Raw genomic sequence first — 111,585 nt, 5'->3', positions numbered from 1 at the left:
ATCCCGCTGCTGCTGGTGGTGGCGCTGGTGATGATTGCCGGCCTGCGCCGCCGTGTGGCCGCGTTGGAAGGTGCCTTGGCCGCCGCGCCGGCCGCCCGTCCGGTTGCAGCCGAGCCTGCACCAGAACGGGCTGCGCCCATGCCTGCGGCCAGTGCCGATCCACCGTTCCTGCGGCCGGTGGCGGCTGCCGCGCCGCCTCCCCCCCAGCCAACGCCGCCGCCGGTGCACGAACCGGTGCCTGCGGCAGCGGAGGCGCTGCGCCCGGTCGCACCACCGCCGGTGCCACCCGTGCCAGTGCAGCCGCCGTTGCCTTCCGAACCGACGCTGCCGAACTTCATCGAGCGCGGCATCGGAGCGGTCAAGCGCTGGTTCACCGAGGGCAACGTGCCGGTCAAGATCGGCATGCTGGTGCTGCTGGCCGGTGTTGCCGCGCTGTTGAAGTACGTCAGTGACCAGGGCTGGCTGGTGCTGCCGATCGAGCTGCGCCTGGCCGGTGTCACCGTGGGTGCGCTGGGCCTGCTGGCGTTCGGTTGGCATCAGCGCGACCGCCGGCGCTTGTTCGCACTGGCGCTGCAGGGCGGTGCCATCGGCGTGCTGCTGCTGACCATCTTCGCCGCGTTCAAGCGGTTCGAGCTGCTCAACCCCGGGTTTGCCTTCGCCAGTTCGATCGCGCTGGTGGCCGGGCTGTGCGTGCTGGCGGTGGTGCAGAACTCGCGCACGCTGGCGGTGCTGGGCATCCTCGCAGGCTTCATGGCACCGCTGTGGCTGTCCACCGGCAGCGGCAACCACGTGGGGTTGTTCAGCTACTACGCGGTGCTCAACGCCGGCATCTTCGCCATTGCCTGGTTCCGGCCGTGGCGCGCGCTGAACCTGCTGGGCTTCGCCTTCACCTTCGGCATCGGTACGTTCTGGGGCGTGCTGCAGTACGCGCCGGACAAGTTCAGCAGCACCGAGCCGTTCCTGCTGCTGTTCTTCGCCTTCTACCTGCTGATCCCGCTGCTGTACGCACGCCGGCAGCCCGCCGGGCGGCGTGACCTGGTCGACGGCAGCCTGGTGTTCGGTACGCCCTTGGTCGCCTTCTCGCTGCAGGCCGGCATGCTGCACGAGCAGCCGATGACGCTGGCGCTGTGCGCACTGGGCCTGGCGGCGATCTACGCCGTACTGGCGCGGGCACTGATTGCGCGCGCGTCGTACACCGTGCTGGCGCAGTCGCATGCGGTGCTGGCGGTGGGCTTCGCCACGCTGGCGGTGCCGCTGGCCTTGTCGGCGCGTGCCACCGGCGCGGTGTTCGCGCTGGAAGGTGCAGGCCTGGCCTGGCTGGGCCTGCGCCAGAAACGCTGGCTGCCGCAGGTGTCCGGTGCGTTGTTGCAGATGGGCGCGGCGTTCGCTTTCGTGGCCGGTGGCGATCACTGGCATGAGGACCTGCGCTTCCTGCTCAACCCGACCGCGATCGGTGCACTGCTGCTGGCCGTTGCCGGCTTCGCGTCGGCCTGGAGCTACCAGCGCAGGCAGCGCCACGAGATTGCCCTGGTCTACTACCTGTGGGGCCTGCTGTGGTGGCTGGGTGGCCTGGTGCACGAGATCACCCGGTTCTTCCCGTACCGCACCGAAGTGGATGCACTGCTGGTGCTGGCTGCGGTGACCGCATGGCTGGCCGCCGAGGTGCAGCGCCGCCAGCCGGCGCGTGCGCTGGGGATGACCGCACTGACGATGCTGGCGCTGGGCTTCCCGCTGGCGCTGATGCAGAGCGATGCGCACCAGCAACCGTTCGCCGGCTACGGTGCGCTGGCCTGGGCGGCGTTCGCGGTACTGGGTGTGCGCACGCTGCTGTGCCTGCGCCAGGGCGGCGACACCGTGGCACGCATCGCGCAGTTCCTGTGGTGGCTGCTGTGGCCGTCGCTGCTTTCGCTGCTGGCCCTGTGGGGCGGTGGTGAAGCCGGGCTGGCACAGGGCTGGACCACGTTGCTGGTGACGCTGCCGTGGCTGCTGATGGCGGCGCTGTCGCTGTGGCGCTGGAATGCGCTGCGCTGGCCGCTGGGTGAGGCGTTCGATCGCGTGCGCCAGCCGCTGCAGTGCGTGCTGTTCGGCCTGTTGTCGATCGGCTGGCTGTCCGGCCAGCTGTTGCCGGGCGATGCCGCGCCGCTGCTGTGGCTGCCGGTGTTGAATCCGGCGGAGATCGGGCAGTGGCTGAGCCTGCTGCTGCTGGCGCGTTGGCTGTACAGCGATCAGGCGCCGCAGGCGCTGCTGGGTATCCGCGTGCCGCTGCTGTCACTGGCAACCTTCGTCGCGCTGACCAGCGTTGTGCTGCATGGCGTGCATCAGTGGGGCGGCCTGTCGTGGAACGCGTCGATGATGCGCTTCAGCCTGGCGCAGACCAGCCTGACCGTGCTGTGGAGCGTGCTCGGCGTGATTGCCTGGGTGTGGGGCTCGCGCCGTGGCCAGCGCGTGTTGTGGATGGTGGGTGCGGTACTGATGGGCGTGGTGCTGGCCAAGCTGGTCATCGTCGATCGCCAGCACCTGGGCAACCTGCTGGGCATCGCATCGTTCATCGCCTACGGCCTGCTGTGCACGGTCGTGGGTTATCTGGCACCGGCACCGCCGAGCGCGGCGCCGACCGTGGAGGAAAAACAATGAAGACGTGGAGCAGGGCGCTGCTGCCGGCGATGTTCGGCATGCTGGCCGCCGTCACCGCACAGGCCGCCGATTACCGTACCCAGTACGCCGAGCAGTGGCCGCTGACGTTGTCCAGCGCACAATCGGGTGCCTACCGTGTTGTGCTGGAACCGGCGATCTACCGTCGCGCCGGTAGTGCGGACCTGGGCGATGTGCAGGTGTTCAATGCCGCCGGCCAATCGTTGCCGTCGGCATTGCTGGCGCCGGACCAGCCGCTGGCACAGCCGCCGGTGCAGCGTGAGCTGCCGTGGTTCGCGTTGCCGCCGCTGGCCGAAGCGCAGCGCAACGACCTGCAGTTGCTGACCGAGCGCGATACCGATGGTCGCGTACGCCGGGTCGAGGCGCGTGTGGGTGGTGGTGCGGTAGCGAACGGGCAGGGCGGTTGGCTGATCGATGCCAGCGTGCTCGGCCAGCAACCATTGGCGGCACTGGTGCTGGATTGGGCGGACAGTGGCCAACCGTTGCAGGCACAGGTGCAGCTGGACGTCAGCGACGACCTGCAGCACTGGCGTGCGATTGGCCTCGACATTCCGCTGGTGGATCTGCAGCGCGCCGGCAAGCGCCTGCTGCAGCGCCGTCTGCAGGTGGATGGTGAAGCGCGCTATCTGCGTGTGCTGGCGCAGGGCGATGCCCGTCTGCCAACGTTGCGTAGCGTACTGGCCGAGCTGCCACCGGCACCGGCCACACTGCCGTGGGAGTGGTTGTCGCTGGAACCGACCTCGAAGCGCAAGGGCGAATACACCTTCGAGATGGATGGCCGCTTCCCGGCGGCGCGCGCTGACGTGGCCAGCACCGACAACAGCCTGGTGCAGTGGACATTGTTCAGCCGCGATGACGAGAGCGCGGAATGGCAGCGCCGTAGTGCACCGTGGATTGCCTATCAGCTGCAGCAGGGCGCCCAAGGCCAGCGTCAGCAATCGGCCGCGCAGCCGCTGGGCGGCGTGCATCGGGATCGTTACTGGAAGCTGGTAGCGAATCCGGCTGAAACGGCGACGGCTCCAACCCTGCGTCTGGGTTATCAGCCGGAAGTGCTGGTGTTCCTGAGCCAGGGCGCGGCGCCGTATGCCCTGGCGGTGGGCAGCTCGACTGCGCGCCGGATGGAGGCGCCGATCGGTGTGCTGATCGAGGAGCTGCGGCAACGCAATGATCCGTCGTGGCAGCCGACGCTGGCGCGCCTGGAAGGCAGCCCGGAGCCGCTGGCCGGTGAGTCGGCACTGAAGCCGCAGCACGACTGGAAGTCGTGGCTGCTGTGGGCGTTGCTGGGGCTGGGTGTGTTGGTTGTTGGCGGCCTGGCGGTCAGTCTGCTTCGGCAGAAGCCGGCGCCTTCGGCGTAGGTTCCGGCGAACGGCGCAGCCCCTCGTGGGTGGGGTTGGTCGTGTAAAGCAACAGCCGTGCTTGGCCGGGCGGGTGGGCTGGGAAGGGGACGCCGTGAATCCGTCCCTGGAGGCTTAGCCGCGCCATCCATGGCGCGGATACCCCTGCCCAGCCCACCCGCCCGGCCTCTGACGGTTTCCGTGTGCGTCCACCCACGGAAGAAAAAAATGAAGAGCAAAAGCAAAAGCAGCTTGGCTGCGCGCTCTTTGTAGAGCCGAGCCCACGCTCGGCTGCTGTTCGCGGAGACGGCCATCGGGGTCAGATCCGTTTTCCGCAGGAAAACGGATCTGACCCCTTCTTTCTCCATCCGACATCAGAAACTGCTTTTGCCTTTGCCATCCGCATCACCTCATGAACCTGTCTAGGCCGGGGTGGTGTGGGCTGGCAGGGGTATCCGCGCCATGGATGGCGCGGCTAAGCCCCCAAGGACGGGTTTACGGCGTCCCCTGCCAGCCCACACCACCCCGGCCCAGCCCCAGCATCACAAGGCGCCAGCGCTTTGGCTTCGGCCGTTGCTGTTGCCGTTGCCGTTGCCGTGCGCCTCTGCCTGCCGCAGGCATCGGCCCTCCCACCACCCGCACCCGATACAATGGCCGTCTGCCGTAGCCCGGCATCCCGTCCCTGAGCCAAAGAGTTGCCCATGTCCATCGTCCGCATGACCGACCTCGACCTCTCCGGCAAGCGCGTGCTGATCCGCCAGGATCTGAACGTGCCGATCGAGAATGGCCGCATCACCTCCGAACAGCGCATCACCGCTTCGCTGCCGACGCTCAAGCGCGCGCTGGAGCAGGGTGCGGCGGTGATGGTCACCTCGCACCTGGGGCGCCCGAAGGAAGGCGTGTGGAGCGAGGCCGATTCGCTGGCGCCGGTGGCCCAGCGCCTGTCCGAGCTGCTTGGTCGCGAGGTTCCGCTGGTGCGCGACTGGGTCGACGGTGTCGACGTGCAGCCGGGCCAGCTGGCGCTGCTGGAAAACTGCCGCATGAACGTCGGCGAGGGCAAGGACGATGAAGCCCTGTCGAAGAAGTACGCCGCCCTGTGCGATGTGTTCGTGATGGATGCCTTCGGCACCGCGCACCGTGCGCAGGCCTCGACCCATGGCGTCATCCGCTTCGCCCCGGTCGCTGCCGGTGGCCCGCTGCTGATGGCCGAACTGGACGCGCTGGCGCAGGCGCTGGATGCACCGGCCAAGCCGCTGCTGGCCATCGTCGCCGGCAGCAAGGTCAGCACCAAGCTGGAACTGCTGGCCAACCTGGTCGGCAAGGTCGATCAGCTGATCGTCGGTGGTGGCATCGCCAACACCTTCATCGCTGCCGCCGGCTACAACGTCGGCAGGTCGCTGTACGAGCCGGACCTGCTGGACACCGCGAAGAAGATCGTGGCCGATGCCAAGGCGCGTGGCGCCGATATCCCGCTGCCGGTGGACGTGGTCACCGCCAAGCAGTTCATGCCGGACGCGGTTGCCGAAGTAAAGGCGGTCGACGCCGTTGCCGAAGACGACCTGATCCTGGACATCGGCCCGCGGACCGCGGCGCAGTACGCGCAGCTGATCGGGAAGGCCGGTACCGTGGTCTGGAACGGTCCGGTCGGTGTGTTCGAATTCGAGGCCTTCAGCAAGGGCACCGAAGCGCTGGCCCGTGCCATCGCCAGTTCGCCGGCGTTCTCCATCGCCGGTGGCGGCGACACCCTGGCCGCGGTCGACAAGTTCGATATCGCCCAGCAGGTCAGCTACATCTCCACCGGTGGCGGTGCGTTCCTGGAATTCCTGGAAGGCAAGACCCTGCCGGCGGTGGCCGCACTCGACGCGCGCGGCGCATGAGTGCCGATCGCAGCTAGGATGTCCTGTTCTTCGACCTGGACGGCACGCTGATCGATTCGCAGGTGGGTATCACCGCCTGCATCGCCTATGCGCTGCAGAAGATGGACCATCCGGTGCCACCGCAGGAGACCCTGCTGGGCTGGATCGGTCCGTCGCTGCGCACCACCTTCGCGCCGCTGTTCGGTGAACCGGCGCGGGTGGAACAGGCGGTGGGCTACTACCGTGAGCGCTTCGACGTCGAGGGCTGGCGCGAGCACACGGTGTACCCGCAGGTGGAAGACACCCTTCGCACGCTGCATGGTCGTGGCCATCGCCTGGCGGTGGTCACTGCCAAGAACGAGCCGCACGCGCGCCGCATCCTTGCCCACCTGCCGTTCGGCGGGCTGTTCGAGGAGATCGTCGGTTCGACCCTGGATGGCTCGCGCAGCCACAAGCCGGAACTGGTCGGCGAAGCATTGCGTCGGTTGCAGGTGCAGCCTGCGCAGTGCTGGATGATCGGCGACCGCCGCATGGACATCGAAGGCGCACGCCACCACGGCCTGCGCAGTGTCGGCGTGCTGTGGGGCTTTGGTGGTGAGGAGGAACTCACTGCCGCCGGTGCTGGCCAGCTCGCCCGTGAGCCGGTACAGCTGGAAACGCTGCTGGCCTAGCCTCCTGTGGAGCCGAGCCCATGCTCGGCTCCACAGAACTCCCTGCGCCAGCGTATGTCCGGACAATGTCCGTTCCATGACCCGCGAAGTCAGGCCGCACAAGGCTGTAACCGTATACATGCGGCGTGAAGGATGTGCTAATTTCCGTGCTTTATCGGGAGAGGCCCATTCACCATGTTCGAGCGTCAGCGTCGCACCAAGATCCTTGCCACCCTCGGTCCGGCCACTGATCCGCCGGGCGTGCTGGAGGATCTGTTCCGCGCCGGCGTCAACGTGGTGCGCCTGAACTTCAGCCATGGCGATCCCTCCGGCCAGGCCAAGCGTGCTGCCGAAGTGCGCGCTGCCGCGGCCCGCGTGGGCGTGGAAGTGGGCATCCTGGCCGACCTGCCGGGCCCGAAGATCCGCATCGAGCGCTTCGCCGAAGGCAAGGTACAGCTGAAGGCGGGCAACCGCTTCGACCTGATCGCAAGCACCAGCGCCGGCCCGGGTGACGCCACCCAGGTGGGCGTGAGCTACCTCGGCCTGCCGCAGGACGTGGGTCCGGGCGATGTGCTGCTGCTCGACGACGGCCTGATGCAGCTGCAGGTGGTGGAAGTGCAGGGCGAACGCATCATCAACACCGTACTGAACGACGGTGTGCTGTCCGACCGCAAGGGCCTGAACAAGCAGGGCGGTGGCCTGTCGCTGGGCGCGCTGACCGAGCGCGACAAGGAACTGATCGGCATCGTCGCCAAGATCGGTGTCGACTTCATCGCCGTGTCGTTCTGCCGCAATGCGCAGGACATGAACGACGCGCGTGAGATCGCCCGCTCGCACGGCTGCGATGCCGCGCTGGTGTCGAAGATCGAGCGCACCGAGGCGATCGAGAACCTGGAAGAGATCGTCGAGGCCAGCGACGTGGTGATGGTGGCCCGTGGCGACCTTGGCGTGGAAATCGGCGATGCCGAACTGCCGGGCCTTCAGAAGAAGATCATCAAGGCCTCGCTGGCGCAGAACAAGGTGGTGATCACCGCCACGCAGATGCTGCAGTCGATGGTCGAAAGCCCGATCCCGACCCGTGCCGAAGTGCTGGACGTGGCCAACTCGGTCATCGATGGCACGGACGCGGTGATGCTGTCGGCCGAGACCGCTGCCGGTGCCTGGCCGGTCAAGGCGGTGGAAGCGATGGCGCGCATCTGCCTGGGTGCAGAGCGCCAGTTCCAGACCGAGACCGACTTCAACGCCTCGCCGCGCAACCTGGAACGTGCCGACCAGGCCATTGCCATGGCCACCATGTTCCTGTCGCAGCACGTGGGCGTGCGCGCGATCGTGGCGATGACCGAATCCGGTGGCACCGCCCGCTACCTGTCGCGTTTCCGCGCCAAGGCGCCGGTGTTCGCGGTCACCCGCCACGACGGTGCACGCCGCCAGATGGCGCTGATGCGCGATGTCTACCCGATCAACTTCGACAGCCGTGGCCTGACCCCGCGTGAAGCCGCACGCGGCAGCATCCGCCTGCTGGTGGAAGCCGAACTGCTGCAGGCCGGTGACCGCGTCGTGTTCACCAGCGGTGAGCACATGGAAACCCTGGGCGCGACCAACACCCTGCGCCTGCTGGAAGTGGGCGAAGACGGCCGCGCCAGCGGCCTGGGCGATCTGTAAACCCAGTCGGCCCCGGGTCGGAGCCGCTGCGCGGGTCCGAGCCGGGGTCAGATCCCCGAAGGGGTCGTGACCCGGCGCAACAGGACATCGCCTGTTCGGTGCGGACATTGGAATCGTTTCCAGACTGCCCTGCACGTCGGTGCAACGGGCGGCGGGGCTATACTTACGTTTTTCCCGCACCCGCCACAGGAAGTACATGAGCATCGAACAGCTGGCTGAAACCGCCCAGGCCATGGTTGCCCCGGGCAAGGGCATCATCGCGATCGACGAATCCACCGCTACCATCGCCAAGCGTTTCGCTGGCGTCGGTATCGAGAACACCGAGGAGAACCGTCGTGCCTACCGCGAACTGCTGCTGACCACGCCGAAGCTCAACGAGCACATTTCCGGCGCGATCCTGTTTGACGAAACCATCCGTCAGTCGACCAAGGACGGCGTGCCGTTCGCCAAGTACATGGCCGACCACGGCATGATTCCGGGCATCAAGGTGGACAAGGGTGCGCACCCGCTGGCCGGCTGCCCGGGCGAGCTGGTGACCGAAGGCCTGGACGGCCTGCGCGAGCGCCTGCAGGAGTACTACAAGCTGGGTGCGCGCTTCGCCAAGTGGCGTGCGGTGATCAACATCGGCGAAAGCATTCCGTCGGGCACCTGCATCGAGTCCAACGCCCACGCGCTGGCCCGCTATGCCGCCCTGTGCCAGGAATGCGGCCTGGTGCCGATGGTCGAGCCGGAAGTGATCATGGACGGCGACCACGACATCGAGACCTGCTACGAAGTCACCGAAGCCACCCTGCGTTCGCTGTTCGATGCCCTGTACCAGCAGAACGTGCTGCTGGAAGGCACCATCCTGAAGGCCTCGATGGTCATCTCGGGCAAGGGCTGCGATGAGCAGGCCGACGTCGAGGAAGTGGCCGAGTCGACCGTGATGTGTCTGAAGAGCACCGTGCCGGCCATCCTGCCGGGCGTGGTGTTCCTGTCCGGTGGCCAGAGCGACGAGCAGTCCACCGAGCATCTGAACGCGATGAACCAGCTGGGCAACCTGCCGTGGCCGCTGAGCTTCTCCTACGGCCGCGCCATGCAGCAGGCCGCGCTGAAGCTGTGGGCCAAGGACATGAAGGGCAACTACGCTGCCGCCCAGAAGACCGTGTACGAGCGCGCCAAGGACAACGGCCTGGCCGCGCTGGGCAAGTGGAACGGTTGATCCGTCCCATCGCAGGATGAACAGGGCAACGCCGGCATCACGCCGGCGTTTGCTTTTGCGGGTATCTTTTCCGCCCCCACGCACCGGGCCGGTGTGCGGGACATACATGGAAGGCCAAGGAGAAAAAACATGCGTTTGGCAGCAATCACACTGGCCGTCGCCACGGTCCTGATCGCCGGCGGTTGCAACCGCATCGGTGGCGGTGGTGACGCAGGCAAGGCTGCGTCGCTCGATTTCGACAAGCCGGTGTCCGGCGAGATCACCTCGCGCAGCGGCATCAACTTCAACGACGGCAGCCATCACCAGCTGTACCAGATCAAGCTGGAAGACAGGGAACTGGTCGGCCTGAAGCTCACCGGGGCACTGACCGGTTCGATCGCCGTGTTCAACAACGGCAGCCTGGTGTCCACCAGCAATACCGGTTACGAACGCGAAGGCGATGTCTCGCTGGCCTTCCGTGCCAACGGTGGCGGCACCTACCAGGTGGCGGTCAACGCCAACGGTCCGAGCGCCTTTGGTCCGTACCGCCTGCGCGCCGAGAAGCTGAAGCCGTACGACGGCAAGCCGCTGGTGGGCAGTGGTGAGATCGTCGATATGCTGGCCAGCAACTCGCAGGACTACACCCTGCAGGTGGAGAAGGCGGGCCTGTACGAGATCCGCCTGGTCTCGGATGTCTTCGATCCGGTGCTGAAGCTGTCCGGCCAGGGCGTGGATGCCGAGAACGATGACGGCGGCGACAGCACCAACTCGCGCCTGAACCTCTCGCTGAAGCCGGGCAAGTACACCCTGACTGCACGCGGCCTCGGCGACGGCGTCAATGGCATGTTCACCCTGTCGGCCACCCGCATTGAACTGCCAGGCAACCTGGTGGATCGCGATGGCACGGCACTGCCGAAGTCGGGCAGCGCGTACACCATGCTCGACAACGAAGGCCGCCGCCGCTTCCTGCTGACCCTGGATCGTCCGGCCGACGTGCGTCTGGATGCGATTTCCAGCCAGGTCGATACCGTGCTGCGCGTGGTCGGCGGCGACGTCGAGCTGACCGACGACGACGGTGGCAATGGCACCAATGCACGCCTGGAAGAGACGCTGCCGGCCGGTCACTACACCGTCGACGTGTCCAGCCTGAACAACGGTGCGGGCCTGGTGGAAGTGCGCGTGCAGGTCGAAGGTGCCAGCGCCGACGGTGCTGCCGCCTCGGCCGCACGCGCCGCTGCGGATGCAGCTGCTGCCGTGGCCGATGACGCCGCTGCTGCGGTGGAAGCAGCCAGCCGTTGAGGTGATCCACACGTAGCGTGGATGACCTCAAGGCCGCAACGGGAAAGGCCGGGCAATGCCCGGCCTTTCCTTTTACCGGAAGTGCTGCGGTTCAGTGCGCAGCGGCGAAGCCCGCATCGCCCAGAGGCGGCAGCATCGATCCGCGCGGTTCGTTGTCCGTGCTTTGTCCCGCGGCGCTCAATGCCTGCTGGTAGGCCTTCGCCGTAGCAGTGTTGAACGCCACCAGCACGATGCGCATCGGCTGTGCATGGCTGCGCTGCCACGCCAGTGTTTCCGTCACTGCGATCTGCGCGGCCTGGTACAGCGGATAGCCATACACACCGCAGCTGATCGCCGGGAACGCGATCGACTTCACGCCCAGCGACTCGGCCAACTGCAGCGATTTCCAGTAGCAGTTGGCCAGCAATGCCGGTTCGTCGCGCTGGCCGTCGTGCCAGACCGGGCCCACCGTGTGCAGTACATGCCGCGCAGGCAATGCGTAAGCGTCGGTGGCGCGCACTTCACCGGTCGGGCAACGCACGCCCGGACGCAGTTCCGGCAACTGCTCGCACTCGGCCAGCAATGCCGGCCCGGCCGCGCGATGGATCGCGCCGTCGACGCCGCCGCCGCCGAGCAGTGTTTCATTGGCCGCGTTGACGATCGCATCCACCGCCAGGGTCGTGATATCGCCCTGCCAAACTTCGATCTTCATGCGTCCGTCTCCTGCCTGTGAGGTGTTCCGCGCAGCATCTGCGCCGGCTGTTCCCACGGTAGGGGACAGGGCATCGATACTGCGTCATGACCGTCTCACGCGCTGCGATCCGACGGCCTTCACGCACGATGGCGGGCGACGCCTTCACGCAGGCTGAAGCAGAAAGGGGGAGGTGGCGAAACGGTAGCGCCGGGCCATGCCCGGCGGATGGTGAACGAAGCGAATGCCGGAAACAGCAACGCCGGGCATGGCCCGGCGCTACCTTGAACGAAAACGGGATCCGACCCTGAGCTCACGGCAGGCCGGCCAGCCAGTCGTCGTCGGAACCCTCATTCACATCGGCGAACAGCGGTGTGGAGAAATAGCGCTCGCCGGTATCGGGCAGCATTGCCAGGATCACCGAGCCCGGTTCAGCGCGGGCGGCCACGTCCAGCGCGCTGGCCACGGTGGCGCCGGCGGAGATGCCGACGAAGATGCCTTCCTCCGCAGCCAGGCGACGCGCGGTGGCGATCGCGCGGTCATCTTCGACCGAGACCAGTTCGTCCACCACATCGCGGTTGAGCACGTCCGGCACGAAGTCCGGGGTCCAGCCCTGGATCTTGTGCGGCTTCCAGTCATCGCCCTTCAGCAGCGCGGCACCGGCCGGTTCGGTGGCGATGATGCGGGTCTGCGGGCGCGCGACCTTCAGCACTTCGCCCACGCCGGTAAGCGTGCCGCCAGTGCCCCAGCCGCTGACGAAGTAGTCCAGCCGCTTGCCGGCGAAGTCGCGCAGGATCTCGGCAGCGGTGGTGTTGCGGTGGTAGGCCGGGTTGGCCGGGTTGGCGAACTGGCTGGCCAGGAACCAGCCGTGCTGCTCGGCCAGTTCGGCCGCCTTGCGCACCATGCCGCTGCCGCGCTCGGCGGCCGGGGTCAGGATCACCTTGGCACCGTAAGCGCGCATCAGCTTGCGGCGCTCCACCGAGAAGGTCTCGACCATGGTGGCCACGAACTTGTAGCCGCGCGCGGCGGCGACCATCGCCAGTGCCACGCCAGTGTTGCCTGAAGTGGCTTCGACAATGGTGTCGCCCGGCTTGAGCAGGCCGCGTGCCTCGGCGTCGAGGATGATCGCCAGCGCCAGACGGTCCTTCACCGAACCGCCCGGGTTGAACGACTCGACCTTGGCGTAGACGCTGACCTGCGGGGGCGCCAGGCGCTGCAGCCTGACGATGGGGGTGTTGCCGACGGTATCGAGGATGGAGTCGTACAGGGCCATGGAAGCGCTCCGGAAACGGGGCCGCGCCGGGCTTCGGCGGGCGAAGGGGGAGGGCTGGCTGTTCAGGCCAGCGGCTGCCGGCTGACCGTAGCGCCGGCATATGACGCCCGGAAATGACCAGATACCTTTCTTAAACAACCTTTGGTTATAAGCTGGTGACGGCAATTGACCCTAGAGTGGACCTCCGCCCCACGCCGCCTGCCTCCCATGACGCTGACCCAGCTGCGCTACCTGGTTGCCATCGCCGACGCCGAGCTGAACATCACGCTGGCCGCCTCGCGCGTGCACGCCACCCAGCCCGGCCTGTCCAAGCAGCTCAAGCAGCTGGAGGACGAGCTGGGTTTCTTGTTGTTCGTGCGCAAGGGCCGCAGCCTGGAGTCGGTCACCCCGGCCGGCACCGAGGTCATCGCCCGCGCTCGTGCGGTGCTGGCCGAGGCCAACAACATCCGCACCTACGCGGCCAACCAGCGCCGCGAGAGCCAGGGCCAGCTGATCCTGACCACCACCCACACCCAGGCGCGCTTCGTGCTGCCGCCGGCGGTGGCAGCGATCAAGCAGGCCTATCCCCAGGTGAGCGTGCACCTGCAGCAGGCCGGCGAAGCCGACGCGCTGGACCGCTTGAACCAGGGTGATGCCGATATTGCGATCATCAGCACCGCTGGCGGTGAGCCCACCGATGGCATCGCGGTGCCGCTGTTCCGCTGGCGGCGCCTGGTGGTGGTACCGAAGGGCCACCCGCTGGACCGCGCCGGCCGCGCCCCAGACCTGGCCGCGCTTGCCCGCCAGCCATTGATCAGCTACGAATCCTCGACCCGGCCGAATTCCTCGTTGCAGCGCGCCTTCGCTGCGAACGGCCTGGTGCCGGATCTGGCGCTGACCGCACTCGATGCCGACCTGATCAAGACCTACGTACGTACCGGTCTGGGCGTGGGCCTGCTGGCGGAGATGGCGGTCAGTTCCAACGACGAAGACCTGAGGTCGTGGCCGGCCCCGGAGCCGATCACTGAGTGCATTGCCTGGGCGGTGCTGCCTCGCGATCGCGTGCTGCGTGATTACGCGCTGGAGCTGGTGCACGTGCTGGCACCGCAGATCGATCCGCGTGATCTGCGCAGGGTGCTGGATGGCAACCAGGCGGCGGCGTGGCCGGTGCCACCGACGTGGGAGTCACTGACCCAGACCATCACGGTGTGAGGTGGGTCGAGCAGGGCTTGCAGCCCTGCACCCGCGGTAGTGCCGGCCGCTGGCCGGCAACCTCAGAAGCAACAGCAACAGCAACAGCAACAGCAGAAGCTGGCATTGCGTGGGGTGGCGGGACGGTGTCGGAGTGCGGGGACGCCGCAAGTACGTCCCTGTAAGCTTGGCAGCCGCTTGCTCGTGTGCGCAGTCCTGCGCACACGGCAAGACCGGGGTTGGGCGTCCTGCCCAACCCGCCCGAGGCATGCCTCGGGCCCATGCGGCTGACACCCCGCACTCCGACACCGCCCCACCTCTGACAGATTCCGGCGGCTGTTGGTAGGTGTCGACCTTGGTCGACACGGTAGATCCACGCCATGCGTGGATGCATTTCGATTCCAATTCGAAATATTCGATTCCGATGGAGATTCATCCACGCATGGCGTGGATCTACTGCAGATCGCAGAAATCTGTCGAAGGCGGGGTGGGTCCGGTTGCGGGGGCGTGAGCGCCATGGATGGCGCGACCGAGCCTCCATGGACGGATTTACGGCGTCCCCCGCAACTGGACCCACCCCGCCATCCCTCAGGAAACCAGCTTCTGCTGTTGCTTCGGCTCTTGCCGTGGACGTGGCATCTGCAGGTGCAGGGCGCAGCCCTGCCGAACACCCTGCGACGGGTGTCGCAAATGCCTGCGACGGTTCGTCGCACGGGCAACCCTGGACCCGGCTCTACACTAGCGGGGTGACCCGCCTGTCCCGCCCGCAGCGCCTTCTGCTCCAGCTCGCCGTCCTGGCGACGCTGTTGATGGTGCTTGCGCCACTGGTCAGCCGCGCGCTGCAGGCGCAGCCGATGGAGCATGCCGCGATGGCAGGCATGGACCACGCCGCCATGGGCCATGACATGCACGACATGGCCATGGCCGGGCACGATCAGCACGGCGCCGCGCCGGCCGCGCCCAGCCGTCCGCCCGACCCCCACGCCATGCACGGCGAAGCCTGCGAATACTGCGTGCTGGCAATGCGCCTGCTGCCATGGCTGGCCGTGCTGGTGCTGCTGTTGCCGCTGCTGTGGCGGCCGCAGCTGGTGTTCCCGTGGTCGCAGCAGGTGCTGCCCGCGCTGTGCTGGCCGGCGCATGCCGCGCGCGGGCCGCCGCGTTTCTCCATCGTCCGCTGATATCCCTATCGAATCTGCCGCACGACGCCTGACCGGGCGCCGTGCGCGCGTGCGTACTTTGGAGCTGTTCCGATGAAAATGACTTCCCGCCCCGCGGGCGCCTGCGCGCGCCTGCCGGTTGCCCTTGGCCTGGCCGTGGCCGCGTCACTGGCCCACGCTGCGCCTGCCGAAGAGGCACGTACCCTCGACACGATGGTGGTCACCGCCGCCGCACCGTCGTCCCCGCTGCACTGGGTGACCGATCCGCGCCTGCCGCGGCAGCCGGTGCCTGCCAGTGATGGCGCCGACTACCTGAAGACCGTCCCCGGCTTCTCCGCCATCCGCAACGGCGGCACCAACGGTGACCCGGTGCTGCGCGGCATGTTCGGTTCGCGCCTGAACATCCTCAGCAACGATGGCAACCTGATCGGTGCCTGCCCGTCGCGCATGGACAATCCGCTGTCCTACATCGCGCCGGAAAGCTTCGACCGGCTGACCATCATCAAGGGCCCGCAGAGCGTGCGCTGGGGGGCGGGCGCGTCGGCCGGCACCGTGCGTTTCGAGCGCGATACGCCGCGCTTCGAGGAGCCGGGCCTGCGTGCCGATGCCAGTGCGCTGGTCGGTTCGCGCAACCGCAACGACCAGGTGCTGGACCTGACCCTGGGCAACCCGACCGGCTACGTACGCGCCAGCGGCAACCGTTCCGAAGCCGATGACTACAAGGACGGCCACGGTGACGTGGTGCCATCGAAGTGGCGCAAGTGGAACGGCGACGTGGCCATCGGCTGGACGCCGGATGCCGACACGCTGCTGGAAATTTCCGCCGGTGCCGGTGATGCGATCGCGCGTTACGCGGGCCGTGGCATGGACGGTGCCGCGTTCGAACGCACCAGCTACGCGGCGCGTTTCGAGAAGCGCAACCTGCCGGGGGCATGGGACACGTTGCAGGCCAACGTGTACTACAACAACGCCGACCATGTGATGGACAACTACACGCTGCGCACGCCGAACCCGAACAGCATGATGCCGATGCCGATGGCGTCGAACGTGGATCGCCGTACCCAGGGCGGCCGGGTCAGTTCCGAGTGGCGCTGGCAGGATGTGCAGCTGGTGGCGGGTATGGATGGCGAAGACAGCCGCCATCGTGGCCGCATGGGCATGGGCCGCGACACCTACCGCCAGGCCGCCTGGGAAACCGATGCCAACTTCCGCCGCTATGGCGTGTTCACCGAGTTGACCCTGGGTGCGGGCACCGACCAGCGCTGGATCAGCGGCCTGCGCATCGACCGCGCCAGCGTCCGCGATGAGCGGCAGTCGGTGCGCGGGATGATGGGCAACCGACCCAATCCCACGGCCGGGCGAACGCGCAAGGAATGGCTTGGCAGCGGCTTCCTGCGCTACGAGCAGGACCTGGCCGATGGCCTGACCTGGTACGCCGGCCTCGGCCACAGTGAACGCATGCCCGACTACTGGGAGCTGTTCTCGCCCAACCACGGCCCGGCCGGTGCGGTGAACGCGTTCACCGGCGTGCAGCCCGAGCGCACCACCCAGCTTGATGTTGGCATGCAATACAAGGGGCCCCGTGTGCAGGCCTGGGTCTCGGCGTACGCCGGGCAGATCCAGGACTACATTCTGTTCACCTACCACGGCAGCGGCATGATGGGCATGAGCCAGGCCCGCAACGTTGATGCACGTATCGCTGGTGCCGAGGCGGGCCTGGAAGTGAGCGTGGCCGAGCAGTGGAAGCTGGGCGGCACGCTGGCCTATGCCTGGGGCGAGAACCGCGACCAGCATCGCCCGTTGCCGCAGATGCCACCACTGGAAGCACGCCTGAGCGCGAACTGGGAAGGCCAGCGCTGGAGTGCCGGTGCGCTGCTGCGCGCGGTGACCCACCAGCATCGTGTCGCAAATGGCCAAGGCAATGTGGTCGCGCAGGACCTGGGGCCGAGTGCCGGCTTCGCCACCTTCGCGCTCAACGCTGCTTACCGCTTCAGTTCGCAGCTGCAGCTCAGCGCGGGCGTCGACAACCTGTTCGACCGTGCCTACAGCGAGCACCTGAATCTGGCCGGCAGCGCCGACTTCGGTTTTCCGGCTGACCCGGTGCGCATCAACGAGCCGGGCCGCAGCCTGTGGATGAAGGTGAACTACCGGTACTGATCCGCCGGGTGTGTAACGGCGCGCGATAAATCGCCCGCCGCTGGTGAGATAAACGATGGGCCACCAATGTTGCGCCCAGCGGAATGAAATTGCACGGGGCGGAACCGCCCCGTGCCCTGGCTTCCCTACCAGGTCGTGTAGATCAGCTCCCGCCGCTGAACAGCCTGGCGGCCGATGGTGTAGCGGATTGGCACTACCCGGTCCTTGAACTGACTGAAGACTTCCCGCATGGCCGGGTGGTCGTTGATCGTCAGGATGGCTGAGCCGCGCAGCCCTGCCATCTGACGGGCCAGCTCCTGGTACTGGTCCATGCCAAAGGGAGCGCCGTACCCCTCGGTCTCCCAGTACGGCGGATCGAGGAAGAACAGGCTGTCGGCGGCATCGTATTTGGCCACGCACTGCTGCCAGGACAGGTGCTCGACGGTGACCTTATGAAGCCGGAGGTGCGCAGCACTCAAATCCTCCTCAATCCGCAGCAGGTTGAGGCCCTTGCCGCCCCGGCCGAAACCGGGGGTCTGGCCAGTCGCCTTGCCACCCCATGCCAGTCGCTGCAGGTAATAGAAGCGTGCGGCACGTTGGATGTCGGTCAGGGTGTCCGGGTGCTGGAGCTGGCACCATCGGAACATCTCGCGGCTCGTCAGCGCCCATTTGAACTGGCGGACGAACTCTTCCAGGTGGTTGGCCACTACCCGATACAAGCGCACCAGCTCGCCGTGGCAGTCGTTTAGGACTTCAGCCCTGGCCGGCTCCCTGGCGAACAGCAGAGCAGCGCCACCAGCGAATGCCTCGACATAGGTGCGGTGGGGGTTCTCGGCCACCAGGGGCAGCAGGTGCGGCAGTAGGCGGGTCTTCCCGCCCGGCCAGGGAAACAGCGTTGTGGTCTTCATTCTCAGCCTCTGCGATGGATCTCGGCCAGACTGAGCCTCCCCGCGCGAGGGGGCTGGGCCTTGGCCAATTGCACGCGGGCTGTCGCGTGTGTTGCGGCGCCGGCCGATCAGTTCCCGCTGATCGGCCGGCGCCCAGTTCTTGCACTACTTGCCGGACTCAAGGACAGCCAGGCGCTGCTCGATGTTGGCCAGACGCAGCTCGACCGCCTCTCGCTCGCGGCGGTCGCGGCGAGCCATAGCTGCCAGAATCCAAGCATGCAGCTCGGAGGTGCGGAAGCTGTAACGGTCACCGGCTTCCCTTGCTGGCTCGACGAGGATTCGCTCAGCTGGCTTCCCCTCTAGCACGCAGATGCGGCGCGCCTCGACAGCTGGGGCCAGCAGGCCGCCTTGTCGCTCTGGCGTGAGCATCTCCCCCTGCCGTGCCGGCTCCAATTCTTCGCCAGTAGCTTCGTCGTACTTGGCCGGAATGATTGCGTAAGTAGCTGGTACCACCTCATAGACCGCATCCTGCGCGGGGATTTCAAGCCACTCCCCTTCCTGCGCTGGAATCTCATGCCATACCTCCTCCGTGGCTGACCAAGAGTCGTAGCAGAATGCGCTGTAAGCGAACGGGTCCAGATCGTGCTGCTCCATCACTGCAGCAGCGGCTTGAACGGCCGGACCGGCATGCCAGCGAGCATCGTCACCCTCCTCGGAAACGCGCTCCAACCACTTCCACTTCATCGCCAGCTCGTTGATCTCCAGGAATGCCGCTTCCTCAGCATCCGTCATGGTCTCCAGCGGGGTTTTCAACCGAGCGTCGGATGCGCTGATCGCCGTGTTCTGCGCGAAGAACTGGTTGAACGGAAGCGCTGCTGTACCAACAGTCTGCGTATTGGCTGTGAATGGCGTGAGGGACGTGCCAGTACGAGCCCCCGAATCAGTGAACTGGAACAGAGTCGACACCTGAGCACCGAAATTCGGGGATCTCAGGTTGACGTTCAGCCGAGTGCCATCCGTGTTGACCATGAACCCGTAGGTCGCCGACAAGGACTCGAGCCAAAACCCGGCGCCGGCTGCGAGGCTTCGGATAGCGTTGTTCGAAGTGTAGGTCTTTGCGCCGGCGATGTTCTCATCACCGACGTTGTGGACAACGTTGGGCTCAAGAGCGAGTAGCTTCGCCGTTGCGTAGACGATCCCGGCCGGCTCTGCAGTCACAAGATTCCCAGCTCCACCAAGCGGAGGCGCGAGGTAAGCGACTCCCACCTCACCACGCTTGGCAAGCGTGAAGCCGCGAGTGTACGCAGGAAGCCGGATCCATAGATCTACACCTGTGAATGAGCCTGGAGAGCCAGCCAGCGTCAAACCAACCTGAATCGGGATAGATGGTGCACCGTCCTGCAGACGCAGGTGGCTGACCATGTCGTCAACAATGCTCTGAGTGAGCGCAGAGATTGCAGAGCTGTAGCCCTTGACCGAAGCGGTGACAAGATCACGGGCGAATTTCGTCGTGTTGATGTTGCCGCTTCCAGCGTCGAACATCAGCATGCTGCCTGCAGCAGGTTGCCAGGGAAGGGTTGCCAGGCGGATCCACTGCACAACGGTGTTGTTGATCCCCAGCGGTTCGGCGGGTATGGCACCGGCCCATTGCGTGCCAGTAGCAGACCTCTGTACGAACTGCCCAGCCGTGCCGCCCGAGGGAAGCCCCTGCTCGCTGGTTGCCAAGCCCGCCCGAATCGCACTGACCAGCACCTTCACGTTGCTGCCCCCTTGGACAGCAGGAATCGCCTCATTACCGGTGAGCGCAGCGGCGTTGGGGAGGCCAGAGATCTTTACGTCGACCATTTTCGTTACTCCAGAATCAGGGGGTCGCCCGCTTCGGTGACCAGGCGATCGCCTGCCTCGGTCACCAGCTGCGCGCGGTACAGGAAGGTGTGCTGCTGGATCTGCCAGCTGCGGTAGCCATCACGGATGGCTTCGACTTCGACACGGATCTGCTTTCCACCGCTGCCGGCGGGCGGCGTGTAGGTGTCGGTCGTGCCGCTGATGGCGGCCTGCGTCCGCACCAATGCCCCGGCGAGGTACCAGCGAACGGTGTAGGTGGTGCCAGGCTCCGGCCCAATGTTGCCCTGCGTGGTGTCGACCAGCTGGTCGGCCTGCAGGATGCGATCGCGGTGTGCCCACTGCACCGTCAGTTCGGTGCCGAAGGTCCACAGCTCCGGCGGGTAGGCCTCACCCTGCACGCGCAAGCGGCCGGGCGGATAGGGCCGGATCTGGCGACGCTGCAGCGTCAGTCCGATCGTCGTAGCCAGATCCGGATTCAGCTCACCCTGGCTGGTGCGGGTGATCAGCTTCGCCTGGGGCGATTCGTTGGCCAGGTACTCGCGCCCGTCGAAGCCGACGTATTCGTCGGTGAACCACACCCGCGTGCCCACGGCATGCGGCATCGGCACCGTGTCCACGCATCCACGGGCCACGGTCAGCGTCGCGGCCACCGGGTCGATCGAGACCACGCGGACCAGCTCGTCATCGATCAGCGCCTCGGTGCCGACCTCGATCATGTCCAGGCTGACGCCGGCGGACAGCGCGATCGCCGTTGTGGTGGCCGTCATTGCGGTGATCAGCAGGCCAGTGGGGGCGAAGTCGGCCGCGCCCGCCTCGGCGAACGGCGCGCTTCCCAGCCGGGTCTGCAGCGTGTAGCCGAACGCCACCGAGGTCGGCCGCACACCGATCGAAGTCAGGTAGCCCACGTCAGGCGACACAGCAGCCAGCTCCGACGCCCCAAGCGTCGTGGCCAGGTCGCGGTAGCTGGCCTCCTGCAGGCGCTGCACGGTGACCGGCTTGGGCTTGGTGTCCGGCTCCACCCAGGCATTCTCAGAAGGCTGGATGTAGCTGGCAGCGGCCATGCCGGCGACGTCCTGGACGACGGTCAGCACCACGGCTGTCTCGGTCTGTGTGCCGTCGTCGACGTCCAAGATGCGCACTGGCATGCGGGCAACGCCGCGCCGTGGCCACGACAGGGCACGCACCTGCCCGCGCTTGAAGGGGCCGGCGTCCTGACGCACCCGGATCTTCACCCTGCAGGGCAAACTGCTCACTGCAGCTACTTCGCGCGCTGCAACCCGCCCCGCGAGTGCTGCGTTCCACAGGCCGGGATAGTTCTTGCGACTGCTGACGACCCGGCCCTGCGCCTGAACGCTGGCCAGGTTCTGGTAGGTGACAGCTGCGTCCTTGTTGGTGGCGATATCCCGGTAGACGATCGTGATCTCATTGACGCTGCCTTCCAGCATCGGCTGTTGCCACTCCAGCAGCTCGATGATGTTCGCCGGGCCGATCTCCTCCAGGGTGGCTGGGTCATAGTCCGGCCGCACCAGCACCAGCTCGGTCAGCCCCGTCACCGGATCCTCGATGCGCATGCCACCAATGTGGTCGCACACCATGTCCATGAACTCGCCTGCAGGAACTGATCGGGACCACTTCAGGCACAGGCCGAACCCTTCGTTCTTCAACGTCTGTGCCGCCTTGCGGAAGCTTTCGTCGTTGATCACGTCGATCGGGTGGCCCATGCCCTCTGTGCGCACCTGATAGATGATGTGCGCCGGGTTCATCCCTTCATCGATCTGCACCAGGTCGCCCTGCCAAAGCCCCTTCTTCCAGCCTTGGCGCCAGCGCGAGACCTTCTTCGTCCAATTCTTGATGTACGGGTTCATGGCCGACACCTGGCCATTGAAAACCGTCGTGAACAGGCCACGGGCGGCTGGCCACGGGCCGGGCACCAGCGACTGCAGATAGGTGCTTGGCATCTGGGCGGGCTCGCCCATGCGCACCTCCAGCGTGCCGACGATGCCGCCTTCGCCCTTGTCGCCGCCGAAGATCTCCGGCGCCAGGATGGTGATCGAGCGAGACGCCGTAATCGGGCCGGTGGCAGGCACCGTCCTGGGGATGTTCATCCCGAGCACCTTGGTCCATGCCGTTTGCGCGCTACCGTCCCAGACCTTGCGGTCGCCTACGCGGATCTCCCGCAGTGCGTCCACCGGGCCGAGGCATTCGCCCATATAGAGGGCCATGTAGTAGCGATAGCCTACGGTCTGTTTCTTGCCACTACCCACGGCCAGCCTCCTCGCGGGCGATCGCCGCCAGGCGCCGTGCGAAGGCGTCGTCCAGCGCTTCGAACTGCTCTACCGGCAGGCCTTCATCCAGGAAGCGACGCAGATCCAGACCGTGACGATCCATCCAGCTGCGGATGCCGGCGGCGCACAGCACGCCGCTGTGTTCGCCCAGCTTGGCCGCGCGGGCGTGCTCGACGGTAACCAGGACAGGACGATCCATCACTTCTTGCCACCCTTGACCTTGATCGGTGTGGTGCGCAGATCGCCGTAGAACAGCACGTTGGGATCATCGATCCAGTTCGTACCGAAGACCATGCTGCACTCGCGACCGTCCTCGGCGGTGGGGACATTGAAGTCCTCCAGGGCGGCCGGCTTCGGAACCGTAGGCTTCGGGCGCATCACGTAACTGACGATCAGCGCCACGATCATTACGACGATTTGAACCCACATAGGAGGCTCCTTTAGAAGATGGGATCGGGTCCGAAGGGGTTCTTCGGCGGTATGGTGTGCTGGCCGCCGTAGTTCGGTGCGTTGTTGAACTTCTCGTGGCAGATCTGCAGGGCGTGGCCACAGCCGGGGTAGGCGGATACCAGTGCGCCCGCTGCGAGCGGCGCTGCGGTAAGCAAGGTGAGGGTCGGCCCAACATGGCCCACCACGAAGCGGTACTCGACGGCCGTGCCCTGGACCCACTTGATGAATCCACCGACGAACCAACCGTCCGGCTTCGCCGCGAAGGCAGTGGACGTGATCGTCTGAGCGGATGCGGCTGACAACACGCCATCGACCCGGAACAGCTCCGGATTCAGACCGCAGTCGGCGTCGAACAGCGCGAACGGACACTGCGCCTGCCAGCACCGGCGGAGGCCGTTCGTCGCAGCGGCGCCGGCATTGCTCTGACAGGTCAGGAGCAGATCATTCTGCCGCTCGCTGAAGTCGCTCAGCACCCCGTTCCAGGTGCCGCGGATCGCGCCGTCGCTCTTCCGGATCCGCCGCCAGCGAACGACGATGCGATCGGTCGGCGGAAATGGCCGCAGGACTGACGCCAAAGAGATGGACAGCGGTACGGTCACCTCCAGATTGGACCTGGCCTCCTGTGCCGACTGGCCAAGGCGACCGCGTTTGATCGCCTCGGGGCTGAACGGCTGCGCATCGTAGATCTCGACCCGATCGCTGGACGTGTAGCGCCAACGCTGGGAACCGCGCCCAAATTCATACAGCTCGACATGGCGGGAGAACAGGCTCACGGTTCGCTCTCCTCAGCGCCAATGCCGGCGAAGGACACGCGGCAACGCGCGACGCCCTCACCATCGGTTTCATGGGACAGCTCCACGGTGTCGGAACTGAGGCGGGCCAGCACCATCCAGCTGATCAAGCGGATGGCACTCGGCTGCAGGGCGATGCCGTGCGGCGCGTCCAGCTGCAGGAACTCCCGCTGTGGATCCAGCTCTGTGGCCTCTATCAGCTGCCGGTACAGCACCTGGCCACTGAACAGCTCGATGCGCAGGTGGCGCCGGCCGGACTGAGCACGCCCGAAGCGGGCTACGCCCGCCCAGGCGACCACGATGCCGCTGGAGGTGGTCAGGGCTGGCTCGACCAACTCCAGATCGTCGGCCCAAGACGGCACCCACAGCGCAGCCGCGCGACCCTGCAGCCAGTACAGCAGGCTGCGCAGATTGGCCTGCTCGGTGCGTCCCCAGGTTTGCCAGGCGTGTGACTGCAGTGGCCATGCCTTGCCGGTGATGTCATCGACGGCAACAGGGCCGATATCGCCATCGATCACCACCAGCTGCCGGCCGAACTCGGCCGTCTGCGCCTGGTCGAGGTCGGGACGCTGCTCCAGCACAGGTCGACCGCGATAGACAGCCGCCGGCGCAGCTGCCGGCCAGTCGCAGGTCTCCACCGCAGCCAGGCGCACGGTCGACCGCATGACCTGGTCGGTCACGCGTTCCAAGCTGGGGGTCTCGGCAATACGAGCCGTCCGGCAAGGCAGCACACGGGTGCCAGGTGCCCAGGCATTGGCCGTGGGGCGCGCCAGCTGCAGGCCATCGGCGTTGATATCCGACACCTCGACCAGCTCGTAGGTGGTGACGTCCTTCCAGAGCATGGCCAGGCCGCCGGGGCGGTAGTCGCGCTGCGTGGCGGCCTGTACCGGGATGGACTGCACGCCCAGCGCCAGGCGCGCACTCAGCCACGACACGTCGTTCCAGACCGGCAGCGCCCAGGTACGCGCCGACCAGTCGAACAGCGCGTGTTCAAGCACCTGCCGCTCGCGCCGGTCGGCCAGCACGCTGAACTCCCAAGAGCGCCTCGGCGAACCACGCAATGGGAATCGGGCTTCGCCGCCGCCGATCGACTGCTGCACGTCGGTCGCCCAGGCCAGCGTTTCGGTGACAGGCCGCTCCCAATCCGGCGGCAGCATCCACGCCGACATGCGATTGCCGGTAATCGTGACGGTGCGGCGCCCCAGGGCCACGAAGTCGTAGGACAGCGACGCCGCGATCACCGGCGGGCCTTCGGTCGTGACCGACAGCTGCCAACGTCGCAGCTGGAGCGGCGCAAACGGCAGCGGCGGTGCGCCGGGACCCACCATCTGAACGCCCTCGCCGTTCTCAAGGGTTGCCGAGGTCAGGGTCTGCTGCTGGAGGTAGGAGTTCCAAACCTGGACGTAGCGCACCTGGTTGGTGACCAGATTGCCCAAGTCAATGCGCAGTGGCAGGACGTGGATCCGGTAGTACCAGTCGTCAAACGAGGTGCGCTGTGCCGGGCCAGCTGAGCGCTGCTCGGGCTCGACGATGGTGGCCTCACGGGTGCTCCCCAGGCGGAACACGGAACTGGCCAGCCTGGCGGTGAACGGTACCGGGATGCGGGTACGCGGGACTGCCAGATTGGCACTACGCCAGTACGGCCCGGTGCTGCTCTGGTTGGCGAGAATGATGGCCATCAGGACTTCTTCACGGCCCAGCCATAGTTGCCGCTGGCCGGAGGCGCGTTGGTCGCGCTGCTCATGGCCAGCTTGCGCAGCCAAGGAAATACCATCCACGTGTCTTCGCCGATGGTGATCTCCTGCTCGGGCTCGAGCTTTTCCAGGTAGCAGGCACGCAAGCCAGGCACCCTACCGATGGGCGACAGATAGGCACTGCTGCCTGGGCGGCGAATGCTCAGCTCGATGGGCTGCAGGATGCTGCGGCCGGAGAAGGTGTTCTCGTCGGCCCCTGCAAGGGCGTACCCCAGCCACAGACTGTCGTAGTTGGAAGACGTCGTGGTTTGATAGATCGAGCCGACACCACTTCCAGCCTGCCCTTCGGTCTCGAGCGCACCGCCGTAGTAGTTGCACAGCCGGTGGTAGCTGTTGACACGTCCATCCTCCACCGAATCGGCGCGCACGTGTCCACAGCCGGTCTCGCTGGTATTGTGACCAAATAGGACGACGTTGCTGCCGGACGTTGTGACCATGCCGCTGTAGCTGCCGGTCTTGTTCCAGTAGGTGCCATCGGCATAGGTCCCACCAGCGTAGCTGCCCGCCTTCTCAAGCACACCGAAGGCATGATGACGGTATTCGCCCGCCACGGCCTGGGCGAGGGCGACGTGGATGGCCGTGCCGTTGGCGAACAGTTTCAGCCGCGGGAAGGGTCCAGTGAGCACCCAGGAAAACGCATTGCGCGGCGAGGCCAGCGGCTGGGCGGTGACCGCTGCGTCGCCGTTGTACCCGATGGAAATCCGTGAGCCCAAGGATGTCTGGTCACCATTGAACAGGTGAACGTAGTCGGAGACCCCGGGAATGCGAACCGTTGCGGTGCGATTGGTTCCGACAAGGTTGTTGCGCTCGACGGTCCACCCGTTGGCCTGGGCAAACTGAACCACCAGGTCGATGACTGTCTGGACGTTGGGAACGTTATTGAACTCGGCGTAGGCCATCTTTCACTCCAGGGCGAAGGCGGCGAACTCGCCATCACCAGTGCGGAACACATTGGGAACCAGCAGGTGATCGACACTGCCGACCGTTGCAATCTGTTCGGCGGTGGCGCCAAAGGACGGCGTGTAGAAGACGCCATCGAAGCTGCCGTAGAACTGGCCGCCTTCGGGCATCTCATCAACCCGATTGCCGCGATCGACACTTCCCGAGCTCCAGCCGATGCCGATCAGTTGCCCGCGCTGCAACCAACGCTGCCCATCCAGGCAGCCACGCACGTTCTGGTTGCGCAAGCTGCGGCACCACGGTGAAGCGATCCGTCCCGTGACAATGGCCGAGGTCCCATAGGCATTACGTATCGGCAACCACGATTGCATCGGCGTGAATAGATAGGATTGGCTCAGGCTCGTGTTGGAACGCCCGTCGGCACTGGGATTCCAGAAGTTCGAATGGGAGTAGTCATCCAGCGATGCCTGGGCGTTCCTTCCGAGGTAGGACGCGCCAATGAACAGCGGGTAGCTCCAATCCCCGGGCAGATGCTCGGGAAGGATGAAGCCGGCATACATGGCGTCATAGCGGCCATTGATGCGGGTGATGACCTTGAAGCAACGCCCGCTGGCGATGAACCAGTACTTGATCGGGGAGTTCACCCCCAGGATCGAGATGTAGTTTGAATTGGCGCCGGGCGGATCGATGCTGGGCGCTGCCGGGTTATAGGCAATGTGCCCGCGCAAGGTCAGGTTGTAGTAGTTGCTTGCCGGCACGACCTGGGCCAGCAAAGACACATAGATTTCATCCTCGCCAGCCAACCCTCGACCCTTGAGCGACACGAAATCGCCGGCCGCGATCGGGCCGCTGGCCACGCCGCCCACCACCTGCCACTGCTGGTTCGCTGCCACCAGGGCCGCGTTGGTGGTCAGGAAATCCCGAAGGCGGGCCATGAGGTCGGTGATATTGGCTGCGGTGTCGGTTGCCCAGGCCATGTTCAGAGTCCCAATACTTGGCGGATCGCCGCAGAGTTGCGGTTGATCTTGTTGATGACGGTGGTGTCGCTGCCCGGATCGTCCAGGTACTGGTCGAGCAGGTCCGGCGACACCTGGTTGATCACTCGCAAGCCCAACTGCGCGGCAGTGCTCGGCGGCGCCGAAGCTGCGCTGGTGAACACGGGGGACCGTTGCAGCATGGGCATCGATGCCACATGCCCTCCGTCGGCATAGCCGCGCCAACGATCGATTGCCGCCATACCGACCTGGTTGAAGGCCGACAGGAATGCCAGCGCACCGGGCTGGCGCACCACCTCCTGTCGGTGGACGAACTCACCGGCGTGAACAAAGCCCGCCAGTTGGTACTTGCCACCCGGTCCGGTGAAGCCGCCGCTGGAGTAGCCGGCCGCGCTGGAAACGGCCATTGCCGCAGCAGCAGCCTGCATCTGACGGGCCGCCTGGGAAATCGCCTGCGCGCCGACAATGAGTCCCACGCTGGACGAACCAAGGGTGGTGGCCGAGGTCTCCAGTTTGGAGGCACCCACACTGACGATCGCGCCCGCGGCCGCAGTAGCTGCCGCAGCCTTGGCCATGTCCTGCGCGCCGTCACCACCGCCATTCCCTTTGTCGCCGGCGAAGAGCCCCATCAACTTCATGGTCGCGGCCTGCGCCAACTGCGCGGCCGCGAATTCGGCAATGCCTTGGGCGATGCTGAGGAAGAAGTTCCGCACCGACTCGGATAGCGAATCGGTTTGCATGATCAGCGAGGTGAACAGGTTCGAGAACGATCCTTCAAGCGTGTTACGGATGGACTGTTGGAGCAGGTTTGTGGTCGCCTCCATCTCCTGCAGCTTGAGTTTGATCTGCTCTACGTTTGCCACGGCAGCAGGATCACCCAGCGCCTGAGCTGCGGCCTCCATTTGGGGAACCAGCTCACGGAGGGCACCTGACTGCTGACGGTAGAGATCGACCACGCGCTGCTGCGCGCCCGCCTGAGTGATCAGGCCAGCCTGCAGCTCCAGCTGAATCCGCTGCTGCTCCAGTGCAATCCCGCCAATTACCCTGTCGTAGGCCTCCTGCAGATTCTTGAGGTCAGTACTGGCCTTGCTCAGATCCATCAGTTTGGAAATGTCGGCGGCATCCGCTGCTCGGCCCGCAGCCTCCAGCTCTTCCTTCAGCTTCGTCAGCTCGCGCGTGGTCTTGGCCAGCTCTGCGTCGGGACCACGTCCTTGCAAGGCTGCAATGCGATCACGGATGTCCAGCATCTTGCGGTCGGCTTCGACCCGGAGGTTGGCCAGATCCAGCTTCTTGGCTTCGTCCAGCAGGTCCTGCTTGGTCTTCGCCGAAGCGTTCTGGAAATTCCCCTCGGCAATGGCCGCCTGGATGCGGGACGTTTCGGTCGCCTTCTTGCGGGTCTCATCCAGCGTTCCGACCAGATCGATCTGCTGCTTGAGCCGCTCCAGCTCCCGCTGTGCGGCGGCCTCATCTTTCTGGCTCTCGGTCTTGGGCGTCTTTCGAGTGCGCTCTTTGAACTTCTCCTGCAGCTGGGCGACCCGCTTGTCATAGGCGCCGCCGCTGACGCTGCCATCGTCGCCGAAGCTGACACCCTTGAGGAGGTCGCTTCCTGGATTGGCCTTGCGCAACTCGCGGAACTGCTTGGCAACCTCTTCGGTTGCCTTCTTCAGCTTCTCGGCCTTGCTGGCACCCTCTTCGAGACCTGAAGCGATCGCCTTGGCGGCTTCGACGCCGGCATCTTGGACCCGCTGGGCCTGGCCGGTGCTCTCGGCGGCATTGACGTCACGATCGTAGGCGGCCCGCGCCTTGCGGAGCCGGTCGATCTGCTTGATCTGCTGGTCGTAGTAGTAGCCGATGGCTGGGGCATTACCGTTCTTCAACGCCTGCTGCAGTTGCTCGGTCGTACCACGCATCGCCGCAGTTTCTGCCCGGAGCATCGCTTCGGAGTCGGTGCGACCGATGTCCTTCAGTCCTTGCCAGACGCGCTTAAGCGTACGAGCAACGGCATCCCACGCCTGCTCCAGATATCCGGCCCGCGACTCCATTTCTCTGACACGCTGGTCGCTGACATTGGCGATGGCCTCCAGCGCTGTCTTGGCGGCGTCGGTCGCCTTGCCCTGGTCCTCCAGTGCCCGAACCTGTTCGTACACCGCTGCGGTGAGGAAGTGGTACTGCTCGTTGAGCTTGGCCAGCGTGGCCGAAGGCGCCTTGGAGACCTCGACCACCTTGGCGGTGGTGCCCTCAATCGACTCGCCCGTCAATTTGGCCAGGTTGACTGCGACGCTGATCGCTGTAGACAGGGTGTTGGCGGTCAGCTTCCCGCTGGCCGCAAGTTGCTGCGCAGCTGCCGTTGCATCGGAGTATTCGCCAGTGACCGCACCGACAGCATTCGCCTGGGCATAGAGCTGACCACTGGACACGCCAAGTGAATGGCCTGTCGAGATCACAGCGGCGTCGAAGGCTCGCAGCTGCTTGTAGCCCTGCAGCGCGGCAAAGCCAACAACACCCAGTCCGGCGGCCACACCGCCCAGGACGACCACCGCGGGATTGAGCGCACTGGTGAGCGCGCGCGCGGCGGGGACCACACCGCCGAAGGAATCCTTCAGCTGGCCACCCTGCTGGATGGCCACCATCCAGATCGGCATGCCGCTGACGATGCTGGTGGTGATATCGGTGATCTGCGCCGGCAGTTGGCGCATGGCCATCTGGTACTGGCCGGCCGAGATCGCCCCGGCGCCCAGGCTGCGGCTGGTCGCTTCGGCAACCTTGACGGCGTTGCGTTGGACATTGATGCCCGCGAGGGCACGGTTGTACTGCTCGCGGCTGATGCGGCCGGCATCCACCGCCACCTTGAGCTCCTGCTCGTCCCGCTCCAGCTTCTGCAGCTTTACCGATGCACTGTCATAGCGCCCCAGGGCGCCCTCAACAGCACGCTGGCGCTGTTGCTCCGACCGAGCCAGGCCTGCTTCCTGCTTATCCAGCGCCTTGAGCGCGCTGTTGTAGTCCTCGGTGGTAATCAGGCCGCGCGCCATCACCCGATCAAGCATCGCCTCGGTGTCGGCCAGATCGGACATGCTCGCCGCGCCGCGCTCCAGACGTGCATCGAGCTCGGAGATGAGGCGGATCTCATCGGCCACTGTTTTCTGCACCGCCGCGCCGGACGTTCGGACGCGATCTGCGGCGGTGGCCACATCCGCCGACATGGCCTTGGCTGATTCTCCTGCCGTGGCCATGCCCGCCGCGCCGGCGGCCGCCTTCCGGCCAGCATCCTCCATTTGGCTGCCCGAGGCGGCACTGCTGCGGGCGGCCCGATCCAAGGCATCAGCGGCCTTCTTCGCCTCTTTCGTGACGTCGCCCAGGCCGACGCCGGCATCCTGGCCGGCGCCCTTGACCGAGGCGAGCCCCTTCTGGACCACTGGCAGCGCCTGGCGCACCTGCTCGATGTCCAGGGCGATACGCATCGCCAGTTCGAGGTTGCGCGAGGAAGCCATTGTTATTTCAGATCCTTCAGCAAGGTGGTCATCGAATTACCGCCGGCATACGCAGCGTTGACGTCGGTAATGCGTTCCCGCCGTGCCCGCCGCTGCTGAGCCTGGACGTGCTCCCAGGCGAGGGATATCTGGCGCTTGGTCATGCGACCGATATCGCCAAAGCTGTGGCCGTAACCAGCGTTGATCAGGTCGGTGAAGACGCGTCCGTAGCCGACGGGACTGCCTTTTGACTGACGGCGTTTCGGAGCAGGCGGCGGAGAAAAAAACTGCTATTGGCCTGCCACCACAACAGCAGCATCTGTTCACCGTCGGATTCGTTGAGCGTCTCCAGCCACGCTTCCTGCTCCCGCACCTCGGCTGCGTGATCCTTGGCATCAGCCGGCGGCGCTGCGATCGAACATGCCAGTAGATGCCGGATCAGGTCCGGGTGGGACATAAGTGCATCCATCACCTGCAGCATGGAAGGCGGATCGGTGCCTTCGAACATCGGCTGCAGATCCCCAACCAGTGGTGCGGCGGTCTGCAGGATGCGAGCGGCCTCAAAGAAGCCGTATTCGCGCACTGTGATGGTCTTTCCGCCGAGCTGCCCCTGCTGCTGGCCGGCCAGCACGTCCAGCTCACCGGCTACGGCCCCCGGATCCTTAGAGCCGGATCCGGAGGGCTGTTGACCGACATTGCCGATCACCTTGGCCATCAGGCTGCATCCACCAGCAGGGCACGGGCGTACAGGCCGAAGCGCGGATCTGCCTGGCGGACCGGGTCGATCTTGGCCTCGCCGGTGAGCGCAATCTCACCGAAGGTGTCGTTGATCAGCGACAGCGTCTCCGAGGCCGGGAAGGTGACGCGGTGCACCTCGCCGCGGAAGCGCATCGTGGTGCCGTCAACGCTGTTGACGCCGTCGAAGAGCACGTAGTACTCGGACTTGGTGCTTTCGAAGACCTTCACCAGGCTGTGCGCAGCGTACTCGTACGTCTTGGCCACCACCGCCGTCTTAGCGGTGAGGAAGGTGATGATGCCGGTGGTCAGGTTGACGGTGTAGTCGGTGTCCAGCACCAGCGGTGCGGCCGGGGTGCCCCCTTCCAGTGCCAGCGCGCTGATCGCCGCATACTCCAATGCGACCACGTCACCCGGCTTGACCGTACCAATGGCCTCGTTTGCCGCTGAGCCGGCAGCCAGCTCCATGCGGGTGCCGTCCGTGGCCAGCGCCAGGTGATCGGTGTTGAGCTGGCCCAGGGTCAGATTGACGCCGAGGTTGCGCTCGGTGGTCATGGTAGCGCCGACGCCGCGCACACCCGACCAGCTTTCCTTCTTGGTTTCACGGGAGCTGGACATGGTCAGCTCCAGGACGCTGGCATCGTACGCCCAGCGCGCCGGCGCGCGGCTGCCGTCGGCATTGCGCAGGCCCAGGTACACGCGCCCCTGCAGGGAGAAATATTCGGTCTCGGACATGGCTTACTTCGCCTCCTGGGCGCTGGCAGTGGTCGGCTGGCCACTGGCCTTGCGCGACGTGTTGGGGAAAAAATCAGCCTCGGGGGCGTCGATGAAGCCGCGTTCGACTGCCCAAGGCACCAGGTCGGCGGGAACCTCGACTGTTTCGCCGACGGCAATGGGCTTGCGCGACAGCGTCAGGCCCGGCTTCTTGATCGTGTATTTCTGGGTGGTCATCGGGGGATCTCAGGTTGAAGAAGGGCCTGGGTCTTCCATACGTCGACCCACAGGGCGGTAGCGGCGTCGTAGTCCTCGAGGTTGCCCTCGATGAGCTGGCAGGCACGGCCACCGGCAATGGGCGGCGTCCAGCCCAGCAGTGGTTGGCGAACCTTGCCCAGCAGGATCCGGAGCTCATCGATCACCTGGGCGCCGCGCTGTTCGCGGTAATTGCGGCACACGGTCACCACCGCGAAGTTCACTTCGACCAACTGCGCCAGGCGCGTCTGCTGCCCGGGAAACGAAGCGCCGGTCTTGGTCTCCAGCGGCATCTCGCGGGCCAGCAGCACGTAGCAGCACGGTGCAGGGAAGTCGCGCAGCGCCTGGACTGCGGCATAGTCGGCGCTGCCCTGCACCTGACGCAGTTCCTTGTCGCTGACGCCCTGGCGGATGCGATCGCGCACCAAGCCAATGTCGAAGGGCTGCGTGCTCACCGGCCGTAGTCCTGCAGGGTGCCGTGGCTGAACTCCCGCGGCGGTGCGCAGACCTCGGGGGCGCCGCCACTGGGCGCAGGCAGCGGGTCATCGGCACCGAGGCTGAACTTGCCATCGCGCACCAGCTCCAGAAAGCGCAGTGCTTCCTTGTAGTCGCGCACCACCGGATCGGTCCGCTCCTCGGTGTTGACCCGGTCCTTATGCAGCAGGTAGCGCGCAATCCATCGCGCCCAGGTGGACACGATGCCCGGTACCGGCGCCGGCAGTGGCACCGGATAGGGTTTGGGTTTGCGCATGACCAGGTAGCCGTTGATCACGCCGTCGGCGTCGTCCAAGGCGCGCTGCACGTGCGCGGCCGCCTCATCGGCGACCGCCACGTCGGCCGGGTCGAAGGCACTGCGATCGCTGCCGAGCAGCGTGGCATCCATCAGCGCATCGTCCACGACCGGATAGCGCTCCGGTGTGGCCACCTGCGCCAGTTCCTGGGCGAGCTTGGCCGCCGACAGCAGTGCGAGCGTGCAGTAGGACATGACGGCCAGTTACTCCAGCTCTTCCGGAGTGGCCGGTTCGTCACCGAGGACGCCAGCATCCTGGTAGTCCTCGGCCTCGTCCCAGGTCATCTCGATCCATGCCGGCGGCTTGATGACCACGCCGTTGTGCTTGAACGGACTGAGTACTTCGAAGCACCAGGTGCTCGGCGCATCATCGTCACCAGCTGTGGCGGTAGCAGGCGCAGCAGCATCGAGAGACGCAGCATCAGGCGCAGACGTTTCCGCTCCGTTGCCGTCGTCCTGATCAGCCGCTGCCTGATCGCCCTGTGGCTGGTCCACTGCGGCTCCATTGGCTGCGGAGACGGCCGACGAGGCGGACTCTGGTTCGCCGCGGCCTTCCTCCGGCACCGAACCGTCCTTTGCCGGCGACGCATCGGCCGCCTTCTCTTCCGCGACCTCCGGCGCATCGGCCGGCTTGTCGTCCTGGACGGTCTTGGGTGCGCTGGGCAGTGCGGTGCGGGGCTTGGCCACGACGGGATCTCCGAATAGGTGTGGTGCCGTGCTCTCCGGCTGTCACGCATGGTTCTCCGTGCTCCGCACAGCCAGGCCCGCGTTCGCCTGGTGCTGCCGCTCGCTGGGTTGTACGGATGAGCGGCAGCCAATCCGGCGACGTCCTGTCGCCGGCTGCGTATTACAGGCCGGCGCCCTGAATCAGGTAGCCGGCAGCCATACCGGCCAGAACCGGGGTGGCGTCGTTGCTGACGCCGTAGATCCAGCTCTTGGCATTCGCATCCCAGTACGGAAGCTCGACCAGCGGCATGCCTTCGATGCGATAGCCATAGCCATAGCTGGGCTCCTCCACGTTGGCGTTCACGTCCGCACCAGGGCTGACGTAAGCCAAGACAGCCGAAGTACCCCAGACGTCACCGAAGGCACCGTTGTCGTCGGCCACCACACCACCACCGACCACGATGTTGTCGATCTCGAAGATCTGCTTGAGCAGGTCCAGGGTGACCTTGCGCACGCCTGTGTTAGCCGAGCGATCGATCAGCTTCGGATGCTGCTTGAGCTGCTTGAACGACTTGGCAGACAGCAGCATGGTGTTGGGATACAAGCCGATGCTGTCACGCACCGCTTCCTTGCCGGTTTCGACATCCTGCGCCGGGTTTGAGGCGGCGTTGGACCACACGTTGTTGCCAGCCAGTGTCACCTTGTGATCGTTGTCGTAGTTGCTGGCGGAGGTGGCGATCTTGGCGCTGTCCACCTCGTACTCCAGCAGCAGCGAGCGCAGCGCGGTGTTGACAGCTCGCGTGCCCAAGTTGATGCCAGGCACCTGGCTGGCGTCCTTCATGTGCTCGCGTGGCACAAGGGCTTCCAGTGCACTCGGGATGATCGAGTAGGGCTTGCCCTGGTAGCCAAAGCGGATCCGCTTGGTGTTCGAGCCAGGGGCACGCTTGGAGTTGTAGATCTTGAAGGATTCCTTGCCGAACTCGATCACCTGGCCGCCATAGGCGGCGACATCGGCGAAGGGGAACAGCGCGGTGGCCACGAGCTGCGCCTGGCGATAGCCACGGGCGTGCTCGGAAAGGATCGGGTCAACGACGCGAACCTGGCCGGGGGTCATCTGTGCGGACATGTAAATCTCCTGCGGCGCTTGCCGGTCAGTTCGGGATGAGGATCACTTCGAGCACGTCGCCGTCGGCGGCGGCCTTGGCGCCAGGTGCCGCGCGGGCGACGACCTTGCCCGCGTCAGCCGTGACGGCTTTGCCGTCGACGCCGACCTCAAGGGCAGCGCCCGCAGCAATGGCGGCACCTGCGGTCACCTGGGTCGTGCCCAAGACGTCAACCGGAGCCAGTTGTCCGATCGCCGCATCGGAGCGCGTGACGCCGTAGGCGTTGCCGCCGGCAGCTGCTACGCCGCCCGCCGGGGAGACGAAACGGTTGTTGGTAAGGGCTGCCGTGGCCAGCACGGACAGCGTAAGCAGAGCGATGTTCTGGGACATGGTGGGCTCCTGGATAGATGAGTCAGCCGCCGACCGCGGCGACTGCAGCTGCCCAAGACGTGCCAGGGTGCTGCTGCTGATAGGCCTTGGCCTTGTTGAAGAGATCCGCGCGGCCTGCATCCACATGCACTCCCGCAGGCGCTGCGAAGTTCGCGGCTGCGTTCGGCGCGTCGCCAGCGGACTTCTCGCTGAAGTCCACCGCCTTGGGCAGGCTGGTCAGCAGCTCGCGCAGCACCGACTCCGCCGGTTTGGTCACCGTCGTTTCGCCCTCGGCAAAGTTGAGCGGTTCCTTGCCATTGGGCTGGGCCAGCAGCAGCTCCACCACCGCCGGCTGCTGACGGGGCAGCAGCTTGCCTTCCTTCACCAGGCCTTCGGCGAACGCCACTGCATCTTCGCGTCGCGCGGCCTGCTCACGGGCGGCGAGGGCCTTCTCGCGAGCGTCCAGGGTGGAAGCCTGCTGGTCGAGCTGCTGCTGGCGCTGTGCGTGCTCGGCGTTGTTCTGCTGGGACATGGGGTCGATCTCCGATTTGACCTGTTCACGAGTGGGAGGCGTTGCCTGGACGGGCGCAGGCGCACCGAGGGCGCTGCGCGGGAACTGGGTGAGCAATGGCGATGCGAAGAGGGCCGACGCGCGCGAGTTGTCGTCATCGCGTGTGCTGCTCTCGATGCCGCGGATCTGCCAGTCCGGAATGACCTGGTCGGCTGTCTCCAGACCCTGGGTATCGATCAGCCAGTCGCGGAAGCGGCGGAACAGATCCGTCAGCGTCCAGCCCAGCGGGGCCAGCGACATGGCAAAGCACGCAGCGTCATCGCCTTCGGCGAAGGAGGCCGACTTGAGCCCCTTTACTGCCGGCGGCTGCGCACCCAGGAAGCCGATGTGGCGCAGGTAGTACTTGCCCGGCGTCGGGTTCCCCGGCGAATCGGGCATGAAGATGGAGGCGCTGATCTTCTTGAAGCGGCCGTTGTTGACCAGCTCCGCGAAGGCAGGATCTACCTCGTGCGGTTCGGCCATCAGGAGGCCGTCCTTGGCCTGAAGCACTTTGCTCCAGCCATAGGCCGGGTCGTCGGTTTTGGGATGGCCCACCACAATGGGCGCTTCGTGCAGCGCCGGATCGTAGCTGTCGGCGATCTGCTGCACATCCGCCTCGCTGAAGGTCAGCGTGCGGCCGTCTTCGGCAACGTGCGTGCCGGCTTTGAAGATCTGCAGGGTGGCGGCGGGCTGGTTCATGCCGCCAGTTTTCCCGCGCCAGAGGTCGCTGTCTTTGAAACTGGTTTCCAACTTTCGAGGGCGGCAGCGGACTGGCTCATGCCCTCCTTTTTCCCGCAGTACCGTCTCACGTCTTGGGACGGTGCATTGCAGAGAATTTCAACCGCAGATGCACGATGCGCGTGCGGTGATCGTCCTGCGTGGAAACAAGTGCCAGTATCGGCCGCACAGGTGTGTCAGACACCAAGCCGGTGTGGGTGACGCCCGAGTGTGGCGGCGCGCCTGTAGCGGCGCGCAGAGCGCCGCTTATGCGTGAGCTACTCGAAGGCGCCGCTCACGTGATCCTGGGCGATATCCAGCAGCTCCTTCTCATCTTCGCGACTTACACCCAGCCACGGGCGAGCGGCGATGGTGTTCGTGTACGCAGGCATTGTGACCGAGCGCTTGAAGCGCGCGTTCCTACGACTGGCTTTGACGAACCGGCTGCCGCCCTTACCCGTCTTCAGGTGGATATTGGCCGGACGCGCGGCGTGTTGGATGGTGCCGCCGAATTGGTGGATGGCGCCATAGGGTGCATTGGTACCGACCAGGACGGCGTCGTTCCCATCCGTTTGCCATGAGGCCATATCACCGAGCATGTGGAAATCGAACTTCAGAATCGGCACGCCGGGGCGCTTCTTCTGTTTCCAGCGTTTGTAGCTTGGCTCCAGTGCACGCCATCGCTGTCCGGTCGGATCACGCTCCTTCTTGGCTCGCTCGCGTGTCGACCTCAGCAGGTACTCGCCCCAGTCTCTCAGGATCAGTTGCCGTGCTTCGCCCTCCAGCTGGCGCAGCGCATCAGCCAGCGCAGGTGTTGCCGAATCCAGGGTGACTTCGAGCTGCGCCATCAGAGTGCTCCCTGCAGCAGCTGCAGCGTGCCATCGGCGACGCTGCGCTTGAGATCAGAAGGCATCAGCATCTGCAGCTGGGGCTGGATGGTGCTGACGCCCGTTTCCGAGATGGCCACGTCGACCACCATGAAGGCCGGGCGCCCCACCGCAAGGACATACCGCAGGTGGCCTGCGGCCACGTCCAATAGGATGGCCACCGCATCGAGCAGGCGGATAGGCAGCTCGGCTGCGGCGATGGCGACCGCGCCAGGCCGAGTGATGGGGAGCTGCTCAGCCAACACTGCAAAGGCCGCCGTCGCTGGTCGAACGGCAGCGCGCTGCAGCTGCGACACCAGACCGGGAGACAGTGCGCCGGCCAGGTAGCGAGCAGCGTGCGCGGCATCAGCGTCAATGCTGGCCAGCCAGCTGGCGTAGCCGGCCTGCAGGGCGTCCCTGGCACGCGGCCGCGCCAAGGCCCGGGCGGCACTGGCGGCAGCGGGCGCCGCTGGCAGCCGCGCGCCCGTCTCCAGTGCACTCTGCAGAGCGGAGGTCAGTTGGCCTGTCAGCGAGGGCGGTGTGACCGGACCACCACGCCCGCCGGGCCAGTGGTCCGCCGTTGCTCCAGGCGCGTAGCCGAAGCCAGGATCGACGCCTGCCGGCGTCAGCACCGTGCGCGGTCCACCGGGACTGCGCTGCCCGACCGTCACCGACTGCATCACAACCTCAGGGGCCGTGTCGGGGCCGTCCTTGCCCAAGCGGCGCAGATCGCGTTCGTTGAGCGCATCGACGTAGCACTGGCAGCCCCAGCCGTTGGCCGGATAGTGATAGCGCCACCAGGGATCATCATGGCGCAGCACCATGCCATTCCAGGACACGTGCAGTGGCCGGGGGTGTTCGACGGCATCGTTGTGGTTGTAGCGCCAGAACGGCCGTACCTTGATCAGCTGCTGCAGCTGGGCCCAGCGCCCGGCGTTGTAGCTCTGACGCAGGTTGGTTTCGTAGATCACCCGCGAGCGCCAGTTCCGGCCGCCGTTGTAATCCCAGCCATGCGTGGCCACGATGCGGTCGAAGTCTTCGCGGAACTGCTCCAGCGTGCGGCCTTCGGCGATGACACGGTCGATGGACTGCCGGAAGTCGGCCAGCAGTGCGTCACGGTTGGCACCGGCCACCATGAAGCTGGTGTCGTGCTGGGCGTCCCACACGTCCAGGTAGCTCTCGGTGAGCACGTTCTTCTTGCGACGGAAGAACTCGATTTGCTCCTGGAACGGCAGTTGAGCGTAGGCAACCCCAGCCATTGATCAGCCTCCTGCGCCCTGGACGTCGCTGCGGCCGGCCAGCGTCGCTGCCGTCATCGCATCGGCCATCACCGAGGCGTAGTCGTCCAGGGTCATGTTCGGATGTAGCTCGAACAGCCGGTCGCGCAGTTCCTCCAGCGAATCGACCTCATCGACCAGCTGGCGGATCTGCTCCACCCAACCAGCACCGAGGGGCGACAGTCGCCGATCAAGCTGCTGGCCCAGGCCGATGGCAGGATCAGGTGCCTTCGGGGTGCTGTCGGCAAAGGCCGCCGGATAGTGCCGGCGCAGCAGGCTACCCACCGTACCGCCGGCATCAGCGAACTGCGGCCCATCGATCGCTGTCGGTACCGCAGGTGGCTCCGGCAGCGCCTGGACAGGCTCGTAGTTGTCCCCATAGGTCTGGTCCATGTAGACCTGCTTGGGCTTGTAGCCCAGGTCGAGGATCTTCTTGTCGCGACTGGCAGTGGCGTCCAGATCCTCCGGCTCTTCCGTGACGCGGTAGACCCGTGGGATGGCTGCGCCGGGGAAGTTCCATTCGGTGAGCCAGCGCGCCGGCCCCTTGTTGAAGGACTCACACACCAGGTCTGCATCGGAGGTGATGATGTCGCGGCGCACTTCCCGCTGCAGCTGGTCGTTGCCCAGCTTGCCGGGTGTGCCCTGGGTGCTGGCGGTCTGGCCCAGCACCACCTTCTGGATGGTGGCATCCATATAGTCCTGCAGGGCCTTGTAGTCGGCCGTGCCACTGCGCCCGGCCTCCAGCAGCGCCAGCTCCATGCCCTTGGGCATGATGATGCCGCTGTCGGTCTGGATCGCGCGGGTGGCCTGCAGCAGCTTGGACTTCTCCGGATCGGTCGCCTCACTGTCGTACTTGCCCACTGCGGTGGGCATGCCGAACTTCTCCAGGAAGATCAGCCAGAACTTGAGCCCGTTGCGCTTGAACAGCACCGGCCAGTACAGCCAGTGCGCCAGCCCCAGGCCGTAGGGCTCATCGTCGTGATCGGCACCGGAGCAGAAGTTCCAGAAGTACGGCGCGAGTGCCGGGACGCCCTCCGTCATCTGGGTCTGGGTGAGCAGGCGCAGGTCGCCTTCCTTGCCGTAGCGGAAGCGTCGGCGATTGCGGACCTTGATCGCCTCCAGGCCGATGCGGGTGCCGTCGACCTTGTACAGGATCTCGGCCACGCCGTAGCCGTAGAACACGCCAAACAGCATCTTGCGGGTGACGTTGTCCCACCCGATCCCGTGCAGCTGCTCCTGCAGATACTCTGCCGCCTGGCGGTCGATGCGCTTCTCGCCACCGGGCTCCACCTGCCATTCGCAGGCCACCACCGAGTCCTGGCGCGATCCGAAGGTGGTTTTCACCTCCGGATCGGACAGCACCTGCTCGTAGATCTGCAGGTCATAGCCGCCCCGATTGCGCAGCACGCTATCAAAGGGCAGCAGCAGCGGCCCGGTGTAGCCACGGGTGATGTCGATGCCATCGGCGGTGGTGGCAATCTCGCGGCCGATCTCTGGGCGGGCGATGGTCATGCGAATCCTCCAAAATCATTGCCGCCGCTGACCGTGCCGAAGGCATCATCGGTCACGACGGTGGCCACGCCGTCGGCTCGGCCGTCGCCGATGTAGGCGCGAGCGCCGGCCGCCTGGAACTCGATGGGTACCGAGGTGACGTGGTTGAGCGCGGCAAACTGCATCAGGGCGCCTGCGATCGCGCCGTCGCCGTGGCGCACCAGTTCCGGATCCTGCAGGTCCTTGCGCTCCAGGCGCGGCACCATCGGAATGCCATCAACGTACTCCACGGCCCGATGGTCATCCTCCAGCGATGCGTCCCTGGGCACGGTGATGAATCCGTCCTCGAACAACGCGATGTACTTGGGCATCCATTCGCTGTACCAGGGGCGCGACAGGGTGACCTCGTGGATTGGGCCACCGCTGTAGCGGCCCGTCTCGGCATCGAGCTCGGCACGGCCGTAACGGTCGCCTGTGTACTCCATCAGAGTCTGGCCCGGCCCGGTGGCGTCGCCAGCGAACGACCAGCGGCCGCGGAAGCCCTCATTCAGCGCGTCCAGAAACGCCCACAGGATCTGCTCCTGCTGGCGGGTGGGCGCGTTGGCCATCTCGATCAGGAACGGCACATCCCGGCGCAGATCCTGACTGACCTTGGCCGGCTTGATGACCGAGAAGTGGCGGTGGCGCGCAAAGTCCATGCCGACCGCCCAGCGCCCAGTGAACCCGGCCACCGCAGCACGCAGCACCGGCAGCAGCGTGGTGGCGATCCAGACCGAGCACCAGATCTCGCGTTCCTTCTCCGAGCGCTTGGGGAAGTCGTCATCGAAGACCAAGCGCAGCACAGGGCGGACCTCGGACATGGCCCGATCGATCCAGACTGAGGGGATGGCCGAGCCATCTCCGTCGCGCGGGATGACATCCAGCTCCTCGCGCATGGCGGCCTTGCGCGGGCCATAGGCCGAGCGGATGGCGGTGTACCACTCCTTCTTGCCCTCGGCGGTGGCCACCTTGCCACGCATGGCGCAGACCCGCTCGTACAGGCCGTTGGACACGGCATCATCGAAGCTGATGCGGATCACCCCGGCCTTCTTGCCGTAGCGACCGGCCTGGACGTCCTGCACCAGCTGGTTGAACGGATTCTTCTTGCCGCGGTGTGTGGACCACACGCGGATCCGGCCACCCCAGATCAGCAGCGCGGTGGCTGATTCGAGCACCTTGGCCACGTCCTTGTGCAGCGCCGCTTCGTCCAGGTCGACCACGCCCTGCAGGCCGTGGATGTTCTCCGGGCGCGAGGACAGTGCCGTGATACGGAAACCACTGGCGAAGCGAACCCGGAAGGCCTGGATCTGCCGGCTGGTGCCGTCAGGCTGCTGGTCCTGGAAGATGTGCTGCTCGATACGCGAGGCTTGGCCTTGGGCAATGATCGGCGCGAACTTGGCCACATAGCCAATGAACTCCAGACCCTTTTCCTTGGTGTCGGCCATGTACCACACGTTGTCGCCGCCGGCGTCCTTGGCAGAAGCGGCGGTGATGGTGTCGCTCAGCGCCTGGGCGAAGGTGATGCCAGTGCGGCGCCCCTTCTCGCAGACCGCGATATCCAGCCCTTCCTGCATCCGGATCCATTCGGACTGATGAGCCATCAGCACACCGGCCTTGCTCGGATCGAAGTTGGTCGAGATCGAGCGCACGCTCTCAGGCAGCTCATCCCAGTCCAGGACGCGCTCGGTATCCGGCAGGGGACCCAGTGCACTCACTTAGCCGACTCCATGCAGCACCTTGTTGCGCCAGAACTCCACGCCCTCGGCGTCCAGGCCCTTGGCTCGCGCAGCCTCCTCGACCCGGCTGGCCGCGTCGACGAGCGCCTTCTGACGGATCTCGCCGGCCCACTTCTCGCGCACGATGGAAGAGCGGGTCAGCTCGGCAATGGCCTTGGCCGCCTTGCTGTACAGAGCAATACGGTCGGCGGGGGAGATGCTTTCATCGTCCTGGTCGGCGGCCTCCTGGAACTGCAGCAGCGCCTCGAACAGATCGGTCTGCAGCAGGCCCAACAGCGCGCTGCCGCGCTCGGCGGCATTGTCGGGCGCCTGCTCAGCAACCAGCTTCATGGCTTCGGTGCTGGCACTGATCGAAGCCAAGCGGCGCTTGAGCCGCTTGGCGCGTTCGTTGACGGTGGTCTTGCTGATCTCGTAGCCCTGTTCGCCCAGCCATTCGGACAGCGAGATGCTGCCACCGAAGGCGTTGGCAACCAGGCGCCGATCCAGCTCGTCACGCACATCGGCCGGCAACAAGTCGATCTTGCTCACGGGAGGCATGGGGTCACCAGTACTTCGGCGGGCGGGCGATCCCCGGACCGCAGTCGATGCTGTACTCGACGATGTCCACACCGTGGCGGGTCAGCTCCGCCGACCACGGCCCCGACGGGGATTTGGTGATGTCGATCAGGCGACGGGTGTCCAGGTAGTCCAGTTCCCGGCGAACCTCCAGCGCGGTGGCATCCGGGTACATGTCCTGGGCCGCGCCGGCCAGGACGGCTTCACCGATCGGATAGGGGCGTGAGCGATCCAGCACCAGCAACATCAGCCAGCGCAGCTGCTCCCTGCGCAGCTTGCCCAAATCCGGGCCTTGATTTCCGTGACTCACGGCGTGTTCCCCTTGCTTTGCATGTTCGTGATCTTCGAAGCCACTGCATCAAGCTTTGCCTCGATAACGCTCTGTCCGCGGGCATAGTCCTCGCGGCGGACGTAATCCTTCGCAACTTCCAGGCGGAAGTCGGTGAGGTGACTCTCAACCTCGCGCCAGCGCTTGCTGTCGTTGATCAGAATCGCCAGCTGCTGATCAGTGCGTTGTTGCAGCTGGTTGACCAGCCAGCGGCCGCCGGCGATCAGGCCGCCAAGCAGCGTGATGCCGATGCCTGCGAACCACACCAGGTAGAGCGGTTGCACTTCAACGATCATGGGTTGGTCTCGACGGGTAGGCGCTGTCCGGTGAGGACGCCGATGACGCGCTGGCAGGAGCGGACGTGGTCTTCAGCTTCGGTGACGATTTGAAGAGCAGTGCCTGCAACCTCTGGACGTAGTTGGGCGCTCGCATCACGTTCGACGGCGCCAGAGACGGCTTGGGACAGGCGGGCGGTGTGACAGGTGGCGAGGTCGTCGCGCAGCTGGAGATTGCCAGCGCGCAGGTCAGCCACAACAGCAGCAGGGATGGACGCGGACGCCTCCCGATCATCTTCATGTTGGTCTCCGATCTGGGCCATTTCCCTGGCCTGGGTATGCTCGGTGTCGCGAGCATTGCGCTCGCTTTCCAGTTGCGATTGAAGCGTGGTCACGCGCTGCTGCGCCCTGGCATCACGGGCTTGGGCGTCCAGCGCATTGCCGCGATAGAGAAGTGCTGCGGCAATGGCGACCAGCAGGAGCACCAGCAGCAGGGCGACCGTTGCGGTCAGGGTGCGGACCATCAGTACCGGCCCTCGCACATCGCGCGCTCAGCGGTGCGGCGGCGCTCCAATCCCTTATAGGACTTGCCGCCGGCATTGGCCCAGTTGCTCAGCTGGGCACATGCGAGGTCCCAGCGGCCTTGATTGGCGTAGACACGGATCCGCGGCTGCTGACCGTTGCGCAGCGTGCACAGGCCGTCCTTGACGCCAGCACCACCCGGACCGACGTTGAAGGCGAACGACGTCAGCGCGGCCGCCTGGTAGTCCGTCATCGGCACCTTGATGCAACTCTGCACGGTGTTCCAGGCGACGCCGAGGTCCGACTGGAGCAGACGCTCGCATTCGGCGCGGGCGTAGGTGCGCTGTTCTACCTTGGCCGTATGGCCGTAGCAGACCGTCAGCTTCCCGACGACATCACGATAGGGCTGGGCCGAGTAGCCCTCGAAGGGCTGCACCAACCCGAGCAGCAACGCCAGCATGGTTGCCAGCATTCCGCCCGCGATGGGCAGTGCCTTGTTACCGGGTTGCTCTGCTGCCATGCGCCATCTCCAGGGAAAGATGGCCGACGGGCAGACGAGGATGCCCGCCGGCCAGGTGCGCCATGCGCACACCAAACCGATGGGCAGAGTTTCAGTCTTTGACTGATCGTCGTCTTTGAAACTGGTTTCGAGGAATCTCACGCGCGCGCGTGGGACTGTGCAGATCCCTTCGCGACGTGCGTAGCTGCAGAAGACTATTCGCCCTTGGGCTTATGCGCTTCCCACCAACTGTTGACAGAGGCAGCGGGCGGTGTTTCCGGTTTGGAAGGTTGATAACCAGGATTTACAGCGGAAGGTGCGATCGCCGCAGGACCCGGGGCTTCTACCCTGGGAATTTCAACGTCTCCACATCGCTTGGCGGCAAAAGCCCCCTGAAGCTGAGCTCGCCTTTCCACTGACGTCCTCTTTGCTTCATTCCGTTCGATCACATTTCCGATCCCAAAGTCACCCAAAAAGCTGGCAATGGACATGCCGCTGAACTTTGCTTGCTGCTCGACCTGCCTATCAAAGGCATCCACCTTGGATAGTTCAATTCGGATCTGCTCACAAGAATAGTTCAGCGTCTCGTAGCTCGTTACCGGCTGCAGACGCCCATAACGCTTGGTGGCACACCCACTCAAGGCCGCTGCCATCAGCACGCTGGCGATGACGAACTCTACTCGCTTCATTACTCCCCCTTGCTTGAGACCTGTCATTAGCGCGCTCTTCGTAGCACTTAATGCCTATGTGATTGGTCGCTTTCGTATCCCCCGGGCCACGCCGTCCTCAACGTCTTGAGTCAGCAGAGCCATCAACAGACGTGACGCCGCCGCTCGACCGGCATCGGAAAGTGCCCAAAACGTGTCAATCACTTCGTTGAACTGCGCAATCTGCTCCTCCTCCATTCCAGGCCTAGCAACGCTCCTTTGCCCGGTCAGCACGTAAAGGGGATCCAAACCGTTCTCGGACCAGCCAGCAAGCTGGGCTGCCGTTGGCGATGTTGCTCCCTTTTCCCAATCGATGACGGTGCGCTTCGACGCCCCAACTACTTCCCCAAAGGCGGTCTGACTCAGACCGAGGCGAATTCGCTCCTCACGGAGCCGAAAGCCAAGAGTGCGAATTAATTCACCCATAAGTGTTGACATGTGCAGATTTCTGCACCAGTCTTATCCCGTCCGGTTTAAACAACACCGCAAGGATACGACATGGCTCAGCACCTGCCGCCCGGCCGCGACTTGATGAACAAGGTTCGCGCCGGCATGACCCTCCAGAACACCACTGTCAGCGCTTGGTGCCGCAAGAACGGCATCAATCCCAGCGCGGCCCGCCAAGCCATCTACGGCACTTGGGCTGGGCCGAAGGGCAAGGCTCTGCGCGCCACTCTGCTCAGGGCAGCAGGCGTGAAGGACGTCGCATGAACGCCCCCGGCCGCCCCCTGGACGAGGTGCCCACCCGCGAACTGGAGCTACTGCTCGCCTCAGCCCGCGACCAGTACGCCACCGCCGTGAACAACTGGCAGCGCGCCGTCGAGTCAGACGCGCCTCTGGCCAACACCCTGCCGCTGGCCGGCGCCGTCGACGCAGCCGACCGCCGCGCCGTCCGGATACTGAAGGAACTGGCGCGCCGCCAGCAGGACGCTGCGGCATGAGTGAGCAAAGCATCTTCGCCCGCCTACTGTTCGCCCTGGCCGGGCACAGCCGCACCGGCCTGCGCCTGAAACCGATCGCCGACGGCATCGGCGAATCCCCCAGCACCACGCTGCGCAACCTGCAGCGCCTGGCCGAAGACGGCCTGGTCGAACGCTCTCCCTTCGACCAGGACAACTGGCGCCTATCCCCCCGAATCGTCCAGATCGCCTTGGCTCATCAAGCAGAGGTGGCCCGTGAAGAGCGCCAGCTGGACGACTTCAAGAACCGCTACAGCCGTAGCCCCAACTGATGACGAGGACCGAAATGGCAGAGAAGCAACCCAACAAGCGCGGCGCCAAGCCGCTCGCCCAGGCCGAGCCAGTTGTCCAGGATCTGGACGCGGAAAAGCTGGCCGAGCGCAGCCAGGAGCTGGTTACCCTCGGTGAGCACCAGAGCGAGGTGGTGGATCAGTTCGGTGACGGCCTGCCGTGGCACCCGGACCACTACGAGAACGCCATCCGCAGCGAGCTTCGCCGCGGCTGCGAAGCCTTCCTTCGCGCCGGCCGCTACTTGATCGTGGCGCGCGAATGCGCCGCGCATGGCGAATGGGACGGCATGCTGGAACGTCTGGGCATTGAAGGATCTCAAGCACGCCGGATGATGGAGGCGTCCAAGCGCGTAGCCGCGCTGCCAAATCGTGCGACGTCGCACGATTTGATTGCAGCCGCCAAGTCCGGAAGCAAGATCATCGAACTGCTCTCTCTTCCCGAGGAGCAGTTCGCGGAACTGGCAGAGAAGGGTGCGACGGATGGCCTCTCGCTGGACGATGTCGAATCCATGACGGTACGCGAACTCCGGGCAGCCATCCGCGAAGCCCGTGCCGATGCCGACGCAAAGGATCAGCGCATCAACAAGTTGAGCGACGATCTCAACAAGGCGGAGGAGAAGACAGCAAAAGCGCAGCGGAAGTGGAAGAAGGCCACCCCCGACGAGCAGTCCCAGGAACTGCTGACCCAGCTGGAGCTGGCCGCCTCCCAGGTGCGCCTTGCCATCGCCAGCGGCAGTGAAGAAGCCGGCTTCAGCGGCGCGGTGATCACGCTGATGCAGCACGCCGAGCAACACGACCTCAACGTTGATGAGCAGGTGGCCGGGATCATCGCCAGCCTGATCAACGACCTGCGCCTTGTCCGCGACCACCAGGAGGTGGGCGTCACGGTGATCCATGACCGTCGCCTGGCCGACTGGAAGCGGGAGGGCTGACATGGCCCTCAGCGCCAGCTTGATCGAGCAGGCCGCTGCTGACCTGCTCTGCGCCGGGCACGGCCAGAAGCGCGCCATTGCCGAGCGATACGCCGCCGAATGGGGCTGCAGCGTACAGACGTTGTATCGGCAGGTCTCGAAGCTGACCTGTTCGCTGAAGCCTCGCAAGCGCCGCAGCGATCGGGGCAACTCCGACTGGACCCAGCAGGAACTGGAAATGATTTCCGCTGTATTGCTGGAGTCGCGTCGCGGCACTGGCAAGCGCCTGGCCAGCATCGGCGAGGCCATCGACATGCTACGCGCCAATGGCATGGTGCGCGGCGAGACTGTGGATGCCGGTACCGGCGAGATCCGACTGCTGAGCGAGAGCTCCGCAGCCAAAGCCTTGCGCACCAACCGCTTGCACCCTGATCAGCTGTCGGCACCTGCACCGAAGGTTCAGCTGGCCAGCGAACATCCCAACCAGGTGTGGCAGGCCGATCCCAGCCTGTGCGTGCTGTATTACCTCAAGCGCCAGGACGGCCTGCATGCGATGCCGGCAAGCGAGTTCTACAAGAACAAGCCCAAGAACCTGGCGCGCGTCGAGAACGAGCGCGTCTGGCGCTACGTGTTCACCGACCACACCAGCGGCGCCTTCTACGTGGAATACGTGCTGGGCGCCGAGAGCGGCGAGAACCTGTGCCGCACCTTCATCAACGCCATGCAGTACCGCGGTGCGGCTGATCCGTTCTGTGGCGCACCGACGATGGTGATGGTGGACCCGGGCAGCGCCAATACGGGTGCGATGTTCAAGAACCTGTGCGCGGCCCTGGGTATTCGCATCTGGATCAATCAGCCGGGCCAGCCGTGGGCAAAGGGCCAAGTCGAAAAGACCAACGACCTGATCGAACGCAAGTTCGAGCACCGCCTTCGCTTCGACAACGTGCAGAGCTTGGAGCAGCTCAACGCATCGGCGTGGCGTTGGATGCGCAACTTCAATGCCACCGCTCAACACACCCGGCACAAGTCCTCGCGCTACCAGGCGTGGATGACGATCAAGCCCGATCAGCTGCGCCTGGTACCGGCGACCGAGGACTGCATGAAGCTGGCCACCCGCGCTCCGGAACTGCGCAAGGTCAACCCGCTGCTGCGGATCAGCTTCCTGGGCAAGACCTACGACGTGTCGGGCGTGCCGGGCGTGATCGTGGGCCAGAAGCTCACGGTCGCCCGTAATGCCTTCGGTAGCGAGTTCGGTGCGCAGGCGCTGTTCACAGACGATGCTGGCCGCGACACCTGGTACACGATGGAGCCGCTGGAAGCAGACGCATACGGGTTCACCGGTGCGGTGGCGGTCGGCACATACCACGCGCACGCCGACACCCCGGCGGACACAAACCGCAAGCGGGTCGAGCGCCTGGCGATGGATGCCGAGACCGACGAGCAAGCCAAGGCGCAGCGCAAGGCCAAGGCAATGCCGTTCGGTGGCCGTATCGACCCCTACAAGTCGGTGCAGCAGGCGCCGGAGATCCAGCACCTGCCGCGCCGGGGTCATCGCGTCGACGTCGCGGTCCCCGATGTGGTCGAGGCCCCTCGCTTCACGGTCGATTCGGTCACGCCCATCCGCGCGGAATTGCCGCCACTGAACCATGTGGAAGCGGCCATGCGCTTGAAGCCGCTACTGGAGGCCGCCGGTTCGGCTTGGTCGCCGGACCACTACGCACGCACCGCCCAGCGCTGGCCGGAAGGCCTGCCGGTGGATCAGGTCGAGTCCTGGGCGCACGCCCTGGCAACGCCTGAGCGCGGTGGTCTCCGGCTGGTGGAAGGAGGTGCCGCGTGATGGCTTCGCTCGACAGCATCAAGAAAGACGCACGCCTCATCCAGGAACGCGACGGATTCGGCTACTGCCAGGCGCTGGAGATCGCTGCGCGAAAGGCTGGCTTCAACACCTATGCAGCTGCGAAGGCTGCCTTGCAGGGGCGGAGGGCTCGCCCATGACGTTGCGTCTGAAGCGCCTGCTCACCGAGGCCGGCATCAAGCAGGGAGACCTGGCCAGTGCTGCAGGTCTGAGCCGTCCGGCCCTCAATGCCTTGAGCAACCACGGCCAGTTGCCCACCAGCTGCGATCCGGCAGTGGTGCGCGCTGCCATCAGTTCCTGCCTGACCCAGCACGGCGTAACCGACGCCCACTGGCATGAAAAGGAGGGGCCGACGTGCGGGGTCACGCCAGCCCCGGTTTCCCCACCGCAAGACACCGATAACGACAACGACATTCACGACGAGGAAGATCCCATGCTACTGCGTTTTCAGGCTTTGACTCCACAGGCCAAGCGTCACTTCGGCCTCACCAGCAATCCCTTCGCCGATCCGGCTAGTGCCGAAGAGGTGTTCCTGTCGCCGGATATCCGCTATGTCCGCGAGAGCATGTACCAGGTGGCCCGCCACGGCGGCTTTGCTGCGGTGATCGGCGAAAGTGGTGCTGGCAAGAGCACGCTGCGCGAAGACCTGGTTGATCGCATCCAGCGTGAAGAGCAGGCCGTCATTGTTATCCAGCCCTACGTGCTGGCCAGCGAAGGCAGTGATGCCGTGGGCAAGACCCTGCGCAGCCACCATATCGCCGAGGCGATCATGGCCGCTGTCGCCCCGCTGGCCAAGCCGAAGAGCAGCCCCGAGGCCCGCTTCCGCCAGCTGCACGAATCGCTGCGTGACAGCGCCCGCGCCGGTCACAGCCACGTCCTGGTGATTGAAGAGGCCCACAGCCTGCCGCTGCCGACCCTGAAGCACCTCAAGCGCTTCCGCGAGCTGAAGGACGGCCTGCGCCCGCTGCTGTCGGTGATCCTCATCGGGCAACCCGAGCTGGGCGTGAAGCTCTCTGAGCACAACCCGGAGGTACGCGAAGTAGTACAGCGCATCGAGATCATCACGCTGCCGCCGCTGGACAACGAGCTGGGTGCCTACCTGGCGCACCGCTTCAAGCGCGCCCAGGTGCCGCTGGACAAGGTGGTGGAACAGAGTGCCATCGACGCGCTGCGCGCCAAGCTGGTTCCTTCGCGCGGCGCTGGCTCGTTGCTGTACCCGCTGGCGGTTCAGAACGCCCTGACCGCTGCGATGAACCGCGCCGCTGACCTGGGCGTGCCAACCGTCACCGCTGACGTCGTGCGGGGGGTGTGAGATGGCGATCCGAACCGAAGGCTGGCCGGCGGTAGAAGGCATGGTGGTTGAGCCAATGACGGCGCAGTGGCCGCTTGCAACGCGTGTTGTGGCGGTTCCCTTTGAAATGCAGGACCGTCCGGCGCCGGTGAATGTGGACATCCTGCAGGTGGTGATCGTGCCGCGCGCCAACTGGGAGCGCATCACCGCGCATGTTCCGGCCGATGTGCTGCAGCGTGAGGGGGTGGCTCATGGCTGATACGCCCCACAGCAATAACGGACTACAGCATCTGCGCTGGTTCGCCGAAAGCCTGATGCGCGATGCCGAGCTTCCGGATCGTCAGGTGACGGTGATGCACCGAGACCTCTTCCGCCGTGCCGGAATCCAATGGCGCGACGGACAGGATCTGGTGGAACTCTTGGCATCACTGGACCTGCAGCAGCTGAGCGGCCTGATCAGCCAGCTGCGCGACGGCGATGACGACGAGGAGGAATGATGGCCGTTCCGACCCTCCAGCGCTGCCTCGGCCAGGTGCGTAACCGCCAGCGCCACAGTGCCCAGCACCCCCAGCGGAAGAAGTCCATCGGGACGCTGGTGCAGGACTGCCACACGTTCCCGACAGCGTCGCGTGTGGGAGAAGTCCAGGTGCACGACCCTGAAACCAGGCGCGAGTACTCGGTCGAGGTCTGGATCCACAGCGGCGTGGTGGTGATCGCGCACAGCACCAGCAAGCGCTGGCTGCTGGAACTGGACGAGATTCTCGACCTGGCCATCGCCGCCGGCATTGATCGGGGGGCCATCTGACATGCAGCTGGCCCTGCTACCGCAAGAGCTGTCCCCACAGACGGTGCTTTTGCAGCTGCAGGGCCGTCGCGGCGCCGTCAACGGCATCACTGCCCGCGACCTGGTGCAGCAGATCACTTCACGTACCAGCACCGCCGACGAGCGCCGCCTGCGCCAGATCATCGAGCAGCTGCGGCGCGAGGGGCACCCGATCTGCGCCCACCCGGCTCACGGCTACCACCTGGCCGCCAGTGCGGCCGAACTGGACCGCGCCTGCACCTTCCTGGTCGGGCGCGCCATGACCTCCCTGGAGCAGGTCAGCGCGATGAAGCGCGTTGCGCTCCCGGATCTGTACGGACAACTCGGGCTGGACAAGCCCGCTACCGACGAGGAATCCAACCATGAACCATGAACGCAATTCCGACGTGCTGTATGCCGCCGCCAACACGGCACGCGAGCTGGAGAACAGCGGCATCGAGATCCTGGGCCTGCACAGCAATGGCCGTCGCGCGGTGCTGATTCTGGACCGCCCTCCCACGATGGTGGGTGGCCACCTCAAGCGCCGCCAGCCCAACGGCAGCGGCGGGCAGGACCGCGTGATGGCCGCTGAGTACCAGGGCGTGCAGCTGGAGTGGACCCAGCGTCCTCCGATGCTGCGGGAGGTGGCTCATGGCTGAGCGCGGCCAGTTCCTGGTGGTCCCTGCTGAGTGGGTGGGTGGCGACACCTTCACCGACTCGGACAAGGCGATCGAAGACGCCCAGGCCCGCAGCAAGGTCGACGGCAAGCACCGCGCGGTGGTTTGCGTGGTCGCTCGCACTACGCCCAGCCCTGCACCGGTCATCGTGCTGACGCGTACGGAAGCCGGCATCACGCAGCCGCAGGTTGTTCAGCCATGAGCGCCGTCCCCAGCGTCGCAATGCAGCACGCTATCGCCCTGTCACTGGGCGCCAGCGTGGTCCGTTCTGCGGATCTGATCGATCGGGTGATGGAGCACGGCTTCCATTACCGCGGCTATGTGTCCAACGCGGTCGCCAAGGCGGTGCGGTGCGGAATGATCCTGCGCGTCGGCGAAGGGCTGGCCCGCAACTACCGCCTCAACCCCGACTGGAAGATCGACCAAGCGGCGTTGGCTGCCGCGCAGGCGCAGCGTGTGCGTGGTACCCGGCCGGGTATGACAGGGGCGCAGAAGGCTCGATCTGCTGCTGGGGGCTACGAAGGTCCCGCCTTCGACAAAGGCCCGCTGACGCCCTCCATCGGCACCGTGTGCCAGTCCCAGGAGGATCTGGAAGGTGAGTTACCGCCTTACCTCGGTGGTCGCCTGGTCGATTCGTTGCACAACCACTTCGATCGCATCTTCGGCGGGGTGGAGTGATGGCTCGCACCGGCCGCCGGCGCTACGACCACCTGTGCGCGATGCGCTTTGCGCTGTGGGCTCGTATGCAGAACCCGCGCCAGCTCACCCCGCAGCGCATTTCCGGCCTGCTCGGGATCTCGCTGGATGCCGCCCGCCGCTGGCGAGCCGACTGGTTCACCGCCAACAGCCCTATCCATGTCGAAGGCGTCCCCGACGTCCTTCGGCCCACTCAACCGTTTGTCCCCCCCGCCGCCCAAGGAGGCGCCCAATGACCCCATCCATTCCCGAAGGCTACCGCGAGGACCGCAATGGTCGGCTGGTGCCAGAGGCACAGATCAAGCCGATCGATCTGGCCCGCGACCAGCTGGTTCAGGAGAAGATCCAGCGCGCCCTGCAGCTGCGCGAAGAACTGCGCACCTTCAAGGCGGACACGTTCGCTGACATTGCGGCCTTCGTGCAGCTCAGTGGCGAGCAGTACGGCGCCAAGATCGGCGGCGACAAGGGCAACGTGAGCCTGTACACCTACGACGGCCGCTACAAGATCCTGCGCGCCTGCCAGGACAGCATCCAGTTCGATGAGCGGCTGCAGGCGGCCAAGGCCCTCATCGATGAGTGCCTGAACGACTGGACCGAAGGCTCCCGTGCCGAGCTGCGTACCCTGGTCAACAGCGCCTTCAAGGTGGGGCAGGACGGCAGCATCAAGACAGGCGAGGTGCTCTCGCTGCATCGCCTCAAGTTCGATGACCCCCGCTGGCAGCAGGCGATGAAGGCCATCAGCGATGCGGTGACGGTGGTGGGCAGCAAGACCTATGTGCGGTTCTACGAGCGCGACGCACGTGGCCAGTATCAGCCCATTTCTCTCGACGTGGCGGGGGTCTGACATGCCGAAGATCCGAGACACCTGCACCTTCCGCTTCGACGGTGTTCGCGGTGCCCTGAATGCCAACACCCTGGCGCTGGCGGTGGAGATCGCCGACCAGGCTGCACGGGCCGACGTGGAGATCCACGCGCCGGCCGTGGAGCTGGATGGGCTGCGCTTCTTCGACGCCACTTGCGGCAACATCCAGGGCGAAGACGCGACCGCTGCTCGCTATGCCATTCGCCAGGCGGTGCGGTACATCGAAGCGCGCGGGGACGCACTCCCTTGGCGCCTGAAGCGTCATATCTCCCAGCCGGGCCTGCTGCACTTCGAAGAGCGTACGGACGTTGAGGTGGCCACCTCCGGGCCGCGCCACGCGTGCGTCAACTGCGACATGCCCACCGGCTTGGCGGAATCGCCGATGTGCGGTCCGTGCGCCCAGCAGGCGGTAGGTGCGATGGCGTCTACCACGGCTGACGCGATCCGGCGCATGGACGGGCTCGACTTCGTGTGTGGCCTGCGCGACCCGCAGACGAAGCGGAACGTGGCCACGGCCATTGCTCGCCAGGTTGGGCATGGCATGGCCGAGAAGTGCGAAGCCCAAGCCGAAGCGGCCCTCAACGCCATTCTCGAGCTGCTGCTCCACCCGCCGGTGCTGGTCTTGCAGCGCAGTGGCCCAATCAACCTCCTGGGGGTGCACTCGTGATCGCGTACTGCTGGGCCAATGGCCAGATTGGGTTCGGCAACAACGTGCCGGAAGGTGCGATCTTCATCGCCGAAGGGAGCAACGGGCAGCTGCGCAAGGTGATCAGCGTCGTAGCCAGGCACGGAAAGGGACTGATGCAGGGGATGCTGGTTGTCCCGGGTGTGCCAGAGGCGCAGACGCAGCGGGCAAAGGGTGACGCGCTTGGGGATTGGCTTGCGTGGTGTTCCCAGCATCCGCGTCGGCTGCGCTGGGGCGCACTGCGTGCCAGCAACCGCAACACCGACTCAAAGGAGAACCGCCATGTTCATGCGTAACCTGGTGCTGTTCCGCTTTCCAACCAGCACCGACTTCTCCGAAGTCGAATCCGTGCTGCCGTATGGCGTTCTGAAGCCGGTTGGACCGCTCGAAATGAACTCGCGCGGCTTCATTTCCCCCTTCGGCCGCGAGGAGCAGGAGCGCCTGTCGTGCCGACAGGGCGACTTCCTCTGGCTGACGGTGGGTGGCGAGGACAAGATTCTGCCCAGCGCGGTGGTCAACCGTGCGCTGGAGAGTCGTCTTCAGGTCATGGAACAGGAACAGGGGCGTCGACCGGGTGGCCGTGAGCGCAAGCGCATGAAGGACGACATCTTGCACGAGCTGCTGCCCAAGGCCTTCGTCAAGAACACTCGCCACGACGCGATCCTGGACCTGACCCACGGCTATGTGGCCGTGGATACCTCCAGCCGCAAGGTGGGCGAGGCCTTCGTGTCCGATATCCGTGGCCTGTTGGGCGGCTTCCCGGCGGTTCCGCTGAATGCCCAGGTTGCACCGCGCTCGATCCTGACTGGCTGGATCGCAGGTGAGTCCCTGCCGGATGGCTTGTCCCTTGGAGAGTCCGCCGAGCTGCGTGATCCGGTCGAGGGTGGCGCCAAGGTGCGCTGCAGCGACCAGGAACTTCGCAGTGACGAGATCGACAAGCACCTGGATGCCGGCAAGCAGGTCACCAAGCTGGCCCTGGTGCTGGAGGACGCGCTGTCCTTCGAGCTGGGCGATGACCTGGTGTTGCGCAAGCTGAAGTTCCTGGACGGCGCGCTCTCCCAGCTGGAGCAGGCCGACGATGACGGCCGCCGCGCCGAGTTCGATGCCCGCTTTGCCCTGCAGAGCGGCGAGATCCGCCGCCTGTTCCTGGTGCTGGAACAGGCCTTCCACCTTTCAACGAACCCGTGAGGCCCGGCATGACCATCAAGCGCTACAACATCGAACGTAATTGGGGCGAAGGCCAGGTACAGCTTGAGATCGACCACAACATCCTGACGCCGGAGCTGGCGGCGGAAATCAACGAGTTCTGGACAGGGGCCGATGAGCGGCTTGACGCCGCCGACGACAACCCCGTGCTGGCCGTCATCAAGATCGCCGGTGCCGAGTTCATGGGTTGGGTGCTCGATGCGAACTCAAGCTACTCGACCGAAAGCATGCAGCGTGAGTTTGACCAGCTGGAAGGGTGGCCATCGCCACACGGTATCCGCCTGGTTGGCTGGGATGACCGTCCTGACCTCGATTCCTCCCTGATGCAGGTCGAGGAAATTGAGGTGCCACATGGATGAGACCGTGTACGACGCCGCATGGCGGGCCTACAAAGCCGCGCCTCGCGCCGTGGCCAACGGCCCGTCACGCTCAGCCGTTCGAGCGGCGGTGGATGCGGTGCTTGGCTACCTGATGCCGCCTGGTTCGACGCCAGCGTTCTTCGCCGACCGCGAACTGCGGCGGGCAGTGGCGGCGGACCTCATGGAGATGGGCAGTGAGAGCCAGCGCGGCGGCTGGCCGGCCATGCGGGCAACCTACACCGTCCCGCTTTTCCAGGTCCCGCCAGGCCCTTTGCAGACCGACGTCCTGAAGCGGCTTCACTGTGTGCCGCCGATGTGGTTGAGCGAACAGGTTGGAGGTCCGTTTGATGACCTGACTCCCGGTCAGGCATGGCGCGACGGGTTCAACGAATGCCGTAGGCGTTCGCTACTGCTGATCGAGCAGGAACTGACCGAAGCTGGCCGCGAGGAAGGGGCTGTTGATGCGCCGTGATCCGCTGACAAAGAAGTCCCAGGTGGCCACCGTCCTGAAGGACGGTGGCCGTATCGTGCCTGGCGTGCGCGAAGGGCTGCTGCAGTTGCTGGACCATGCGGGCCAGGAAGTGCCGGCATGGCAGACCGCCCTCCGGGCCGCTCAGGGCGCAAGGAGCAAGGCATGACGCGCGTTCGCAAGGCCGGCGACGGCCGTAACCGGGTGCTGGCCGCGATCCACGCCGGCGCCAAGAAGCTCAGCCTCTCCGACGACGTCTACCGTGACCTGGTCGAGCGTGTATCCAGAGAGCACGGCGTTGCCCAGCGCAGCGCCGGCAAGTGCGATCGCCGGCAGCTCGATGCGATCGCCAACGAGCTGCGTCGCCTGGGTGGAATTCCCGCCAAGGCGGCGTACGCAGCCAAACGTTGGGCAGGCCGCCCCAAGGGCGACCTATCCCCCCAGCTGTCCAAGATCGAAGCCCTGCTGGCTGATTCGGGGCGTGAGTGGGAATATGCCCATTCGGTGGCCCGCCACATGTTCAAGGTAGGACGCCTGGAATGGTGCAACCCGGATCAGTTGTTCAAAGTGATTGCCGCTCTTCAGATCGATGCCAATCGCCGCGCCCGGCGGGAGGCCCCTTCGGCATGAAGTCGATGGAGGCCCGCCGCAACGAGCTCTTGGCCAATGCCGCTTCGGCGGCGGCTACGGCTGCGCGTGCGCTCGGCCTCGGCGACGACTTCGCAGAGCAGATCGGCGCGGCGGTGGCGGACACCTTGGCCGAAGACTGGGGCGGCCAGACCATCTACTTTCCCCAGGACGCCTCATTCAAGCTCAGCCCACGCGAGCGTGAGATACTGAACGCCCACCGCAATGGGGCTACAGTTCCGGGCTTGGCGAAGCGATACAGAATGTCTGAGCAAGGGATCCGCAAGCTGCTCGCCAGGGCGAACTTCCGGGATCGTAACCTCAATCAGATGAGTCTGTTCCGTACAGCACCCTGATTGCACCAGGCGCAATGGCTTTCCATCTTGATCCGCCATTGCCAGCTTTCTTCCGGGGTCTTCCGGCTAGATATCTCGCAGCCCCCCCTGATATATCTCACCCCTGAACACGGGTGTAAAAAAAAAACCGGGGCCGGATCCCCGCCAGGATCCGCCCCCGCCCGACGCCCTCAGCCGGGCAGCTTCGACTCTACGATGGCAACGCCTGCGGTGCACGGCTGGATACACCTCGACACATGCCGACACCGCTGCGGTCAGCCTTGCACGGAACGGGTTCACGGCGCTATCGCGACGCCGGTTCCACGCCAGTAAACGCTTGGCACATATCGCTTCTGTGGGCGCTTGCCTACACTCGGCGGCCGTGGATCACTCAGGACCGTTCATGTTGGCTCGCATCGCTTCGACCCTGGCCCTTGGCCTCAGCCTGGCCGTGCTGGCCGGGTGCGCGGGCAAACAGGAGGCCGCCGCCCGTCGGCAGGGAGAAGCGGTGCCGGTCACCGCGCAGGTCGTGCAGTCCACGCAGTGGAATGACACGCTGCAGGCACTGGGTACGGCCAAGGCGCGCGAATCGATCAGCGTCACGGCCAAGGTCAGCGAGATCGTCGAGAAGGTGCACTTTGAAAGCGGCCAGCATGTTGCCGCTGGTGCGCCGATCGTGACGCTGCGCGGGCAGGCCCAGGAAGCGGCGCTGGTGCAGGCGCAGGCCACCTTCCACGAGGCCGACCAGTTGTACAAGCGCCAGCGCGAGCTGGCCTCCCAGCGGCTGGTGTCCAGCGCCACGCTGGATACGCAGAAGTCGATCCGTGATGCCGCCGAGGCGCGCGTGATGCAGATGCAGGCCGACATCGGTGATCGCCGTGTACGCGCACCGTTCGCCGGCGTGCTCGGCATCCGCCAGGTCAGCCCCGGCTCGCTGGTGACTCCGACCACGGTCATCGCCACGCTCGACGACATCGAGCACATGCACATCGATTTCCAGGTGCCGGAAGTGGAACTGGCCGCACTGGGCGTCGGTGACAAGGTCAGCGCCACCAGCGTGGCGTGGCCGGGCCGCACCTTCGAGGGCGTGGTCAGTACCATCGACGCACGCATCGACCCGGCGACCCGTGCGGTGACCGTACGTGCCGATTTCGCCAATGGTGACCATGCCCTGCGCCCGGGCATGCTGCTGGACGTGCGCCTGTTCCACCCTGAGCGCCCGGCGCTGGTGATTCCGGAAATCGCCGTGGTCCAGGTCGGTCGCGATACCTTCGTGTACCGCATCACCGCCGACAACAGTGTCGAACGCGTGGATGTGGTCACCGGCGCGCGCCGTGCCGGCGTGGTCGAGATCAGGCAGGGCCTGGAAGCGGGCCAGCGCATCGTGGTCGATGGCACCGGCAAGCTGCGCCCGGGCCTGAAGGTCGCAGCCAAGGACGCGGCACCGGCTACGGGTGCCAAGCCGGCTGATGCACCGGCGCCGGTCGCGGCCGAGGGCCACGGCGGATGAAGCTGTCCGACATCTCCATCCAGCGGCCGGTGTTCGCCGTGGTGATGAGCCTGTTGCTGCTGGTGCTGGGCGTGATGTCCTTCACCCGCCTGACCCTGCGCGAACTGCCCGCCATCGATCCGCCGATCGTGTCGGTGTCGGTGGACTACACCGGCGCCTCGGCGGCGGTCATCGAAAGCCGCATCACCCAGGTGCTGGAAGATGCGCTGGCCGGCATCGAAGGCATCGATACGATCAATGCGCGCAGCACCAACGGCCGCTCGCAGGTCAGCATCGAGTTCACCTCCAACCGCGATATCGAAGCGGCGGCCAACGATGTGCGCGATGCGGTCAGCCGCGTCGCCGACCGCATGCCGGAGGAAGCGCGTCCGCCGGAGATCGCCAAGGTCGAGAGCGATGCCGACCCGATCATCTGGTTCAACATGGTCTCCTCGACCATGGACACGCTGGAGCTGAGCGACTACGCCGACCGCTACGTGGTCGATCGTTTCTCCAGCCTCGATGGCGTGGCCCAGGTCCGCATCGGCGGCCGCCAGCGCTATGCGATGCGGATCTGGCTGGACCGCGACCAGCTGGCGGCGCGCGGGCTGACCACCGGCGACGTGGAAACCGCGCTGCGCAACGAGAACGTGGAACTGCCGGCCGGCCGCATCGAGTCGACCGACCGCGATTTCACCCTGCGCGTGGAGCGCAACTACATCAAGCCCGAAGACTTCGCGACCATCCCGCTGGGCAAGGGTCGCGATGGTTACGTGGTGCGCATGGGCGATGTGGCGAAGATCGAGCTGGCCTCGGCCGAGCGACGTGCGTACTACCGCAGCAACGGCGAGCCGGGCATCGGCCTGGGCATCGTCAAGACCTCCACCGCCAACTCGCTGGACGTGGCGCGTACTGCGCGCGCTGAAGCCGAGCGGGTCGCGCTGACCCTGCCCAAGGGTACGCAGATCTTCGTTGCCTTCGACAACACCACCTTCATCGAAGCCGCAGTGGACCGCGTCTACGCCACGCTGGTGGAAGCGATGATCCTCGTGCTGGCGGTGATCTGGCTGTTCCTCGGCAGCTTCCGCGCTGCGCTGATTCCGGCGGTGACGGTGCCGGTCTGCCTGGTCGCCGCGTTCATTGCGCTGTATGCGTTCGACTTCTCGATCAACCTGCTGACCCTGCTTGCCCTGGTGCTGTGCATCGGCCTGGTGGTGGACGATGCGATCGTGGTGGTGGAGAACGTGCAGCGCCGCATCGACCTGGGCGAACCACCGCTGGTGGCGTCCAAGCGCGGTACCACGCAGGTCGCCTTCGCGGTGATCGCCACCACCGCGGTGCTGGTGGCGGTGTTCCTGCCGGTCGGGTTCCTGGAAGGCAATACCGGGCGCCTGTTCCGCGAACTGGCGGTGGCGCTGGCGGCGGCGGTGGCGTTGTCCGCCTTTGTGGCGCTGACGCTGACGCCGATGATGGCCTCCAAATTGCTCAAGCCGCATACCGGGCAGGCACCGCGTGGCCTGCATGGCTTCATCAACCGCAACCTGGAACGCCTGGCCGGGGCCTATGGGCGGGTGCTCGACCACCACGTGGACCGCACCTGGATCTACCTGCTGGTGATGGTGGCCGCACTGGCCGCCAGCTGGGGCCTGCTCAAGCTGCTGCCGTCGGAACTGGCGCCGGCCGAAGACCGCGGTTCGTTCCAGATCATGATCGACGGCCCGGAAGGCGCCGGCTACGACTACACCGTGCAGCAGGTGCAGCAGGTGGAATCGATGCTGGCACCGCATGTTGGCCCGGACAAACCGATCGTGCGCGCCAATCCACGCGTGCCCGGTGGTTGGGGTGCCAGCGAGGAAATGCACACCGGCCGCGTCAGCATCTTCCTGCAGCCGTGGCGCCAGCGCAGCGAAGGCACGCCGGAAGTGGCCAACGAACTGCAGAAGGAACTGGACACCATCCGCGGCGTGCGCGTGCGTACGCAGGTGGGCGGTGGCCTGGTGCGCAGCGGCGGGCAGCCGTTCCAGATCGTGCTGGGCGGCCCGGAATATGCCGAGATCGCGCAGTGGCGCGACCGTATCCTGCTGCGCATGGCCGACAACCCCGGCCTGGTCGGCCCGGACTCGGATTACAAGGAAACGCGGCCGCAGATGCGGGTCAACATCGACCGCCAGCGTGCGGCCGACCTCGGCGTGCCGGTCACCGCGATCGGTTCGGCACTGGAAACCATGATGGGCTCGCGCCGCGTCACCACCTTCGTCGACAACGGCGAAGAGTACGACGTGCTGGTGCAGGCCGGTCGCGATGGCCGTGCCAGCCCGGCCGACCTGGCCGCCATCCGCGTGCGCGCGACGTCCGGCGAACTGGTGCCGCTGTCCAACCTGGTCACGCTGAGTGAGGTGGCCGAGGCCGGCACCCTGAACCGCTTCAACCGCCTGCGCTCGATCACCATCAACGCGGGCCTGGCGCCGGGCTATCCGCTGGGTGAAGCCATTGCCTGGGCGCAGCAGGTCACGCGCGAGGAGCTGCCGCAGTACGCACAGGTGAACTGGAAGGGCGAATCGCGCGAATACCAGAGTGCCGGTGGCGCGGTGCTGCTGACCTTCGCCATGGCGCTGCTGGTGGTCTACCTGGTGCTGGCCGCGCAGTTCGAGAGCTTCATCCACCCGCTCACCATCATGCTGACCGTGCCGCTGGGCGTGCTCGGCGCGCTGGTCGGGTTGTGGGTGAGTGGCGGTACCGTGAACCTGTTCAGCCAGATCGGAATCGTCATGCTGGTCGGCCTGGCCGCGAAGAACGGCATCCTCATTGTTGAATTCGCCAACCAGCTGCGTGACGACGGAAGAACCGTGCGCGAGGCGATCATCGAATCGGCGATGGTGCGCCTGCGCCCGATCCTGATGACCTCGATCGCCACCGTGGTCGGTGCGATTCCGCTGGTGGTGGCCGGTGGCCCCGGTTCGGCCAGCCGTGGCACCATCGGCATCGTGATCATCTTCGGTGTGACCCTCTCGACGTTCCTGTCGCTGTTCGTGGTGCCGGCGTTCTACGCGCGGCTGGCGCCCTACACCCGCTCGCCGGAAGCGGTGAAGCGCGAGTTGGAGAAGCAGGAGGCGGAGTCGCCCTCGGTGGGTGGTCATGCCTGATCCGACCACCGTGCTGCGAGGCGACGGCTTCCAACTGCGCCCCTGGCGCCCGGATGATCTGGAATCGCTGCTGCGCCATGCCAACGACGCCGAGGTATCGCGGGGCCTGCGTGATCGTTTCCCTTACCCGTACACGCGCGAGGATGGCGAGGCCTTCCTCGCCGGTCGCGTGCTGGCCCCTGGCACCCTGAACCTGGCCATCGAGATCGACGGCCAGGCCTGCGGCAGCGTCGGGGCCCAGCAGGGCAGTGCCGAGCGCGGGCACATGGCGGAACTGGGCTACTGGCTGGGCCAGGCCTACTGGGGCCAGGGGCTGATGACCCGGGTGGTCGGCCTGTTCGCACCCTGGGTGATGGACGAGCTGCGCCTGTTCAGGCTGCAGGCCGGGGTGGTCGACTTCAACCTCGGCTCGGCCCGGGTGCTGGAAAAGAACGGTTTCCAGGAAGAAGGCGTGGACCGCTGCGCGGTCTACAAGCGCGGGGTGCTGCACGACCTGCGCCGCTTCGCCCGGGTGCGCACGCAGCTGCCCTGAACACGCGGGCCGGCCGCGGTAGAGCCGAGGCCGTGCTCGGCCGCCGTCATCACCACGCCGAGCATGGGCTCGGCTCTACAACACAGCGCTACCGCAGCGGCCTTCGATCAGGGAGAATCGACCGGTCCCTTCCAGCCGACGGGACGTCCTTACAACCCGCCGACTGGAGAGAGCGCGCGTGGAAGCTACCGTACATTTCATCAACAGCATCATCTGGAGCAAGGCACTGATCTTCGTGTGCCTGGCCGCCGGCCTGTTCTTCAGCCTGCGCACGCGCTTCATGCAGATCCGCGGCTTCCTCGAGATGTGCCGCCTCACCGTCAAGGGTGAGAAATCCGACGCCGGTGTGTCGTCCTTCCAGGCCCTGGCCATGTCGATGGCCGGGCGCATGGGTATCGGCAACATCGCCGGCGTGGCCACCGCCATCGCCTTCGGCGGCCCCGGTGCGATCTTCTGGATGTGGGTGATGGGCTTCCTTGGCGCATCCACCTCGTACGTGGAATGTACGCTGGCACAGATCTACAAGACCAAGGATGCCGAAGGCCGCTACCGTGGTGGCCCGGCGTACTACATCGAAAAGGCCATGGGCCTGAAGTGGTACGCGCTGGTCTTCGCTATTGCCACGATCATTGCCGCCGGTTTCCTGATGCCCGGCGTGCAGGCCAACGCCATCGCCGACAGCATCATCAACGCCTGCCGTGGCACCGCGCTGTGTGGTCCGCTGGATGGCCAGACGATGGGCATGGAGTCGGTGCAGGCGCTGAAGCTGGGCATCGGCATCGTGGTGGCGCTGCTGCTGGGCGTGGTGATCTTCGGCGGCGTCAAGCGCATCGCCAACTTCGCCGAAGTGGTGGTGCCGTTCATGGCGGCAGCCTTCATCCTGACCGCCATCGTCATCATGATCATCAACTACGATCGCGTGCCGGAGATGTTCGGCATCATCTTCAGCAGCGCCTTCGGCACCCACGCCGCGTTCGGCGCGATGATGGGCTTGGCGGTGGAGTGGGGCATCAAGCGCGGCATCTACGCAAACGAAGCCGGCCAGGGCTCGGGCCCGCACGCGGCAGCCGCCTCGGAAGTCTCGCACCCGGCCAAGCAGGGCTACGTGCAGGCCTTCGCCATCTACTTCGACACCATGATGGTGTGCACCGCCACCGCGTTCCTGATCCTGGCCAGCGGCACCTACAACGTGTACTCGCCGGCAGGTGCCGGCGCCCCGCCGATCTTCCAGGGCCTGGCCGGCATTCCGGAAGGCGCGGGCTACGCCCAGGCGGGTGTGGAAGCCGTGCTGCCGGGCTGGGGTTCGGCGTTCGTGTCGATCGCGATCTTCTTCTTCGCCTTCACCACGATCATGGCCTATTACTACATGGCCGAAACCAACCTGACCTACGTCAACCACAACAAGAAGCGCCCGCTGACCGTGCTGGTGCTGCGCCTGGGCATCATCGGCATGGTGGTGTTCGGCGCGTTCCATAATGCAACCCTGGCCTGGGCGCTGGGTGACATCGGCGTGGGCCTGATGGCCTGGCTGAACATCATTGCCATCCTCATCATCCAGAAGCCGGCCATGCTGGCCCTGCGTGATTACGAGCGGCAGAAGAAGCTGGGCCTGGATCCGATTTTCGACCCCGATGCCCTGGGCATCAAGAACGCCGATTTCTGGCGTCAACGCAAGCTGGAGTTGTCCCGTAGTGAATGATCCCTGGAAGAATGCCCGCCGTCCGTCGTCGCGACCGCCGCGGGCCACCCCGCTGCCGCCGCGTGAGGGCGGCACCCCGCCACCGCCGGGGCGGGGCAACGACGAACTGCGCCTGTACGGCTGGAACGCCGTGCAGGCCCTGTTCGCCAAGCGCCCGCAGGCACTGCGCAAGCTGTACCTGGTGGATGCGCTGATTCCGCGCATGCAGCCTGTGTTGAAGTGGTGCGTGGCCAACCGTGTGGGCTACCGCGTGGTGGAGGAGGGCGACCTCAACAAGCTGGCCGCTACCACGCACCACGAAGGCCTGGTGGCCGACGTGCTGCGCGCGCCCGTCGTGCCGCTGGCGCAGTGGCTGGAGGATCTGGGCGAAGGCTCGGCGCTGGCGTTGTGGCTGGACGGTGTCGGCAATCCCCACAACTTCGGCGCAATCCTGCGCTCGGCCGCGCACTTCGGTGTCAAGGCGCTGCTGCTGCCGTCCGGCAGCACGCTGGCGTTGTCCGGTGCCGCCGCACGCGTGGCCGAGGGTGGTGCGGAGTCGGTGCCGCTGGTGCAGTTGCCGGAGACCGCCCAGGCGATGGCGCAGCTGCGTGCAGCCGGCTTCGGGCTGGCTGCGACCCTCGTTGATGGTGGCGACGACGTGTTCCGTGCGTCGCTGCCGGAACGGTTGGTGTACGTGATGGGCGCCGAAGGCGAGGGCATGGACCGCGGCCTGGCCAGTCAGTGTGACCAGCAGCTGTCGATTCCCGGCAGCGGCGCGGTGGAAAGCCTGAACGTGGCCTCGGCCACCGCCGTGCTGCTCGCGCAGTGGGCCAGTCGACGCATGAGGTGAGAACGGCAGGGGGCCAGGTCGAGTTGAGCTGAACCCTGGGCCGTTTGAAGTGTCTCGGCTCGGGAAGTGAACGAGCCGGGACGCTATTCCAGCAACGTACGGGCTAGAACTGCACTTTCGTCTGCCAGGAGGTTACGAGCTCCACGTTGGCGCTCAGCAACGCAAGAGCGCACGCCATCTCTCCAGCCTCGAAACATTGTCCGGGCTGGCAAGTGGTGTCGGCGGGATTATGCATGAGCTGGTTTCTCAGATTGCGCAGATAAGTGAGAGCTGGCTTATGCTGGTCGCTAAGCGGTCCTCCTTCACAAAGATTGTCGATGAGCTTCCAGGTTTTGGGAGATTCCGCGCTTCCCGGATTCTTCATCATCCAGTGCCATCGAAGGGAGGATTCGATGACGAACCACGACAGGACGAACGACATTCTGTAGTCGTTGTCGGAGTATGCAGTTTTGGCTTTGAGTAGATAAGAGAGCCAGGTAACGCGATGTTCGTCGCGTGCAATGAGCGCGAACTTCTGAAGCGCAAGACGCGCAACCTCCACGTCAACTACCTCGTGTGGAATCCTCCAGCCGGGTGCTTCGAGAGGAGACGGGGCCAGTGCGCCGTCGGAAACCCATCGCGACATTGCATGCATGACCGTCGTCAAGGTGCGGGCGCTGCCAAAACTGACGTTCACCGGGAAGCCATCGAGAAATCCGATCTTGCAGATGTCGTTAGCACGGGTTGCTGTAGCGGAAACTTCGTAGGAGTCCGGATGCTTTATCGACTCTGATTCCAGGCACAACTGCAGTGCGTTGGCGTAATCCAGATGTCGATCCATCCATAGCGCGGACTGATCAAAATCACCTGCAACGCTCATGTCTGGTGTGGTTCGAGAAAGGTGATGCACGTGCAAAAGCATTAGACCGTTGACGCAGATTGCCGCATCGAATTGATCGGTCTGAAGGCTTGCCCTCACCTCCGGAATAATGCCGCGCAGGCAATCATTCTGTTCGGGATCGTAGATGTCGATGCGTTCTCCCAGCCAGAATGGATGGGCGCTGTGGAATCCCAAGTGGAATTCCATTTTGTCGAGCATTTCGAAACCTTCCATGGGCATTTTCCTTGATGATGGGATGCCTTCATGCGGGAGGGCGGCAGATGAAAGGAAGAGGAGAAGACGCCAAACCTGAAAATTGGCGTCTTCCGTCGTCACCGCATCATTCGTTCGGCGGCGTGGTCGCCTTGGCTTCGCTGCCGAAGTTGCCATCGGCCTCTGCCGCCAGGTACGCGAACACGGTGTATGCAGCCACGTTCTGCGCCAGTGCCTTCGGGTCGATCTTGTCCAGCGTGTCGTCGGCGGTGTGGTGCAGGTGGAAGTAATCCGAGCCGTCCTGCGCCAGCCATGCCCACGCGCCACCCTTGGCGGCCAACGGGCCGACGTCCGGGCCCGGGCCACCCTTGTCGGCCTGGTACTCGATGCCCAGCGGCTTCATCACTTCGGCAATCTGCTTCGTCGCTTCGCGCGAACCTTCCGGGTTCGGCGAACCGGTATTGAAGGCATAGATGCGGCCGGCACCGAAGTCACTCTCGGCCGCCAGCTGGTGCAGGGCCACGTCCTTGGCATGCGCCTCGGCGTAGGCCTTGCCGCCGTAGAGACCCTGCTCCTCGTTGGCGAACGCGATCACACGGATGGTGCGCTTCGGCGCCTGCTTGAGCTGGCCGATCAGATGGCCCGCAGCCATGGTGATGCCCACGCCCGCGCCGTCATCCACCGCGCCGGTGCCCAGATCCCATGAATCCAGGTGACCGCCGATCACCACCACTTCCTTCGGCAGGCTGCGGCCGGTGATCTCGCCGATCACGTTGTACGAGGTGGCGATGCCGTCCCAACCGCAGTCCAGCGCCACCTTCACCGTGGTGCTGCCACGGGCCAGCAGGCGGGCCAGCTGGTCGGCGTCGGGCACCGACAGTGCTGCAGACGGCACTGGGGTCAGGCCGTCGTCGAAACGGGTGATGCCGGTGTGCGGCACGCGGTGCGAGTCGGTACCGGCCGAGCGCATCAGGAAACCGACCGCGCCCTTGCGGATCGCTTCGGACGGGCCCTTGCTGCGGATCGCGCCACCACGGCCATAGTCGCGGCCATCGCGGAACGGCAGCATCTGGTAATCAACGAACGCGATCTTGCCCTTCAGCGAACCGGCCGGTGCGGCCTGCAGTGCGCTCAGGTCGGCGAAGCGGACCACTTCGGCTTCAACGGTGCCGCCCGGGCTGCCACCCAGCGCCGTGATCTGCAGCGGCTGCGGGTTCCTGCCGGTCACCGCGGCGTGTTCACTGCGGCGCTCCCACTTCGGGAACGTCACCGGTTCCTTCCACACCTTGTCGAAGCCGAGGGCCTTGAACTTGGCTTCGGCCCAGGCCACGGCGCGGGCGTCGGCCTCGCTGCCGGCGATGCGCGGGCCGATTTCGGTGGTGAGCGATTCAACCACTTTCCAGCCGGTGTCATCGGCCAGCGCCTGGTCGCGCAGCTGCGCAGCGGTGGACAGCGACGCCGGGGGCAGGGTGGTGGTGTGCGGCGCCGCGAAGGCCGGGGCGGCCAGCAGGGCGAGGGAGGATGCGATGGCAAGGACGCGGCGACGCATGGACAGCTCCGGGAAGGGACCAAGCCTTGGAGCTTAACAGTCGTTCAGGCCGGCGCATGGGCGGGAGGTCATGGCTGCCGCGAACGCTGTTTTCCGCCACGTCCGGCAAAGCGAAAGCCCCGCCAGGGCGGGGCTTTCGTGCAGTCGCGGTAGTGCCGGCCGCTGGCCGGCTCCCGCATGTTCCGATGTTGCCGGCCAGCGGCCGGCACTACCGGTAGGCGGCCTTACTTCTTCAGGCTGTCGCGGATCTCGCGCAGCAGCACCACTTCCTCGGCCGGTGCGGCCGGGGCGGCTTCCTGCTTGCGCGACAGGCGGTTGATCGTCTTGACCACCAGGAAGATGGCGAAGGCCACGATCACGAACTGGATCAGCGTATTGATGAAGTCGCCGTAGCCGATCACCACGGCCGGGATTTCCTTGCCGTCGGCACCGATGCTGGCCGGTGACAACGTCCACGCCAGCTGCGAGAAATCCACCTTGCCGATCAGCATGCCCAGCGGCGGCATGATGATCTTCTCGACCAGTGCGGTCACGATCTTGCCGAAGGCCGCGCCGATCACCACGCCGACGGCGAGGTCGATGACGTTGCCGCGCATCGCGAATTCCTTGAACTCGGTGAGCATTCCCATTGTTGTTTTTCTCCGGTGGGGGAAGTGGACAGCGCGCAGGGTAGCGCAGGTGATGTCAGCCGGCGATCACGCCGTGGCGCTCGGCCACGTTTTCCAGGCGGGCACTGAAGCGGTCGCCGGGCTTCAGCGCGGCCACTCCGGACGGGGTACCCATGAACACCAGGTCGCCGGCACGCAGCTGCCACAGCTTGGACAGCTCATGCAGAATCTCCGGCACGTTCCAGATCATCTGGTCCAGCAGCGCCTGCTGGCGCACTTCGCCGTTGACCTCCAGCGACAGGTTCAGCGCGGCCAGGTCGCCGACTTCCTCGGCGTGGACGATTTCACTGATCGGCGCGGAAGCATCGAAGCCCTTGGCCGCATCCCACGGGTGGCCCTTGTCCTTGGCGGCGGCCTGCAGGTCGCGGCGGGTCAGGTCCAGTCCAACGGCATAGCCGTAGACCAGCGCCTCGGCGTCGGCCATGGCCAGCTCGCCCACGGGCGCGTCACGGCCGATCGCCACCACCAGCTCCACTTCGTGGTGCAGGTTGGCGGTTGCCGGGGGATAGGGAATGGCATCGTCGTGGCCGACCACGATCGCATCGGCCGGCTTGCTGAAGAACATCGGACGGCCGCGATCGTCGGCCGCCGGCACTGCTGCGCCCATTTCGCGGGCATGGTCGGCGAAGTTGCGGCCGACGCAGTAGATACGGTGCACGGGGAAACTGCCGCCACCGGCTACCGGCACACGCGGCAGGGCTACGGCAGGGATCACATCGGAGACATCGGACATGCGGGCATCCAGGAAGGGCGTGCCCGCAGTCTAGAACGCATGGCGCCCGCCGTCAGCGGGCGCGGAGGGCGTGGATCAACGCGAGGCCGGCAGCACCGGCTTGCGCACCACGCGGTACTCGCCTTCGACCACGGTCGGATCGACCGGACGGGCAACGCCCGGCTTGCGCGAGGCCAGCAGCTTCCACGCCAGGCCGACCAGGATCATCGCCGCACCGACGAACACGCCGATGAACACCATCGCCGCCAGGATCGCCAGGCCAAGCAGGCCCACGGCAACGCGCACCAGCGGGTGACGCGGCTTGCGCGGCGCGAACAGGGTGCGGAACTGGTTGAAGGCGGATGCGCGATTGAACATGGCGGCTCGATAGGCTGGGATCAGCGAAACCAGAGTATCGGGAGGTGCCACTGTCATTGAGTGAAAAACTCGTTAAATATAGCCTGTGCTTATTACGAATCAATGACTTGTGTTCATGTTGCAGCCAGTCACCTGAGCGGGCGTGCGACAATGCGCGTTTACTGTCCGAGCCTTCGCCATGACTGCCGCCGCTGCCCTGATCGCCCTTGATGCCATTGCCGATGGCGCGTTTGCCGAGGTCGAAGCGGTGGTTGATGGCGATGCCGAATCGCTGGTGCTGTACCGCGATGGCGCGCAGGTGCGCGCGTTCCTGAACATCTGCCCGCACGCCGGCCGTCGCCTGGACTGGGCGCCGGGCCAGTTCCTGAAGAGCCGCGAGGGCCACCTGGTGTGCGCCGCCCACGGCGCTTCGTTCGCGCTGGACAGCGGCGACTGCATCGCCGGTCCCTGCAAGGGCGACCGCCTGCGCGCGGTGCCGGTAAACGTGCGCGACGGGCAAATCTACCTGGCCTGACCTATCGGTGTGCGGACCAACGGTCCGCACCCACCGGATCAACAGATATCCAGAGATCCATCCACGCATGGCGTGGATCTACCGTGTCGACCAAGGTCGACATCTACCAAAGCAGTGCAGGACGCCGTTCCGACAGATCGCAGAAATCTGTCGAAGGCGGGGTGGGTCCGGTTGCGGGGGCGTGAGCCGCATGGATGCGGCGACCGAGCTTACAGGGACGTACTCGCAGCGTCCCCCGCAACCGGACCCACCCCGCCATCCCACGGATAGCCCGCTGTTGCTGTTGCTTCGGCCGTTGCCGTTGCCTCTGCGGGTGCAGGGCGCAGCCCTGCCAACAAACCCAACCCTCAGAACATCAGGTTGATCATCAGCACCACCACGCAGGTGTAGATCAGCGACAGCGGGCCGCCGACCCGCCACATCTCGCGCGGGGTGTAGTTGGCCGGGCCGGTGATCATCGAAATCACCGGGTTGGAGGCCGTCATCAGGTTGTTGGACGCCGACAGCGCCACGATCAGCGCGAACGCCGTCGGGTTGCCGCCCGCCGCCAGCGCCAGGTTCACCGCAATGGGCACCATCACGATGGTGGCGCCCACATGGCTGATCACCAGCGAGAACGCCGTGGTCAGCAGCGCCAGTGCCACCTCCAGTACCCATACCGGAATACCGGTGGGTAGCTTGTCGATGGTATGGCCGGCCACCCATGCCGCCGCGCCACTGGAATCCATCGCCCAGCCGAGCGGGATCAGCCCGGCCATCATGAACACTGTCTTCCAGTTGATCGAGGCATACGCCTCGTCCATGCGCAGCACGCCGGTCAGCAGCATGCCGGCCACGCCGGTCATCAGCGTCAGTGCCACCGGCAGCTTGCTGGTCAGCGCGATCAGGATGGTCAAGGCGAAGATCGCCATCGCGATCTTGAACTTGTGCGGGCGCTGCTCGCCGGTCGGGTAGTCGGTCACCACCACGAAGTCACGGCTGCGGGCGGCCTGCGCCAGGTCGGTCCAGATGCTGTGGAAGACCAGCATATCGCCGGCGCGCAGCTGCACGTCGCGCACGTCCTCGCGGATCACCTGCTTGTCGCGGTTGATCGCCAGCAGGCTGATGCCGCGCTCCTTGCGCAGGCGCAGATCGGCCGCGCTCTTGCCGATCACGTTCGAGGTCGGCGGCACCACCGCTTCGGAAATACCGGCACGGCTCGGGTTGAACAGGTCGCCCAGGTGCTTCAGCCGCGAAGACATGCGCAGGAACTGGTTCTGCGCGAAATCGTTGATCTGCTCGCGCGGGCCCATCGCGCCGAGCACGCTGCCGACCCAGATGCGCATCTCCGCCGGTGGCGCCAGGCGGGTGTCATTGCCGGTTTTCAGGGCCAGCAGCAGCGGGGCATCGTGCAGGTTCTCGGCCTCGCCCAGGGTCATGCCCACCAGCGGGCTTTCGGCACTGACCACCAGCTCGAACACATCGCCTTCGATGCCATAGGTCTTGGCGAAGTAGCTCTCGGTGCGCGCGGGCGTGACCCCGTCGTTGACCAGGTTCTCTTCTTCGATCAGCTTGCGGTCGCCGTAGTAGCGGAAATACAGCAGCGAAGCGATCAGCAGCGCCACGCCGATCGGCAGCGGCGCGAACATGCGCAGCGGCTCGATGGTGGCCAGGCCGGAAGGCAGGTTGTTGTTGGCCGAGGCCAGCAGATCGTTCAGCAGGATCAGCGGTGAATTGCCGACCATGGTCAGCGCACCACCCATCACGATTGCCGCCGAAATGGGCAGCAGCAGGCGCTGCAGGGTCAACCCGGTGCGCGCGGCCAGTCGCGAGGCGACCGGCAGGTACAGCGCCATCACCGACGGGTTCTGCATGAAAGAGGAATTCAGGCCGGCAATGGCCGTGGTCATCATCAGCAGCCGCTGCTCGACGCCATGGCCGCGCCGCAGCAGCCAGGCGGCCAGCCGGTTCAGCGCCCCGGTGCGGTCCAGGCCCGCACCGAGGATGGTGGTGGCGATGATGCTCATCACCGCGTTACCGGAGAAGCCGCCGAAGATTTCCTCCGGCGCGATCAGCCCGGTGACACCGAGCACCACCAGGACCACCAGCGCGACCACGTCGGCGCGGATGCGCTCGAACAGGAACATCGCCATCGTGAAGCCGACCAGCCCGAGCACGAGCTTCATGTCGTTGGTCAGCGTCAGCGCGGTATCCATGTGGGGCGCGGTGTCCTCAGGCGATCATCAGGTGCGGTCGTACAGCAGGTCCCAGACGCCGTGGCCGAGCTTCTGGCCGCGGGTCTCGAAGTGCGTCTGCGGCCGCCAGTCCGGGCGCGGCACGCTGCCACGCGGGCCGGCGCGGTTGACCAGGCCAGCGGTGGCGTCGAGCACGTCCCACATCTGCTCGGCGTAGTCTTCCCAGTCGGTGGCGCAGTGCAGGCGGCCGCCCGGGCGCAGCTTGCGCACCAGCAGCTCGGCAAATGCAGGCTGCAGCAGGCGGCGCTTGTTGTGGCGCTTCTTGTGCCACGGGTCCGGGAAGTAGATGCGCACTTCATCCAGCGCGCCATCGGCGATCTCGTTCTGCAGCACTTCCACCGCATCGTGGTGGTACAGGCGCACATGGTCGGCGTTGTCGTCGGCCAGCGCGTTCAGCAGCCGGCCCACGCCGGGCGCATGCACTTCGATGCCGATGTAGTCACGCGACGGATCATGCTGGGCGGCGAAGCGCAGCGCGGCACCGTTGCCGAAGCCGATTTCCAGCACCTTGTGCGCCGGGCGGCCGAAGGTGGCGTCCAGATCACGCGGCTGGCCGTTGTAGTCGATGCCGAAGCGCGGCCAGCGTTCGTCGAACGCGCGCTGCTGGGCAGGCGTGAAGCGGCCCTGGCGCAACACGAAGCTGCGCACCTCGCGGCGGCCCTCGCTCACGGTGAAGGGCTTGGGCGGGGCCTTGGAACCGGCGCTGTCGAAGGGATTGGTCATCAGCCGATCAACCCATCCACCGGGGAGGAGGCGCTGGCGTAGCGCTTGCGCGGGATGCGCCCGGCCAGGAAGGCCTCGCGGCCGGCCTCGACCGCCTTGCGCATGGCACTGGCCATCAGCACCGGGCTGCGCGCACCGGCAATGGCGGTGTTCATCAGCACGCCGTCGCAGCCCAGCTCCATCGCGATCGCCGCATCCGACGCGGTGCCCACGCCGGCGTCGACGATGATCGGCACCTTGGCGTCTTCGATGATCTGCAGCAGGTTGTACTTGTTCTGGATGCCCAGGCCCGAACCGATCGGCGCGGCCAGCGGCATCACCGCAGCGCAGCCGATCTCTTCCAGGCGCTTGGCCAGGATCGGGTCGTCGGAGGTGTAGACCATCACCTCGAAGCCGTCCTTGACCAGCTGTTCGGCGGCCTTGAGGGTCTGCACCACGTCCGGGTACAGCGACTTCTGGTCGCCCAGCACTTCCAGCTTGGTCAGGTTGTGGCCGTCCAGCAGTTCGCGCGCCAGCCGGCAGGTGCGCACCGCGTCTTCGGCGGTGTAGCAGCCGGCGGTGTTGGGCAGGATGGTGTAGCGCTCCGGCGGCAGCACGTCGAGCAGGTTCGGCTCGCCCGGGTTCTGCCCGATGTTGGTGCGGCGGATGGCCACGGTGACGATCTGGGCGCCTGCAGCCTCGGTGGCCAGGCGGGTTTCTTCCAGATCCTTGAACTTGCCGGTGCCGGTGAGCAGCCGCGAGCCATAGGTCTTGCCGGCGATCACCAGCGAATCGGGGGAGACTTGAACGTTCATGGCGCGATTATCGCTTATCCGCCTGAAGATGGGATCACGCAATGGCGTGCAGGCCGTGGATGGGTAGGGGTAGTGCCGGCCGCTGGCCGGCAGATGTGAGGTGTCAGGCAGCGTCGGATTGCCGGCCAGTGGCCGGCACTACCCGGGATGGCCTCAGCCCCCGCCCAGCGCGTGCACGATCTCCACCACGTCGCCTTCGGCCAGGAGATGCTCACCATGGCGGCTGCGGCTGACGATCTCGCCGTTGACCTCCACCGCCACCCGGCGCTGCAGCAGCTGCTCGGCCTCAAGCAGGTCGTGGAGGGTCGCCGAGGCGGGCAGGGTGCGGGGTTCGCCGTTGAGCTGGATGTTCATCCCTGCATTGTCGCTGATAGCCCGTCGGGATCGGAACGTTTGTAATTTGAACCGGGCGCCAGCTCCGGCACAGCAGGTTTCGACGTGGTCAGGCGACAATCCATGCGGCGGCGCAGCGTGAGCAAACGGCGGCGCGGTGAAACCATTGACCGTGCGCCGGCGTACGTGCGCCGGATTCCAACTTGTTTACCCCACAGGAGTTCCTAGATGCAGCTCAGCAAACACCCGATCCGCTCCCTCATGGCGGCTGCGATCGCACTGGCCGCGCTGCCGGCCATGGCAGGCGAAAATCCGTACTCCAAGGCGGTGTTCTTCGGTGACAGCCTCACCGACGCCGGCTACTTCCGCCCGCTGCTGCCCGAGGCCACGCAGGGGCTCTCCGGCCAGTTCACCACCAACCCGGGCTGGGTGTGGTCGCAGCAGGTCGCCAATTACTACGGCCTCAACAAAGACCCCAACGGCAACGGCCAGAACGGCGACAACTACGCTGTCGGCGGCGCCCGCGTGTCGGTCGAAGGCAGTGGTGCCCTCGGCGCGATCCCTTCGTTGAAGTCGCAGGCGGCCCGCTACCTGGCGGCAAACGGTGGCAAGGCTGACCGTAACGCCCTGTATACCGTCTGGGGTGGCGCAAACGACCTGTTTGCCGCCGCCGGCGCTGCCGGTGCGGGTGCGCCGCCGGCCCAGGTGCAGGGCATCATCGGTGCGGCGGTCACCGACCAGATCGCGCTGGTCGGTGCCCTGAAGCAGGCCGGTGCCCAGTACGTGCTGGTGCCGAACCTGCCGGACGTGGGCATCACCCCGCAGTTCCGCGGCCCCAATGCAGAGGCTGCCACCGCCATGTCGGTCGGCTACAACAAGGCGCTGTATGGCGGCCTGAAGCAGGCGGGCATCGAGTTCATTCCGCTCGATACCTTCAGCATCCTGCGTGAAGTGACCGCCAACCCGGGCATGTACGGTTTCACCAACGTCACCGGCACCGCCTGCAAGATCAACCCGGCCAACACCACGGGCAGCATCATCGGCTGCAACCCGACCACCTACGTCAGCCCCGATGCGTACCAGACCTATCTGTTCGCCGATGGCGTGCATCCGACCGTTACCGGTCACCAGCTGCTGGGCCAGTACGCCGTCTCGGTGCTGGAGGCTCCGCGCCTGCAGCAGGTGCTGAGCCACTCGGCACAGACCGTCGGCCGTTCGCGTGCCGACCAGGTCAGCAACCACCTGGGCGCCCGTCCGGCCGATGGCCTGTCGTGGTGGGGTGGCGTGCGCGGTGACCTGCAGCGCTATGACCACGCCGACCTGTACGACGGCGTGGCGCCGGCCGGCCTGTTCGGTGTCGACTGGGCACGCAACGGCGTGGTGGTCGGCGGCTTCGCCGGCTTCGGTCGCATGAGTGCCGACTTCGGCAACAGCCGTGGCGACTTCACCCAGAAGGACACCACCGCCGGCCTGTTCGCTGCCTGGTATGGCGACCGCGTCTGGGTCAACGGCCAGGTCAGCTACACCTGGTTGTCGTATGACGTGAACCGCAAGGTCCAGCTGGGCCCGGCTACCCGCGAACACGGTGGCTCGCCGGATGGCAGCAACCTGACCGCTGCACTGAATGCCGGTTACGAGTTCGGCACCGAAGGTGGCTTCCGCCACGGCCCGATCGCTGCGGTGATCTGGCAGAAGGTCAAGATCGATGGTTACAGCGAAAGCGCTGCTGCGGGCACGCTGGCCACCGCCCTGGGCTACGACCGCCAGAACGTCGACTCGACCGTCGGCCGCATCGGCTGGCAGGCCCGCTTCGATGGCGGCACCGTCAAGCCGTACGTGCAGGTGACCTACGACCACGAGTTCGAGGACACCAAGCAGGCCAGCGCGTGGCTGCAGACCCTGCCGGAACTGGGCAGCTACCGCGTGCCGGGCCTGGACTTCGACAAGAACTACGCCACCGCTGTTCTGGGTGCGCGCATGGACCTGTTCGGCCTGCAGGGCAACGTTGGCCTGAGCACCACGGCCGCGCAGAAGCGCGCCCGTGACGCGACGATCTTCGCCACCGTGGGTGGCAGCTTCTGATGAATGCAACATCCCGGGCACCGCAAGGTGCCTGGGATGCCTGCACGGCAGCGCCGGGTCATGCCCGGCGGGTGCGGCGGCCACCATTGCGCAACACCGGCCGCTCCGCATAGACTTTCACCCGCAATGCGGGCGTAGCTCAATGGTAGAGCTGTAGCTTCCCAAGCTACTGACGTGGGTTCGATTCCCATCGCCCGCTCCATGTCTCCAGGGTATTCACCCCAGGCAGACGCGGCGCACTCGTTGAACCACACCCCAGTCCAGCGTGTGGCAACGGCGCCAGAACCTCATTCTTCAATGCGTCGGGCTGTGGCTCTTCCGAACCACAGCCCGGGTGGCTTATGCGCCCGCTTGCGCAGCCGCGTCCTTGGCCGCGGCAGTGACGGAACTCCCGAAACCGGTATAGGTCGATCCGTTGCAGTGCAGGTATGCGCGGAAGACGACGCCATTCAACTCGGCGTTGTCAAAATAGCAGTGCGTACCGGTCTTGGATGATTTCTTCACAAGCCGCATTGCCATTGCGTTTGAATCGTCGACGCTGGAGCCAAGACCGGCAACGCTCCAGGACTGGCCCGGGCGGTTGCAGGTGTAGGGATACTTATAGCCATGCGCCGACCCATAGTAGTAGTCGACATTGCACCAGGCCTGCGTCGCCGCCAGGTTGATGGCCAGCTCAAGCACGTTCTGTCCCGCAGTGGTGGTCGTCATGCCGTAGGCGGAAAGCGGAGAGGAACTGCATTCCGCTTTGATGCCAACACCCGGTGCCGGGATGCTGACATAGGGATCGCGTGCGAAGACACTGCAGACGGGGCCTTCCTCGGCGACGGCAAGGAAGCCATTGGCGTTGGCCGTCGCAGCATCGATATTGCTGCCAACGCCAGCGACCGTTCCATTCGTGCCGCAGCGCCGGATCACCACCCCTCCGCCGTTCGGCAGCATGTCCATGCCGGGGTCGCAGATGCCAGGCCCGATCGAGGATGCCCCTGCCGGTCCTGTGTAATCACGTTCGGCGTTTGCGGCCATCGGGGCCTGCGCGGAAAGCAGTGCAAGCATCAGCGGAAAAGAAATCGCAGCCATTCAAAACCTCGAATCCATGAGTGAGTCGTGACGCTAGCAGAGGCACCATTCTGGAAAACTGGAATTCGACCAATCCGCCACTGCTGCAAGCCAGTGATCCGATTCAGAATGCCCACGCCTATGGAAATGTGCGGTAGTTCGCGCTGCGTCTCTGGCTGCGCGGCTGCCGCGGCGGGCTCCTGCAACCTCCGCTGTCTGCCGGGCCCGCCGGGCCGCAGGGTTCAGTTGGTGCTGGGCTTGGGGATGCTAAAAGATCGTTAACCCTTGCCTCCCATCGTCCGCTGCCCGGAGCGCGAATGATCCCCGCACTTTTGCCCCTCAGGCGTTGCTTTGATTTTTCAGGGCGATCCAACCGGAAGGAGTTCTGGTCGTACTCCCTGTCTGCTGCCCTTGTGGTGGCAGTGGGCTACACCTTGATGGACGGCGGATACTGGCTGACGGGCACCGTGCTGCTCGACTGGGAGGCCTTCGAGCCATTCCGGACGCTGGGGTGGGTCATGACGGTCTGCGCGGTCATCGTCCTCCTTCCGCCCATGCTGGCCCTGGCCGTTCGACGACTGCACGACATCGACGAGTCCGGCTGGTACGTCGTGATCGCCTTCATCCCGTTGGGTGTGTTCGTCCTCTTCCCGGTCATGCTTCTGCCGGGCAACGAAGAAGAGAATCGATTCGGCGGTGTTTCCGGCCTGCCGGGTGCCTGACTCAACGCCGGGCGAAGTCCACCAGATCGGAAGGGTAGTGGGGGCAGGTGCGCAGCGTGGCGTCGTCACCGCCATACAGCACCACCAGCGCAGCCACTTCAAATGCCCAGTAGCCCCACGCGTTCGGCCCGATCAGGCGCCGGGTCCGCTTCTGAGCCTTTGGCGGCAGCAGGAAGAAGTCGCGGTACTGCACCTGCAGGTAGCCGGCCAGCAGTGAAGGGTCGAACGCTTCACCGTCGCGCAGCGGCGCGAACAGCTCAGCGAACGGTCGCGGATGAAAGACCTCATCACTGGCTTCCACCAGGCCCAGCGCCGGCGCGCTGAGGTAGTCCAGCACGCGGTCGGTGTCGAAACAGAGCACCTTCTCCACCAGCGCCGGCAGGCGTTCCTGCGCATCCAGCAGCACGCCCAGTGACAACAGCTGCAGTGCGTATTCGTAGTGCTGCGTTGTACGCGATTGCAACGACGCAGCCAGCGCGATGTCGTGGCCTTGCTGTTGCAGGCTGTCCCGGGCAAGGGCCAGCAAACGCGCATGCTCGAGCCAGAGATCTGCTACGTCGGCATGCATCTGCTGCAACGCCGTGGGGGCGAAGCCGCGGTCAACGCCTTTCAGCAGCAGGTTGCTGCCGGTCTGTGCAACCGTCTCCCAGCCGTAGGCATGCTCCAGGGCCGCATGTCCCTGCAGCGGTTCCTCCGCAGATTCACCGCCATTGCGCGCATGGCGTGCAAGCAAGGCCATGCCTGCGTTCCAGTCCGCCTGCCAATCCGGCAGGCGAAGCGTGCGGCGCGGCTGGCCCGGGGCCTTGGCCAGTGCTCTCCATCGCGGCAGCATGTCCTGCAGCAGATTCCGGCGATTCGCGGCAGTCATCGATTCCATCATCAGCGAGAGTCTAGCGGCATTGCCGGTTCGAACCCCATTGCCTGGCACAGCGTTGAAGGTTTGAATGGTGCACAGTCGCCGCCATCCAGCCTGCATGACCGTTGATCGAATCGCCCTCCGCCGTTTCACCCAGTGGCTGCCGTTCCTGATATGGGTAGCGATCTGCGTGGTGTGGTGGTCGCCTTGGGGTGTGGTCGTTGGCCTGGCCGCATGCCTTGCCCTGGGCGGCGTGCTGCAGCACTTCGATCTGGTCGGCGATGCCGTAGGGGGCGCACTGCTGCGCTCGCGGGCGAAGCTGCCCTTCGCCACCCGGCCGCCCACGCATGATGTCCTGTTGGATTGGGGCGAGCTGGGCATGGGCGGGCCGGCCTACGGCACCCTGATGCTGCGCGATGGCGCCATTGTCGAGGGCGTATCCACCGCAGGCAGCCACGATGCCAGCGGCGAGTGGCTGGCGCTGGCGGGCAGCGCGCTGCGTGTGGCCAGTGGCTACAGTGATCGCAGCGAAGCGGTGATCGTCTACGACGAAGCGGACAAGAGGGTGATGCACCTGCTGGCGATTGTTCCCAGCCTGTTCTGGCAGGAACTGCACGAGCGCCGGCAGCTTGGCGGGGATGCAGAAGCCGCGATGTGGTTGCGGGATATTCCCAGTCGATCGACCACGCTGCGCCCCTGCCGGGGTCTATGGCTGGAACAGGAGCATCCGGCGCTGGCCGCCGGGGTGCCGCAGGTGTTGCGGCATGTCCTGCCTGATGCCCGGGTGCTGAAGGCCATCCCGCTGCTTCCCGACGACCTGCGCCTGACTGCGCATCCGACCTTGTTCGCGCGCATCTGCCCGTACGCGCTCTGTCTTGATGGCGCGCCCAGTGACCGTCACGTCTGCGATCTGGAGACGGTCATTGCCAGCCCGTCCGGTCGATGCGTGGTGGTGGCGGGAAGCGTGCTTGATGGGGATCTGCGTCCCATCGAGGGCGTATGGCTCGTTCACTGGCAGGGGCGTTGGCAGGCCATTGGCCGCCGTGCGATGGGCGGCACTGGCAAGACCCGGAGTGGGGCCTGGATCGATGTGATCGCGGTCGGCGATGACGGAACGCTTCGCTGCGAAGCCTATGAGGAACACTGGACGTTCGAGGCGATCACACGCGTCCCCACGCCACACACGGCATTGGCGCTGCCTGTGGAATGGCGGGAAACCGCATTGGCCGTGCGTGTCCGCGATGGGGGCTTCTCGCTGCGCCTGCCCCGCGCGGATCAGCGGCCCTCAGTCACAGGTTAGACTGCGTCGAATCAAGCAGGGAGGTTCCGGCATGCGTCGTCGATGCAGGCCGGGAAAGCGCTGGAAAAGCTGAAGAAATGGGCTGCGGGCAGTACCGGGTGCGGATGACCGGCCTTCCGTATGGCTCATGCGTCTGCCGCCTGCACCTGTTGCGCATACTCCTCGGTAAACAGCCCTGACAATGCCCGGCGCTGCTCTGCATCGATGGCGCGCGAGGCGTTGGTTGTGTAGTCGAAATGCACCATCACGCAGCGCCCGCTGGCCACCAGGGCCTCGAACTGGAACGCCTGCTGCACGATCGACAGCGAGGAGCGGCCGATGTTTTCGATGCGGGTCTCGATGCGCACTTCGTGTCCCGGCTGTATCTGCTGCAGGAAGTCGATCTCGTAGCGGCGCAGGATCAGCGTCAGGTCGCGCATGCTGGCCTCGCGACTGAAATGACGGAAGATCTCTTGGCGACCTTCCTCGAACCAGACGGGCAGGGCGGTGTTGGTGACGTGGCCGAGTACATCCACTTCGGAGAAACGCGGAAGGATCGTCAACGGCATGAAGTCTCCGGGCTGTAGTGGGTGGGGTCTCCGGCGACGGTGCAGCCATCGCCGGAGACAGTGCGGCGACTACCGGCTGTCAGTCTGAGTAGAAGCCGTTGCCGAGGGTGCCGGGCAGGCCGGGTTCCGGCCACGGCATCAGTGACGTGCAGGCGTCATACAGCGTGCAGAAGTCCTGCCGCAGTTGTGCAGGCACCCAGCTGCCATAGGAAACGTCGGTCGAGTCGCCCTGGCAGGCGTAGGAAACATCGATCCAGCGGGTATTGGCGTGTGAGGCAACGCCCTGGTGCTGTGTCTTGCCCGTGCAGTAGCGCAGGCCCTGCCCGATCAGGGTGTTGTTGGCATCGAAGTAGAGCCGGGAGACTGCGTGGGTTGGCGCAGCCTGTACGTGTGCGGCGCTCCCCATCAGGCCAAACAGCAACAACAGCGGAATTCCCATTCGCATCTGTGGTTCTCCTTGGGTTGTGTAAGCCGGCCGTGTCCTGTCCTGTAGCCGGCAACAGCCATCTTCGCACAGCCTCGGCAGGCACGCAGATACGGCGGTCTGCAGGGCATCATCCGCCCGCCACACGCCCGCGCTATGCTGCGCGCCTGCCGTCCGATCCTGCCGCGATGAAGCTCGCCATCCTGTCCCGCAACAGCTCCCTGTACTCCACCCGCCGGCTGGTCGAGGCGGCCCGCGCGCGCGGCCACACCGTTCGCATCCTCGACCCGCTGCGCTGCTACATGCGCATCGCCGCCGATGGTTTTTCGATGCACTACAAGGGCCGGCCGATGACCGGCGTGGACATGGTCATCCCGCGCATCGGCGCCTCGATCACCCGCTATGGCACCGCCGTGCTGCGCCAGTTCGAGCTGATGGGCGCGCGCACTCCCAACCCGTCCGATGCGATCCTGCGTTCGCGCGACAAGCTGCGCGCGCACCAGTTGCTGGCAGCCAAGGGCATCGACATGCCGGTCACCGTGTTCGGCGACAACCCCGATGACACCGTCGACCTGCTGTCCATGCTCGGCCCGCCGCCGCACGTGGTGAAGCTCAACGAGGGCACCCAGGGACGGGGCGTGATCCTCACCGAGAAGGCCAGCGCTTCGCGTGGCATCGTCGAGGCCCTGCGGGGCCTGTACGCCAACTTCCTGATGCAGGAGTTCATCGGCGAAGCCAAGGGTGCCGACCTGCGCTGCTTCGTGGTCGGTGACCAGGTGGTGGCGTCGATGCAGCGCCAGGCGCCGGAGGGTGACTTCCGCTCCAACCTGCATGCCGGCGGCACCGCGGTGGCGGCCAAGGCCAGCCGCGCCGAACAGCAGGTGGCGGTGCGTTCGGCCAAGGCGCTGGGCTTGTCGGTCTGTGGCGTGGACCTGATCCGCTCCGCGCGTGGCCCGCTGGTGCTGGAGGTCAACTCCACGCCCGGGCTGGAGGGCATCGAAGCCGCCTGCGGGGTGGATGTGGCCACGCGCATCATCGAGCACGTCGAGAAGATCAAAAAGCCATGATTAATCAATGGCTTGAAATTCTCATGGGCAAATGAGGCCGGCTTTAACGCGCCTTTAATCGGCGCCGGCGTAGCCTTCAGCGAACCGCAGCTCTGCCTCTCAGCAGGATCGGTATCGGGATACGACTTCAGACCCAGGCGGGGCACCGCCTGGGTCTTTTTTATGCCGCCGGAAGTCCCTTGTGGAGGCAGCGTGACGGCCGTAGAGTGGCGCCCATCGTTCCTGGATGGATCCGGAGGCTGGCGATGTACCGCATCACGATGATCGCGTTGTTGCTGGGGCTGTCTGGCGCTGTCTCCGCCAAGCCGGAGAAGACCGCCATACAGATGGACGGGCAGGCCCCGGTGGCCGAGCAGGTCCGGCGGGTTGAGAAGGCCCTCGATGACGGCGAGTACAGCGAGATTTCCGCCGATGACCGCGCCCAGGTGCAGCAGGCACTGGCGCGCATCACCCAGCGCATGGGCGACCACCGCACGCTTCAGGAGCTCCCGCCGCAGGTCCAGGCGGAGGTGTTCAACGACCAGGAGCGTATCAATACCGTTCTTGTCCGCGCCCACGAGGACAGCCGCCAGATCTGCCAGCACACCCGCACCACCGGCAGCAACATGCCTAAAAGCCGCTGCCTGACCGTGGCCGAGCGCCGCCGGATCGAAGAAAAGGGCAAGGCCCTGCTCAACGACCAGCGCACCTTCAACAACTTCAACCCTGCCACCAACCACTAGGCCGTCCGATGCCCCTGCGCATGGCACTTGCTGGCGTGAAGGTGGTGCGAATACAGTCAACACTCAACTCAAACAAGGATTCGTTTGTCATGAAGTCCCTCCTGATGTCGGCGGTCCTGATCTCGGGCCTGACCCTGGCCACCGCCGCCTCTGCATCGAACCAGTCCGGTGAGGTCTTTATCCCCGGCAAGCCGCTGCAGCAGCAGATCGAGCGCATCGAAATCGAACTCAACGATGGCGAGACCTACAGCGAACTGAAGCAGGCCGACCGCAGCCGTGTACGCGAGGCGCTGGTGCGCATGCGCACGGCTGTCGAGCAGCATCCTGACCGCGATTCCATGCCTGAACAGGTACGAACCGATGTCTTCAACGACCAGCAGATCGTGAACACGGTTTTGACACAGGCACGTGAAGATAGTCGTCTAATATGCCAACGTGAAAAGGCCACGGGTTCGAACCGGTCCACGACGCAGTGCACTACCGTTGCCGAGCGCGCCCGGCGGAAGGACAAGGCACAGCGTGATATGGGCCAGGCCCAGCGCATCGGCAAATTCGTAAATTAGAGGTGACAGTGAGAATCCTGGTAATCGAAGACAACAGCGACATTGCGGCCAACCTGGGCGACTACCTGGAGGACCGGGGCCACACCGTGGACTTCGCGGCTGACGGGGTTACCGGTCTGCACCTGGCCGTGGTGCACGAGTTCGACGCGATCGTGCTGGATCTCAATCTGCCAGGCATGGACGGCATCGAGGTCTGCCGCAAGTTGCGCAATGAAGCGCGCAAGCAGACCCCGGTACTGATGCTCACCGCCCGCGATTCGCTGGACAACAAGCTGGCCGGCTTCGATTCCGGCGCGGACGACTACCTGATCAAGCCGTTCGCGCTGCAGGAAGTGGAAGTGCGTCTGAACGCCCTGTCGCGACGCGGCAAGGGCGTGCAGACCCGCGTGCTGGAAACCGGCGATCTGGAATACAACCTGGATACGCTGGAAGTGCGCCGCCAGGGCAAGCTGCTGCAGCTCAACCCGACCGCACTGAAGATCCTGCAGGCGCTGATGGAAGCGGCCCCGGCCGTGGTGACCCGCCAGGAGCTGGAAACCCGTGTGTGGGGTGAAGAACTGCCCGATTCAGATTCCCTGCGCGTGCACATCCATGGCCTGCGTGCGGTGGTCGACAAGCCGTTTGAAGTGCCGCTGATCCAGACCCGCCATGGCATCGGATACCGCATCGCCACCCCGGAAGCCTGATTCGGTGGCAACCAAGGGGGAGCGCCGGCGCACGCCTTATCGGCGGCGCCTGCGCAGCCGCATCATCGTTTCGTTCGTGTTGTTGGGCTTCTGCCTGACGACACTGTTCGCGTTCGCCACCAACTGGGCCCGCCTGCGCGTGGAAAACCAGCTGGTGGAAGAGCTGATGAACCGCAACATCGACGAGTATGCGCGCCGCTATTACGAGCACCCCGGGCATAACCCGGACGCACCGGTGCTGCAGATCAAGGCCTATGCCTATTCGAAGGACAAGTTCGACCGGGTGCGCGAAGAGCGCGCGCAGTGGGCGGGCTTCTCCGATGGCATCCACAGCGTCAGCGGCGATGAGCACGGCGAGCCGTACTCCTACAAGCTGGCCGTGCGCAAGACGCCCGACGCCTGGTTCTTCCTCGCCTATGACATGACCGACAGCGTGCGCGGCGGCAAACAGCTCAACCGCGCGCTGGTGCTGTCGGTGCTGGTGTTCAGCGTGCTGTCGCTGGTGCTGGGCTGGTGGTCGGCCTCGAAGGTGATGAAGCCGGTGTCGGATCTGGCCGCGCGGCTGCGTGCCTATCGCGGCGGCACCAGTGATCCCGAGCCGTTGGCGCCACGCTTCCCCGACGACGAAGTGGGGCAGCTGGCCCAGGCGCTGGACGACTATTCCTCGCGGCTGACCGAAGTGGTGCAGCGCGACCGTGAATTCAATGCAGATGTCAGCCATGAGCTGCGCACGCCGCTGGCAGTGATCCGTGGCGCCACCGAGCTGCTGCTGACCCGGCCCGGCCTGGACGAGAAGGTGCTGCAGCGCCTGCAGCGCATCCAGCGCGCCGAACAGCAGTGCAGCGATCTGATCGGCGCGCTGCTGCTGCTGTCGCGCAACGAGCGCGGGCAGGGCACCAGCAACGTCGCCCGCGTGGCCGAGCAGCTGCTGGACGCACACCGTGCGCAGCTGGGTGGCAAGCCGCTGGAGCTGCTGCTGGAAGGTGAGCGCAATCTGGTGATCGACGCGCCCGAGGCGGCGCTGTCGGTGGCACTGGGCAACCTGATCGGCAACGCCGTGAAGTACTCGCAGGACGGCGAGGTACGCGTGTTCGTCGGCACGAACTCGGTGTCGGTAACTGACAGTGGCCCGGGCTTGAGCGAGGAAGACGCGGCCAAGCTCTTCCAGCGTGGCTACCGCGGCACGCATGCTGGCCACTCGCAGGGCGGCGGCATCGGCCTGTCGATCGTCAGCCGCCTGTGCGACCTGTACGGCTGGCAGGTAAGCGTGCGCCCCGGCGGCCAGCGTGGCGTGATTGCCACCCTGACGTTCTCGCCGAAGCCGTTGTAAGGGCCCCTGCGTTGGTGGGTGCCGACCTTGGTCGGCACGAACCCCGCCGACCTTGCATCACGCCCTGTGTCGCTTGTGCCACCACCGTGATCGCTGCCGCGTCCCGCACTTGTAGATCCACGCCATGCGTGGATGCACTTCGGTAGTGCCGGCCGCTGGCCGGCAACCAGGCCTCACCCCCCGGCCAACCCCAGATACCGCGCATGCAGCTGTTCCACCTGCACCTGCAGGTCCTCCGGCTGCCCATCATTGACCACCACGTCATCGGCCAGCGCCAACCGCTGTGCGCGGCTGGCCTGCGCAGCAATCATCCGGTCGGCCAGCGCGGCATCAATGCCATCGCGCTGCATCAGCCGCGCATGCTGCACGGCTTCGGGCGCATCCACCAGCAACACCCGGTCCAGCCACGGGTAGGCTTTCTGCCCGCCCACCTCGGTCAGCAGCGGAATCGCGGCAATCGCATAGGGGCTCTCAGCCTGCTCGCACTGCTGCTGCATCAGCCGACGGATGGCGGGGTGGGTGATGGCTTCCAGCGCCGTCCGCTCGGCCGGGTCGGCAAACACGTGGGCGCGCAGGCGCCCCCGGTCCAGGCTGCCATCGGCCAGCAGCATGTCGGCGCCGAAACGCTCGGCGATACGGGCCAGCGCCGGGCTGCCGGCAGCCACCACGGCCCGTGCGGCCAGATCGGCGTCGGCCACCACGATCCCCAGCGCCTCAAAGCGCCGGGTCACCTCACTCTTGCCGGAGGCGATGCCTCCGGTCAGGCCAACCACATAGCGGCTCATGGGGACTCCCCTCAGCGCAGCCCGCTCATCACCAGGTACTGCTCCACCAGTGGCGCACCCCACATGAAGTACAGCCAGCCGGCGATGGCCAGGTACGGCCCGAACGGGATGGGCGTGGCGCGGTCACGGCCGCGGCTGTACAGCCAGATCGAGCCGATGATGGCGCCCAGCACCGACGACAGCAGGATGATCGGCAGGATGCCCTTCAGACCACACCAGGCGCCCAGTGCCGCCAGCAACTTGAAGTCGCCGTGGCCCATGCCTTCCTTGCCGGTCAGCTGCTTGAACAGCCACCAGACCGTCCACAGCGACAGGTAACCCACCGCCGCGCCCACCAGGGCGGGCTTGGCCGGCATGTACAGATTGTCGATGCTGCCTATCAGCCCCAGCCACATCAGCGGCAGGGTGAGCTGATCGGGTAGCAGTTGCGTGCGCAGGTCGATGCCGGACAGGGCAATCAGGAAGCAGGTCAGCACAATGGCGCCGAAACCCTGCCAGCCGAAGCCGAACTGCCAGACGCAGGCCAGCACCAGCACCGAGGTCAGCGCCTCCACCAGCGGGTACTGCAGCGAGATCGGCGCCTTGCAGTGGCGGCACTTGCCGCCCTGGACGATCCAGCTGAACAGCGGGATGTTCTCGTACCAGCTCAGCTTGTGCTTGCAGTGCGGGCAATGCGACGGCTCCACCACGATCCCCGGTGGGGGTGGTTCATAGAAGTCCGGTTCCTCCAGGACTTCGCGCGCATCGCGCTTCCACTGCCACTCCAGCCGCTTGGGCAGCCGCAGGATGACCACGTTCAGGAAACTGCCCAGCAGCAGTCCCAGGGCGGCCGCGGCGGGGTAGCCGAGGCCGGGGTGCTGGTCGAGAAATGCCATTGATACCTTTAGCCGACGACGGCGCCGAGTTTGAAGATGGGGAGGTACATGCCGATGACCATACCGCCCACCACGATGCCAATGAAGATCATGATCATCGGTTCCAGCAGGCTGCTCAAGGCATCAACGGCATTGTTGACTTCCTGTTCATAATACTCCGCCACCTTGAACAGCATCGAGTCCAGCGCGCCCGCCTCTTCACCGATGCCGGTCATCTGGATGACCATGTGCGGAAACAGGTTCAGCTGCTTCATGGCCACATTGACCGGATAGCCGACCGATACGTCATCGCGCATCCGCAGTACGCCTTCCTCATAGACCTTGTTGCCGGTAGCGCCGGCCACGATGCCCAGCGCCTCCACCAGTGGCACGCCGGCCTTGAAGGTCACTGCCGTGGTGCGGGCGAAGCGGGCGATCGAGCTGTTGTGCATGATCTGGCCGATCACCGGCACCCTCAGGATCAACCGGTCCATGGTGTGCTGCATCCTGGGTGATCGTTTGTAGGCCATGGTGAACGCCACGATGCTGCCAATCGCTACGATCGCCATCAGCCACCACCAGGAAACCATGAAGCGCGAAAGGTTCACGATCATCTGGGTAAACGCAGGCAGGTCTGCGCCGAAACCGCGGAAGACTTCCTCAAACTGCGGTACGACAAAGATCAGCATGATGGCACTGACCAGTAGCGCCACCACCACCACCATGGCCGGGTAGAACAGCGCCTTCTTGATCTTGCCCTTCAGCGCTTCGATGTTCTCCTTGTAGGTGGCGACCGTGTCCAGCACCGTTTCCAGTACACCGGCACCCTCGCCGGCCCGGACAAGATTCCGATAGAGTTCGTCGAACTGCACTGGATGCTTGCTGACCGCCTCATACAGCGAGGAACCGCCCTCGATATCGGCGCGGATCCCTTCCACCATCTTCTTCATGCGTGGGTTCTTGTGCCCACTGGCAATGATGTCCAGGGCCGAAACGATCGGCACACCGGACTTCATCATCGTCGCCATCTGACGGCTGAAGAAGGCAATGTCTTTCGGCGTAACCTTGCTGCCGGCTGCTCCGAACAGTGGCTTGGGCTTGGGTTTTACCGTGCCGGGGTTGATGCCCTGGCGCCGCAGTTCCGCACGCAGCAGATTTGCGTTTTTGGCGACCTGCTCCCCTTTCATCTTCACGCCCCGCTTGTCGGTCCCCTCCCAGACAAACGGTTGCAGCTCCGTGGTGGCGCGGGCCACGGGCTCTTTCTTGATCGCACTGCGACTGACAGACATGTTGGCTCCCCAAGGCCCGCCATCCCCAGGCGGGCATCATGACCGGCGATGGTAGCTGGTTCGGGGCCGTCCGGGGAGTGTGCCAGCGTGACGCTGAGCAGGTTTTTTGACCTGCGGAGACGAAAGGTGACGTGCTGCGTCACATTGCTGCGCCCATCGCAGATTCGTTCGGAGGGGGGTTTCCATCCGCGAAATTGCTGCCATCATGGGCACGGGGAAATCGGGGAGGCGCTGCCATGAAAGATTGGCACGTAACCTGCGTTGATCCACCCGCGGGGACGGGTAGCCTGCTCAACCGGCCATTGGCCGGCCGGCCGCCACCCTGACATCAACCATTACTTATCTTGGGGACGTACCACCATGAAGAACCAGAAGGGCTTCACCCTCATTGAACTGATGATCGTTGTTGCGATCATCGCGATTCTGGCTGCCATCGCCATTCCGCAGTACAACGATTACACCGCGCGCGCGCAGATGACTGAGGCGTTCACTCTCGCAGCAGGGCTTAAGACTCCGATTGCCGAAGCGCTTGCCCAGGATAACAGTGATGCGAGCTGCAAAGAGCCCGCTGGCATCGTGGCAACTGGTAAGTATGTCGATACTGTAGCTGCTGCGGGTACCGCTGCCAGCTGCGTAATTACCGCCACAATGAAGGCGAGTGGCGTGAACGAGAAGATCAAGGGCGCTACGGTTAAGCTGACTTACACCCCGGCTGATGGTAAGTGGGACTGCAAGAGCAGCGTTAGTGCGGCTTTGACCCCGAAGGCGTGCACGGCTGCTGCCGCTGGCGGCAGCACCCCCACTCCTCCGTAAGAGCCCAGACTCCTTAGGCTCAACAGAGCCCCGGCCGCGCCGGGGCTTTTTTTTGGCATGAACCCTGCTTTGCAGGGAATATCCATCTGCGCGTTGGGGAGCGCCTCCATGAACAAGCAATCTGGTTTTACCTTGATCGAGTTGATGATTGTCGTAGCGATCATCGCCATCCTGGCTGCTATCGCTATACCGCAGTACAACGACTACACCGCACGGGGCCAGTTGTCTGAGGCCATTGTGCTGTTGGGCGGCCTGAAGACGCCGGTGGCCGAGCAGTTCGCGAACAGCAACGGCGCAACATCCTGCGCACTGCCGGACAGCGCAGTGCTGACTGGCAAATATGTCGACGGTATCAAGGCGACAGCAGCGGTTCCTTGCATCATCACGGCAACGATGAAGGCCACAGGCGTGAACGACAAAGTGAAGTCCGCCACTGTCACCATCACCTATGCTGCGAATTCCGGCATATGGGATTGCAAGACCGATGCCCCGGCTGAAGTGGCGCCCAAGGGTTGCCCTCACGGTTGATGCTGTTGGGCATTCCGCGCAGGCGGTGTGTGGGGTAGGCTGCGCGGGGGAGTAGGAGTACACACATGAACACAGTTGTCACCGCCAACCTTGTCGGCATCACCGGCTTGGCCCGTCGCTTGGTCCAGGACGGTGCCTTGGACGAGGCCACCGCCCGCGACGCCATGGCCAAGGCCACGGCTGCCCGCCAGCCGTTGCCCACGTGGTTCGCGCAGAACAAGCTGGTCAGCGCCTCGCAGCTCGCCGCCGCCAATGCGGTCGAGTTCGGCATGCCGCTGTTCGACGTGTCTACCTTCGACGCCAGCCAGAACGCGATGAGCCTGGTCAGCGAGGAGCTGCTGCGCAAGCACAACGTGCTGCCGCTGTTCAAACGCGGTGGCAAGCTGTTCGTGGGAACCAGCAACCCGACTCATGCGCTGGACGAGATCAAGTTCCACACCAATCTGGTGGTGGAGCCGATTCTGGTCGATGAGGACCAGATCCGCCGCACGCTCGAGCAGTGGCACGCCAGCCACGATGCCATCGGCAACGCACTGGGTGGCGATGACGAGGGCATGGGCAACCTGGATGTCGCGGCCGGTGACGAAGATCTCGGCGCCAGCAGCGGCGACTCCGGTATCGACGCCAAGGGCGACGACACCCCGGTGGTGAAGTTCGTCAATAAGGTGTTGGTCGATGCCATCCGCAAGGGCGCATCGGACATCCATTTCGAGCCTTACGAAGACGACTACCGCGTGCGCCTGCGCATCGACGGCCTGCTGAAGATGGTGGCGCGCGCGCCGGTGAAGTTGAACCAGCGCATCGCCGCGCGCCTGAAGGTGATGGCGCAGCTGGATATCGCCGAGAAGCGCGTGCCGCAGGACGGGCGCATCAAGCTGAACCTGTCCAAGACCAAGCAGATCGATTTCCGCGTCAGCACGTTGCCGACCCTGTTCGGTGAGAAGGTGGTGCTGCGTATTCTTGATGGCAGCGCGGCCAAGCTGGGCATCGACAAGCTGGGCTACGAGCCAGACCAGCAGAAGCTGTTCCACGACGCCATCCACAAGCCGTACGGCATGGTGCTGGTGACCGGCCCGACCGGCTCGGGCAAAACCGTGTCGCTGTATACCGCGCTGGGCATCCTCAACGATGAGACGCGCAACATCTCCACCGCCGAAGACCCGGTGGAAATCCGCTTGCCCGGCGTCAACCAGGTGCAGCAGAACAACAAGCGCGGCATGACCTTCGCTGCAGCGCTGCGCTCGTTCCTGCGACAGGATCCGGACATCATCATGGTCGGCGAAATCCGCGACCTGGAGACGGCCGAGATTGCGATCAAGGCGGCGCAGACCGGCCACATGGTGCTGTCCACGCTGCATACCAACGATGCGCCGCAGACCATCGCGCGTCTGATGAACATGGGCATCGCGCCGTACAACATCACCAGCTCGGTGACGCTGGTGATCGCCCAGCGTCTGGCGCGCAGGTTGTGCGGCAACTGCAAGCGACCGGCCAACCTGCCGGAGCACGCGCTGCTGGCCGAGGGCTTCACCCAGGCGCAGCTGGATGCGGGCATCCAGTTGTACGAGGCGGTGGGCTGCGATGAGTGCACCGAGGGCTACAAGGGCCGAACCGGTATCTACCAGGTGATGCCGATGACCGATGAGATCGCCACCATCGTGCTGGCCGGCGGCAACGCACTGCAGATTGCCGAGGCGGCGCAGCAGATCGGGGTGAATGACCTGCGGCAGTCGGCGTTGAAGAAGGCGGCAGCGGGTGTGACCAGCCTGGCCGAGATCAATCGCGTTACCAAGGATTGAGGTAGATCCACGCCATGCGTGGATGACGCGATGCATGAGGTTGCCGGCCAGCGGCCGGCACTACCACGTTGGTGGGTAGATCCACGCCATGCGTGGATGACGCGATGCATGAGGTTGCCGGCCAGCGGCCGGCACTACCACGTTGGTGGGTAGATCCACTCCATGCGTGGATGGCGCGATGCATGAGGTTGCCGGCCAGCGGCCGGCACTACCGCGTTGGTGGGTAGATCCACGCCATGCGTGGATGACGCGATGCATGAGGTTGCCGGCCAGCGGCCGGCACTACCACGTTGGTGGGTAGATCCACGCCATGTGTGGATGGCGAGATGCATGGGGGTTGCCGGCCAGCGGCCGGCACTACCGCGTTGGTGGGTAGATCCACGCCATGCGTGGATGGCGCGATGCATGGGGGGTGCCGGCCAGCGGCCGGCACTACCGCGTTGGTGGGTAGATCCACGCCATGCGTGGATGGCGCGGCGGCGCATGCCAACCAAGGTTGGCGCCTACCAGGGCCGTTCGGCCCTTACTCCATCCCCAGCTTCTTCAGCTTGTAGCGCAGCGCGCGGAAGGTAATTCCCAGCTGCGCGGCCGTGCGGGTCTTGTTCCAGCGGTTCTCTTCCAGCGCGCGCTGGATGGCGCTGCGCTCCAGCTGCTCGATGTACGAGGGCAGGGCGGCACCGCCCGGCTGCAGGTCGGCCACGGCTTCGGCGGGAGCAGCGCCGCCGGGCGCACGCGGGGCGTGCTGCGGCAGGCGCAGGTCGTCGGCACCAATGCGGTCTTCTTCGGCCAGTGCAAGCGCGCGCTCCAGAATGTTCTCCAGCTCGCGCACATTGCCCGGGAACGCATAGTGGGCCAGCGCTTCCAGCGCCGACGGCGCCAGCAGCGGGGTGGCACGGCCGTGGCTGCGGGCCAGGCGTGCCAGCACGGCGGCTGCCAGCTCCGGCAGGTCCTGGCGGCGCTCGCGCAGCGGCGGCACCTTCAGTTCGATCACGTTGATGCGGTAGTACAGGTCGTGGCGGAAGCGCCCGTCCTCGACCAGCTCGGCCAGGTCACGGTGCGTGGCCGAGAGAATGCGCACGTCCACCGGTTCTTCGTTGGCCGCACCCACCGCACGCACCGACTTTTCCTGGATCGCGCGCAGCAGCTTCACCTGCATCTGCAGCGGCAGCTCGGCCACTTCGTCCAGGAACAGGGTGCCGCCGTGTGCAGCCTGGAACAGGCCCGGCTTGTCGGCATGGGCGCCGCTGAAGCTGCCTTTGCGATGGCCGAAGAACTCGCTCTCCATCAGCTCGCCGGGAATGGCACCGCAGTTGACCGGCACGAACGGACCAGCCGCACGCGCGCCCTGGGCGTGGATGGTGCGCGCGACCAGTTCCTTGCCCACGCCCGATTCACCGAGGATGTAGACCGGCGCCTGGCTGCGCGCGACCTTGCCGATGGTGGTGCGCAGAACGTCCATGGCCGGTGAAGCGCCGAGCAGGCGTGCAGCCTGTTCGGTGGCGGGGCCGGGCGCAGGGCGTTCGGTGTTGTTGAGTTCCAGCGCGTGCTTGACCAGGCCGCGCAGCACCGAGATGTCCACCGGCTTGCTGACGAAGTCGAAGGCGCCGGCCTTCAGCGCTTCCACGGCCAGGTCCATGCTGCCGAATGCGGTGATCATCGCCACCGGTGTGCGCGGGTAGTGCTGGGCGATCTCGCTGACCAGCTCGATGCCGTTGCCATCCGGAAGGCGCATGTCGGTGATGCACAGGTCGTACGGGTTGCTGGCCAGCAGCTCGCGCGCTTCGGCCAGGTTGGCGGCAGTACTGATGCGCAGCCCCATGCGGCCGAGGGTCAGTACCAGCAGTTCGCGGATGTCGCGTTCATCGTCGACGACGAGGGCGCTGCGGGTTTCGTTCATGGGCGTGAAAGATAAACGAGGGGGCTGGAAGCGACAAATGTTTGACGCACAGATTTGGAATCAGGTGGGCAACAGCGTGTGCGGGCCGGGCAGCACCAGGCGGAAGCACGAGCCTCCTGCCGGCACCGGGATGTAGTCGAGCCGTGCCTGGTTGGCGCGGCACAACTCGCGGGCGATATACAGGCCCAGCCCGGTGCCGTGCTCGGAGGTAGTGAAGAACGGGCGGAACAGCTGTGCGGCCACGCTCTCGGGAATGCCGGGGCCACGGTCCATCACGTCGATCACCGCGCTGCGCTCGTGCTGCGCCACGCGCAGGCGCACGCGTGCCGGCTGCTGGCCGATGCGGCCGTATTTCAGTGCGTTGTGCACCAGCACGGTGAGCACCTGGTACAGGTGTTTGCTGTCGACCTGCGCCATCACCGCCGTGTCGCTGATGATCGGTTCGATGCTGTCGGTTTCCAGCGTCTGGCCCTGCTTGTACTCCAGCACGAAGCGGCGCACGAAGGCGACCAGGTCGACGTTCTCGGGCGTGGCGCGCTCGCGCCGTGCCAGCCCCAGCACGCTCTCGACGATGCCGTTGGTGCGCTGGCATTGCTGGCGGATGATCTGCAGCAGGCGGCGGTCGCTTTCGTTGAAACCGGTGCCTTCCTCCAGCAGCTGCACGGCGTAGTTGATCGCCGCCAGCGGATTGCGGATCTCGTGGGCGAGGCTGGCCGAGAAGCGGCCCATCGCCGACAGGGTGAGCGATTCGGCGCGCCGCGAGACCACGCTGGAGTCGTCCAGGAATACCAGCGCCAGTTCGCTGCCTGCCAGCAGGCGGGCGAAGCGCGGTTGCACTTCCGGCTGGTCAGGGTTGAGCTGCAGCGGCAGTTCGTCCTGGGCCCAGCCGTTGCGCCAGCGCTGCAGGCGGCGCGCCAGTTCCGGCGCGGCACTGGCCAGATCCAGGCGTCCCGTCTCACCGATGCCGTCGTTGTCGCCGAGCAGCATCGAGGCCGCTTCATTGGCCAGGGTGATGCGGTTGTCGGCGTCCACCACCAGCACGCCGGTGCGCATGCGGCGGATGATCAGTTCGTTGATCTGGAACAGGTTGGCCACTTCGTCGCCGCGCTGGTTGGCCAGCTGCTGGTTGCGGCGCGCGCGGTTGCCCACCTGGTAGCTGATGAAGGCCAGCGCCAGGTAGCTGGTGGCGAACATGGCCAGCTCGGCCAGCGTGCGGGTGGGGTCACCGCCTTCGAGCACCTTCCAGAGGTATTCGGTACCGGTGGCCAGGCTGGCAGCAACCGCCAGGCCCAGGCCCCAGCTCAGCGGCAGCAGGGTGGCGGCGGCGGCGATGTTGAACAGCAGCGACATCGAGATGCCGGCGCTGGCACCGGGCAGGGCATGCGCCAGCAAGGTGGCGGCGATGATGTCCACCAGCACGCTGCTGACCACGATCGGGCGCAGCCAGCGTTCGTTGCGGCCGATCGCCAGGGCCAGCAGCGACAGCAGCAGATAGATCGCCGCGACGGTATCGGCCAGACGCGGGTGATGGGCCTCGCCGACCATGCCGGACAGGGGGCTGTAGAGCAGGCCGGCGATGACCGCGGCGATCAGCACCCGGTACAGCGCGAAGAAGTACAGCTCACGCCGCGGAATCGATTCGATGCGGTCGATCAATGAAGCACTGGGTGACACGCCGGAACTCCCCTTCTGGCTGCCTGGGTCTGGAATCTGCGGCGGCCCTGCCTGGCATCCCCTGAAGCCGGGCGGGTTCGTCGCTTCTATGTGGCCTGCGGTGGAAGCCGCCGGGCAAGCCCGACACTACACACCTTGGTTGACCAGTATAGGGCCCCCGGCAGGACGCCGCCGGAGCCGCCCGGATCGCGCATTTGGCCTGCCGTGGATACCGGTGGTCAGCGCCGGCCCGGGCGCAACTGCCTGAATGGCGGTGGAAATCTGGCCGGGTGTGGCGTTTTGTACAGACTTCTTTGCGCCCCGGCGCTGGCTCGGCCACAATAGTGGGCCCGCCGCGGTCCATGCCGGCGCCCCGCCGGGGCCCTGAGGAATTGCGTGCGGTCGTTCCTATTCCCACGGTGACGCATGAATTTCCACGAATACCAGTCAAAACAACTGCTTGCCGAGTACGGCATCCCGGTCCCGGCCGGCAAGGTCGCTGCGACCCCGGACGAAGCGGTTGCCGCTGCCAACTCCCTGGGCCAGGGCCCCTGGATGGTCAAGGCGCAGATCCACGCTGGCGGCCGCGGCAAGGCTGGCGGCGTCAAGTTCTGCAAGACCACCGACGACGTGAAGGCCGCCGCGGCCAAGATGCTCGGCACCAAGATGGCCACCTACCAGACCGCTGGCGTTGAACTGCCGGTCAACCTGGTGCTGGTGACCACCGCCGGCGAGATCGTCAAGGAACTGTACCTGTCGGTGCTGGTTGACCGTGGCACCAAGACCATCACCTACATCGCCTCTTCGGAAGGCGGCGTTGAGATCGAGCAGGTCGCCGCTGAAACCCCGGAGCTGATCCACTCGCTGAACGTCGACTTCGTCGAAGGCGTGCAGGGTTACCACGGCCGTGATTTCGGCTTCAAGCTGGGCCTGACCGCCAAGCAGGCCGGCCAGTTCGCCAGCATCATGGTGAACCTGTACCGCCTGTTCAACGAAAAGGACCTGGCGCTGGTTGAAATCAACCCGCTGGCCATCCTGGACGACGGCAACCTGTACGCGCTGGACGGCAAGTTCGACAGCGACGACAACGCCGCGTTCCGCCAGAAGGCCCTGGTCGCCATGCGCGACAAGACCCAGGAAGATCCGACCGAAGTGATCGCTTCGGAGCTGGACATCAACTACGTCACCATGGACGGCAACATCGGCTGCATGGTCAACGGCGCAGGCCTGGCCATGGCCACCATGGACGTCATCAAGCTCAACGGCGGCGAGCCGGCGAACTTCCTGGACGTGGGCGGCGGTGCCAACAAGCAGCGCGTCATCGAAGCCTTCAAGCTGATCCTGTCCTCGGACAAGGTTGAAGGCATCTTCGTCAACATCTTCGGCGGCATCGTCCGCTGCGACATGATTGCCGAAGGCATCATCGCCGCCGTGAAGGAAGTGGGCGTCAAGGTTCCGGTCGTGGTGCGCCTGGAAGGCACCAACGTGGAAGAAGGCAAGCAGCTGCTGCGCGACAGCGGCATGGCCATCATCCCGGCTGACAACATCAACGATGGCGCCAAGAAGATCGTTGAAGCTGTCAAGAACGCTGCCTGATTCGACACCAAGGAATTCCCATGTCTGTTTTGATTAACAAGAACACCAAGGTGATCGTGCAGGGCTTCACCGGCCAGCAGGGCACCTTCCACGCCACTCAGATGATCGAGTACGGCACCCAGGTTGTTGGCGGCGTGACCCCGGGCAAGGGTGGCACCACCCACATCGACCTGCCGGTCTTCAACACCGTTGCCGACGCCGTGCAGAGCACCGGTGCCAACGCTTCGGTCATCTACGTGCCGCCGCCGTACGCGGCCGACGCGATCCTGGAAGCCGCTGCTGCCGGCATCAAGGTCATCGTCTGCATCACCGAAGGCATCCCGGTGCTGGACATGCTGCGCGTCAAGAACGTGCTGACCCGTTCGCATCCGGACACCGTGCTGATCGGGCCGAACTGCCCGGGCGTCATCACCCCGGGTGAGTGCAAGATCGGCATCATGCCGGGCCACATCCACCAGCCGGGCAAGATCGGCATCGTGTCGCGTTCGGGCACCCTGACCTATGAAGCGGTCAAGCAGACCACTGAAGTCGGCCTGGGCCAGTCCACCTGTATCGGCATCGGTGGTGACCCGATCAACGGCCTGAACTTCGTCGACTGCCTGAAGCTGTTCAACGAAGACCCGCAGACCGAAGGCATCATCATGGTTGGCGAAATCGGCGGTGACGCTGAAGAAGCCGGCGCCGAGTACATCAAGAACCACGTGAAGAAGCCGGTCGTCGGTTTCATCGCCGGTGCGTCGGCTCCGGCCGGCAAGCGCATGGGCCACGCCGGTGCGATCGCCTCGGGCGGCAAGGGCACTGCCGAAGGCAAGTTCGCCGCCATGGAAGCTGCCGGTGTTGTCACCGTCCGCTCGCCGGGCGACCTGGGCGCTGCCATCGCCAAGCTGGTGAAATAAGACCGCTTGTGTAGAGTCGAGCCATGCTCGACTGACGCTCTTGCTTCAAACAGGAAGGCCGCCTCCGGGCGGCCTTTCTGCGTCTGGTGCCCTGACCATCCCGGTAACCCCATCCACGCATGGCGTGGATCTACTGAGCCGGGGGCTGTCCACGCAGTGAGCGCGCCCGGCGCGCGCATGGCGCAGCGCTACAATGGGCACATTGCAACCACAGGCTGGATTCCCATGGCTTCGATCCGCATCGCGATGGCGCAGTTCGACTTCCCGGTCGGCGATGTCGCCGGCAACACCGAGCGCATCATCAAGATGATCGGCCAGGCGCGCGACGAGTACGGCGCCGAGCTGGTGATGTTCCCCGAGCTGGCGGTGAGTGGTTATCCGCCGGAAGACCTGCTGCTGCGCCCGGGCTTCCTGTACGAGTGCGAGCAGGCGATGGCCCGCATCGCTGCTGCCTGCCGTGGCATCACCGCCGTGGTCGGTTGGCCGCAGGCGGCCGGTGCGGTGGTCTACAACGCCGCCAGCGTGCTGCGTGACGGCCTGGTCGAGCAGACCTACCGCAAGCGCGAGCTGCCCAACTACGCGGTGTTCGACGAGCGCCGCTACTTCGATGTCGATCCGGATGGCGGCAGCTGCGTGTTCGAGGTCAACGGCATTCCGGTCGGCCTGCTGATCTGCGAGGACCTGTGGTTCGCCGAGCCGCTGGCCGACACCGTGCGCGCCGGTGCGCAGCTGGTGGTGGTGCCGAATGCCTCGCCCTACGAGCGTGGCAAGCATGCCCAGCGCGATGCAGTGCTGGCCGCACGCACCCGTGAGAGCGGGGCGGCGATCGCCTACCTCAACGTGGTCGGTGGCCAGGACGCGCTGGTGTTCGACGGCGCCTCGGTGGTGGCCGATGGCGACGGTACCGTGCACCCGGCCGCCGCCGCCTTCGTCGACCAGTGGCTGGTGGTGGAGTACGACGGTGAAAGCCGCCGCTTCATGCCGCACGTGTGGATGGACGATGGCGACGAGAGCATGGACGCGCTGGCCTGGCGCGCAGTGACCCGTGGCATCCAGGACTACTGCCGCAAGAACGGCTTCAAGAAGGTGTGGCTGGGCCTGTCCGGCGGCATCGATTCGGCGCTGGTGCTGGCCATGGCCGTGGACGCGATGGGCGCGGAAAACGTCACCGCTGTGCGGTTGCCGTCGCGCTATACCGCGGGCCTGTCCAACGACCTGGCCGCCGAACAGTGCCAGGCACTGGGCGTGAAGCTGGAGGCGGTATCGATCGAGCCGGCGTTCAAGGGCCTGATGGAATCGCTGGCGCCGATGTTCGAAGGCACTGCGCCGGACGTGACCGAAGAGAACCTGCAGTCGCGCAGCCGTGGCGTGATCCTGATGGCGCTGGCCAACAAGTTCGGTGGCCTGTTGCTGACCACCGGCAACAAAAGCGAATACGCGGTGGGTTACGCCACCATCTACGGCGACATGTGCGGTGGCTATGCGCCGCTGAAGGACCTGTACAAGACCGAAGTGTTCGGGCTGTCCAAGTGGCGCAACACCGTGGGCGGCGCGCCGGTGATCCCGCCGGCCGTGATCAGCCGCCCGCCGTCGGCCGAGCTGCGCGAGAACCAGCTGGACCAGGATTCGCTGCCGGCCTATGACGTGCTGGACGGCATCCTGTACCGCTACATCGACCAGGAGCAGTCGCGCACGGAGATCGTTGCGGCCGGTTACGACGCGGCCGTGGTCGACCGGGTGCTGCGCCTGGTGCGCATCAGCGAGTGGAAGCGGCACCAGGCCGCGCCGGGGCCGAAGGTCTCGCGCCGGGCATTTGGCCGCGAGCGTCGTTACCCGATCAGCAACGGCTACAAGGGCTGAAGCTGCGGTTGGCGGGTAGTGCCGGCCGCTGGCCGGCAACCCCGCATACCGCGTATCCACGCATGGCGTGGCTCTACTGCGTTCGGTAGTGCCGGCCGCTGCCGGCAACCCGTGTACCGTGCATCCACGCATGGCGTGGATCTATTGCGTTCGGTAGTGCCGGCCGCTGGCCGGCAACCCGTGTACCGCGTATCCACGCATGGCGTGGATCTACTGCGTTCGGTAGTGCCGGCCGCTGGCCGGCAACCCCGCATACCGCGTATCCACGCATGGCGTGGATCTACTGCGTTCGGTAGTGCCGGCCGCTGGCCGGCAACCCGTATACCGCGTATCCACGCATGGCGTGGATCTACTGCGTTCGGTAGTGCCGGCCGCTGGCCGGCAACCCCGCATACCGCGTATCCACGCATGGCGTGGCTCTACTGCGTTCGGTAGTGCCGGCCGCTGCCGGCAACCCGTGTACCGTGCATCCACGCATGGCGTGGATCTATTGCGTTCGGTAGTGCCGGCCGCTGGCCGGCAACCCGTGTACCGCGTATCCACGCATGGCGTGGCTCTACTCCGTTCGGTAGTGCCGGCCGCTGGCCGGCAACCCGTGTACCGTGCATCCACGCATGGCGTGGATCTACTGCGTTCGGTAGTGCCGGCCGCTGGCCGGCAACCCGTATACCGCGCATCCACGCATGGCGTGGCTCTACTGCGTTCGGTAGTGCCGGCCGCTGGCCGGCAACCCCGTATACCGCGTATCCACGCATGGCGTGGCTCTACTGCGTTCGGTAGTGCCGGCCGCTGCCGGCAACCCGTATACCGCGCCTCCACGCATGGCGTGGATCTACTGGGCGTCCTCAAGCAGCTGTTCGAGGCTGGCGGTTTCCGCAGCGTCGTTGAAGCGTCCGTCCCCCAGCCGTGCCCGCACAAACGCCAGGACATCCGCCGCCGCCGCATCCAGCGTGCCGCGGTGGTCGACCGGGTAACGCCGGAACGCGACCGGCTCGCCTCGCAGGGCCAGGCCTGCGGCATACAGCAGGGTGGTCAGATAGGGCACGTCGCGGTCCTCGCTGCCGTGGCCCAGCATCAGCGGTTGGCTGAAGCCGCGGCGCGGTACGCCGACATAGTCGTACAGCACCGCCCAGATGCCCGGCACGCTGGTCAGCGGTGCAGTGAACATGCTGCCGGTATCCGCACCGTCCAGCGTGGTGGCCAGTTCGCCCAGGCACTGTTCGCGTGCCACTGCCACGCGGGCGCGACCGGTGTCGCTGAGGACGCGGTCGATCTGTGGCGCAACCTGCAACAGACCGTCGAGCAGATACGCGTGATACGCGTTGAGCGCGCCAGGATTGGCGGTGCGGTTGTCCGGCTTCATCACCAGCGCGGTCAGCTCGACGGCGGTGGGCGTGCCGGTGGTGAAGCTGCCACGGTAGTGCAGGGAAGGACCACCATAGGTGGGCGCCAGATGCCCGGCTGTGAGGGCTGCAGCGCCACCCTGTGAATGACCAACAGAGACCCAGCGCGGCGACAGCGCTGCGTTGCCCAGGTACTGGCGGCTGGCCTTGACCAGGTCGATGGCATTGCGCGCGGCCGTGCGGACGTGCAGATAGGCATGCTCGCCGGGGCTGCCGAGCCCCTGGTAGTCCGCGGCGACCACCGCATAGCCCTGGGCCAGGAACTGATCGAGGAAGCGCCCGTCGCGTTCGGGTTGGTAGGGGCCGGACACCGAGGGCGCGCAGCGATCGGCGATGCCCTGGGTGCCATGTGCCCAGGACACCACCGGCCAGCCGCCCGCTGGAGCCGCGCCGGCGGGCAGGTACAGCAGGCCGGTGCCTTCGGCCAGCTGGCCGCGAAGATCCGGGGTGCGGTAGTGGAGCTTGTAGGCCTGCGCAGCCTTGGACGGCACCCATGACGCGCGATAGGGGGCAGCAGACAGCAGATCGCCCGGTGCACCCGGTGCGGCAGCGAGGGGGCCCGAGGACAGCGCCAGCACGGCGGTGGCAAGGAGGCAGGCGAGGGGGCGGAAACGGCGGGGCGGTAGGGTCATGGGGCGCTCCTTCACGGCCGGGATGGCCGTTGCGCCGCAGTGTGGAGGGCGTCGCCGGAGCGGGATGCGACCGGCGTCGCATCCGCCGGGAATTCGTAGAATTCCTAGTGTCGTGGTCCATGGGCGTACGAACCATCCACGCATGGCGTGGATCTACCGACAAAGAAAAGGCCCCTTTCGGGGCCCTCTCTTACTTCTTTTCCAGTCGCGCGTTGCGCTGGCCGGTGCTGGCGGATTTCTCGCCGGCGAACGGGTTCAGCTTGCGGATCATCCACGGGTACTTCGGCCACTTGCCTTCCAGCCACGGGTGGTCCGGCTGGTTCAGCTGCAGGACGCGGCGGGCATCGTCGGCCAGGGTCTTGTTGCCCAGGTGGGTGTAGGAATCGGCCAGCACAGCCACGGCGTCGTACTGGAACGCGCTCTGCGGGTAGGTTTCCAGCAGGTAGTTGGCGCGGCCGGCGGCCGAGACCCAGGCGCCGCGGCGCATGTAGTACAGGGCGTTGTCCAGCTCATGCTGGGCGAACACGTCACGCAGCTCCAGCATGCGCTGGCGCGCATCGGCGGCGTAGCGGCTGTTGGGATAGCGGTCGACCACGATGTTGAAGTCCGAATACGCCTGGTGCGGCGTGGACAGGTCGCGACGGCTGGCATCCAGCGACCATACGCGGCGCAGGAAAACCGTACTGCGGTTGGAGTTGGCCAGGCCGCGCAGGTAGTACAGGTACGCGATGTTGCGATGGGTCGGGTAGGTACGGATGAAGCGGTCGATGCTGGACACCGCGTCATCGTGCTTGCCGGCCTTGTACTGGGCGTAGGCGGTCTCGATCATCGCCTGCTCGGTGTACGGACCGTACGGATACTGGGCCACCAGGCGGCGGAAGCTGGCTTCGGCGCCGCTCCAGTTGCCACCCTGCATCAGCTTGTGGCTCTTCTCGTACAACTGTTCGACCGGCGTCCCTTCATCGGGGCGATCGCCCTTCTTGGCACCACGGTGGCAGCCGGTGGCGGCGATGACCAGCACCAGCAGCAGGGCGGTGAGGCGGACGGGCGCGGAGAGCATGGCGGAGCGTCGGATCATGGGGTCGAGGCGGGACGCGGCTGGAATACGAAGGGTCGATGATAGCCTAGTGTCCTGTCCAGCGACTGAAACCGGCCGCCGGGACCCCAAAATTTCAAAGAATGCCCCCTGCCATGTCTGAACAACCCTCTGAATCGGCCCGCCAGGCCATCGTCCCCGACACTGCGGCCGGCCGTCGTTTCGACGCCGTGGTGGCCGAACTGTTCCCCGAATACTCGCGTTCGCGCCTGACCGAGTGGATCAAGGCCGGTGAGGTGCTGCTGGACGGCGCCCAGGTGCGCCCGCGCGATCCGCTGCGCGGCGGCGAGCTCGTGACCCTCAACGTGGTGCTCGAGACCCAGACCGACGCCCAGCCGGAGGACATCCCGCTGGACGTGCTGTTCGAGGACGAGCACCTGCTGGTGATCAACAAGCCGGTCGGCCTGGTGGTGCACCCGGGCGCGGGCAACCACAGCGGCACCCTGGTCAACGCCCTGCTGTTCCGCGACCCGTCGGTGGCGGTGCTGCCGCGCGCCGGCATCGTGCACCGCCTGGACAAGGACACCAGCGGCGTGATGGTGGTGGCCAAGACCCTGGAAGCGCAGACCGCACTGGTCGAGCAGCTGGCCGCGCGCGACGTGCACCGCCAGTACCTGGCCATCGTGATGGGTGCGCTGGTGGCCGGCGGTACCGCCGATGCCCCGATCGACCGCCACCCACGCGACCGCCTGAAGATGGCCGTGCGCGAGGACGGCAAGGAAGCGATCACCCATTACCGCCTGCGCGAGCGCTTCCGTGCGCACACTGCGCTGGAGTGCCGCCTGGAAACCGGCCGTACCCATCAGATCCGCGTGCACATGGCGCATGTGCGCCATCCGATCATCGGTGACCCGCTGTACGGCGGTGCGCTGAAGCTGCCCAAGGGCGCCAGCGATGAGCTGGTAGCCGCGCTGCGCGGCTTCAAGCGCCAGGCCCTGCACGCCGAGACCCTGGAGTTCACGCACCCGATCACCGGTGAGCCGGTGCGCAACACCGCGCCGGTGCCGGACGACATGCTGCACCTGATGAAGGTGCTGCGCGAAGACAGCGAAGCCTTCGCCGCACGCGAGCGGGACCGCTGGTGATGGCCGCCGCGTTGCCTTTGCTGCAGGCGGACTGGCCGGCGCCTCCGGGCGTCCATGCGCTGACCACGCGTCGGCACGGTGCGGGCATTTCGCCGGCGCCGTTCGCGCAGTTCAACCTGGGCAACCGGCACGCGGCCGATGGTGATACCCCGGCCAACGTGGAGCACAACCGCCAGCTGCTGCAGCAGGGGCTGGCGCTGCCCTCGGCACCGCACTGGCTGCGCCAGGTGCACAGCAGCACGGTGCTGCGCTTCACAACGCCGCCGGTGCCTGGCGCAAGCGAACCGGTGGCCGACGCTGCGGTGACCTCGGTGCCCGGCGTGGTGCTGGCGATCCTGACCGCCGACTGCCTGCCGGTGGTGTTCGCCGCTGCCGACGGTAGCGAGGTGGGCGCCGCTCACGCTGGATGGCGCGGGCTGGCCGACGGCATGCTGGAGGCCACCGTGGCCGCCATGCAGACCCCGCCCGCGCAGCTTCGCGCGTGGCTGGGCCCGGCGGCCGGGCCGGCCGACTACGAGATCGGCGAAGAGGTCTTCCACGCCTTCGTCGGCCATGATCCGGCGGCCGAGGCGGCGTTTGTGGCGACACGCCCGGGGCACTGGAAGGTGGACCTGTTCGCCCTGGCACGTCAGCGCCTGCAGGCGGCGGGCATGGACCCGGCGCAGGTGTATGGCGGCACGGTGTCGACGATGGCCGATCCTGACTTGTATTCGCACCGGCGCGACCGTCGCACCGGGCGCATGGCGACCCTGGCCTGGATCGCGCCCTGACCACGCCGTTGTTCGCGCGCGTGCTGGGGCCGGCCTTCGCCACCCTGGCCGCGCCGGTGCAGGCGCTGCATGCCGCACCGTTGCCTTGCCGCTACGTGGGGCAGGCGCGCATCGTGAGAGGGCGACACTGGCTGGTGCCGCTGCTGGCCGCGTTGGCGCGGTTGCCGAAGGACGGTGAAGCGCTGCCCACCGAAGTGGCGTTCAGCGCACACGGGCAGGGCGAGCAATGGGCGCGGCGGTTTGGCCGCTGGCCGATGGTGTCGCGGCTGTGGGCGCACGAGGGGCATCTGCGCGAGCAGTTGGGTGCGGCGCGCTTCGAGTTTGATCTGCAGGCCCGCGACGGTGGCATCGACTGGTCGGTGCGCCGGGTCTGGGCGTTCGGGCTGCTGCCGCTGCCGAGGCGCTGGTTTGGTGGCGTGCGTTGCCGCGAAGCCTGGCAGGGTGAGCGTTACACTTTCCTGGTCGATGTGACGCTGCCCTGGGCGGGAGCCCTGATTCGCTATGAAGGTTGGCTCGAACCGCAGTGAGGCCGCCGCCGAGGCGGGCAGCGCGGTGATCGTATTCGATGGCGTATGCGCGCTGTGCAACCGCTGGGTGCGCTTCCTGCTGCGTTTCGACCGCGCGGGGCGCTACCGCTTTGCGGCGATGCAGGGGCAGCAGGGCAGCGCGATGTTGCGCGCGCACGGGCTGGACCCGCAGGACCCGATGTCGTTCCTGCTGCTGGACGCGCAGGGTGCCTGGACCGATACCGATGCGATCCTCCGCGTGCTGACGGGGCTGGGCGGCGCCTGGCGCCTGACCGGCGTACTACGGGCAGTGCCGCGCGGCTGGCGTGATGCCGCGTACCGCGCGCTGGCGCGCAACCGCTACCGCTGGTTCGGACGGCACGACGCATGTCATCTGCCCGCACCGGAGCAGGCAGCGCGATTCCTGGATTGAAGGAAAAAGGGGACGGAGGGGATCAAGGCGTCTGTGCACAACTGCCTTGATCCCCTCCGTCCCCTTTTTTCCTCAACCTTCCAGCGCGTCCAGATAGCTGCGGCGCCAGTGATTGATGTCGTAGGTGCGCAGGTGCTCCATCATCGCGTGCCAGCGTTCCTTGCGCCTGCGCAGCGACATCGTTGCCGCGGTGGTGATGGCGTCGGCCACGCCGTCCAGATCATGCGGGTTCACCAGCAGCGCCTGCTTGAGTTCGTCGGCGGCGCCGGCCAGCAGCGACAGCACCAGCACGCCGGGGTCTTCCGGGTCCTGCGACGCCACGTACTCCTTGGCTACCAGGTTCATGCCATCGCGCAGCGGAGTGACCAGGCCCACTGCCGCCGCCCGGTAGAAGCCGGTGAGGGTGGCGTGGGTGAAGTTCTGGTTGACGTAGCGCAGCGGCGTCCAGTCCGGTTCGGCGTGCCCACCGTTGATGTGGCCGGCGATCTGCTCCAGCTGGCTGCGCAGCTGCCGGTACTCGGTGACATCGCCGCGCGAGACTGGGGCGATCTGCAGGTAGGTCAGCGAGCCGCGCTGATCCGGATGGCGCTCCAGATAGCGCTCGAAGCCGAGGAAACGCTCGGGCAGGCCCTTGGAGTAGTCCAGGCGATCCACGCCGATCGCCAGCTGGCGATCGCGCAGACTGGCGCGCAGGTTCTTTACGGCGGTCTTGGTGGCGGCGGTGCCGGCCTGGCGTGCAATCAATTCGGTATCGATGCCGATCGGGAAAGCCGCCGCACGGAAGCGGCGCCCGCCTGGTGCTTCCAGCTCGCCGTTGTCGAGCACGCGACCACCACCGAACAGGCGCAGGTAGGTCTGGAAGCGATCTGCATCGCGCTGGGTCTGGAAGCCGACCAGGTCATAGGCGTACAGCGCGGAGAACAGCCGCAGGTGGTCGGGCATGGCCTGCAGCAGGTCGGCCGAGGGCATCGGGATATGCAGGAAGAAGCCGATGCGGCAGCCGATGCCACGCTCGCGCAGCAGTGCGCCGAGCGGGATGAGGTGGTAATCGTGGATCCAGACGATGTCGTCCTCGCGCAGCAGCGGCGCCAGTTTGTCAGCGAACAGCGCGTTGACCTTGTGGTAGGTCTCGCGGGTGCCCCGGTCGTAGTCGACCAGATCCAGGCGGAAGTGCAGCAACGGCCAGAGGGTGCGATTGGCGAAGCCGTTGTAGTAGCCGTCCACCTCGCGCTTGCTCAGGTCCATGGTGACGTAGTCGATGTCACCGTCTTTCTGCCGGTGCAGCGTGCCGCTGCCTTCCTTCACCGTCTTGCCACTCCAGCCGAACCACAGGCCGCCGCGTTCCTTCAGGGCAGCCAGCAGGCCGACCGCCAGGCCGCCGGCGCGGTTCTCGCCGGGCACGGCCACACGGTTTGAGACCACGACCAGACGACTCACGATGCCTCCTGCCAGGACCGCGACAGGCGCATTGCGGCGGTGATCAGGCCGACGTGCGAATAGGTCTGCGGGAAATTGCCCCAGGCCTCGCCGCTGTCGAAGGCCAGATCCTCCGACAGCAGGCCCAGGTGGTTCCGCTGCTTCAGCAGCAGCTCGAACATCTCGCGTGCTTCATCCATGCGCCCGATCGCGGCCAGCGCGTCGATGTACCAGAAGGTGCAGATGGTGAAGCTGGTTTCCGGCTCACCGAAGTCATCCGGCGCGACATAGCGGTACAGCGAATTGCCATGCTTGAGGTCGCGGCCGATGGCATCGACGGTGGCGATGAAGCGGGCGTCCAGCGCGTCGATGAAGCCGATGTCGGCCAGCAGCAGCAACGAGGCATCCAGCCGATGGCCACCAAAGGTGTCGGTGAAGTGGCCCAGCTCCTCGCTCCAGGCCTCGGCCATGATGCGCGCATGGATGGTGTCGGCACGCTCGCGCCAGTAATGGGCGCGGTCATCGCGCTTCAGGCGCACGGCGATCTTGCACAGGCGATCGCACGCTGCCCAGCACATCGCGCTGGTGTAGGTGTGCACTTCGGTGCGGCCGCGGAACTCCCACAGGCCGGCATCAGGCACGTCGTGCAGGGCGAACGCCTGTTCACCCAAGGGTTCCAGGCGGGCGAAGGTGTGCGCATCGCCCGGGTCCTGCAGGCGGCGGTCGAAGAACAACTGCGTGGACGCCAGCACCACGCTGCCGTAGACATCGTGCTGGCGCTGCACCCAGGCCAGGTTGCCACGCCGCACCGGGCCCATGCCGCGGTAGCCGGACAGGCTGGGTACTTCGTCCTCGTCCAGCTTGGCCTCGAAGCCGATGCCATACAGCGGCTGCAACGTGCCATCGGTGGTGGCCAGGTTGAAGATATAGCCGAGGAACTGTTCCATCGTGCGCGTGGCGCCGAGGCGGTTCAGTGCGCGCACCACGAACGCGGCATCACGCAGCCAGCAGTAACGGTAGTCCCAGTTGCGCACGCTGCCGGGCGCTTCCGGAATGGAGGTGGTCATCGCCGCGATGATCGCGCCGCTGTCCTCGTACTGGCACAGCTTCAGGGTGATCGCACTGCGGATCACCGCGTCCTGCCATTCCAGTGGAATGGACAGGTAGCGCACCCATTCGCGCCAGTAGTCGCGGGTGCGCTGGAAGGCTTCCTGCACATAGCCACTGATCGAGCGGTTGAGCGATTCATCCACGCCCAGGATCAGGTGGATGGGATGGTTGAGCACGAACGGCAGGCCATCGCGCACGAAGCGCACCGGCACGTCGGTGGTCAGCCGCAGCACGTGTTCGGGCAGGATCCAGCGCACGTGGTTGCTGCCCCAGGTGGACTCGGGCACGCGTGCGCCCCAGTCGGCCAGTGGCCGTGCGTGCACGGTGATGCGTGGGCTGCCGGCCAGGGGTCGTACCTGGCGGATCAGGCTGACTGGTCGGTAGAAACGGTCGTTCTGGCGCCAGCGCGGGGCGAAATCAAGGATTTCCAGTTCACCACCGTGCGCGTCGCGCAGCACGGTACGCAGGATCGCGGTGTTGGTCAGGTATTCCTGCTCGCTGCTCGCGAAGTCCTCCAGCTCGATGGCGAAGTCGCCACCGGTCTGCTGGTTGGGGCCGAGCAGGGCACAGAAGGTGGGGTCGCCGTCGAAGGTGGGCAGGCAGCTCCAGACAACGCGGGCACGTTTGTCGACCAGGGCGCCGAAGCTGCCGTTGCCGACCACGCCCAGATCAAGATCGGGTTGGGTCATCACGCGGTACATCTCGGTTGCGGCCGTGGGGTGGCCGGGTCAATAGGCATTCTCACGCAGCCAGGCGTGCACACTGCGTATGTCGGGCAGCGCGAACACGGCTTTGCTGGGTTCCCGTTCGCCTACCAGTACGCTCCAGCCATGCTGGCCATTGGCGGCATCGAAGCCGAATTCGTCGGTGAGGTCATCACCGAGGAACACCGGCAGGCGGCCGCGGAAGGGCAGGTACTGCATCATCCGGCGCACGGCACGGCCCTTGTCGGTGCCGACAGGCACGAACTCGACCACATGGTCGCCAGGCTGCAGGCGGTAGCTGGCACGGCCACGCACGTGGCGGTCGGCGAAGGCGCGCACATCACTTGCCGCGTGCGGCGCACCGCGCCAATGCAGCGCCAGGCCGACGCCCTTGTCTTCCACCAGCACGCCGGGATGGCCATGGGCGAAGCGCATCGCCTGCTGGTGCAGCGCGTGCAGCCACTCGGCGGTGTCGTCGTCGTGTTCGTCGCGCAGGACGCGACCGTCTTCGCCGCGCAGTTCGTGGCCATGCAGGCCGGCGGCGGGCAATTTCAGGGGAGCGAACAGTTGATCCAGCTGCTCAAGCGGGCGACCACTGACCAGTGCCACGGCACCTTCCAGGCGGTCGCTGATGCGGCCGATGGCTTCACGCACATCCGGCAGCAACTGCACGGCATCCGGGCGTGCAGCGAATTCGATCAGGGTGCCGTCGACATCGAGGAACAACGCGCAGGCGTCATCCAGCAATGGCGGTGGCGGACGCAGGGGGAGCGGTTCAGCCATGACGCCCAGCTTGCCAGCGCGGGCGTGTACGTGGGGTCGAGGGCAGGCTACGGATTGGGTAGTGCCGGCCGCTGACCGGCACCGTCATGGTCCCTGGATGCACCCTGAGGTTGCCGGCCAGCGGCCGGCACTACCGGACTGATGAATCAGAACGTATAGCGGACGCGGCCGTAGTAGTACGCGCCGTTGCTGCCGATCGGCGACAGCACGTCGTACGGCAGGTTGCCGAAGTAGTGGATATCGCTGTTGGATCGATCCGGGTAGTTGTCGGTCAGGTTCTGGCCGCCGATGGCCACGCTCCATTGCGGGGTGATGCGGTACTCCACTTCCGCATCCAGCTGCCATTCGGCCTGGTAGGTCTGGCGCGGGATGTAGCCATCACCGAAGTTGAACACGCGTGTGGCGCTGCCGTAGCGGTTCACGCGGGTGCTCAGCGACCAGTGGTCGTTGCTCCATGCGGCCGAGAAACTGCCACGCGTACGCGGCGTAGCATCGGTGAGCGTGTTGGTTTCTTCGATGCCGAACAGCACGTAGTCCGGGTTCAGTGCACGCAGCTGCGCCGGCGTGGCCAGCACGTTCTTCAGCGTGGTCTTGGTGTACGCATAGGTGCCGGTCAGCAGCAGCTGGCCATCGCCCAGCGACTGGCGCCAGTTGGTGACAAGCTCGGCGCCGCGGGTGCGGGTATCGGCGGCGTTGACGAAGAAGCTGGCGCTCTGCAGGCCGCTGACGCCGTAGTTGGCGGCGACGTAGTCGGTCAGCGCATCACCGGTGATGCTCTCCGACAGCGCGATGCGGTCGTCGATGTCGATCTGGAAGAAGTCCAGCGACAGGTCGAAGTGCTCGCCGATGCGGCTGGTAAAGCCCAGCGAGGTATTGATCGACTTTTCCGGCTTCAGGTTCTGCGCACCCAGGCCACGGGCGATCGGATTGTTGACCGACAACAGGCGGCCCTGTACCAGCTGGCCGCCAGCGTTGTAGCCGGTCGAGGTGGATTCGTAGCCGATCTGCGCCAGCGACGGTGCGCGGAAGTTGTTGGAGATCGCGCCGCGCAGCGCGAACGCCGGGGTGAATTCATAGCGCAGGCCAAGCTTGCCGGTCAGCTCACCGCCGAAATCGTCGTTGTGCTCGTAGCGTGCGGCCAGATCGGTGGAGAACTTCTCGCCGAACTGGCTGGACAGGCTGGCGTAGGCGCTGGCCACGTCGCGCGACAGCCGCGCCGCATCCTGCGGGGTCAGGCCACCACCGGCCTGCGAGCCGGTCGGGCGATCGGTGTAGGGGCCGGCGGCGTAGCTGGCCGGGTCACCCGGGCGGGTCTGGTAGCGCTCATGGCGCGCTTCCACGCCCAGGCCCAGGGTGTGGCTGATGCTGTCGCTCTGGGTGAACACACGACTCAGATCGAGGTTTCCCACGGTCTGTGCGTATTCGTAGTCGGCGGTCTTGAAGCGGGTCGGGCTGGTCGGGCCCAGCGACGCGTTGAGCGAATCACGCAGGCGGTAGGTGAAGTCGTTCTGGCCGTAATCCAGGCTGCCGTCGTAGCTCCATTCACCCCACTGGCCGCGCACGCCGGCCACGGCCTGCACGTCGCGGTTCTCGCCTTCGGAGATTGGCCGGTAACCGTTCGGATAGACCTGCTTCCAGTTGGCGTCGCCATCGGGGTAGCGGAAGTAGTTCGCACCTTCGGTATCACGCTGGTTGAAGGTGCCGAACGCATAGAACGTAGACGTCTGGCCCACCGGGATCTCAGTGTTCAGCCACAGGTTGATGTCCTTGCTCTTGCCATCGCCCAGCACGTAGTTGCGCTTGCCCTGCAGCGCCAGGTTGTCCGGCGTCTGGTCCCACGGCGGAATCTGGTCGAAGCCGGCGCGGTTGGTGCCGTTGCGGTGCTTGTACTCCAGGCCGGCACGCAGGAAGCCGCCGTCCTCACCCAGCGAGGTGCCGACCTTGGCGCTGATGTTGCCGGTCTGGCCGTCGGTGAGGGTACGGCCGATCGGCTTGAGGTCGGTGTGGTTGGCACCGTAGCTGGCCTCGATCTCGCCGCCGTCACCGCCGTTGTCGAGGATCACGTTGATCACGCCGGCCACCGCATCGGAGCCGTACAGCGCACCGGCGCCGTCGCGCAGCACTTCGATGCGCTTGATCGCGCTGACCGGGATCGAATTGAAGTCGACCGGCGTGGTGCCCTTGCCGATCTTGCTGTCGGTGTTCACCAGCGCGGTGTGGTGGCGGCGCTTGCCATTGACCAGCACCAGCACCTGGTCCGGCGACAGGCCACGCAGCTGTGCGGCGCGCACGTGGTCGGCGCCGCCGGAGTTGGACTGGCGCGGGAAGTTGAACGACGGCAGCAGGGCCTGCAGCGCACTGCCCAGCTCACCGTTGACCACGCCGGCCTTGCGGATGTCCTCGGCGGTGAGCACATCCACCGGCGAGGTGGATTCGAGCACGGTGCGGTCGGCGGCACGGGTGCCGGTGACGATCACGGTGTCGAGGTTGGTAGCGTCCTGGGCCAGAGCCGGGACGGCGGTGGAGGAAAGCGCGAGGGCGATGGCGAGGCCGAGCGGCGACGCGGGCAGGCGGATGGACATGGGGGCTCCAGCAACAACGACGACGGGGAAGGGGGAGATAGTTTCACTTACATCCATCCGGATGAAGCGATATATTATCTTCGCGTGATGGCCGGTGCCGATGCAAGTCCCTGCCGGTCCGGCATGAGTTGATGCCCCGTTGGCATCAGCACGCCGGACCGGTGGCGCTGTACGCTGCCGGCTCGCCTTGTCCCCCTTCCCCGGAGCTGTACCGATGAAACACCTTGGCCTCGTCTTCGCCGTGCTGCTGGCCACCAGTGGCTGCGCCAGCCTGTCCTCTCAGGCGCCCAGCGCCTATGCCACGGCCACCACCGCCGAACTGAAGGGTGATGCCGCACGCCCGTCCGCCGGCCACGGTTGGGTGCGCAGCGAGCTGTACTTCGGCGTGGGTGAAGAGCAGGGCGCTGGCAATCGCCCGCAGGCCGACACCATCAGCGAT

Annotated in this window: 116 protein-coding genes and 1 tRNA gene (2 of these 117 running past the window's edge); 60 read left to right on the top strand and 57 right to left on the bottom strand. The window is 65.8% G+C overall.

Translation table 11 applies throughout. The features are described 5' to 3' along the window. From ACZLHH_RS19075 to ACZLHH_RS19045, 7 genes are all read left to right on the top strand, one after another. Positions 1–2,634: the 3' portion of a DUF2339 domain-containing protein gene (locus ACZLHH_RS19075; protein ID WP_180845216.1), read on the top strand. 42 nt of this gene lie to the left of the window's left edge; 2,634 of the gene's 2,676 nt are visible here — the last part of the coding sequence; its start codon lies beyond the left edge, outside the window; it ends in the stop codon at positions 2,632–2,634. After that, positions 2,631–4,007 carry a DUF3999 domain-containing protein gene (locus ACZLHH_RS19070; protein WP_180845217.1) on the top strand — a complete coding sequence of 459 codons (1,377 nt, stop codon included), beginning with the start codon at positions 2,631–2,633 and terminating at the stop codon, positions 4,005–4,007. The genes ACZLHH_RS19075 and ACZLHH_RS19070 overlap by 4 nt, the downstream gene beginning before the upstream one ends. A gap of 680 nt (positions 4,008–4,687) precedes the next feature. After that, complete coding sequence (locus ACZLHH_RS19065) at positions 4,688–5,863, top strand: phosphoglycerate kinase (protein ID WP_180845218.1); 1,176 nt, start codon at positions 4,688–4,690, stop codon at positions 5,861–5,863. A gap of 23 nt (positions 5,864–5,886) precedes the next feature. Then, complete coding sequence (locus ACZLHH_RS19060; protein ID WP_478478790.1) at positions 5,887–6,513, top strand: HAD hydrolase-like protein; 627 nt, start codon at positions 5,887–5,889, stop codon at positions 6,511–6,513. A gap of 174 nt (positions 6,514–6,687) precedes the next feature. Next, positions 6,688–8,154 carry a pyruvate kinase gene (pyk, locus tag ACZLHH_RS19055; RefSeq protein WP_032127871.1) on the top strand — a complete coding sequence of 489 codons (1,467 nt, stop codon included), beginning with the start codon at positions 6,688–6,690 and terminating at the stop codon, positions 8,152–8,154. A gap of 196 nt (positions 8,155–8,350) precedes the next feature. Continuing rightward, positions 8,351–9,355 carry a class I fructose-bisphosphate aldolase gene (locus tag ACZLHH_RS19050; RefSeq protein ID WP_010481439.1) on the top strand — a complete coding sequence of 335 codons (1,005 nt, stop codon included), beginning with the start codon at positions 8,351–8,353 and terminating at the stop codon, positions 9,353–9,355. A gap of 129 nt (positions 9,356–9,484) precedes the next feature. Then, positions 9,485–10,633 carry a hypothetical protein gene (locus ACZLHH_RS19045; protein WP_049400593.1) on the top strand — a complete coding sequence of 383 codons (1,149 nt, stop codon included), beginning with the start codon at positions 9,485–9,487 and terminating at the stop codon, positions 10,631–10,633. A 91-nt stretch (positions 10,634–10,724) separates the two neighbouring features. On the opposite strand, the gene ACZLHH_RS19040 is transcribed toward ACZLHH_RS19045, so the two are convergent. Beyond that, positions 10,725–11,324 carry an O-acetyl-ADP-ribose deacetylase gene (locus ACZLHH_RS19040; RefSeq protein WP_032127873.1) on the bottom strand — a complete coding sequence of 200 codons (600 nt, stop codon included), beginning with the start codon at positions 11,322–11,324 and terminating at the stop codon, positions 10,725–10,727. Positions 11,325–11,616: 292 nt separating this feature from the next. Further along, positions 11,617–12,576 carry a cysteine synthase A gene (cysK, locus tag ACZLHH_RS19035; protein ID WP_014038293.1) on the bottom strand — a complete coding sequence of 320 codons (960 nt, stop codon included), beginning with the start codon at positions 12,574–12,576 and terminating at the stop codon, positions 11,617–11,619. 207 nt (positions 12,577–12,783) lie between these two features. Here cysK and ACZLHH_RS19030 point away from each other — a divergent pair, with 207 nt between their 5' ends. From ACZLHH_RS19030 to ACZLHH_RS19020, 3 genes are all read left to right on the top strand, one after another. Beyond that, a complete protein-coding gene (locus ACZLHH_RS19030; protein ID WP_043403003.1) occupies positions 12,784–13,767 on the top strand; it encodes a LysR family transcriptional regulator in 984 nt (327 codons plus the stop codon). A gap of 725 nt (positions 13,768–14,492) precedes the next feature. Next, a complete protein-coding gene (locus ACZLHH_RS19025) occupies positions 14,493–14,924 on the top strand; it encodes a DUF2946 domain-containing protein (protein WP_180845005.1) in 432 nt (143 codons plus the stop codon). A 72-nt stretch (positions 14,925–14,996) separates the two neighbouring features. After that, positions 14,997–17,060, top strand: a complete 2,064-nt coding sequence (locus ACZLHH_RS19020) for a TonB-dependent copper receptor (RefSeq protein ID WP_180845004.1) — start codon at positions 14,997–14,999, stop codon at positions 17,058–17,060. A 125-nt stretch (positions 17,061–17,185) separates the two neighbouring features. Here the strand turns inward: ACZLHH_RS19020 and ACZLHH_RS19015 are convergent, their stop codons facing one another. The 31 genes from ACZLHH_RS19015 to ACZLHH_RS18865 form a co-directional block, all read right to left on the bottom strand. Then, a complete protein-coding gene (locus tag ACZLHH_RS19015) occupies positions 17,186–17,947 on the bottom strand; it encodes a DNA adenine methylase (RefSeq protein ID WP_126928740.1) in 762 nt (253 codons plus the stop codon). A 144-nt stretch (positions 17,948–18,091) separates the two neighbouring features. Continuing rightward, positions 18,092–19,771 (bottom strand): tail fiber domain-containing protein, encoded by a 1,680-nt coding sequence (locus tag ACZLHH_RS19010; RefSeq protein WP_180845003.1) that lies wholly within the window; start codon positions 19,769–19,771, stop codon positions 18,092–18,094. Between the two features lie 5 nt (positions 19,772–19,776). Beyond that, the gene (locus tag ACZLHH_RS19005) at positions 19,777–22,035 is read right to left on the bottom strand and encodes a hypothetical protein (RefSeq protein ID WP_180845002.1); all 2,259 of its coding nucleotides are present in this window, start codon (positions 22,033–22,035) and stop codon (positions 19,777–19,779) included. Beyond that, on the bottom strand, positions 22,028–22,255 hold the full coding sequence (locus tag ACZLHH_RS19000; RefSeq protein WP_049399121.1) for a hypothetical protein: 228 nt from the start codon (positions 22,253–22,255) through the stop codon (positions 22,028–22,030). The genes ACZLHH_RS19005 and ACZLHH_RS19000 overlap by 8 nt, the downstream gene beginning before the upstream one ends. Then, positions 22,255–22,485, bottom strand: coding sequence for a hypothetical protein (locus ACZLHH_RS18995; protein WP_040006695.1), 231 nt, complete (start codon positions 22,483–22,485; stop codon positions 22,255–22,257). Before ACZLHH_RS18995 ends, ACZLHH_RS19000 begins: the two co-directional genes overlap by 1 nt. An 11-nt stretch (positions 22,486–22,496) precedes the next feature. Continuing rightward, positions 22,497–23,279 carry a phage BR0599 family protein gene (locus ACZLHH_RS18990; protein ID WP_049399122.1) on the bottom strand — a complete coding sequence of 261 codons (783 nt, stop codon included), beginning with the start codon at positions 23,277–23,279 and terminating at the stop codon, positions 22,497–22,499. Continuing rightward, on the bottom strand, positions 23,276–24,976 hold the full coding sequence (locus ACZLHH_RS18985; RefSeq protein WP_049399123.1) for a hypothetical protein: 1,701 nt from the start codon (positions 24,974–24,976) through the stop codon (positions 23,276–23,278). Before ACZLHH_RS18985 ends, ACZLHH_RS18990 begins: the two co-directional genes overlap by 4 nt. Then, entirely contained in the window at positions 24,976–25,950 is a 975-nt protein-coding gene (locus ACZLHH_RS18980) for a hypothetical protein (RefSeq protein ID WP_049399124.1), read from the bottom strand. Before ACZLHH_RS18980 ends, ACZLHH_RS18985 begins: the two co-directional genes overlap by 1 nt. A gap of 3 nt (positions 25,951–25,953) precedes the next feature. Then, positions 25,954–26,928, bottom strand: a complete 975-nt coding sequence (locus tag ACZLHH_RS18975; RefSeq protein WP_049399125.1) for a hypothetical protein — start codon at positions 26,926–26,928, stop codon at positions 25,954–25,956. A gap of 2 nt (positions 26,929–26,930) precedes the next feature. Beyond that, positions 26,931–30,434: a phage tail length tape measure family protein gene (locus ACZLHH_RS18970; RefSeq protein ID WP_049399126.1), complete on the bottom strand. Its 3,504-nt coding sequence runs from the start codon at positions 30,432–30,434 to the stop codon at positions 26,931–26,933. Positions 30,435–30,436: 2 nt separating this feature from the next. Continuing rightward, complete coding sequence (locus ACZLHH_RS18965; protein WP_008266411.1) at positions 30,437–30,577, bottom strand: hypothetical protein; 141 nt, start codon at positions 30,575–30,577, stop codon at positions 30,437–30,439. Positions 30,578–30,618: 41 nt separating this feature from the next. Further along, the gene (locus ACZLHH_RS18960) at positions 30,619–31,128 is read right to left on the bottom strand and encodes a DUF6631 family protein (RefSeq protein WP_040006693.1); all 510 of its coding nucleotides are present in this window, start codon (positions 31,126–31,128) and stop codon (positions 30,619–30,621) included. Continuing rightward, entirely contained in the window at positions 31,128–31,883 is a 756-nt protein-coding gene (locus ACZLHH_RS18955; RefSeq protein ID WP_008268825.1) for a phage tail tube protein, read from the bottom strand. The genes ACZLHH_RS18960 and ACZLHH_RS18955 overlap by 1 nt, the downstream gene beginning before the upstream one ends. A gap of 3 nt (positions 31,884–31,886) precedes the next feature. Beyond that, positions 31,887–32,099, bottom strand: a complete 213-nt coding sequence (locus ACZLHH_RS18950) for a hypothetical protein (protein WP_008265068.1) — start codon at positions 32,097–32,099, stop codon at positions 31,887–31,889. Further along, a complete protein-coding gene (locus tag ACZLHH_RS18945) occupies positions 32,096–32,572 on the bottom strand; it encodes a phage tail terminator protein (protein ID WP_040006690.1) in 477 nt (158 codons plus the stop codon). Before ACZLHH_RS18945 ends, ACZLHH_RS18950 begins: the two co-directional genes overlap by 4 nt. Then, the gene (locus tag ACZLHH_RS18940; RefSeq protein WP_008268301.1) at positions 32,569–33,102 is read right to left on the bottom strand and encodes a gp436 family protein; all 534 of its coding nucleotides are present in this window, start codon (positions 33,100–33,102) and stop codon (positions 32,569–32,571) included. The genes ACZLHH_RS18945 and ACZLHH_RS18940 overlap by 4 nt, the downstream gene beginning before the upstream one ends. A 9-nt stretch (positions 33,103–33,111) precedes the next feature. After that, positions 33,112–33,594: a hypothetical protein gene (locus tag ACZLHH_RS18935; RefSeq protein WP_478478728.1), complete on the bottom strand. Its 483-nt coding sequence runs from the start codon at positions 33,592–33,594 to the stop codon at positions 33,112–33,114. Positions 33,595–33,754: 160 nt separating this feature from the next. Next, the gene (locus ACZLHH_RS18930; protein ID WP_008266322.1) at positions 33,755–34,699 is read right to left on the bottom strand and encodes a major capsid protein; all 945 of its coding nucleotides are present in this window, start codon (positions 34,697–34,699) and stop codon (positions 33,755–33,757) included. A gap of 25 nt (positions 34,700–34,724) precedes the next feature. Beyond that, positions 34,725–35,066 (bottom strand): capsid cement protein, encoded by a 342-nt coding sequence (locus ACZLHH_RS18925; protein WP_049399127.1) that lies wholly within the window; start codon positions 35,064–35,066, stop codon positions 34,725–34,727. Between the two features lie 22 nt (positions 35,067–35,088). After that, on the bottom strand, positions 35,089–36,294 hold the full coding sequence (locus ACZLHH_RS18920) for a hypothetical protein (RefSeq protein WP_040009211.1): 1,206 nt from the start codon (positions 36,292–36,294) through the stop codon (positions 35,089–35,091). A 296-nt stretch (positions 36,295–36,590) separates the two neighbouring features. Then, entirely contained in the window at positions 36,591–37,160 is a 570-nt protein-coding gene (locus ACZLHH_RS18915; RefSeq protein WP_008268056.1) for a phage virion morphogenesis protein, read from the bottom strand. Further along, on the bottom strand, positions 37,160–38,437 hold the full coding sequence (locus tag ACZLHH_RS18910; protein WP_008264470.1) for a phage head morphogenesis protein: 1,278 nt from the start codon (positions 38,435–38,437) through the stop codon (positions 37,160–37,162). Before ACZLHH_RS18910 ends, ACZLHH_RS18915 begins: the two co-directional genes overlap by 1 nt. A gap of 3 nt (positions 38,438–38,440) precedes the next feature. Continuing rightward, complete coding sequence (locus ACZLHH_RS18905) at positions 38,441–39,967, bottom strand: DUF935 domain-containing protein (RefSeq protein WP_008267274.1); 1,527 nt, start codon at positions 39,965–39,967, stop codon at positions 38,441–38,443. Beyond that, positions 39,964–41,700, bottom strand: coding sequence for a hypothetical protein (locus tag ACZLHH_RS18900; protein ID WP_008267234.1), 1,737 nt, complete (start codon positions 41,698–41,700; stop codon positions 39,964–39,966). The genes ACZLHH_RS18905 and ACZLHH_RS18900 overlap by 4 nt, the downstream gene beginning before the upstream one ends. Continuing rightward, on the bottom strand, positions 41,701–42,249 hold the full coding sequence (locus tag ACZLHH_RS18895) for a DUF3486 family protein (protein ID WP_050413323.1): 549 nt from the start codon (positions 42,247–42,249) through the stop codon (positions 41,701–41,703). It abuts the gene before it with no gap. A gap of 13 nt (positions 42,250–42,262) precedes the next feature. Next, on the bottom strand, positions 42,263–42,586 hold the full coding sequence (locus ACZLHH_RS18890; RefSeq protein WP_024957611.1) for a hypothetical protein: 324 nt from the start codon (positions 42,584–42,586) through the stop codon (positions 42,263–42,265). Continuing rightward, on the bottom strand, positions 42,583–42,900 hold the full coding sequence (locus ACZLHH_RS18885) for a hypothetical protein (protein ID WP_008265891.1): 318 nt from the start codon (positions 42,898–42,900) through the stop codon (positions 42,583–42,585). Before ACZLHH_RS18885 ends, ACZLHH_RS18890 begins: the two co-directional genes overlap by 4 nt. Continuing rightward, a complete protein-coding gene (locus tag ACZLHH_RS18880; RefSeq protein ID WP_008264923.1) occupies positions 42,897–43,403 on the bottom strand; it encodes a lysis system i-spanin subunit Rz in 507 nt (168 codons plus the stop codon). Before ACZLHH_RS18880 ends, ACZLHH_RS18885 begins: the two co-directional genes overlap by 4 nt. Next, the gene (locus ACZLHH_RS18875) at positions 43,403–44,062 is read right to left on the bottom strand and encodes a lysozyme (protein WP_152907180.1); all 660 of its coding nucleotides are present in this window, start codon (positions 44,060–44,062) and stop codon (positions 43,403–43,405) included. The genes ACZLHH_RS18880 and ACZLHH_RS18875 overlap by 1 nt, the downstream gene beginning before the upstream one ends. A 53-nt stretch (positions 44,063–44,115) precedes the next feature. Further along, entirely contained in the window at positions 44,116–44,589 is a 474-nt protein-coding gene (locus ACZLHH_RS18870) for a hypothetical protein (protein WP_232281353.1), read from the bottom strand. Between the two features lie 54 nt (positions 44,590–44,643). Beyond that, the gene (locus tag ACZLHH_RS18865) at positions 44,644–45,045 is read right to left on the bottom strand and encodes a helix-turn-helix domain-containing protein (RefSeq protein WP_080355185.1); all 402 of its coding nucleotides are present in this window, start codon (positions 45,043–45,045) and stop codon (positions 44,644–44,646) included. 60 nt (positions 45,046–45,105) lie between these two features. Between ACZLHH_RS18865 and ACZLHH_RS18860 the strand changes: the two genes are divergently transcribed. From ACZLHH_RS18860 to ACZLHH_RS18720, 29 genes are all read left to right on the top strand, one after another. Further along, entirely contained in the window at positions 45,106–45,318 is a 213-nt protein-coding gene (locus ACZLHH_RS18860) for a helix-turn-helix domain-containing protein (RefSeq protein WP_008265835.1), read from the top strand. Beyond that, positions 45,315–45,548: a hypothetical protein gene (locus ACZLHH_RS18855; RefSeq protein WP_040006683.1), complete on the top strand. Its 234-nt coding sequence runs from the start codon at positions 45,315–45,317 to the stop codon at positions 45,546–45,548. Before ACZLHH_RS18860 ends, ACZLHH_RS18855 begins: the two co-directional genes overlap by 4 nt. Beyond that, positions 45,545–45,838, top strand: a complete 294-nt coding sequence (locus ACZLHH_RS18850) for a helix-turn-helix domain-containing protein (RefSeq protein WP_008267142.1) — start codon at positions 45,545–45,547, stop codon at positions 45,836–45,838. Before ACZLHH_RS18855 ends, ACZLHH_RS18850 begins: the two co-directional genes overlap by 4 nt. A 14-nt stretch (positions 45,839–45,852) precedes the next feature. Beyond that, positions 45,853–46,788: a hypothetical protein gene (locus ACZLHH_RS18845; protein WP_008266072.1), complete on the top strand. Its 936-nt coding sequence runs from the start codon at positions 45,853–45,855 to the stop codon at positions 46,786–46,788. 1 nt (position 46,789) lies between these two features. Then, positions 46,790–48,604 (top strand): DDE-type integrase/transposase/recombinase, encoded by a 1,815-nt coding sequence (locus ACZLHH_RS18840; RefSeq protein WP_008266617.1) that lies wholly within the window; start codon positions 46,790–46,792, stop codon positions 48,602–48,604. Then, positions 48,604–48,762: a hypothetical protein gene (locus tag ACZLHH_RS18835; RefSeq protein ID WP_008268046.1), complete on the top strand. Its 159-nt coding sequence runs from the start codon at positions 48,604–48,606 to the stop codon at positions 48,760–48,762. The genes ACZLHH_RS18840 and ACZLHH_RS18835 overlap by 1 nt, the downstream gene beginning before the upstream one ends. After that, complete coding sequence (locus ACZLHH_RS18830) at positions 48,759–49,934, top strand: AAA family ATPase (protein ID WP_478478727.1); 1,176 nt, start codon at positions 48,759–48,761, stop codon at positions 49,932–49,934. The genes ACZLHH_RS18835 and ACZLHH_RS18830 overlap by 4 nt, the downstream gene beginning before the upstream one ends. A 1-nt stretch (position 49,935) precedes the next feature. Beyond that, complete coding sequence (locus ACZLHH_RS18825) at positions 49,936–50,172, top strand: hypothetical protein (protein WP_008265702.1); 237 nt, start codon at positions 49,936–49,938, stop codon at positions 50,170–50,172. Next, positions 50,165–50,410, top strand: a complete 246-nt coding sequence (locus tag ACZLHH_RS18820) for a hypothetical protein (protein WP_040006680.1) — start codon at positions 50,165–50,167, stop codon at positions 50,408–50,410. Before ACZLHH_RS18825 ends, ACZLHH_RS18820 begins: the two co-directional genes overlap by 8 nt. After that, the gene (locus ACZLHH_RS18815; RefSeq protein ID WP_040006678.1) at positions 50,410–50,718 is read left to right on the top strand and encodes a hypothetical protein; all 309 of its coding nucleotides are present in this window, start codon (positions 50,410–50,412) and stop codon (positions 50,716–50,718) included. The genes ACZLHH_RS18820 and ACZLHH_RS18815 overlap by 1 nt, the downstream gene beginning before the upstream one ends. Position 50,719: 1 nt before the next feature. After that, positions 50,720–51,109 (top strand): hypothetical protein, encoded by a 390-nt coding sequence (locus tag ACZLHH_RS18810; RefSeq protein WP_024957596.1) that lies wholly within the window; start codon positions 50,720–50,722, stop codon positions 51,107–51,109. Beyond that, entirely contained in the window at positions 51,099–51,374 is a 276-nt protein-coding gene (locus ACZLHH_RS18805; RefSeq protein WP_040006676.1) for a hypothetical protein, read from the top strand. The genes ACZLHH_RS18810 and ACZLHH_RS18805 overlap by 11 nt, the downstream gene beginning before the upstream one ends. After that, positions 51,367–51,594, top strand: coding sequence for a hypothetical protein (locus ACZLHH_RS18800; protein WP_008265784.1), 228 nt, complete (start codon positions 51,367–51,369; stop codon positions 51,592–51,594). Before ACZLHH_RS18805 ends, ACZLHH_RS18800 begins: the two co-directional genes overlap by 8 nt. Next, positions 51,591–52,070: a hypothetical protein gene (locus ACZLHH_RS18795; protein ID WP_141097897.1), complete on the top strand. Its 480-nt coding sequence runs from the start codon at positions 51,591–51,593 to the stop codon at positions 52,068–52,070. Before ACZLHH_RS18800 ends, ACZLHH_RS18795 begins: the two co-directional genes overlap by 4 nt. Beyond that, complete coding sequence (locus tag ACZLHH_RS18790) at positions 52,070–52,324, top strand: hypothetical protein (RefSeq protein ID WP_040006673.1); 255 nt, start codon at positions 52,070–52,072, stop codon at positions 52,322–52,324. The genes ACZLHH_RS18795 and ACZLHH_RS18790 overlap by 1 nt, the downstream gene beginning before the upstream one ends. Beyond that, positions 52,321–52,932: a DUF3164 family protein gene (locus ACZLHH_RS18785; protein ID WP_008267057.1), complete on the top strand. Its 612-nt coding sequence runs from the start codon at positions 52,321–52,323 to the stop codon at positions 52,930–52,932. The genes ACZLHH_RS18790 and ACZLHH_RS18785 overlap by 4 nt, the downstream gene beginning before the upstream one ends. Position 52,933: 1 nt before the next feature. Beyond that, positions 52,934–53,617, top strand: coding sequence for a hypothetical protein (locus ACZLHH_RS18780; protein ID WP_040006671.1), 684 nt, complete (start codon positions 52,934–52,936; stop codon positions 53,615–53,617). Then, positions 53,614–53,931 (top strand): hypothetical protein, encoded by a 318-nt coding sequence (locus ACZLHH_RS18775; protein ID WP_065427827.1) that lies wholly within the window; start codon positions 53,614–53,616, stop codon positions 53,929–53,931. Before ACZLHH_RS18780 ends, ACZLHH_RS18775 begins: the two co-directional genes overlap by 4 nt. Continuing rightward, the gene (locus ACZLHH_RS18770; RefSeq protein ID WP_049399129.1) at positions 53,918–54,823 is read left to right on the top strand and encodes a recombination-associated protein RdgC; all 906 of its coding nucleotides are present in this window, start codon (positions 53,918–53,920) and stop codon (positions 54,821–54,823) included. Before ACZLHH_RS18775 ends, ACZLHH_RS18770 begins: the two co-directional genes overlap by 14 nt. An 8-nt stretch (positions 54,824–54,831) precedes the next feature. After that, positions 54,832–55,200, top strand: coding sequence for a DUF2528 family protein (locus ACZLHH_RS18765; protein ID WP_049399130.1), 369 nt, complete (start codon positions 54,832–54,834; stop codon positions 55,198–55,200). Continuing rightward, a complete protein-coding gene (locus tag ACZLHH_RS18760) occupies positions 55,193–55,672 on the top strand; it encodes a hypothetical protein (RefSeq protein ID WP_040006669.1) in 480 nt (159 codons plus the stop codon). The genes ACZLHH_RS18765 and ACZLHH_RS18760 overlap by 8 nt, the downstream gene beginning before the upstream one ends. Further along, positions 55,662–55,838: a hypothetical protein gene (locus ACZLHH_RS18755; RefSeq protein ID WP_157635897.1), complete on the top strand. Its 177-nt coding sequence runs from the start codon at positions 55,662–55,664 to the stop codon at positions 55,836–55,838. The genes ACZLHH_RS18760 and ACZLHH_RS18755 overlap by 11 nt, the downstream gene beginning before the upstream one ends. Further along, positions 55,835–56,299: a regulatory protein GemA gene (locus ACZLHH_RS18750; protein ID WP_040006666.1), complete on the top strand. Its 465-nt coding sequence runs from the start codon at positions 55,835–55,837 to the stop codon at positions 56,297–56,299. Before ACZLHH_RS18755 ends, ACZLHH_RS18750 begins: the two co-directional genes overlap by 4 nt. Beyond that, positions 56,296–56,652 (top strand): Mor transcription activator family protein, encoded by a 357-nt coding sequence (locus tag ACZLHH_RS18745; RefSeq protein WP_008266767.1) that lies wholly within the window; start codon positions 56,296–56,298, stop codon positions 56,650–56,652. The genes ACZLHH_RS18750 and ACZLHH_RS18745 overlap by 4 nt, the downstream gene beginning before the upstream one ends. 382 nt (positions 56,653–57,034) lie before the next feature. Continuing rightward, complete coding sequence (locus ACZLHH_RS18740) at positions 57,035–58,141, top strand: efflux RND transporter periplasmic adaptor subunit (RefSeq protein ID WP_180845001.1); 1,107 nt, start codon at positions 57,035–57,037, stop codon at positions 58,139–58,141. Continuing rightward, positions 58,138–61,263: an efflux RND transporter permease subunit gene (locus ACZLHH_RS18735; protein WP_071228525.1), complete on the top strand. Its 3,126-nt coding sequence runs from the start codon at positions 58,138–58,140 to the stop codon at positions 61,261–61,263. Before ACZLHH_RS18740 ends, ACZLHH_RS18735 begins: the two co-directional genes overlap by 4 nt. Beyond that, positions 61,256–61,795, top strand: a complete 540-nt coding sequence (locus ACZLHH_RS18730) for a GNAT family N-acetyltransferase (protein WP_107432154.1) — start codon at positions 61,256–61,258, stop codon at positions 61,793–61,795. Before ACZLHH_RS18735 ends, ACZLHH_RS18730 begins: the two co-directional genes overlap by 8 nt. A 178-nt stretch (positions 61,796–61,973) precedes the next feature. Beyond that, positions 61,974–63,494: an alanine/glycine:cation symporter family protein gene (locus tag ACZLHH_RS18725; RefSeq protein ID WP_180845000.1), complete on the top strand. Its 1,521-nt coding sequence runs from the start codon at positions 61,974–61,976 to the stop codon at positions 63,492–63,494. Then, complete coding sequence (locus ACZLHH_RS18720; protein ID WP_180844999.1) at positions 63,487–64,323, top strand: TrmH family RNA methyltransferase; 837 nt, start codon at positions 63,487–63,489, stop codon at positions 64,321–64,323. The genes ACZLHH_RS18725 and ACZLHH_RS18720 overlap by 8 nt, the downstream gene beginning before the upstream one ends. 103 nt (positions 64,324–64,426) lie before the next feature. On the opposite strand, the gene ACZLHH_RS18715 is transcribed toward ACZLHH_RS18720, so the two are convergent. The 5 genes from ACZLHH_RS18715 to ACZLHH_RS18695 form a co-directional block, all read right to left on the bottom strand. After that, a complete protein-coding gene (locus ACZLHH_RS18715; protein ID WP_071228528.1) occupies positions 64,427–65,416 on the bottom strand; it encodes a hypothetical protein in 990 nt (329 codons plus the stop codon). A 106-nt stretch (positions 65,417–65,522) separates the two neighbouring features. Then, complete coding sequence (locus ACZLHH_RS18710) at positions 65,523–66,944, bottom strand: M28 family peptidase (RefSeq protein ID WP_180844998.1); 1,422 nt, start codon at positions 66,942–66,944, stop codon at positions 65,523–65,525. A gap of 224 nt (positions 66,945–67,168) precedes the next feature. Continuing rightward, a complete protein-coding gene (gene mscL / locus ACZLHH_RS18705) occupies positions 67,169–67,573 on the bottom strand; it encodes a large-conductance mechanosensitive channel protein MscL (RefSeq protein ID WP_032130206.1) in 405 nt (134 codons plus the stop codon). Positions 67,574–67,628: 55 nt separating this feature from the next. Continuing rightward, positions 67,629–68,345 carry a fumarylacetoacetate hydrolase family protein gene (locus ACZLHH_RS18700; protein WP_032130205.1) on the bottom strand — a complete coding sequence of 239 codons (717 nt, stop codon included), beginning with the start codon at positions 68,343–68,345 and terminating at the stop codon, positions 67,629–67,631. 75 nt (positions 68,346–68,420) lie between these two features. Further along, positions 68,421–68,702 carry a hypothetical protein gene (locus ACZLHH_RS18695; RefSeq protein WP_005410817.1) on the bottom strand — a complete coding sequence of 94 codons (282 nt, stop codon included), beginning with the start codon at positions 68,700–68,702 and terminating at the stop codon, positions 68,421–68,423. A gap of 178 nt (positions 68,703–68,880) precedes the next feature. Here ACZLHH_RS18695 and ACZLHH_RS18690 point away from each other — a divergent pair, with 178 nt between their 5' ends. Next, on the top strand, positions 68,881–69,216 hold the full coding sequence (locus tag ACZLHH_RS18690) for a Rieske (2Fe-2S) protein (RefSeq protein WP_180844997.1): 336 nt from the start codon (positions 68,881–68,883) through the stop codon (positions 69,214–69,216). A 347-nt stretch (positions 69,217–69,563) separates the two neighbouring features. Here the strand turns inward: ACZLHH_RS18690 and ACZLHH_RS18685 are convergent, their stop codons facing one another. The 4 genes from ACZLHH_RS18685 to thiS all read right to left on the bottom strand — a co-directional run bounded on the left by ACZLHH_RS18685 (position 69,564) and on the right by thiS (position 73,321). After that, positions 69,564–71,411, bottom strand: coding sequence for an SLC13 family permease (locus tag ACZLHH_RS18685; protein WP_010481466.1), 1,848 nt, complete (start codon positions 71,409–71,411; stop codon positions 69,564–69,566). A gap of 27 nt (positions 71,412–71,438) precedes the next feature. Next, a complete protein-coding gene (gene trmB, locus ACZLHH_RS18680) occupies positions 71,439–72,173 on the bottom strand; it encodes a tRNA (guanosine(46)-N7)-methyltransferase TrmB (RefSeq protein ID WP_010481468.1) in 735 nt (244 codons plus the stop codon). Continuing rightward, a complete protein-coding gene (locus ACZLHH_RS18675) occupies positions 72,173–72,967 on the bottom strand; it encodes a thiazole synthase (RefSeq protein WP_107432147.1) in 795 nt (264 codons plus the stop codon). The genes trmB and ACZLHH_RS18675 overlap by 1 nt, the downstream gene beginning before the upstream one ends. A gap of 153 nt (positions 72,968–73,120) precedes the next feature. Beyond that, positions 73,121–73,321 carry a sulfur carrier protein ThiS gene (thiS, locus tag ACZLHH_RS18670; RefSeq protein WP_049401605.1) on the bottom strand — a complete coding sequence of 67 codons (201 nt, stop codon included), beginning with the start codon at positions 73,319–73,321 and terminating at the stop codon, positions 73,121–73,123. Between the two features lie 207 nt (positions 73,322–73,528). On the opposite strand from thiS, the gene ACZLHH_RS18665 reads away from it, so the two are divergent. Both ACZLHH_RS18665 and ACZLHH_RS18660 read left to right on the top strand, forming a co-directional pair. After that, complete coding sequence (locus ACZLHH_RS18665; protein ID WP_107432146.1) at positions 73,529–75,382, top strand: autotransporter outer membrane beta-barrel domain-containing protein; 1,854 nt, start codon at positions 73,529–73,531, stop codon at positions 75,380–75,382. 128 nt (positions 75,383–75,510) lie between these two features. Then, positions 75,511–75,584: transfer RNA gene (locus ACZLHH_RS18660), tRNA-Gly, on the top strand. Between the two features lie 137 nt (positions 75,585–75,721). On the opposite strand, the gene ACZLHH_RS18655 is transcribed toward ACZLHH_RS18660, so the two are convergent. Next, entirely contained in the window at positions 75,722–76,459 is a 738-nt protein-coding gene (locus tag ACZLHH_RS18655) for a hypothetical protein (protein WP_071229639.1), read from the bottom strand. Positions 76,460–76,755: 296 nt separating this feature from the next. Here ACZLHH_RS18655 and ACZLHH_RS18650 point away from each other — a divergent pair, with 296 nt between their 5' ends. Then, the gene (locus tag ACZLHH_RS18650; RefSeq protein WP_107432145.1) at positions 76,756–77,160 is read left to right on the top strand and encodes a DUF805 domain-containing protein; all 405 of its coding nucleotides are present in this window, start codon (positions 76,756–76,758) and stop codon (positions 77,158–77,160) included. 1 nt (position 77,161) lies between these two features. Here ACZLHH_RS18650 and ACZLHH_RS18645 read toward each other — a convergent pair whose 3' ends face one another. Then, complete coding sequence (locus ACZLHH_RS18645) at positions 77,162–78,136, bottom strand: PoNe immunity protein domain-containing protein (protein ID WP_440977484.1); 975 nt, start codon at positions 78,134–78,136, stop codon at positions 77,162–77,164. Here ACZLHH_RS18645 and ACZLHH_RS18640 point away from each other — a divergent pair. Then, positions 78,135–79,316, top strand: coding sequence for a hypothetical protein (locus ACZLHH_RS18640; protein ID WP_229655244.1), 1,182 nt, complete (start codon positions 78,135–78,137; stop codon positions 79,314–79,316). The genes ACZLHH_RS18645 and ACZLHH_RS18640 overlap by 2 nt on opposite strands. Before the next feature lie 125 nt (positions 79,317–79,441). Here ACZLHH_RS18640 and ACZLHH_RS18635 read toward each other — a convergent pair whose 3' ends face one another. Beyond that, complete coding sequence (locus ACZLHH_RS18635) at positions 79,442–79,864, bottom strand: acyl-CoA thioesterase (protein ID WP_049425109.1); 423 nt, start codon at positions 79,862–79,864, stop codon at positions 79,442–79,444. Positions 79,865–79,943: 79 nt separating this feature from the next. After that, positions 79,944–80,309, bottom strand: coding sequence for a hypothetical protein (locus ACZLHH_RS18630; protein WP_223224661.1), 366 nt, complete (start codon positions 80,307–80,309; stop codon positions 79,944–79,946). Positions 80,310–80,476: 167 nt separating this feature from the next. On the opposite strand from ACZLHH_RS18630, the gene rimK reads away from it, so the two are divergent. From rimK to ACZLHH_RS18605, 5 genes are all read left to right on the top strand, one after another. Continuing rightward, positions 80,477–81,355 carry a 30S ribosomal protein S6--L-glutamate ligase gene (gene rimK / locus ACZLHH_RS18625; RefSeq protein WP_005418651.1) on the top strand — a complete coding sequence of 293 codons (879 nt, stop codon included), beginning with the start codon at positions 80,477–80,479 and terminating at the stop codon, positions 81,353–81,355. A 245-nt stretch (positions 81,356–81,600) separates the two neighbouring features. Further along, complete coding sequence (locus ACZLHH_RS18620) at positions 81,601–82,077, top strand: hypothetical protein (protein WP_010481495.1); 477 nt, start codon at positions 81,601–81,603, stop codon at positions 82,075–82,077. An 89-nt stretch (positions 82,078–82,166) separates the two neighbouring features. Then, positions 82,167–82,640: a hypothetical protein gene (locus ACZLHH_RS18615; protein WP_049425106.1), complete on the top strand. Its 474-nt coding sequence runs from the start codon at positions 82,167–82,169 to the stop codon at positions 82,638–82,640. Between the two features lie 8 nt (positions 82,641–82,648). Continuing rightward, positions 82,649–83,326: a response regulator transcription factor gene (locus ACZLHH_RS18610; protein WP_005410804.1), complete on the top strand. Its 678-nt coding sequence runs from the start codon at positions 82,649–82,651 to the stop codon at positions 83,324–83,326. After that, entirely contained in the window at positions 83,289–84,656 is a 1,368-nt protein-coding gene (locus ACZLHH_RS18605) for a sensor histidine kinase (protein ID WP_032128829.1), read from the top strand. Before ACZLHH_RS18610 ends, ACZLHH_RS18605 begins: the two co-directional genes overlap by 38 nt. 173 nt (positions 84,657–84,829) lie before the next feature. Here ACZLHH_RS18605 and coaE read toward each other — a convergent pair whose 3' ends face one another. Genes coaE through ACZLHH_RS18590 form a run of 3 tightly spaced genes read right to left on the bottom strand, consistent with a single transcriptional unit; the run spans position 84,830 to position 87,584 of the window. Next, entirely contained in the window at positions 84,830–85,441 is a 612-nt protein-coding gene (gene coaE / locus ACZLHH_RS18600) for a dephospho-CoA kinase (RefSeq protein ID WP_032128828.1), read from the bottom strand. A gap of 11 nt (positions 85,442–85,452) precedes the next feature. Then, positions 85,453–86,316, bottom strand: a complete 864-nt coding sequence (locus tag ACZLHH_RS18595) for a prepilin peptidase (RefSeq protein WP_180844995.1) — start codon at positions 86,314–86,316, stop codon at positions 85,453–85,455. An 8-nt stretch (positions 86,317–86,324) separates the two neighbouring features. Further along, the gene (locus ACZLHH_RS18590) at positions 86,325–87,584 is read right to left on the bottom strand and encodes a type II secretion system F family protein (protein ID WP_180844994.1); all 1,260 of its coding nucleotides are present in this window, start codon (positions 87,582–87,584) and stop codon (positions 86,325–86,327) included. 360 nt (positions 87,585–87,944) lie between these two features. Between ACZLHH_RS18590 and ACZLHH_RS18585 the strand changes: the two genes are divergently transcribed. The 3 genes from ACZLHH_RS18585 (at position 87,945) to pilB (ending at position 90,724) form a co-directional block, all read left to right on the top strand. Then, positions 87,945–88,397: a pilin gene (locus ACZLHH_RS18585; protein ID WP_180844993.1), complete on the top strand. Its 453-nt coding sequence runs from the start codon at positions 87,945–87,947 to the stop codon at positions 88,395–88,397. Positions 88,398–88,505: 108 nt separating this feature from the next. Continuing rightward, on the top strand, positions 88,506–88,925 hold the full coding sequence (locus tag ACZLHH_RS18580) for a pilin (protein WP_180844992.1): 420 nt from the start codon (positions 88,506–88,508) through the stop codon (positions 88,923–88,925). Between the two features lie 65 nt (positions 88,926–88,990). After that, positions 88,991–90,724, top strand: coding sequence for a type IV-A pilus assembly ATPase PilB (gene pilB / locus ACZLHH_RS18575; protein WP_180844991.1), 1,734 nt, complete (start codon positions 88,991–88,993; stop codon positions 90,722–90,724). Positions 90,725–91,247: 523 nt separating this feature from the next. On the opposite strand, the gene ACZLHH_RS18570 is transcribed toward pilB, so the two are convergent. After that, positions 91,248–92,621 (bottom strand): sigma-54-dependent transcriptional regulator, encoded by a 1,374-nt coding sequence (locus ACZLHH_RS18570; RefSeq protein WP_032128822.1) that lies wholly within the window; start codon positions 92,619–92,621, stop codon positions 91,248–91,250. A gap of 60 nt (positions 92,622–92,681) precedes the next feature. Beyond that, positions 92,682–94,295 carry a sensor histidine kinase gene (locus ACZLHH_RS18565; protein WP_049401617.1) on the bottom strand — a complete coding sequence of 538 codons (1,614 nt, stop codon included), beginning with the start codon at positions 94,293–94,295 and terminating at the stop codon, positions 92,682–92,684. Between the two features lie 405 nt (positions 94,296–94,700). On the opposite strand from ACZLHH_RS18565, the gene sucC reads away from it, so the two are divergent. From sucC to ACZLHH_RS18550, 3 genes are all read left to right on the top strand, one after another. Then, positions 94,701–95,870 carry an ADP-forming succinate--CoA ligase subunit beta gene (sucC, locus tag ACZLHH_RS18560; protein ID WP_004154430.1) on the top strand — a complete coding sequence of 390 codons (1,170 nt, stop codon included), beginning with the start codon at positions 94,701–94,703 and terminating at the stop codon, positions 95,868–95,870. A 20-nt stretch (positions 95,871–95,890) separates the two neighbouring features. Continuing rightward, positions 95,891–96,766: a succinate--CoA ligase subunit alpha gene (gene sucD / locus ACZLHH_RS18555; protein ID WP_005410793.1), complete on the top strand. Its 876-nt coding sequence runs from the start codon at positions 95,891–95,893 to the stop codon at positions 96,764–96,766. Positions 96,767–96,991: 225 nt separating this feature from the next. After that, a complete protein-coding gene (locus ACZLHH_RS18550; RefSeq protein ID WP_180844990.1) occupies positions 96,992–98,626 on the top strand; it encodes an NAD+ synthase in 1,635 nt (544 codons plus the stop codon). Between the two features lie 832 nt (positions 98,627–99,458). Here the strand turns inward: ACZLHH_RS18550 and ACZLHH_RS18545 are convergent. Further along, positions 99,459–100,661, bottom strand: coding sequence for a lipase family protein (locus ACZLHH_RS18545; RefSeq protein WP_180845407.1), 1,203 nt, complete (start codon positions 100,659–100,661; stop codon positions 99,459–99,461). 190 nt (positions 100,662–100,851) lie between these two features. Continuing rightward, the gene (locus tag ACZLHH_RS18540) at positions 100,852–101,739 is read right to left on the bottom strand and encodes an outer membrane protein assembly factor BamD (protein ID WP_029379759.1); all 888 of its coding nucleotides are present in this window, start codon (positions 101,737–101,739) and stop codon (positions 100,852–100,854) included. Positions 101,740–101,852: 113 nt separating this feature from the next. Between ACZLHH_RS18540 and rluD the strand changes: the two genes are divergently transcribed. Genes rluD through ACZLHH_RS18520 form a run of 4 tightly spaced genes read left to right on the top strand, consistent with a single transcriptional unit; the run spans position 101,853 to position 104,551 of the window. Then, positions 101,853–102,842 carry a 23S rRNA pseudouridine(1911/1915/1917) synthase RluD gene (gene rluD / locus ACZLHH_RS18535; RefSeq protein WP_080291790.1) on the top strand — a complete coding sequence of 330 codons (990 nt, stop codon included), beginning with the start codon at positions 101,853–101,855 and terminating at the stop codon, positions 102,840–102,842. Next, positions 102,842–103,612 carry a peptidoglycan editing factor PgeF gene (pgeF, locus tag ACZLHH_RS18530; RefSeq protein ID WP_049398202.1) on the top strand — a complete coding sequence of 257 codons (771 nt, stop codon included), beginning with the start codon at positions 102,842–102,844 and terminating at the stop codon, positions 103,610–103,612. Before rluD ends, pgeF begins: the two co-directional genes overlap by 1 nt. Before the next feature lie 20 nt (positions 103,613–103,632). Beyond that, entirely contained in the window at positions 103,633–104,139 is a 507-nt protein-coding gene (locus tag ACZLHH_RS18525; RefSeq protein WP_180845413.1) for a DUF4166 domain-containing protein, read from the top strand. Further along, positions 104,114–104,551 (top strand): thiol-disulfide oxidoreductase DCC family protein, encoded by a 438-nt coding sequence (locus tag ACZLHH_RS18520; RefSeq protein WP_180845408.1) that lies wholly within the window; start codon positions 104,114–104,116, stop codon positions 104,549–104,551. The genes ACZLHH_RS18525 and ACZLHH_RS18520 overlap by 26 nt, the downstream gene beginning before the upstream one ends. 72 nt (positions 104,552–104,623) lie before the next feature. On the opposite strand, the gene otsA is transcribed toward ACZLHH_RS18520, so the two are convergent. From otsA to ACZLHH_RS18500, 4 genes are all read right to left on the bottom strand, one after another. Continuing rightward, positions 104,624–105,988: an alpha,alpha-trehalose-phosphate synthase (UDP-forming) gene (gene otsA / locus ACZLHH_RS18515; RefSeq protein WP_180845409.1), complete on the bottom strand. Its 1,365-nt coding sequence runs from the start codon at positions 105,986–105,988 to the stop codon at positions 104,624–104,626. Continuing rightward, positions 105,985–107,766 carry a glycoside hydrolase family 15 protein gene (locus tag ACZLHH_RS18510; protein ID WP_180845410.1) on the bottom strand — a complete coding sequence of 594 codons (1,782 nt, stop codon included), beginning with the start codon at positions 107,764–107,766 and terminating at the stop codon, positions 105,985–105,987. Before ACZLHH_RS18510 ends, otsA begins: the two co-directional genes overlap by 4 nt. 39 nt (positions 107,767–107,805) lie before the next feature. After that, positions 107,806–108,564, bottom strand: a complete 759-nt coding sequence (gene otsB / locus ACZLHH_RS18505) for a trehalose-phosphatase (protein ID WP_032128814.1) — start codon at positions 108,562–108,564, stop codon at positions 107,806–107,808. A gap of 146 nt (positions 108,565–108,710) precedes the next feature. Next, positions 108,711–111,146 carry a TonB-dependent receptor plug domain-containing protein gene (locus ACZLHH_RS18500; protein ID WP_180845411.1) on the bottom strand — a complete coding sequence of 812 codons (2,436 nt, stop codon included), beginning with the start codon at positions 111,144–111,146 and terminating at the stop codon, positions 108,711–108,713. A gap of 214 nt (positions 111,147–111,360) precedes the next feature. Here ACZLHH_RS18500 and ACZLHH_RS18495 point away from each other — a divergent pair, with 214 nt between their 5' ends. Next, on the top strand, positions 111,361–111,585 hold the start of the coding sequence (locus tag ACZLHH_RS18495; RefSeq protein WP_071229653.1) for a DUF3574 domain-containing protein. Its footprint extends 258 nt past the window's final position; the window shows 225 of its 483 coding nt (coding positions 1–225); the start codon lies at positions 111,361–111,363; its stop codon lies beyond the right edge, outside the window.

The organism is Stenotrophomonas sp. 28608_Sma (assembly GCF_056486185.1).
Note: the sequence above shows the minus strand (reverse complement) of the source record. Positions and strands in the feature narration are given on the sequence as shown.

Coding starts and splice junctions, on each gene's coding strand:
- ACZLHH_RS19070 (WP_180845217.1), top strand. CDS start 2,631: ATGAAGACGTGGAGCAGGGCGCTGCTGCCGGCGATGTTCGGCATGCTG.
- ACZLHH_RS19065 (WP_180845218.1), top strand. CDS start 4,688: ATGTCCATCGTCCGCATGACCGACCTCGACCTCTCCGGCAAGCGCGTG.
- pyk (WP_032127871.1), top strand. CDS start 6,688: ATGTTCGAGCGTCAGCGTCGCACCAAGATCCTTGCCACCCTCGGTCCG.
- ACZLHH_RS19050 (WP_010481439.1), top strand. CDS start 8,351: ATGAGCATCGAACAGCTGGCTGAAACCGCCCAGGCCATGGTTGCCCCG.
- ACZLHH_RS19045 (WP_049400593.1), top strand. CDS start 9,485: ATGCGTTTGGCAGCAATCACACTGGCCGTCGCCACGGTCCTGATCGCC.
- ACZLHH_RS19040 (WP_032127873.1), bottom strand. CDS start 11,324: ATGAAGATCGAAGTTTGGCAGGGCGATATCACGACCCTGGCGGTGGAT.
- cysK (WP_014038293.1), bottom strand. CDS start 12,576: ATGGCCCTGTACGACTCCATCCTCGATACCGTCGGCAACACCCCCATC.
- ACZLHH_RS19030 (WP_043403003.1), top strand. CDS start 12,784: ATGACGCTGACCCAGCTGCGCTACCTGGTTGCCATCGCCGACGCCGAG.
- ACZLHH_RS19020 (WP_180845004.1), top strand. CDS start 14,997: ATGAAAATGACTTCCCGCCCCGCGGGCGCCTGCGCGCGCCTGCCGGTT.
- ACZLHH_RS19015 (WP_126928740.1), bottom strand. CDS start 17,947: ATGAAGACCACAACGCTGTTTCCCTGGCCGGGCGGGAAGACCCGCCTA.
- ACZLHH_RS19010 (WP_180845003.1), bottom strand. CDS start 19,771: ATGGTCGACGTAAAGATCTCTGGCCTCCCCAACGCCGCTGCGCTCACC.
- ACZLHH_RS19000 (WP_049399121.1), bottom strand. CDS start 22,255: ATGGATCGTCCTGTCCTGGTTACCGTCGAGCACGCCCGCGCGGCCAAG.
- ACZLHH_RS18995 (WP_040006695.1), bottom strand. CDS start 22,485: ATGTGGGTTCAAATCGTCGTAATGATCGTGGCGCTGATCGTCAGTTAC.
- ACZLHH_RS18985 (WP_049399123.1), bottom strand. CDS start 24,976: ATGGCCATCATTCTCGCCAACCAGAGCAGCACCGGGCCGTACTGGCGT.
- ACZLHH_RS18980 (WP_049399124.1), bottom strand. CDS start 25,950: ATGGCCTACGCCGAGTTCAATAACGTTCCCAACGTCCAGACAGTCATC.
- ACZLHH_RS18975 (WP_049399125.1), bottom strand. CDS start 26,928: ATGGCCTGGGCAACCGACACCGCAGCCAATATCACCGACCTCATGGCC.
- ACZLHH_RS18970 (WP_049399126.1), bottom strand. CDS start 30,434: ATGGCTTCCTCGCGCAACCTCGAACTGGCGATGCGTATCGCCCTGGAC.
- ACZLHH_RS18965 (WP_008266411.1), bottom strand. CDS start 30,577: ATGACCAAGCGCCAGATATCCCTCGCCTGGGAGCACGTCCAGGCTCAG.
- ACZLHH_RS18960 (WP_040006693.1), bottom strand. CDS start 31,128: ATGGCCAAGGTGATCGGCAATGTCGGTCAACAGCCCTCCGGATCCGGC.
- ACZLHH_RS18955 (WP_008268825.1), bottom strand. CDS start 31,883: ATGTCCGAGACCGAATATTTCTCCCTGCAGGGGCGCGTGTACCTGGGC.
- ACZLHH_RS18950 (WP_008265068.1), bottom strand. CDS start 32,099: ATGACCACCCAGAAATACACGATCAAGAAGCCGGGCCTGACGCTGTCG.
- ACZLHH_RS18940 (WP_008268301.1), bottom strand. CDS start 33,102: ATGTCCTACTGCACGCTCGCACTGCTGTCGGCGGCCAAGCTCGCCCAG.
- ACZLHH_RS18930 (WP_008266322.1), bottom strand. CDS start 34,699: ATGTCCGCACAGATGACCCCCGGCCAGGTTCGCGTCGTTGACCCGATC.
- ACZLHH_RS18925 (WP_049399127.1), bottom strand. CDS start 35,066: ATGTCCCAGAACATCGCTCTGCTTACGCTGTCCGTGCTGGCCACGGCA.
- ACZLHH_RS18920 (WP_040009211.1), bottom strand. CDS start 36,294: ATGAACCAGCCCGCCGCCACCCTGCAGATCTTCAAAGCCGGCACGCAC.
- ACZLHH_RS18915 (WP_008268056.1), bottom strand. CDS start 37,160: ATGGCGCAGCTCGAAGTCACCCTGGATTCGGCAACACCTGCGCTGGCT.
- ACZLHH_RS18910 (WP_008264470.1), bottom strand. CDS start 38,437: ATGGCTGGGGTTGCCTACGCTCAACTGCCGTTCCAGGAGCAAATCGAG.
- ACZLHH_RS18905 (WP_008267274.1), bottom strand. CDS start 39,967: ATGACCATCGCCCGCCCAGAGATCGGCCGCGAGATTGCCACCACCGCC.
- ACZLHH_RS18885 (WP_008265891.1), bottom strand. CDS start 42,900: ATGATCGTTGAAGTGCAACCGCTCTACCTGGTGTGGTTCGCAGGCATC.
- ACZLHH_RS18880 (WP_008264923.1), bottom strand. CDS start 43,403: ATGGTCCGCACCCTGACCGCAACGGTCGCCCTGCTGCTGGTGCTCCTG.
- ACZLHH_RS18870 (WP_232281353.1), bottom strand. CDS start 44,589: ATGAAGCGAGTAGAGTTCGTCATCGCCAGCGTGCTGATGGCAGCGGCC.
- ACZLHH_RS18865 (WP_080355185.1), bottom strand. CDS start 45,045: ATGTCAACACTTATGGGTGAATTAATTCGCACTCTTGGCTTTCGGCTC.
- ACZLHH_RS18860 (WP_008265835.1), top strand. CDS start 45,106: ATGGCTCAGCACCTGCCGCCCGGCCGCGACTTGATGAACAAGGTTCGC.
- ACZLHH_RS18855 (WP_040006683.1), top strand. CDS start 45,315: ATGAACGCCCCCGGCCGCCCCCTGGACGAGGTGCCCACCCGCGAACTG.
- ACZLHH_RS18850 (WP_008267142.1), top strand. CDS start 45,545: ATGAGTGAGCAAAGCATCTTCGCCCGCCTACTGTTCGCCCTGGCCGGG.
- ACZLHH_RS18845 (WP_008266072.1), top strand. CDS start 45,853: ATGGCAGAGAAGCAACCCAACAAGCGCGGCGCCAAGCCGCTCGCCCAG.
- ACZLHH_RS18840 (WP_008266617.1), top strand. CDS start 46,790: ATGGCCCTCAGCGCCAGCTTGATCGAGCAGGCCGCTGCTGACCTGCTC.
- ACZLHH_RS18835 (WP_008268046.1), top strand. CDS start 48,604: ATGGCTTCGCTCGACAGCATCAAGAAAGACGCACGCCTCATCCAGGAA.
- ACZLHH_RS18830 (WP_478478727.1), top strand. CDS start 48,759: ATGACGTTGCGTCTGAAGCGCCTGCTCACCGAGGCCGGCATCAAGCAG.
- ACZLHH_RS18825 (WP_008265702.1), top strand. CDS start 49,936: ATGGCGATCCGAACCGAAGGCTGGCCGGCGGTAGAAGGCATGGTGGTT.
- ACZLHH_RS18820 (WP_040006680.1), top strand. CDS start 50,165: ATGGCTGATACGCCCCACAGCAATAACGGACTACAGCATCTGCGCTGG.
- ACZLHH_RS18815 (WP_040006678.1), top strand. CDS start 50,410: ATGGCCGTTCCGACCCTCCAGCGCTGCCTCGGCCAGGTGCGTAACCGC.
- ACZLHH_RS18810 (WP_024957596.1), top strand. CDS start 50,720: ATGCAGCTGGCCCTGCTACCGCAAGAGCTGTCCCCACAGACGGTGCTT.
- ACZLHH_RS18805 (WP_040006676.1), top strand. CDS start 51,099: ATGAACCATGAACGCAATTCCGACGTGCTGTATGCCGCCGCCAACACG.
- ACZLHH_RS18800 (WP_008265784.1), top strand. CDS start 51,367: ATGGCTGAGCGCGGCCAGTTCCTGGTGGTCCCTGCTGAGTGGGTGGGT.
- ACZLHH_RS18795 (WP_141097897.1), top strand. CDS start 51,591: ATGAGCGCCGTCCCCAGCGTCGCAATGCAGCACGCTATCGCCCTGTCA.
- ACZLHH_RS18790 (WP_040006673.1), top strand. CDS start 52,070: ATGGCTCGCACCGGCCGCCGGCGCTACGACCACCTGTGCGCGATGCGC.
- ACZLHH_RS18785 (WP_008267057.1), top strand. CDS start 52,321: ATGACCCCATCCATTCCCGAAGGCTACCGCGAGGACCGCAATGGTCGG.
- ACZLHH_RS18780 (WP_040006671.1), top strand. CDS start 52,934: ATGCCGAAGATCCGAGACACCTGCACCTTCCGCTTCGACGGTGTTCGC.
- ACZLHH_RS18770 (WP_049399129.1), top strand. CDS start 53,918: ATGTTCATGCGTAACCTGGTGCTGTTCCGCTTTCCAACCAGCACCGAC.
- ACZLHH_RS18765 (WP_049399130.1), top strand. CDS start 54,832: ATGACCATCAAGCGCTACAACATCGAACGTAATTGGGGCGAAGGCCAG.
- ACZLHH_RS18760 (WP_040006669.1), top strand. CDS start 55,193: ATGGATGAGACCGTGTACGACGCCGCATGGCGGGCCTACAAAGCCGCG.
- ACZLHH_RS18755 (WP_157635897.1), top strand. CDS start 55,662: ATGCGCCGTGATCCGCTGACAAAGAAGTCCCAGGTGGCCACCGTCCTG.
- ACZLHH_RS18750 (WP_040006666.1), top strand. CDS start 55,835: ATGACGCGCGTTCGCAAGGCCGGCGACGGCCGTAACCGGGTGCTGGCC.
- ACZLHH_RS18745 (WP_008266767.1), top strand. CDS start 56,296: ATGAAGTCGATGGAGGCCCGCCGCAACGAGCTCTTGGCCAATGCCGCT.
- ACZLHH_RS18740 (WP_180845001.1), top strand. CDS start 57,035: ATGTTGGCTCGCATCGCTTCGACCCTGGCCCTTGGCCTCAGCCTGGCC.
- ACZLHH_RS18735 (WP_071228525.1), top strand. CDS start 58,138: ATGAAGCTGTCCGACATCTCCATCCAGCGGCCGGTGTTCGCCGTGGTG.
- ACZLHH_RS18730 (WP_107432154.1), top strand. CDS start 61,256: ATGCCTGATCCGACCACCGTGCTGCGAGGCGACGGCTTCCAACTGCGC.
- ACZLHH_RS18715 (WP_071228528.1), bottom strand. CDS start 65,416: ATGGAAGGTTTCGAAATGCTCGACAAAATGGAATTCCACTTGGGATTC.
- ACZLHH_RS18710 (WP_180844998.1), bottom strand. CDS start 66,944: ATGCGTCGCCGCGTCCTTGCCATCGCATCCTCCCTCGCCCTGCTGGCC.
- mscL (WP_032130206.1), bottom strand. CDS start 67,573: ATGGGAATGCTCACCGAGTTCAAGGAATTCGCGATGCGCGGCAACGTC.
- ACZLHH_RS18700 (WP_032130205.1), bottom strand. CDS start 68,345: ATGTCCGATGTCTCCGATGTGATCCCTGCCGTAGCCCTGCCGCGTGTG.
- ACZLHH_RS18695 (WP_005410817.1), bottom strand. CDS start 68,702: ATGTTCAATCGCGCATCCGCCTTCAACCAGTTCCGCACCCTGTTCGCG.
- ACZLHH_RS18690 (WP_180844997.1), top strand. CDS start 68,881: ATGACTGCCGCCGCTGCCCTGATCGCCCTTGATGCCATTGCCGATGGC.
- ACZLHH_RS18685 (WP_010481466.1), bottom strand. CDS start 71,411: ATGGATACCGCGCTGACGCTGACCAACGACATGAAGCTCGTGCTCGGG.
- trmB (WP_010481468.1), bottom strand. CDS start 72,173: ATGACCAATCCCTTCGACAGCGCCGGTTCCAAGGCCCCGCCCAAGCCC.
- ACZLHH_RS18675 (WP_107432147.1), bottom strand. CDS start 72,967: ATGAACGTTCAAGTCTCCCCCGATTCGCTGGTGATCGCCGGCAAGACC.
- thiS (WP_049401605.1), bottom strand. CDS start 73,321: ATGAACATCCAGCTCAACGGCGAACCCCGCACCCTGCCCGCCTCGGCG.
- ACZLHH_RS18665 (WP_107432146.1), top strand. CDS start 73,529: ATGCAGCTCAGCAAACACCCGATCCGCTCCCTCATGGCGGCTGCGATC.
- ACZLHH_RS18655 (WP_071229639.1), bottom strand. CDS start 76,459: ATGGCTGCGATTTCTTTTCCGCTGATGCTTGCACTGCTTTCCGCGCAG.
- ACZLHH_RS18650 (WP_107432145.1), top strand. CDS start 76,756: ATGATCCCCGCACTTTTGCCCCTCAGGCGTTGCTTTGATTTTTCAGGG.
- ACZLHH_RS18640 (WP_229655244.1), top strand. CDS start 78,135: ATGACCGTTGATCGAATCGCCCTCCGCCGTTTCACCCAGTGGCTGCCG.
- ACZLHH_RS18645 (WP_440977484.1), bottom strand. CDS start 78,136: ATGCAGGCTGGATGGCGGCGACTGTGCACCATTCAAACCTTCAACGCT.
- ACZLHH_RS18635 (WP_049425109.1), bottom strand. CDS start 79,864: ATGCCGTTGACGATCCTTCCGCGTTTCTCCGAAGTGGATGTACTCGGC.
- ACZLHH_RS18630 (WP_223224661.1), bottom strand. CDS start 80,309: ATGCGAATGGGAATTCCGCTGTTGTTGCTGTTTGGCCTGATGGGGAGC.
- rimK (WP_005418651.1), top strand. CDS start 80,477: ATGAAGCTCGCCATCCTGTCCCGCAACAGCTCCCTGTACTCCACCCGC.
- ACZLHH_RS18620 (WP_010481495.1), top strand. CDS start 81,601: ATGTACCGCATCACGATGATCGCGTTGTTGCTGGGGCTGTCTGGCGCT.
- ACZLHH_RS18615 (WP_049425106.1), top strand. CDS start 82,167: ATGAAGTCCCTCCTGATGTCGGCGGTCCTGATCTCGGGCCTGACCCTG.
- ACZLHH_RS18605 (WP_032128829.1), top strand. CDS start 83,289: ATGGCATCGGATACCGCATCGCCACCCCGGAAGCCTGATTCGGTGGCA.
- coaE (WP_032128828.1), bottom strand. CDS start 85,441: ATGAGCCGCTATGTGGTTGGCCTGACCGGAGGCATCGCCTCCGGCAAG.
- ACZLHH_RS18595 (WP_180844995.1), bottom strand. CDS start 86,316: ATGGCATTTCTCGACCAGCACCCCGGCCTCGGCTACCCCGCCGCGGCC.
- ACZLHH_RS18590 (WP_180844994.1), bottom strand. CDS start 87,584: ATGTCTGTCAGTCGCAGTGCGATCAAGAAAGAGCCCGTGGCCCGCGCC.
- ACZLHH_RS18585 (WP_180844993.1), top strand. CDS start 87,945: ATGAAGAACCAGAAGGGCTTCACCCTCATTGAACTGATGATCGTTGTT.
- ACZLHH_RS18580 (WP_180844992.1), top strand. CDS start 88,506: ATGAACAAGCAATCTGGTTTTACCTTGATCGAGTTGATGATTGTCGTA.
- pilB (WP_180844991.1), top strand. CDS start 88,991: ATGAACACAGTTGTCACCGCCAACCTTGTCGGCATCACCGGCTTGGCC.
- ACZLHH_RS18570 (WP_032128822.1), bottom strand. CDS start 92,621: ATGAACGAAACCCGCAGCGCCCTCGTCGTCGACGATGAACGCGACATC.
- sucC (WP_004154430.1), top strand. CDS start 94,701: ATGAATTTCCACGAATACCAGTCAAAACAACTGCTTGCCGAGTACGGC.
- sucD (WP_005410793.1), top strand. CDS start 95,891: ATGTCTGTTTTGATTAACAAGAACACCAAGGTGATCGTGCAGGGCTTC.
- ACZLHH_RS18550 (WP_180844990.1), top strand. CDS start 96,992: ATGGCTTCGATCCGCATCGCGATGGCGCAGTTCGACTTCCCGGTCGGC.
- ACZLHH_RS18545 (WP_180845407.1), bottom strand. CDS start 100,661: ATGACCCTACCGCCCCGCCGTTTCCGCCCCCTCGCCTGCCTCCTTGCC.
- ACZLHH_RS18540 (WP_029379759.1), bottom strand. CDS start 101,739: ATGATCCGACGCTCCGCCATGCTCTCCGCGCCCGTCCGCCTCACCGCC.
- rluD (WP_080291790.1), top strand. CDS start 101,853: ATGTCTGAACAACCCTCTGAATCGGCCCGCCAGGCCATCGTCCCCGAC.
- pgeF (WP_049398202.1), top strand. CDS start 102,842: ATGGCCGCCGCGTTGCCTTTGCTGCAGGCGGACTGGCCGGCGCCTCCG.
- ACZLHH_RS18520 (WP_180845408.1), top strand. CDS start 104,114: ATGAAGGTTGGCTCGAACCGCAGTGAGGCCGCCGCCGAGGCGGGCAGC.
- ACZLHH_RS18510 (WP_180845410.1), bottom strand. CDS start 107,766: ATGACCCAACCCGATCTTGATCTGGGCGTGGTCGGCAACGGCAGCTTC.
- otsB (WP_032128814.1), bottom strand. CDS start 108,564: ATGGCTGAACCGCTCCCCCTGCGTCCGCCACCGCCATTGCTGGATGAC.
- ACZLHH_RS18500 (WP_180845411.1), bottom strand. CDS start 111,146: ATGTCCATCCGCCTGCCCGCGTCGCCGCTCGGCCTCGCCATCGCCCTC.